The organism is Calyptranema fuscum S582 (assembly GCF_055793305.1).
On sequence record NZ_JBSLYH010000021.1, the window covers coordinates 1 to 115343 of the forward strand.

The 115343-nt window shown below is 48.4% G+C and carries 91 protein-coding genes, 1 tRNA gene and 1 pseudogene; 45 read left to right on the forward strand and 48 right to left on the reverse strand.

Annotated features, from left to right (window positions below):
• Positions 1 to 119 precede the first annotated feature (119 nt).
• From ACR6Z4_RS15395 to ACR6Z4_RS15410, 4 genes are all read right to left on the reverse strand, one after another.
• Positions 120 to 2132: a ribonuclease catalytic domain-containing protein gene (locus ACR6Z4_RS15395; RefSeq protein WP_479718179.1), complete on the reverse strand. Its 2013-nt coding sequence runs from the start codon at positions 2130 to 2132 to the stop codon at positions 120 to 122.
• 171 nt (positions 2133 to 2303) lie between these two features.
• Complete coding sequence (rpsR, locus tag ACR6Z4_RS15400; protein ID WP_479718180.1) at positions 2304 to 2519, reverse strand: 30S ribosomal protein S18; 216 nt, start codon at positions 2517 to 2519, stop codon at positions 2304 to 2306.
• A 2-nt stretch (positions 2520 to 2521) separates the two neighbouring features.
• Positions 2522 to 2710 carry a 50S ribosomal protein L33 gene (rpmG, locus tag ACR6Z4_RS15405; protein ID WP_479718181.1) on the reverse strand — a complete coding sequence of 63 codons (189 nt, stop codon included), beginning with the start codon at positions 2708 to 2710 and terminating at the stop codon, positions 2522 to 2524.
• A gap of 41 nt (positions 2711 to 2751) precedes the next feature.
• Complete coding sequence (locus ACR6Z4_RS15410) at positions 2752 to 3312, reverse strand: RDD family protein (protein ID WP_479718182.1); 561 nt, start codon at positions 3310 to 3312, stop codon at positions 2752 to 2754.
• 91 nt (positions 3313 to 3403) lie between these two features.
• On the opposite strand from ACR6Z4_RS15410, the gene ACR6Z4_RS15415 reads away from it, so the two are divergent.
• The 5 genes from ACR6Z4_RS15415 (at position 3404) to ACR6Z4_RS15435 (ending at position 7691) form a co-directional block, all read left to right on the forward strand.
• Positions 3404 to 4744 carry a molybdopterin molybdotransferase MoeA gene (locus ACR6Z4_RS15415; RefSeq protein WP_479718183.1) on the forward strand — a complete coding sequence of 447 codons (1341 nt, stop codon included), beginning with the start codon at positions 3404 to 3406 and terminating at the stop codon, positions 4742 to 4744.
• A gap of 31 nt (positions 4745 to 4775) precedes the next feature.
• Positions 4776 to 5345 carry a peptidoglycan-binding domain-containing protein gene (locus ACR6Z4_RS15420; protein WP_479718184.1) on the forward strand — a complete coding sequence of 190 codons (570 nt, stop codon included), beginning with the start codon at positions 4776 to 4778 and terminating at the stop codon, positions 5343 to 5345.
• A gap of 44 nt (positions 5346 to 5389) precedes the next feature.
• Positions 5390 to 5461, forward strand: a tRNA-Thr gene (locus tag ACR6Z4_RS15425).
• 187 nt (positions 5462 to 5648) lie between these two features.
• Positions 5649 to 6836 (forward strand): Arm DNA-binding domain-containing protein, encoded by a 1188-nt coding sequence (locus tag ACR6Z4_RS15430; protein WP_479718185.1) that lies wholly within the window; start codon positions 5649 to 5651, stop codon positions 6834 to 6836.
• A 195-nt stretch (positions 6837 to 7031) separates the two neighbouring features.
• The gene (locus ACR6Z4_RS15435; RefSeq protein ID WP_479718186.1) at positions 7032 to 7691 is read left to right on the forward strand and encodes a HEAT repeat domain-containing protein; all 660 of its coding nucleotides are present in this window, start codon (positions 7032 to 7034) and stop codon (positions 7689 to 7691) included.
• A 100-nt stretch (positions 7692 to 7791) separates the two neighbouring features.
• On the opposite strand, the gene ACR6Z4_RS15440 is transcribed toward ACR6Z4_RS15435, so the two are convergent.
• Positions 7792 to 8598: a pentapeptide repeat-containing protein gene (locus ACR6Z4_RS15440; RefSeq protein WP_479718187.1), complete on the reverse strand. Its 807-nt coding sequence runs from the start codon at positions 8596 to 8598 to the stop codon at positions 7792 to 7794.
• A 220-nt stretch (positions 8599 to 8818) separates the two neighbouring features.
• On the opposite strand from ACR6Z4_RS15440, the gene ACR6Z4_RS15445 reads away from it, so the two are divergent.
• The 5 genes from ACR6Z4_RS15445 to ACR6Z4_RS15465 all read left to right on the forward strand — a co-directional run bounded on the left by ACR6Z4_RS15445 (position 8819) and on the right by ACR6Z4_RS15465 (position 12620).
• Complete coding sequence (locus tag ACR6Z4_RS15445) at positions 8819 to 9403, forward strand: phycobiliprotein lyase (protein ID WP_479718188.1); 585 nt, start codon at positions 8819 to 8821, stop codon at positions 9401 to 9403.
• 142 nt (positions 9404 to 9545) lie between these two features.
• A complete protein-coding gene (locus ACR6Z4_RS15450; RefSeq protein WP_479718189.1) occupies positions 9546 to 10277 on the forward strand; it encodes a 15,16-dihydrobiliverdin:ferredoxin oxidoreductase in 732 nt (243 codons plus the stop codon).
• Between the two features lie 53 nt (positions 10278 to 10330).
• On the forward strand, positions 10331 to 11083 hold the full coding sequence (locus tag ACR6Z4_RS15455) for a phycoerythrobilin:ferredoxin oxidoreductase (protein WP_479718190.1): 753 nt from the start codon (positions 10331 to 10333) through the stop codon (positions 11081 to 11083).
• A gap of 337 nt (positions 11084 to 11420) precedes the next feature.
• Entirely contained in the window at positions 11421 to 11660 is a 240-nt protein-coding gene (locus tag ACR6Z4_RS15460) for a hypothetical protein (protein ID WP_479718191.1), read from the forward strand.
• A 69-nt stretch (positions 11661 to 11729) separates the two neighbouring features.
• Entirely contained in the window at positions 11730 to 12620 is an 891-nt protein-coding gene (locus tag ACR6Z4_RS15465; RefSeq protein WP_479718192.1) for a HEAT repeat domain-containing protein, read from the forward strand.
• Positions 12621 to 12692: 72 nt separating this feature from the next.
• On the opposite strand, the gene ACR6Z4_RS15470 is transcribed toward ACR6Z4_RS15465, so the two are convergent.
• From ACR6Z4_RS15470 to cpeB, 4 genes are all read right to left on the reverse strand, one after another.
• Positions 12693 to 13310 (reverse strand): HEAT repeat domain-containing protein, encoded by a 618-nt coding sequence (locus tag ACR6Z4_RS15470; protein ID WP_479718193.1) that lies wholly within the window; start codon positions 13308 to 13310, stop codon positions 12693 to 12695.
• A 79-nt stretch (positions 13311 to 13389) separates the two neighbouring features.
• On the reverse strand, positions 13390 to 14670 hold the full coding sequence (locus ACR6Z4_RS15475) for a HEAT repeat domain-containing protein (RefSeq protein WP_479718194.1): 1281 nt from the start codon (positions 14668 to 14670) through the stop codon (positions 13390 to 13392).
• 330 nt (positions 14671 to 15000) lie between these two features.
• On the reverse strand, positions 15001 to 15495 hold the full coding sequence (cpeA, locus tag ACR6Z4_RS15480; protein WP_479718195.1) for a C-phycoerythrin subunit alpha: 495 nt from the start codon (positions 15493 to 15495) through the stop codon (positions 15001 to 15003).
• Between the two features lie 68 nt (positions 15496 to 15563).
• Positions 15564 to 16118 (reverse strand): C-phycoerythrin subunit beta, encoded by a 555-nt coding sequence (gene cpeB / locus ACR6Z4_RS15485; protein WP_479718196.1) that lies wholly within the window; start codon positions 16116 to 16118, stop codon positions 15564 to 15566.
• Between the two features lie 413 nt (positions 16119 to 16531).
• Here cpeB and ACR6Z4_RS15490 point away from each other — a divergent pair, with 413 nt between their 5' ends.
• Positions 16532 to 17287, forward strand: coding sequence for a phycobilisome rod-core linker polypeptide (locus ACR6Z4_RS15490; RefSeq protein WP_479718197.1), 756 nt, complete (start codon positions 16532 to 16534; stop codon positions 17285 to 17287).
• Positions 17288 to 17677: 390 nt separating this feature from the next.
• Here the strand turns inward: ACR6Z4_RS15490 and ACR6Z4_RS15495 are convergent, their stop codons facing one another.
• The 9 genes from ACR6Z4_RS15495 to ACR6Z4_RS15535 all read right to left on the reverse strand — a co-directional run bounded on the left by ACR6Z4_RS15495 (position 17678) and on the right by ACR6Z4_RS15535 (position 24793).
• The gene (locus ACR6Z4_RS15495; protein ID WP_479718198.1) at positions 17678 to 18043 is read right to left on the reverse strand and encodes a CpeR family transcriptional regulator; all 366 of its coding nucleotides are present in this window, start codon (positions 18041 to 18043) and stop codon (positions 17678 to 17680) included.
• On the reverse strand, positions 18021 to 18644 hold the full coding sequence (locus tag ACR6Z4_RS15500) for a CpcT/CpeT family chromophore lyase (protein WP_479718199.1): 624 nt from the start codon (positions 18642 to 18644) through the stop codon (positions 18021 to 18023). The genes ACR6Z4_RS15495 and ACR6Z4_RS15500 overlap by 23 nt, the downstream gene beginning before the upstream one ends.
• Positions 18645 to 18773: 129 nt before the next feature.
• Positions 18774 to 19313, reverse strand: coding sequence for a phycobiliprotein lyase (locus tag ACR6Z4_RS15505; protein WP_479718200.1), 540 nt, complete (start codon positions 19311 to 19313; stop codon positions 18774 to 18776).
• Between the two features lie 326 nt (positions 19314 to 19639).
• Entirely contained in the window at positions 19640 to 20398 is a 759-nt protein-coding gene (locus ACR6Z4_RS15510) for a phycobilisome rod-core linker polypeptide (RefSeq protein WP_479718201.1), read from the reverse strand.
• Between the two features lie 245 nt (positions 20399 to 20643).
• Positions 20644 to 21390 carry a phycobilisome rod-core linker polypeptide gene (locus ACR6Z4_RS15515; RefSeq protein ID WP_479718202.1) on the reverse strand — a complete coding sequence of 249 codons (747 nt, stop codon included), beginning with the start codon at positions 21388 to 21390 and terminating at the stop codon, positions 20644 to 20646.
• Between the two features lie 136 nt (positions 21391 to 21526).
• Entirely contained in the window at positions 21527 to 22387 is an 861-nt protein-coding gene (locus ACR6Z4_RS15520; protein WP_479718203.1) for a phycobilisome rod-core linker polypeptide, read from the reverse strand.
• Positions 22388 to 22928: 541 nt separating this feature from the next.
• The gene (locus tag ACR6Z4_RS15525) at positions 22929 to 23633 is read right to left on the reverse strand and encodes an ankyrin repeat domain-containing protein (protein ID WP_479718204.1); all 705 of its coding nucleotides are present in this window, start codon (positions 23631 to 23633) and stop codon (positions 22929 to 22931) included.
• An 86-nt stretch (positions 23634 to 23719) separates the two neighbouring features.
• Positions 23720 to 24211, reverse strand: a complete 492-nt coding sequence (locus ACR6Z4_RS15530) for a DUF2656 domain-containing protein (RefSeq protein WP_479718205.1) — start codon at positions 24209 to 24211, stop codon at positions 23720 to 23722.
• Between the two features lie 72 nt (positions 24212 to 24283).
• Positions 24284 to 24793 (reverse strand): VOC family protein, encoded by a 510-nt coding sequence (locus ACR6Z4_RS15535; protein ID WP_479718206.1) that lies wholly within the window; start codon positions 24791 to 24793, stop codon positions 24284 to 24286.
• Positions 24794 to 25381: 588 nt separating this feature from the next.
• On the opposite strand from ACR6Z4_RS15535, the gene ACR6Z4_RS15540 reads away from it, so the two are divergent.
• The 8 genes from ACR6Z4_RS15540 to ACR6Z4_RS15575 all read left to right on the forward strand — a co-directional run bounded on the left by ACR6Z4_RS15540 (position 25382) and on the right by ACR6Z4_RS15575 (position 39388).
• Entirely contained in the window at positions 25382 to 27271 is a 1890-nt protein-coding gene (locus ACR6Z4_RS15540) for an ATP-binding protein (RefSeq protein ID WP_479718207.1), read from the forward strand.
• The gene (locus ACR6Z4_RS15545) at positions 27264 to 27638 is read left to right on the forward strand and encodes a response regulator (RefSeq protein ID WP_479718208.1); all 375 of its coding nucleotides are present in this window, start codon (positions 27264 to 27266) and stop codon (positions 27636 to 27638) included. Before ACR6Z4_RS15540 ends, ACR6Z4_RS15545 begins: the two co-directional genes overlap by 8 nt.
• 7 nt (positions 27639 to 27645) lie before the next feature.
• Complete coding sequence (locus ACR6Z4_RS15550) at positions 27646 to 29622, forward strand: response regulator (RefSeq protein WP_479718209.1); 1977 nt, start codon at positions 27646 to 27648, stop codon at positions 29620 to 29622.
• A 181-nt stretch (positions 29623 to 29803) separates the two neighbouring features.
• Positions 29804 to 30538 carry a phycocyanobilin:ferredoxin oxidoreductase gene (locus tag ACR6Z4_RS15555; protein ID WP_479718210.1) on the forward strand — a complete coding sequence of 245 codons (735 nt, stop codon included), beginning with the start codon at positions 29804 to 29806 and terminating at the stop codon, positions 30536 to 30538.
• 639 nt (positions 30539 to 31177) lie between these two features.
• Positions 31178 to 36802 (forward strand): trifunctional serine/threonine-protein kinase/ATP-binding protein/sensor histidine kinase, encoded by a 5625-nt coding sequence (locus tag ACR6Z4_RS15560; RefSeq protein WP_479718211.1) that lies wholly within the window; start codon positions 31178 to 31180, stop codon positions 36800 to 36802.
• Between the two features lie 112 nt (positions 36803 to 36914).
• Positions 36915 to 37931, forward strand: coding sequence for a tetratricopeptide repeat protein (locus tag ACR6Z4_RS15565; RefSeq protein ID WP_479718212.1), 1017 nt, complete (start codon positions 36915 to 36917; stop codon positions 37929 to 37931).
• Between the two features lie 114 nt (positions 37932 to 38045).
• Positions 38046 to 38912, forward strand: a complete 867-nt coding sequence (locus ACR6Z4_RS15570; RefSeq protein ID WP_479718213.1) for a TIGR02587 family membrane protein — start codon at positions 38046 to 38048, stop codon at positions 38910 to 38912.
• Positions 38909 to 39388, forward strand: a complete 480-nt coding sequence (locus tag ACR6Z4_RS15575) for a TIGR02588 family protein (protein ID WP_479718214.1) — start codon at positions 38909 to 38911, stop codon at positions 39386 to 39388. Before ACR6Z4_RS15570 ends, ACR6Z4_RS15575 begins: the two co-directional genes overlap by 4 nt.
• 34 nt (positions 39389 to 39422) lie before the next feature.
• On the opposite strand, the gene ACR6Z4_RS15580 is transcribed toward ACR6Z4_RS15575, so the two are convergent.
• Positions 39423 to 39605, reverse strand: a complete 183-nt coding sequence (locus tag ACR6Z4_RS15580; RefSeq protein ID WP_479718215.1) for a hypothetical protein — start codon at positions 39603 to 39605, stop codon at positions 39423 to 39425.
• Between the two features lie 195 nt (positions 39606 to 39800).
• On the opposite strand from ACR6Z4_RS15580, the gene map reads away from it, so the two are divergent.
• The 3 genes from map (at position 39801) to ACR6Z4_RS15595 (ending at position 43272) form a co-directional block, all read left to right on the forward strand.
• Positions 39801 to 40616, forward strand: coding sequence for a type I methionyl aminopeptidase (gene map / locus ACR6Z4_RS15585; protein WP_479718265.1), 816 nt, complete (start codon positions 39801 to 39803; stop codon positions 40614 to 40616).
• Between the two features lie 50 nt (positions 40617 to 40666).
• Entirely contained in the window at positions 40667 to 41500 is an 834-nt protein-coding gene (locus tag ACR6Z4_RS15590; RefSeq protein ID WP_479718216.1) for a class I SAM-dependent methyltransferase, read from the forward strand.
• A gap of 371 nt (positions 41501 to 41871) precedes the next feature.
• Positions 41872 to 43272 carry a TldD/PmbA family protein gene (locus ACR6Z4_RS15595; RefSeq protein ID WP_479718217.1) on the forward strand — a complete coding sequence of 467 codons (1401 nt, stop codon included), beginning with the start codon at positions 41872 to 41874 and terminating at the stop codon, positions 43270 to 43272.
• Here the strand turns inward: ACR6Z4_RS15595 and ACR6Z4_RS15600 are convergent.
• Positions 43269 to 44015, reverse strand: a complete 747-nt coding sequence (locus tag ACR6Z4_RS15600; RefSeq protein WP_479718266.1) for a response regulator transcription factor — start codon at positions 44013 to 44015, stop codon at positions 43269 to 43271. The two genes, ACR6Z4_RS15595 and ACR6Z4_RS15600, sit on opposite strands and share 4 nt — an antisense overlap.
• A 410-nt stretch (positions 44016 to 44425) precedes the next feature.
• Between ACR6Z4_RS15600 and ACR6Z4_RS15605 the strand changes: the two genes are divergently transcribed.
• On the forward strand, positions 44426 to 45748 hold the full coding sequence (locus tag ACR6Z4_RS15605; RefSeq protein ID WP_479718218.1) for a glycosyltransferase family 2 protein: 1323 nt from the start codon (positions 44426 to 44428) through the stop codon (positions 45746 to 45748).
• On the opposite strand, the gene ACR6Z4_RS15610 is transcribed toward ACR6Z4_RS15605, so the two are convergent.
• The gene (locus ACR6Z4_RS15610) at positions 45717 to 46133 is read right to left on the reverse strand and encodes a DUF1499 domain-containing protein (protein WP_479718267.1); all 417 of its coding nucleotides are present in this window, start codon (positions 46131 to 46133) and stop codon (positions 45717 to 45719) included. The genes ACR6Z4_RS15605 and ACR6Z4_RS15610 overlap by 32 nt on opposite strands.
• A 607-nt stretch (positions 46134 to 46740) precedes the next feature.
• On the opposite strand from ACR6Z4_RS15610, the gene ACR6Z4_RS15615 reads away from it, so the two are divergent.
• Complete coding sequence (locus tag ACR6Z4_RS15615; RefSeq protein WP_479718219.1) at positions 46741 to 47505, forward strand: tryptophan-rich sensory protein; 765 nt, start codon at positions 46741 to 46743, stop codon at positions 47503 to 47505.
• 309 nt (positions 47506 to 47814) lie between these two features.
• Entirely contained in the window at positions 47815 to 48156 is a 342-nt protein-coding gene (locus ACR6Z4_RS15620) for an antibiotic biosynthesis monooxygenase (RefSeq protein ID WP_479718220.1), read from the forward strand.
• 107 nt (positions 48157 to 48263) lie between these two features.
• Here the strand turns inward: ACR6Z4_RS15620 and ACR6Z4_RS15625 are convergent, their stop codons facing one another.
• Positions 48264 to 52232, reverse strand: a complete 3969-nt coding sequence (locus ACR6Z4_RS15625) for a DUF2339 domain-containing protein (protein ID WP_479718221.1) — start codon at positions 52230 to 52232, stop codon at positions 48264 to 48266.
• A 462-nt stretch (positions 52233 to 52694) separates the two neighbouring features.
• Between ACR6Z4_RS15625 and tatC the strand changes: the two genes are divergently transcribed.
• Together tatC and ACR6Z4_RS15635 are read left to right on the forward strand one after the other, a co-directional pair.
• Positions 52695 to 53534: a twin-arginine translocase subunit TatC gene (gene tatC / locus ACR6Z4_RS15630; protein ID WP_479718222.1), complete on the forward strand. Its 840-nt coding sequence runs from the start codon at positions 52695 to 52697 to the stop codon at positions 53532 to 53534.
• 110 nt (positions 53535 to 53644) lie between these two features.
• Positions 53645 to 54286, forward strand: coding sequence for a Crp/Fnr family transcriptional regulator (locus tag ACR6Z4_RS15635; RefSeq protein ID WP_479718223.1), 642 nt, complete (start codon positions 53645 to 53647; stop codon positions 54284 to 54286).
• A gap of 178 nt (positions 54287 to 54464) precedes the next feature.
• Here the strand turns inward: ACR6Z4_RS15635 and ACR6Z4_RS15640 are convergent, their stop codons facing one another.
• Positions 54465 to 55466 (reverse strand): septal ring lytic transglycosylase RlpA family protein, encoded by a 1002-nt coding sequence (locus tag ACR6Z4_RS15640; RefSeq protein ID WP_479718224.1) that lies wholly within the window; start codon positions 55464 to 55466, stop codon positions 54465 to 54467.
• Between the two features lie 844 nt (positions 55467 to 56310).
• On the opposite strand from ACR6Z4_RS15640, the gene ACR6Z4_RS15645 reads away from it, so the two are divergent.
• On the forward strand, positions 56311 to 57147 hold the full coding sequence (locus ACR6Z4_RS15645; RefSeq protein WP_479718225.1) for a DUF3598 family protein: 837 nt from the start codon (positions 56311 to 56313) through the stop codon (positions 57145 to 57147).
• Between the two features lie 132 nt (positions 57148 to 57279).
• Here ACR6Z4_RS15645 and ACR6Z4_RS15650 read toward each other — a convergent pair whose 3' ends face one another.
• The 3 genes from ACR6Z4_RS15650 to ACR6Z4_RS15660 all read right to left on the reverse strand — a co-directional run bounded on the left by ACR6Z4_RS15650 (position 57280) and on the right by ACR6Z4_RS15660 (position 60731).
• The gene (locus ACR6Z4_RS15650) at positions 57280 to 58527 is read right to left on the reverse strand and encodes a sugar ABC transporter permease (RefSeq protein WP_479718226.1); all 1248 of its coding nucleotides are present in this window, start codon (positions 58525 to 58527) and stop codon (positions 57280 to 57282) included.
• Between the two features lie 21 nt (positions 58528 to 58548).
• On the reverse strand, positions 58549 to 59373 hold the full coding sequence (locus ACR6Z4_RS15655; RefSeq protein ID WP_479718227.1) for an ATP-binding cassette domain-containing protein: 825 nt from the start codon (positions 59371 to 59373) through the stop codon (positions 58549 to 58551).
• A 221-nt stretch (positions 59374 to 59594) separates the two neighbouring features.
• On the reverse strand, positions 59595 to 60731 hold the full coding sequence (locus tag ACR6Z4_RS15660; RefSeq protein ID WP_479718228.1) for an ABC transporter substrate-binding protein: 1137 nt from the start codon (positions 60729 to 60731) through the stop codon (positions 59595 to 59597).
• Positions 60732 to 60976: 245 nt separating this feature from the next.
• Between ACR6Z4_RS15660 and ACR6Z4_RS15665 the strand changes: the two genes are divergently transcribed.
• A complete protein-coding gene (locus tag ACR6Z4_RS15665; RefSeq protein ID WP_479718229.1) occupies positions 60977 to 61153 on the forward strand; it encodes a hypothetical protein in 177 nt (58 codons plus the stop codon).
• A gap of 735 nt (positions 61154 to 61888) precedes the next feature.
• On the opposite strand, the gene ACR6Z4_RS15670 is transcribed toward ACR6Z4_RS15665, so the two are convergent.
• On the reverse strand, positions 61889 to 62011 hold the full coding sequence (locus ACR6Z4_RS15670; RefSeq protein WP_479718230.1) for a hypothetical protein: 123 nt from the start codon (positions 62009 to 62011) through the stop codon (positions 61889 to 61891).
• A 693-nt stretch (positions 62012 to 62704) separates the two neighbouring features.
• Between ACR6Z4_RS15670 and ACR6Z4_RS15675 the strand changes: the two genes are divergently transcribed.
• Both ACR6Z4_RS15675 and ACR6Z4_RS15680 read left to right on the forward strand, forming a co-directional pair.
• Complete coding sequence (locus ACR6Z4_RS15675) at positions 62705 to 64639, forward strand: ShlB/FhaC/HecB family hemolysin secretion/activation protein (protein WP_479718231.1); 1935 nt, start codon at positions 62705 to 62707, stop codon at positions 64637 to 64639.
• Positions 64640 to 65249: 610 nt separating this feature from the next.
• Positions 65250 to 65669, forward strand: coding sequence for a hypothetical protein (locus ACR6Z4_RS15680; protein ID WP_479718232.1), 420 nt, complete (start codon positions 65250 to 65252; stop codon positions 65667 to 65669).
• Positions 65670 to 65729: 60 nt separating this feature from the next.
• Here ACR6Z4_RS15680 and ACR6Z4_RS15685 read toward each other — a convergent pair whose 3' ends face one another.
• From ACR6Z4_RS15685 to petB, 6 genes are all read right to left on the reverse strand, one after another.
• On the reverse strand, positions 65730 to 66110 hold the full coding sequence (locus tag ACR6Z4_RS15685) for a hypothetical protein (protein WP_479718233.1): 381 nt from the start codon (positions 66108 to 66110) through the stop codon (positions 65730 to 65732).
• A 178-nt stretch (positions 66111 to 66288) separates the two neighbouring features.
• A complete protein-coding gene (locus ACR6Z4_RS15690) occupies positions 66289 to 67449 on the reverse strand; it encodes a glycosyltransferase family 4 protein (RefSeq protein WP_479718234.1) in 1161 nt (386 codons plus the stop codon).
• Between the two features lie 156 nt (positions 67450 to 67605).
• Positions 67606 to 68592, reverse strand: a complete 987-nt coding sequence (locus tag ACR6Z4_RS15695; protein WP_479718235.1) for a GDP-mannose 4,6-dehydratase — start codon at positions 68590 to 68592, stop codon at positions 67606 to 67608.
• A 622-nt stretch (positions 68593 to 69214) separates the two neighbouring features.
• On the reverse strand, positions 69215 to 69667 hold the full coding sequence (locus tag ACR6Z4_RS15700; RefSeq protein WP_479718268.1) for an ATP-binding protein: 453 nt from the start codon (positions 69665 to 69667) through the stop codon (positions 69215 to 69217).
• A gap of 296 nt (positions 69668 to 69963) precedes the next feature.
• The gene (petD, locus tag ACR6Z4_RS15705; protein ID WP_479718236.1) at positions 69964 to 70446 is read right to left on the reverse strand and encodes a cytochrome b6-f complex subunit IV; all 483 of its coding nucleotides are present in this window, start codon (positions 70444 to 70446) and stop codon (positions 69964 to 69966) included.
• A gap of 140 nt (positions 70447 to 70586) precedes the next feature.
• Positions 70587 to 71255 (reverse strand): cytochrome b6, encoded by a 669-nt coding sequence (gene petB / locus ACR6Z4_RS15710; protein ID WP_479718237.1) that lies wholly within the window; start codon positions 71253 to 71255, stop codon positions 70587 to 70589.
• A gap of 598 nt (positions 71256 to 71853) precedes the next feature.
• Here petB and ctpA point away from each other — a divergent pair.
• From ctpA to ACR6Z4_RS15745, 7 genes and pseudogenes are all read left to right on the forward strand, one after another.
• Positions 71854 to 73089 (forward strand): carboxyl-terminal processing protease CtpA, encoded by a 1236-nt coding sequence (ctpA, locus tag ACR6Z4_RS15715; protein WP_479718238.1) that lies wholly within the window; start codon positions 71854 to 71856, stop codon positions 73087 to 73089.
• Positions 73086 to 74324 carry an HD domain-containing protein gene (locus tag ACR6Z4_RS15720; RefSeq protein WP_479718239.1) on the forward strand — a complete coding sequence of 413 codons (1239 nt, stop codon included), beginning with the start codon at positions 73086 to 73088 and terminating at the stop codon, positions 74322 to 74324. The genes ctpA and ACR6Z4_RS15720 overlap by 4 nt, the downstream gene beginning before the upstream one ends.
• Entirely contained in the window at positions 74321 to 75052 is a 732-nt protein-coding gene (locus ACR6Z4_RS15725; RefSeq protein WP_479718240.1) for a DUF429 domain-containing protein, read from the forward strand. Before ACR6Z4_RS15720 ends, ACR6Z4_RS15725 begins: the two co-directional genes overlap by 4 nt.
• Before the next feature lie 341 nt (positions 75053 to 75393).
• Entirely contained in the window at positions 75394 to 75744 is a 351-nt protein-coding gene (locus tag ACR6Z4_RS15730; RefSeq protein WP_479718241.1) for a hypothetical protein, read from the forward strand.
• Between the two features lie 393 nt (positions 75745 to 76137).
• The gene (locus tag ACR6Z4_RS15735) at positions 76138 to 81552 is read left to right on the forward strand and encodes a two-partner secretion domain-containing protein (RefSeq protein WP_479718242.1); all 5415 of its coding nucleotides are present in this window, start codon (positions 76138 to 76140) and stop codon (positions 81550 to 81552) included.
• A 401-nt stretch (positions 81553 to 81953) separates the two neighbouring features.
• A pseudogene (locus ACR6Z4_RS15740) lies at positions 81954 to 82700 on the forward strand (leucine-rich repeat domain-containing protein); the annotation flags it as partial.
• 150 nt (positions 82701 to 82850) lie between these two features.
• Positions 82851 to 85124 (forward strand): COR domain-containing protein, encoded by a 2274-nt coding sequence (locus tag ACR6Z4_RS15745; RefSeq protein WP_479718269.1) that lies wholly within the window; start codon positions 82851 to 82853, stop codon positions 85122 to 85124.
• A gap of 62 nt (positions 85125 to 85186) precedes the next feature.
• Here ACR6Z4_RS15745 and ACR6Z4_RS15750 read toward each other — a convergent pair whose 3' ends face one another.
• The gene (locus ACR6Z4_RS15750) at positions 85187 to 85384 is read right to left on the reverse strand and encodes a hypothetical protein (RefSeq protein ID WP_479718243.1); all 198 of its coding nucleotides are present in this window, start codon (positions 85382 to 85384) and stop codon (positions 85187 to 85189) included.
• A 456-nt stretch (positions 85385 to 85840) separates the two neighbouring features.
• Here ACR6Z4_RS15750 and glyA point away from each other — a divergent pair, with 456 nt between their 5' ends.
• Positions 85841 to 87124: a serine hydroxymethyltransferase gene (gene glyA / locus ACR6Z4_RS15755; RefSeq protein ID WP_479718244.1), complete on the forward strand. Its 1284-nt coding sequence runs from the start codon at positions 85841 to 85843 to the stop codon at positions 87122 to 87124.
• Between the two features lie 144 nt (positions 87125 to 87268).
• On the opposite strand, the gene ACR6Z4_RS15760 is transcribed toward glyA, so the two are convergent.
• The 5 genes from ACR6Z4_RS15760 to ACR6Z4_RS15780 all read right to left on the reverse strand — a co-directional run bounded on the left by ACR6Z4_RS15760 (position 87269) and on the right by ACR6Z4_RS15780 (position 94195).
• Complete coding sequence (locus tag ACR6Z4_RS15760; RefSeq protein ID WP_479718245.1) at positions 87269 to 89485, reverse strand: calcium-binding protein; 2217 nt, start codon at positions 89483 to 89485, stop codon at positions 87269 to 87271.
• Positions 89486 to 89882: 397 nt separating this feature from the next.
• Positions 89883 to 90704: an SDR family NAD(P)-dependent oxidoreductase gene (locus tag ACR6Z4_RS15765; protein ID WP_479718246.1), complete on the reverse strand. Its 822-nt coding sequence runs from the start codon at positions 90702 to 90704 to the stop codon at positions 89883 to 89885.
• Positions 90705 to 91153: 449 nt separating this feature from the next.
• Positions 91154 to 91381: a hypothetical protein gene (locus ACR6Z4_RS15770; protein ID WP_479718247.1), complete on the reverse strand. Its 228-nt coding sequence runs from the start codon at positions 91379 to 91381 to the stop codon at positions 91154 to 91156.
• 488 nt (positions 91382 to 91869) lie between these two features.
• On the reverse strand, positions 91870 to 92538 hold the full coding sequence (locus ACR6Z4_RS15775) for a GDYXXLXY domain-containing protein (protein WP_479718248.1): 669 nt from the start codon (positions 92536 to 92538) through the stop codon (positions 91870 to 91872).
• A gap of 184 nt (positions 92539 to 92722) precedes the next feature.
• A complete protein-coding gene (locus ACR6Z4_RS15780) occupies positions 92723 to 94195 on the reverse strand; it encodes a DUF2157 domain-containing protein (protein WP_479718249.1) in 1473 nt (490 codons plus the stop codon).
• Positions 94196 to 94844: 649 nt separating this feature from the next.
• On the opposite strand from ACR6Z4_RS15780, the gene ACR6Z4_RS15785 reads away from it, so the two are divergent.
• The 4 genes from ACR6Z4_RS15785 to ACR6Z4_RS15800 all read left to right on the forward strand — a co-directional run bounded on the left by ACR6Z4_RS15785 (position 94845) and on the right by ACR6Z4_RS15800 (position 99933).
• Positions 94845 to 96296 carry a toll/interleukin-1 receptor domain-containing protein gene (locus ACR6Z4_RS15785; RefSeq protein WP_479718250.1) on the forward strand — a complete coding sequence of 484 codons (1452 nt, stop codon included), beginning with the start codon at positions 94845 to 94847 and terminating at the stop codon, positions 96294 to 96296.
• A gap of 311 nt (positions 96297 to 96607) precedes the next feature.
• On the forward strand, positions 96608 to 97015 hold the full coding sequence (locus ACR6Z4_RS15790; RefSeq protein ID WP_479718251.1) for a hypothetical protein: 408 nt from the start codon (positions 96608 to 96610) through the stop codon (positions 97013 to 97015).
• 116 nt (positions 97016 to 97131) lie between these two features.
• Positions 97132 to 98547 carry an amidase gene (locus ACR6Z4_RS15795; RefSeq protein WP_479718252.1) on the forward strand — a complete coding sequence of 472 codons (1416 nt, stop codon included), beginning with the start codon at positions 97132 to 97134 and terminating at the stop codon, positions 98545 to 98547.
• Positions 98548 to 98556: 9 nt separating this feature from the next.
• Positions 98557 to 99933, forward strand: a complete 1377-nt coding sequence (locus ACR6Z4_RS15800; RefSeq protein WP_479718253.1) for an amidase — start codon at positions 98557 to 98559, stop codon at positions 99931 to 99933.
• On the opposite strand, the gene ACR6Z4_RS15805 is transcribed toward ACR6Z4_RS15800, so the two are convergent.
• The 8 genes from ACR6Z4_RS15805 to ACR6Z4_RS15840 form a co-directional block, all read right to left on the reverse strand.
• Positions 99885 to 101393: an amidohydrolase family protein gene (locus ACR6Z4_RS15805; RefSeq protein WP_479718254.1), complete on the reverse strand. Its 1509-nt coding sequence runs from the start codon at positions 101391 to 101393 to the stop codon at positions 99885 to 99887. The two genes, ACR6Z4_RS15800 and ACR6Z4_RS15805, sit on opposite strands and share 49 nt — an antisense overlap.
• Positions 101380 to 101871, reverse strand: a complete 492-nt coding sequence (locus ACR6Z4_RS15810; protein WP_479718255.1) for a TIGR03943 family putative permease subunit — start codon at positions 101869 to 101871, stop codon at positions 101380 to 101382. Before ACR6Z4_RS15810 ends, ACR6Z4_RS15805 begins: the two co-directional genes overlap by 14 nt.
• A gap of 20 nt (positions 101872 to 101891) precedes the next feature.
• Positions 101892 to 102698: an ABC transporter ATP-binding protein gene (locus ACR6Z4_RS15815; protein ID WP_479718256.1), complete on the reverse strand. Its 807-nt coding sequence runs from the start codon at positions 102696 to 102698 to the stop codon at positions 101892 to 101894.
• 183 nt (positions 102699 to 102881) lie between these two features.
• The gene (locus tag ACR6Z4_RS15820; protein WP_479718257.1) at positions 102882 to 103793 is read right to left on the reverse strand and encodes an ABC transporter permease; all 912 of its coding nucleotides are present in this window, start codon (positions 103791 to 103793) and stop codon (positions 102882 to 102884) included.
• A gap of 96 nt (positions 103794 to 103889) precedes the next feature.
• Positions 103890 to 104972 (reverse strand): ABC transporter substrate-binding protein, encoded by a 1083-nt coding sequence (locus ACR6Z4_RS15825; RefSeq protein WP_479718258.1) that lies wholly within the window; start codon positions 104970 to 104972, stop codon positions 103890 to 103892.
• 196 nt (positions 104973 to 105168) lie between these two features.
• A complete protein-coding gene (locus ACR6Z4_RS15830; protein ID WP_479718259.1) occupies positions 105169 to 106713 on the reverse strand; it encodes an amidohydrolase family protein in 1545 nt (514 codons plus the stop codon).
• Between the two features lie 499 nt (positions 106714 to 107212).
• On the reverse strand, positions 107213 to 110140 hold the full coding sequence (locus ACR6Z4_RS15835; protein WP_479718260.1) for an EAL domain-containing protein: 2928 nt from the start codon (positions 110138 to 110140) through the stop codon (positions 107213 to 107215).
• A gap of 1063 nt (positions 110141 to 111203) precedes the next feature.
• Positions 111204 to 112010: a creatininase family protein gene (locus tag ACR6Z4_RS15840; protein ID WP_479718270.1), complete on the reverse strand. Its 807-nt coding sequence runs from the start codon at positions 112008 to 112010 to the stop codon at positions 111204 to 111206.
• 557 nt (positions 112011 to 112567) lie between these two features.
• On the opposite strand from ACR6Z4_RS15840, the gene gshA reads away from it, so the two are divergent.
• Positions 112568 to 113716 (forward strand): glutamate--cysteine ligase, encoded by a 1149-nt coding sequence (gene gshA, locus ACR6Z4_RS15845; protein WP_479718261.1) that lies wholly within the window; start codon positions 112568 to 112570, stop codon positions 113714 to 113716.
• Between the two features lie 147 nt (positions 113717 to 113863).
• Here gshA and ACR6Z4_RS15850 read toward each other — a convergent pair whose 3' ends face one another.
• Complete coding sequence (locus ACR6Z4_RS15850; RefSeq protein WP_479718262.1) at positions 113864 to 114043, reverse strand: hypothetical protein; 180 nt, start codon at positions 114041 to 114043, stop codon at positions 113864 to 113866.
• 367 nt (positions 114044 to 114410) lie between these two features.
• On the opposite strand from ACR6Z4_RS15850, the gene ACR6Z4_RS15855 reads away from it, so the two are divergent.
• Positions 114411 to 114869 carry a tRNA (cytidine(34)-2'-O)-methyltransferase gene (locus ACR6Z4_RS15855; RefSeq protein WP_479718263.1) on the forward strand — a complete coding sequence of 153 codons (459 nt, stop codon included), beginning with the start codon at positions 114411 to 114413 and terminating at the stop codon, positions 114867 to 114869.
• Positions 114870 to 115343 lie beyond the last annotated feature (474 nt).

Consider the following 115343-nt stretch of genomic DNA (forward strand, 5'->3'; position numbering starts at 1 on the left):
ATTCTTAGGAGTATCGCGTTACGGATTTACGTTAGGAGGGGATGCAGGGGTAGAACCCCTGCATCCCCTCCTAACCTGTTACTGCCCGTGCCGATGTTCAACCCATTACCTTGTGGATCCTAAGCAGAACGAACGGTGGATTCGGTAACTTCGCTCAGTTGAATCATGTCCTGTCGCGGGTCGGAGTAGGTGACTCGAACCTCCAGGCGATCGCCCGGTGTAATAGGACGGTGAAACCGCATCGCCAGTTCTAACCCCAGGTCTTCTAACAAAATCAGACCCAAATTTTCGTGCTCTCGCAACCAGCGCAGCATTAACGCCTGCCAGACCTGGTCAGGATGCCGCCGCAAAAACTCTAACCCCCAATAGCGATTGGTCTGACGCTCGACCAGCGTTGCTTCGTAAGCCGTAGAACTAACGACATAGATCAGTTCTTGCATCGCATCCAGGGAAAATGGCAAGGGTTCGCCCCGCAAATGCGCCTTAATCTGAAAGTGTGCCAGTAGATCGGTGTAGCGTCGAATCGGAGACGTGACTTGAGTATAGGTATCTAAGCCCAAACTGGCATGGCGCAGCGGCGTAATGCCCACTTCACTGCGGGGCATACACCGCCGAATCGCACAATAGCGCACCGGCCCCGCAGGCAGTTGTAAAAGCTCTTGTTCTGCCGGAAGCTCGGGTTGGGTTTGCCCTCTAAACGGGAGTGGTAAGCTATGTTCTCGCCCATAGTGCCCCGCCACTTCACCCGCCAAAATCATCATTTCGGCAACCAGATTCCGAGATAGCGAATCTTCTAAGACATCAATCGTAATTTCATCGTTGCGCACTTTGATGGACGGCTCTGGCATCCGAATGCTGATAGAACCCTGGGTTTTACGCCAGCTTTGCCGCAACATGGCGAGATTGGCGATCGCCTCTAATTCTGGTTCTGCGCTAACACCCAGTTCTAAAATTTCGTCTACATCTTCGTAGGTCAGACGATACGTGGGTTTCACCAGACTGGGGCAGATGGTATAGTCTACAACCGCACCCGTTTCATCTAAAATGACGCCAAAACTGAGGGCAGTACACACCTTGCCCTGAATCAAGCTCATGGGTCCTGTTGCCAACTCAGACGGAAACATGGGCACCATGCCCGTTGGCAAATAAACCGACGTACACCGCCGCCGCGCTTCTAAATCCAGGTCATCGCCCGGAAACACCCAACGAGAAGGGTCAGCAATGTGAATCCAAATTCGCCGTCGCTGGTCTGCTAAAGTTTCGACACTAAGCCCATCATCGATTTCACACGTACTTTCGTCGTCGATGGTGTAGACCTTGTGTTGGGTCAAGTCCAGACGATTACTATCGGGGTCTATCGGAGGTTCGACTAGGCGGCTGTTCGCCATTTCCAGTACGCCTTTAGAAAACTGAGTGGAAATCTGGCTACGCCGCAAAAATAAATTTTCATGAGGATGCCAGATCTTGAGGTTGACTAAGAGTTGAAATGCGGCTTCGGCAGATTCAGCCAGATTGAGCGCTGCCAAAGTCTCTGAAGCCTGGACTCGATGAGTTGATTCTTCTCCTAGAGTAGCAAACCGTTCTAACGCTTCGACACGAGAGCGATCGCTATCTTGCCACACCACTAGATCTCCGGCTAAGGCACTACGAACGCGCTCTAAAAACCCCATCCACTCCTGCATGCGCTGGGCAGCTAGGCTAGATTGATGTTTTAAATCAGCAACCTGACTGGCAGGACGTGGTTCATAGCGATCGCCTTTTTGCTTAAAGTACAACTTATCTTCCGAAAGAAGATAATAGGCTGCATAGCATAGCGGGGGGCTTTGGCTGGAAAACAGCAACATTGCCATTCCCGCCGGATCAACATTTTCCCCTTCCTCGACGAGCAACTCCCACGCGACTTCTAAGCTAGAAGGATCGAGATAGGTTTGAGTTTCGTTCCAGAAAGCGGCAATGTCACCGGGCTGATAAACGGTGCCGGTGACTTCGTAGGTAATCTGTCGCGGGTGCAGCGTATGAGACTGTCCCCGCTCATCGATCACAAGCCAATGCTTCTTACCCTCTGGACGGTCAACCACTGCAAGACGGCGATCGCCATGTAGACGGAATTCAACTAATGTTCCCTTATCCATCGGGCTATTGGAGGTAGGAGTCAACAATTAAAGATAGAGGTTAAGGACTAAAAGCAGAACCGTATTGCAACAGTTTGCATTAATCCTTTGATCCCTGATATCCGAATACCTTCAACGGGTTTCCTTAGTTTTCTGAAAACAACCGTCAGGAATGCGGATATTGTTTTCTGCCTAACCTTCCTGATTGACAAAGGGCAGGAGAGCCAAAATACGAGCTTGCTTAATCGCTTTCGTTAGATCTCGTTGTTGCTTTGCCGTCAACCCAGTAATACGACGAGGCAAGATTTTGCCACGCTCGGTGACAAATTTGCGCAGCAATTCAACGTCTTTGTAGTCGATGGGGTCTCCAGGCTTAATCGGAGAAACGCGGCGACGATAGTAAGTCATATCTATTTGATTTCCTTATGAACCGTATGCTTATTGCAGTGAGTGCAGAACTTTTTCAGCTCTAACCGCGCCGTAGTGTTACGGCGGTTTTTGGTGGTGGTGTAACGGGAAACCCCAGCCGATCGCTTGTCGGGGTTAGTTCGACACTCCGTACACTCCAACGTGATGATGACACGGACGCCCTTAGCCATAGTTTCCTAAATTTAAAATTTGGCAGAACAGACACAATCTACTATTTTTTCACACGACCCCTCAGATCGGCAAGTAATCGCTTCAATTTAATATCTAACGAGTAGCCTCGGCGCGACTGCACAATCAAAGTGCTTGCCAGTTGGTCATGAAAGGCTTGTTGCCGTTCCTGATCCAAAGACGCTAACCCGCAGTCGGCGGCAAGGGGCAAGAGCAGTAGCGGTGCTAAAGGATTGGATGGATTAAAGTTGGTTAGCCCACTCAGGGCTAGAAATGCTGCCAGCCCTAAAACCCCTTCCCGGCGAGCTAATTCTTTTAAGCCAGGAATTTTTTGCCAGCGACTGTCAATCACCACCATATCAAATGCCCATCGCCCCAGGCTTTGCCCTTTATTTTGGACAACCAGAACGACCCGTAACAGCAGCCAGCCCAACATAAAGGCAACCAACTGGGCGATCGCCGACGACCCCATGAGGGAACTAAATAATCCGACAATCATGGCATCGATGCCCAGTGCCGCACCTCGTCGCCACAGCGGCACTTTGGGATATCGAACAGGAACCAGTTCAGAAGGCATGATCGCTGCGGTTAAGAGGTATCTCATTCCCATACTAATTGAGTCAGGCTCAAGCTTGGGTGTAGGGTAAAGGGGTCAAGACTCTCTACAAATCTCTACATAAAATCTCTACATCAAGATGCTGCCAGCCCAACACGCCGAAAACTTGATCTTAGAATGGGTGCAACCCCTGGATTCACAGACCGATATCGAACGGGTTGACGTGCTCTCTGCGGCAGGTAGGGTGTTAGCCACGGCTGTAACCAGCCAGCTTGACTTTCCCCATTGGGATAATTCGGCAATGGATGGGTATGCCGTGCGGTATGCCGATGTTAAGGCTTGCAGTGCCGACCAGCCCGTTACCTTAGAGATTATTGAAGAGATTCCGGCAGGCTATCAGCCCCGACAAACCGTGGGGAGTGGGCAGGCTGCCCGAATTTTAACGGGGTCGATGATGCCCACTGGTGCAGATACGGTGGTGATGCAAGAAGAGACGCAACGAGAGGGCGATCGCGTAACGATCCTGGCATCTCCCAAGCCTCAGGCATTTGTTCGGCATCAAGGCACTTATTACAAAGCAGGCGAACCGTTACTGCCAGCGGGAGTGCGGCTAGCAGCACCCGAAATTGCCGTGTTAGCAGCAGCACAATGTTTACAGGTAACGGTCTACCGCCGCCTGCGTGTGGCAATCTTATCGACAGGCAGTGAGTTGGTAACGCCTGATCAACCGTTGCAACCCGGACAAATTGTAGATTCCAATCAATATGCCCTGGCAACAGCAGTGCAGCAAGCCGGTGCCGATCCAATTCTTTTGGGCATTGTGCCCGATCAACCGAACGCACTCAGAGACGCGATCGCTCAAGCGATCGCCCAGGCTGATGTGGTGCTCTCTTCTGGCGGCGTCTCCGTGGGCGATTATGATTATGTCGATCAAATCCTGGCAGAGTTAGGAGCAACCATCCACATTCGTGCGGTCGCCATTAAACCCGGTAAGCCATTAACCGTCGCCACTTTTACAAAGGTTAGAGAACAGACGACAGGCGACAGGAATCAAACCCCCGACTCGTCCCCCCCATCTCCCCCATCCTCCTCATCTCCCCCATCCCTCCCATCCCCCCATCCCCTCCTCTATTTTGGTCTTCCCGGCAATCCGGTTTCTGCCCTGGTTACCTTTTGGCGATTTGTCCAACCCGCTTTACAAAAACTATCCGGGGTCTCCAACCTAGACACGCCCGTTTGGGTAGAAGGGCGATCGCTCCACGACTTAAAGTCAGATGGCAAGCGAGAAAGTTATGTTTGGGGGCAGACTCATTTAGTAAATGGCACGTATGAATTTCAACTGGCTGGGGGGTCTCATCTGTCGGGCAATTTAATTAACCTGGCTCAAACCAACAGTCTTGCCGTTGTACCCATCGGCACCACCTTGATTCCTGCCGGTGCGTCAGTCACGATCATGCTAGTCAAAACCATCCTTCTCTAAAACCATTCCTCACAATCCAGGACAATAGCGTATGACACCCGATTCTCACCTCACCCATGCGATCGCCAACGATGCCTCCAGCTCATCAGCCGCAAACTCATCAGCCGCCAGTCCATCAGCCGCCAGCCCATGCGATTTATACCCCTGGAGTTGTGGTCCTATTGTGGTTGAGTTGCAAGAACTGCTGAACGCCCACGGCTTTACCCTCCGCATTGATGGAGACTTTGGTGGCATTACAGAAGCCGCCGTCCGCATATTTCAGAAACGGCAGGGGCTGAGAAGCGATGGCGTTGTGAATACGCTTACCTGGAATGCTTTAAAGCGCTCAGTTCCGGTAGGTAGTCGCGTCCTGAAGCGTGGACATAGCGGTTCAGATGTCTACCAACTACAAGGACTGTTGCAAATTCATGGATATCATCTTCGCCGAGATGGATTTTTTGGAGCCGAAACCCAGGGGGCAGTGCTGGGCTTTCAGCAACGTCATAAATTATTGGATGATGGTATTGTAGATTGCAAAACCTGGACGATGTTGACGGGGCGTCCTCTTCCCACCCCACCTAAACAAAATCGCTGGTTTATTAATCCTCGTAAATGGTGGTGAAGGGATTAACTTGGTGTAGACTGTTATACTGGTTAATCGGTTGTGCCGATGTGGCTCAGTGGTAGAGCACTCGATTCGTAATCGAGCGGTCGCGGGTTCAAATCCCGCCATCGGCTTTATAAGTAAATGACCGTTTAGGGCTGATTTCTCCTATCCTGTAAAGGTTTTGGGCGATTTCATGCCCGCCTTGTCGCTAGTGGCTGCGTACTACTTTGGGCAAGTTCAGGCATCTTTGGGATAAAGATTGAGATAAAGATTGAGATAAGATGGTAGTGCAAACGAACTAGCACTTTGTAATTACCTATGTACTCAAAAAGTTCCCGTGGTCGCAGAAAGGCGAAAGTTGGAAGTGTTCAATATCGGAGTTCCAATAATCGCTTGCAACTCGTATTTACGTTTGGTGGTAAGCGTCACTTCCTTTCAACAGGACTCTCAGATACTCCCTATAACCGAAAACTAGTCCAGGATAGAGCGCTAGAAATCGAAAGGGATATACAGTATGGGGAGTTTGATATTACTCTGGCAAAGTACAAGCCGGATTCAGTTCTAAGTACCGCTGATTCAGCCGCTAAAATCCATCCTTCCACTCCAACCCTCATAGAGCTATGGCAGAAATACGTGGAGTATAGAAGTCCTAACGCTTCTCCCAAAACAATTAATGGAACGTATGAACCTGTTACAGCACACCTGTCTAAATGTTCAACCGATGGATTGAAAGATGCGCTGAAATTTCGCATGGAACTGCTTCAAGTTACAACGGAGTCTCAGGCACGTAGAACCCTAATGCAACTCTCAGCCGCTTGCAAGTGGGGAATGAAGCACGGTTTGCTTGGCTCTAACCCTTTAGATGAAATGTATAAAGAGCTTGAGCCTACTAAGCCAGTTCCTCCTATGTCTTTTACGGTTGAGGAACGCGATCGCATCATCAAAGCTTTTGAAAACCATCAAGGCAAAGGGATAAGCTACCGCCACTATGCTCCATTTGTAAAATTTCTCTTTTGGAGTGGTTGTAGACCCTGTGAAGCGATCGGATTGCGTTGGGGAAGTCTAACTCCAGATTGCAGCAGAATTCATTTTCACGAAAGTATTGTAGAAGTTTCAGGCAAATTGGTCAGGCGAAGGGAAACGAAAACAGGTGTAAACCGTTGGTTTAGCTGTACTCCGAAATTGCAAGCTTTATTACAGTCAATTAGACCTGACAACCCTGAACAAGATATCTTAGTCTTTCCATCACCAAAAGGAGGCGCAATCAGTGAAAGTAATTTTGCTGATCGTGCCTGGAAAGCAATTCTCACCAGTTTGAAACTGGATATAAAAGACGGAGTCAAGATGACTCCTTATAACTGTCGAGATACATTTATTACTCTCCAAGCAACTCAAGGCAATTCATCAACTACGATTGCCCGATGGGTTGGCAATTCTAGCCAAGTAATTGAAGAAAAATATCTTGATAAGCTACAGCTTGAACATTTACGCCCAACAGAAATCTGATATTGCTCAAATGTTCATCTGGGATGTTATCGAGAAGGCGATCGCTGGGACAAAAGTTGTGGTGCGAGAGAGCATGAACTCGTCAAAGATTAGATCGACCTTGGGGAGTGATATTCATGTCATGATTTAATGACTCATCTTTCCCTGCTTTTTTCTTTAAGCGTAAAGAGAACAAACTATTTATCACATGCTCTTATGGATCTCAATCAAATTCAAACGGAACTACAAAACGCTGATTTTCAATACCGACTTAAAGCGATCGCAGCCCTGAAGGATTATCCAGCTGATGTTGCAGTTCCTTTACTGGCAAAACACCTTCATGACCCAGAATTTTTAGTCCGAACCTTTGTTGCCAGAGAGCTGGGCAGGCAAAAAACGTCTGATGCTTTTGGGTTTTTACTTCAAATGATGCGGTTTGATAACACGCCTAATGTGCGGGCAGAAGCTACAAACTCATTGTCGTTATTTGGTAAAGTTTCTGCTTCCCATTTAGTACAGACATTTTTAAGAGACGACCATTGGTTGGTGCGGCGCAGCATTCTGGCAGCCCTGGTAGAACTGGAATGCCCGGAAGAAGTTTTGGAGGTATGTGGGGCAGGATTGGCAGGAGATGATGCTGCTGTACAAGAAGCTGCTGTGGATGCTTTGGGGGCTTTAGCAATGTCCCGTCAAGCTGAAACAGCACTATCTCAACTGTTGATGCTAAAAAATAGGGAGGCAGAGTATATTCGGGTGAGAGTTGCCTATGCCCTGAAGCATTTTGATACGCCCGAAGCAAAAGCAGCGCTTGTTCAACTTCGGCAAGATGTCGATCATCGAGTGGTAGGGGCAGCGATGGAACCGTTGGTTCCTTAATTCCTAAAAGTTACTTTACTAAAGCTACTTTTCTGCCCTGCATCTGTCTTCAAACTCAAACAGTATCGCTCTGGTCTATGGTTTGTAGACTCAGAAAAACTTACAGGGGAGTCAAGCTTTCTAAGGTGGTCTTGAGGGTCAGCGGATGGATGGTTTCTAACTGGTGGGCGGGTTGACTGAGCAAGCGCGATCGCATGGCGTCACTGAGTCCCTGGACGAGAGTAAAATCGGCTCCGGCAATACTTTCAAGCTGTTCAAACTCAACATTGGTGAGATCAGCAGCTCGCAGATCGGCTCCGGCTAAATTTGCATTGTTCAATCGGACGTGACGTAAACAAGTACCCGTTAACATGCTACTTCGCAGATCGGCTTGTACTAGACGGGCTCCACGCAGATTTGCGCCCGTCAAATCCGCCCCGGTCAAGTAAGCTCCTAACAAGTTTGCCTCTTGCAAATCGGCATGACGTAGATCTGCCGTATTCAGCGCTGCCCCATTGAGATTTGCGCTTGGACCAATCGCGCCACAAGCTTTATAAGCAAAGTCTGCTGGAAAGATAGTCTGGCTATCATATCGCGCCCATTGCATCTGGGCATCTGTTAAATTCGCACCTCTTAAATCGGCTCCACTTAAATTGACCCGATATAAACAAGCCCCCTGCAAGTTAGCATCTTTCAAGCTGGCATGACTCAAATCAGCACCCCGCAGATCGGCTGCACTCAGATCTACCTGATTGAGATTGGTATAGCTTAAAGTCGCCCGAATGAGCGTGGCATGATTCAGATCGGCATTTTGTAGGTCAAATCCACTGAAGTTGAATTGATAGAAATCTTTCTGACTCAAAGTAAGCCCTGTTTTGAGCGCCGTCAAAACATCTTTAGGAGTCTTGAAAATCTCCCTGCTTCTCATAATTTCAAGTTAAAAATAGCTTCATTCACGGGTATTGTACCGTTTATTGATCCGAATGCGGTTTGAAGGGTATTCTTTTGGGTTATAGCGCTTCGCAATGGGATAGATTACGGGTGTTGTGAGAGAGCCGTGCGGAGCGCGGCTCTCTCACAACACTGTGTACTTCATGTTATTAAGAATTGCTAGTGTTAGTCCCGTGATTGAGTTTGAGGAAAATTTCATGCCACTTGTCCAGCCGTTAACGATGATGGACTTTTTCCGAAAGAGTGAAGGTATTTGGTTTACCCAGCGTACCGTGCATCATTTTGATACGATCGCTGATCAGTCGGGAGAATCAAAGCTCTATGTAGAAGTGGTTGCAGCCGATGATCCTCGGATTCAGCAGGTTTGTGAGCCACAAGGCATTGATCCGGCGATCGCAGCAGGTGGAGCCAGCTTTATGTGGCAAGAGCATGAAGATAATCAGGAGCCTAACCCCGATCGCGCAGCGGTGTTAGTTGATGTACCTGATGATGAAACAGGGCGATCGGGCAAATTACTGCGCAACCAGGGCTACGTGGAAAAGATTCCTGTCGTGAGTCGTTACTGGTTTGGCAAAGACGGCATTTTGACAATCGATACCGACTACGAGCAAAACCAGGGACAGGAGCGCTGCTGGTTCATTACTGATGATTTCCGGGTACGTGTCAGCACTGTGCGGACGATTGGCGGGGTGTATTTGATGACGTATTGTTCAGAAAGACGGTATGTCTCTGAAGCAGAATTAATCACCATGATTCAACACAACGTATCCAGAGCTTCGTAAGAAAGTAATGATGACATAATATGAAGTGTTTCATCCATCCACTCTCTAACGTTACGGATTGTTGCTTTGTTTCTCACATTTGAGACGGCTTGCCTGGCAATCTCTTACTTTGAGGGAGCATGTATGTTAAGCCTTTTAGCAAATGTATCAGCCTTATCTTGAATATTTAGAGCAATCACTGTTTCAACAGTTTGATTTACAAAGTCGCTCTATTCCAGCAGGGCTAGAGGCTCAGGTTAGTGAACGTGGTAGAAATCCTGCCACCATTAAGAGCTGGTGCTATCAATGTCCTGAGTTTCGTAAAATTCGCTACACTTACATTGACGCAGGTACAAGTGCTCAGATTTTTAATAGCGTCATTTATCCCAATCATTACTATGATTTGCCGCTACTAGGGGTTGATTTCTTGTCATTTGGGCAGGTCAAAAACCTGATTGTGATGGACTTTCAACCCTTGTTTCAGGATGAAGCTTATTTGAGAAAATATATTCATCCTTTAAAGAGGTTGCATAGTCAGTATCCAGACTTGTCACAAGGTCTGGAAATGAAATTTTATGATGCGAATCAGTACTTTTCTAAGTATTTATTATTCGCTAAAACAGATGCCGAGACTGTTAGAACGCGGGTCTTTGAAGCATTCAAAGACTATTTGAATCTATACTGGCAAATGCTAGCCGATGCTAAGCCTCTGACCCGATCGGAAGATATTCAGCGGGTTGTGAAAGCCCAAAAAGACTATGACCAATACAGTGCTGATCGGGATCCGGCATCGGGCTTGTTTAGCAGCTACTTTGGACACGAATGGTCAGAACGGTTTTTATATGGGTTTCTGTTTGAAGATGCTGTGCCGTTAGTGGTAGCAGCTGCCAGTTAGTTTAGAGATGCTGTGTTTTGAGCGACAGTGGTCAAAAAGTAACTTGAGTTCCCATGACGTTATATCAACCATTTTTAGACTACGCGATCGCACTTTTAAACGAACGCCTTGATTTGCAACCCTATCCCATTCCAGAAGGGTTTGAGTCGAAAGTGGCGATCGTGGGCAAGGGTAAACATCAAGATGAAGTTCTGACGACTAGCTATGGGTATCAGGCTCCTAAACTGCGGCAAATTCGCGCTGCCCATGTGCAAGGTGGCAATGCTCTACAAGTTTTGAACTTTGTCATCTTTCCCCACTTAACCTACGATTTACCTTTTTTTGGTGCAGATCTGGTAACCTTGCCGGGAGGACACTTGATTGCCTTGGATATGCAACCTCTGTTTCGAGATGAGCTGGGGTATCAAGCAAAATATACTCAGCCTATCTTGCCGCTGTTTGAAACCTACCGGCAACACTTGCCCTGGGGAGGAGACTTTCCGGAAGAAGCACGTCCGTTTTTCTCCCCTGCTTTTCTCTGGACGCGACCGCAAGCCACAGAAATGGTAGAGAATCATGTTTTCGCGGCGTTTCAAGGTTATCTCCAAGCGTATCTAGACTTTGTTGACCAGGCTGAGCCAGTGACGGACTCTCAATCTTTACAGGCGATTGAACAAGCTCAACGGCGCTATCTGCGCTATCGAGCTGAAAAAGATCCAGCACGAGGGATGTTTACCCGCTTCTATGGTTCTGAATGGACAGAGGAATATATTCATGGCTTTTTGTTTGATCTAGAGCGCAAGCTGGTGGGTGCCAGTGTTAGTTAATCGCAAGTACAAGCATCTCTGAGGTGCTGAGCATCACAGAGCCATGAACTTGTAATTCTGTTTGAGAAAGTGACAGCAGGGTTTTATCAAACTACGATTCTTAATTTATTGATTCACATTACGCATCTATAGCAATCCCAAGTGGGTTGTGGGAGGCTCACCCCGAAGGGGCGAGCCTCCCACAACCCGCCTATCTTATAACTCATTTAGACCTGCTATATCTCTATACTTCGTACTTTTTTGAAAAGTAAAATTAATAGGTTTGCTCATTGGCAACGCAATCTGAGAAGATCAGATGTAGGTCTGAATTAAATGGTTTTTAGAAAAGTCAACGGATATGGAAAATACTCAAGAAGTTATCTCACTCGAACAAGCAACTCCTGAAGACTTGGCAGAAATTATTACTGAGTTGGAGCAATATCGAGAACGATTGGTGAATGAAACCCTGTCCACAGCGCAGCGAGCTAAAATTATGAAGTCGCAAGCCATGGCTAGTTTAGATCTGCAACTCACTCAAATTGATGCCCAACTCCAGGCACTCCGCCAACGGCAAGCCGTTCTCACAGCTGGCAACTAACATGATTGACCCACAATGGCGAATTGAAAATTTGTGATGACTCACTCGCATAACCCTGGATCTTCAGCGATGGATGCTACAACTCTGCCCGTTAAAGTAGAGCAAATTCAATCTGAGAATGATGCTCTTCTCCAGAGCGTGGATGAGCAGATTACACTCAGCACCTTTGAACCCACAGATCAACTTCTGCAACGATTGGTAGCAGGGTTAGGAGATCCACGGGGGCTGGTGCGATTGAGATTTGCAGAAACGCTGGGAGAAATTGGCGAACCTGCGACCCCTTTTCTATTAGAAGCTTTAGCACATCATCCTGATGTGGTTGTGCGGCGGGCAGCAGCCAAGACCCTTACGATTATTGCTGATCCATCGGCAGTGCCAACATTACTTCATTCTTTCTTGAACGATGAAGATACAGTAGTCAAGGGGTCATGTGCGGGCGCACTGGCAAGAACAGGAGAAGCGTCTGTTCCGGCATTGCTGGGTATTTTGGCATCTACGGATCAGCCTGAGGATATCAAAGGTCATGCAGCTTGGGCGTTAGCCTTTATTGGTTCTGAAGCGTCAGATTATTTATATCAAGCATTGAATGATGCATCGCTGGACGTGCGGTGTGCCGTGATTGGGGCATTAGGGCATGTGGCGCAGGAACAGTCTGACGAAAAGTCCTGCAATCTTCTAGTGTCTGCGTTGACCGATCCAGAACCACTCATCCGCACGGAGGCGGCGGCTGCCTTAGGGCAAGTCAATTATCCTACGGCTGTGCCCCACTTGATTTTGGCGATTCAAGATGCCGATTTAGATGTGAGGAAAGCAGCTATTAATGCTCTTGGCAAAACAGGCGATCGCTCAGCCTTACCCTCATTACAGTCACTGTTAGACGATCCGCAAGAGGTGATTAAAGTGCTGGCAAAGCTGGCGATCGCCCAAATCGAGCGACAATCTGAAGTAGACGATTGGTAATCTATTGTCGTGTGTTGAACTCTAGTTCAGCAGGACGTGCCAATCGCCTGGGACTGTGATGCAGCGGAAGCTTTACTGCTCTCTCCGCTGAAATTTGGTGGTCATCTCTAAGCGAGATAACGCGCTGGTGGCAGATTCGCGCACATAAGAGTCAGTTGATTCAGAATGAATCAGTTGAGTGAGAACCTCGACCCCCCGTTCATCACCGATTGAACCTAAGGCGTTGACGATTGAAATGGCTAGTGCTGGATTATCTGTTGTTTGCACAGCTTCAATTAAAATCTCTACAACCGGAGTGCCAATTTCACCCAGCGCCATCACAACGGCAATATTAACCACAGGATTTGGATCATTCAGTGCCGTTTTTAATCCCTGAACCCCTTCAACAGACAAGGGTGTATCGGGATGGTTGATCACGACTTGCGCTAATGCTTTGGCTGCACTACCCCGCACGGTCACATTGCCACTGTTGAGTAACGCATCTACCAACGGTGGTACCGTGTCGTGACCGATCGCTCCTAATGCTTTCACGGCTGCCCGTCGATACGTCGTATCGTCTTCATCCAAAATGCTCATTAACCGAGGGATAGTCGTTTCATCTCGGTTTTCTGCCAGTTCCCACATTGCCTGTTCACGCAGGTGAGGATTGGGGTGTTTGAGCTGTTGAAATAGTTCTTCAGTGGTTGACATGGTAAAAATTAAAAAGGCAACATTAAACCCAGAGAGTGCGCTGAAAATACAAAACATTAAAACTTGAGCGGTGGGCGAATCACGATCGAATGTTTAATTTTGTTTTTGCTTTTTCTTGAACTAACCAATCATCATCAGGGGTAACCTGCTCATAACCGCTGATATCGCCAAAACGTTCCAGTGCCATCAACGTTGCATATTTCAAATCCCAGATTTTGGTTTCCAGGCAAGTTTTTAGCTCAGGAATGGCACGTGGATCGCCCAATTCTGCAAGTGCGATCGCAGCGGCGGCACGCGATTTCTGAAACTGAGGTTGTTTATTATGCAATGCCTCAATCAATAAATCATAGGCAGGTGCATGTTTCAACCAGCCAAATAGCTTTACCACATGGAAGTGCGCCCCATAGTCCTGAGTAGCTTCTTCGGCATAGGTCGCAAAAAGGGCTGCCGGTGCTGCCTCCGGGTAATGCTCAAGCAGTGTTTTGGTGGCTAGATAACAACGCCCAAAATCAGTTTCATACAGTTCGCGAATCAAAAAGGCTAAGTCTGGTAGTTGATCGTAACAATGCACCAGATCCAGATCCCCTGGATGATCGCGTAAAGATTGTTCTAAAGCGGGTTGAATAGTCGCAAAGGTAATGGCTCCGGCAGCAATACCGACTTCTGCTAGCATTCGTATGCCGCGCAGTCGAAACACAAGTGATACCGGGCAACGGGTGATACTGGGAATGGCATCATAGTAGCGGGCATCAATCAAGTCTTGAATGGATAATCGTCGTGCCAGCACATTTGTATTTTGCAACATTGCCACAACTTGACCCATCTGGGTATCGTCTCTGGTCAAGCGGCAAATGGCTGTAATGGCAGCGCTTGCTGTTGGCAGGTCAGCATTATCTGTAAAGCGACGAATCCGTTCTAGAGCAGGCTGATAACCCAACTTTGCCAGGGTATGAATCAGCACCCGATAGGTTTGTCCTGGCTTATCCAGTAATCGAGCCATATCTTCCAGGATGGCAGCATCCTGGGTGCCTATTTCACCGATCGCCCAGGCAGCATTCTCTACCGTATAGCAATCATCATCGTTTAGACAGTCATGGATCACGGGCAGAGCCTGAACGGCTTGCAATCGTCCTAATGTTTCTACTGCTTTACGTCTGACAATGCGGTTATCGAGGGCAGGATCGGTTTGCTGCACTGCTCGTATCAGAGCATTGATAGCTTGCTCTGTGGGGAAGTTCACCAAATGAGATGCGGCAATATAACGCGAATCATCTTCACTGATCTGATCTTGAGGGGTATCTAATAGAGCGATCGCATGATCCTCCGTTAGATTGAAAAAATTAGAAAAGCGTCTATCCATAAATCACCTGATTTGGGGAAAGTTCGACTGAAATTGTCCTATCCCTCTTTAAGCAAAGCAATTGTAAAACCTGCCCCTACAAGAAGTAATTTTATTCTTTTTGATTAGTGTTGTTCACACAATATTTTTTGTGGCACGGGCGTCGCCTGTGTCACAAAAAATATATTACTTTTTCAGGACGACCTTTTTCGCAGTGATCTGGCATCCAAAGACAAACCTGGAGATTCTTGGTCACCACTTAACCTTAACAGGCAAAGCACAGAACTAAGAACCTCCAGGTCTACAAGGGAGGAGTCTAACCTGTCACGCAATCACTAATCTAGTCGTTGACTAGGACAGTGAGTTGATTGCATAGTCGAGCAGAGCATTGTACTCGGTCAATGCTTGAGCAGACATATCGCGAGGAGCGCAACCACGGTTGCGAGCAAAGCTCAATGCTTCAACATAAGGAGCCGTAGGTAGACCCAACGCACGATAAACTTCACGCTGACCTGCGATACCCCACTCATCCAAAGGACCTGTACCACCTACAACCAGGCTGTACTGGATCAAGCGCAGGTAGTGCTTGATGTCACGAGCACACTTGGTCTTAAAGGTGTCGGTGGAGTTAGCTTCACCAGCATTGTTCAGGTAAGGATACTTCTTAATGCAAGCATCATACGCTTCTCTAGCAACGTTGTCGAGGTTGTTAGCCAGCTTTTCAGCTGCTTCCAAACGAGCAGCTGCACGCTGAATAGAACCCTGAACAGACTCTAGATCAGAGGTGCTAGGGAAACGACCTGCTGCATCAGCAGCCGCAATAACGGTAGTAACAACGGATTTCATGTTTTAAATCTCCCAAAGTTTAGAGTGTTGATTGTTGTGCAATTTCTTTCTGAGCCAGTAGAATTCGACTAGCTCAGGGCAGCAATCACGCGATCGAAGTAGCTGGATGCTTCAGCAACCAGGCTAGCGCAACGATCTTCTACCACTGGGGAACCCATTTTGCGGAGCTTAGCACCAGCACGAGCTTCGCTGGGGGTGTCTTTGATGTGAGCAGCGGCTTGAGCCTTCATGATTTGCACGGCACGCACGGTGGATGTGGTGGGGACGCCCAGAGCTGCGTAGGTTTCTTTCAAACCGTTGAGGCAACGATCGTCTAGAACAGACGCATCACCAGCCAACAAAGCGTAAGTCACGTAGCGCAAAACGATTTCAGCATCACGCAAGCAAGCTGCCATGCGGCGGTTGGGGTAGCAGTTACCACCAGCCTGGATCAGACCTTGGTTTTCACAAATCATCCCAGCAACAGCGTCAGAAACCATACAGCTAGCGTTGCTAGCAATAGCGTTTACAGCATCTAAACGACGGTTGCCGCTAGCAACAAATGCCTTAAGAGCATTGATATCGCTAACTACAGAGGTGCTGGCATCAGCTGAAACGACGGCTCTAGAAAAGGCGTCAAGCATCTCGCTCTCCTTAAAAATAATAATCTGTAAAACTGTTCACCTGTTGGTTGAATCAGATGTCAAAAACATAAGAGATGGAGAAGACCCCCGTCTCAGTTATGAGAAACAAAGCAATAATCCGTAACACCTTAAAATGCATCCTCATCCAAGTAGACTCGGATGAGGATGCAAGTCGAGGGTTAAATGTTTAATTGGAGGTTTGACTAAAGCTGTCTAAACTTCAAGCTCTGCTAGCATTTCGGCGAGACGATGAAGTAAAGAATAAAGATCAAATTAAAGTATTTTAGCTGTGTCAGAAACCAAATTAAGTTATGTAATTTTCTTAGGCAAGAGCAAACTAATGCTGCACCCATCCTCCTATGATTGTGAGTAACTTTTGTAAGATTCCATTAAGGAAAGGGAGATTTACAGGCGTGGCAATTCCTCTTTTAGAATATTCTCCTGCTAGTCAAAACCAGCGGGTGTCAAGTTATGAAGTACCTGGAGACGAGCAGCCTAGAATCTACTCCATGGAAAATCGGCTTTCCCCTTCAGACGTGGATACTCTGATTGAAGCAGCCTATCGTCAGATTTTTTTTCATGCCTTTGCTGCCGATCGTGAGCGGTTTTTGGAGTCCCAACTTCGTAGCAGACAAATCACGGTTCGTGATTTTGTGCGTGGATTGCTGCTTTCCAATACGTACAAGCGTAGTTTCTATGACCTCAACAGCAATTACCGCTTTGTTGAACAAACTGTTCAGAGAGTGTTGGGACGCGATGTTTATGGTCCGCAAGAAAAGATTGCTCGGTCGATCATCGTCGCGACCAAAGGCATTGTGGGGTTTGTAGACGATCTCCTCAACAGTGAAGAGTACCTGGAAACATTTGGCTACGATACGCTTCCTTATCAGCGTAGTCGTGTTTTGCCTGGTCGATCAGAAGGTGAACGACCTTTCAACATCACATCTCCTCGTTACGACGAATACTATCGGGGTAAGTTTGGCTTCCCACAAGCCATCTGGCAGATGACTGTTCGTCGTTACGCTTCTCAAGACAAGCAGCCTAAAGTGGGTAGCCCATCACAGTTTCTTGATATGGCTCGGAGTATCAACCCACAGGGTAATTCACCGCAGCGAATCTCTGCGCTCAATATCGATATTGAAAAATCAGTTCCTTATCGTCGTAAGTAAAATTGGCAATAAAAAAGAGTGTGCATTATCTCTGATTGAGAGTGAGCACACTCTTTTTTATTGATAGCGGTACGCATTAGGGTTAGGACGGGGTGCAGAGGTTTCACCCCTGCGTGGGGGTACCGCCCCAACCCCCTGATATCCTAACTGGATTGCATAGACCTATAAATGACATTTTCGATAGTGTGAAGTACAAGTTATTGTGTGAGAGCCGCGCGCCGTGCGGCTCTCACACAATAAGCGTAATTTATCCAGACGCGAAGTGTTATATAAACAGCAACACTTCTAGTGTTGCAAACACGAAATTTTGCAACATGGGGGTTTGGGGGCTGCGCCCCCAAGAGGGGGGTTTACCCCCCTCCACCCCTCTAAAACTTTTAAGTTGATGTACTAGTCTTGGGTATCAAATCGAGAGCGAAAACTACCATATTTGAACCAGTACTGCTTCAACGCATGACAAGGTGTATGCAAACTGGCTCGGGCACGATATAAAACGACTTGTCGGTGATCGCCCATCCAGATTTTATCTACTGGATCGACTGCAATAACGGTTCCTCCCAGTGCTGAAACACTCTCACAAAAACGGTCAACTGCACTATAGTCTACAGTTTCAAACACAAAGAAATTGCCTGAACAAATTAAATGACGGCTGCGAATCCAGCACTGCATTTTCTTCTGCGCTTCTGGAGGCAGCATTTTAGTCTCAACGGATTTTAAACAGGGCAGTGAACTATCAGACAATAGTTGGGACTTCATGGGCAAAACTCTCCCGTTTTTCAAACCGCAAGGGACCGAAGGTAGAACCCCAAACTTGCTGGTGTGTGTTGATGTCTAAGCCTTTATCAAGGCTTACCCAGGTGTTTTCGGTGATTTCAACGTAGCTATCTAGATACGTCTGGCAACCCTGTTTTTCAATCAAGCAACGCTGACCAGGTTCAACACTGCCTTGAAAGCGATCGCCTTCTCGCTTAAAGATCATCGAACAGTGGTAGCGACGTTCAATACAATCAGGAGTAATAGTTCGGAGAATAGTTAAATCACGCGCCGATCCCGCATACAGCATCGGATTCTTTAAACCATAGTTTTCGATATAAATGCGATCGCCTTGTTCAATCAGGCGATGCACTCCTTGGCGGTAAGGACTCCACAAATCATAGTCATAAACCTGCTCAGAATAGAGACCAATACCAGAGAAAAACTCAAAGGCTAAGGGACGAAAAAACACATGGATATGAGCGTAATCTCTAGAATTTTCAAGCGCTTGTTTAGCATTGCTAAAGTCTCCTGCCATCCAACGAGCCAGGGTAATCAAATCATTGGATGTTACTTGAGACGAATGCGGTGGAGTCGATGACATGAGCATAAAAACAATGAAAGTGGAGAATTAAAAATTGAGATATTACTCGGCTCAAATATTCGATTGGGTGTTGCTGATTCTAAGGATGAATGTGAATGTGAAACCTTTGATTTCACATTGATTCCCTGATTAAGATGTGCTTTTAATTTCTTTACGGATTTCTGAAGCAAAGGAAGCCGTGACCACTCCCGTGCCAGCACTGGTTTTAATCAGAGAGACACGACAGCGAACATTAGGATTAACAAACCAGATTTTTTCTTCGGCAGCGGCACGATCATACGCTGTTACTAAAACAAAAGTGCCATCTTCTGTGAGATGGTAGTCGCCGATCGCTGCAATTTCTTCGGCATAGCCTTGATCCCGTAGCAGCTTGCCACGCTTGGGTTGGGTTAAATCAGGAAGAGGTACTAAGACACACGTTCCTTTGACAATCTCACTATCTTCCCAGTCTGATTGTCCTTCCCAACTCATCCGGAAAGGTGAAACAGCCGTTTGGGGGTCAACGCTATACGTTTTACAAAGTTCAATCACGGCTGGGTCATCGACTGAAAGCGAAATGATATCGATCTCAGACTGAACTGCTTCAAAATGACCAAATGCCAAATGATGAGCACTACGCTGCGATCGCCAATGCCCAATTGAATTCGCTACAAACTCAGTAATATCCATCAACGTTTTGGTTTCCGTTGTGATTGTTTTTCTGGGGGCTTTCAGTGGTGCTTGAACGTGAGTCTCTTGCTGATACAAACCAACAAGGTGCAATTATCCGGTAGACTCAATCAAAAAGTTTGCAGCGGAGTGCAGGAATATCGGGATTAACCCTCATCTCCCAACCTCTTCTCCCCACAGGAGAAAGGGAGCTGGATTGAAAGTCCCTCTCCCCTGGGGAGAGGGATTTAGGGTGAGGGCAAAAATGGCAGCACGCAAAGCAAACGACCCACTAGTAGTCATCGTGCTTCATTTGACTCGTGGCTCAATCACCCGTGCACACTTCCCTAAGCTACTTCAGTAATGCTGAGAATCTTGCCACCTGTCTTATGGATGTTTTGAATTTTCTGGGAGAGCTGGTTATATCCGACTTCAAAGGTAATAGCGCTCTGGGTAACACGGGCTCCGTAGTTGGCTTTGGACACTGATACACGGAAACGCTTGTCTCGACTATTGGAAGCACCGGAGGCACCCACTGGAGCTACGATCTTAGTGGGCAAATTATTACCAATGTCACTGATTAACTTTGCCGCTTTCCCTACATCATTAGCTGCAAATCCCCGCATCAGCGCAAAGGTACGGTTGAATCCTACGTTTTTGATGCCGGTTTGGGTGTGATTTCCTCGTGGAGCAGGGACAGCATTTTCACCAAAACTCTGATTGTATTCATCGCTGATGATGTAGGAATCAATCTCGGCTTCATAGCCTTGGCTGTTATAAATCTGTACATGTTCCGAAATTTCTGCTTGATCTTGTGGGGCACGACCCAGCAAATGCTTGAAATTTAATTCAACAAAACGGTAAGGCGAAGATGTTTCAAAAAACAGAGAGCGGTATAGATCGGATTGCGCTACGGCACGAACAAACCCCTTAACGGTAATGTCGCCATTGCGTAACAGGGATTCAGCGCTAATGAGCCGCTGATTATCCATGACATGCACATTACCTAAAACTTGCCGATAAGCTGCTCGAATCACAGCTTGTAGATCATCTTCAGTTGCGTTGGGTCGCAGTTCAATCGATTCTGATTCAATCCAAAGTGCCATATTTAAAGTCTCTTTAGTAAGTGTTGTGTTCAGGGGTCAGTGTAGCCACTGCTCACCCGACTATGCTGCTGTCACTTAATAACAATCGTGCTTTGCAGTAGGGTGGGTTACACTCACCCTACTAGTAGACACAATTAAAAGTTTGACAACGGGGTGCAGGGGTGGAACCCCTGCGTGGGGGCTATGCCTCTAGTCCCCGTGTTGTTTGTGCACAAAAATTAGTGTTTGCAACACGGGGGAAAGCATTAAAGCTCGGTAATGCTGACGATCTTGCCAGAGGTACGATTAATCCGCTGAATTTGTGGAGTCATCTTGCTGGCGGGAACAATATACTCCGTGCCACTGATTCGACGAGGGCTGTCAAATTTCGAGCCTGTCACGACAATCTTGAACCGCTTCTCAGTCCCAGAACCTATGACTGTTGCGGACGAGGGTTTCACCGCAGTAGCGCTATTGGTCGCAACGGCATAAACCAATTGAGATGATTGCACGGCACTGCTAATTTGTGCTGGACCACGGTCAAGGGCAAAAATTCGGTTGTAGCCTACTTGCTTGGGATTTGCTTCGCTTGCATTTCCACGAGTGTAAGGCACAACATTTTCACCGAATGCGGTTTGGTATTCAATGCTGTCAATATAGGAGTCGATTTCTGCATCGTAGCCTTCAGCCACTGTCCGCACAATATGTTCGGATACTTCTTTTTGGTCTTGCGGTGCCCGTCCCAATAAGTGTAAGAAGTTGAGTTCCACAAAACGGTAGGGAGCACAGGACTCAAAGTAGCGAGACCGATAAAAATCAGACTTTGCTACTGCCCGAACAAACTCCCGCACAGAAATGGAGCGATCGCACAATTGGGACTCTGCGGTCACCAAGCGCTCACTGTCCATCACATGAGGGTTGCCCAACACTTGCTTATACACTGCCCGAATGATGATCTGGATTTCTTCTAAGCTGCTAGTAGGCCATAGTTCCAGATTTGTAGAGGATGCCATTAGAACCCTATCTCCTAAAGATATAAAGCGAGTTTCCAAATTAAAAAGTTGTCTGACAGAAGTAGATTTGGGTCATACTTCAAAAAAATGCTTTTCACCTTAGGGACGTTCCATCGAATGCCCCTAAGGGGAGGGTCTAAACAACTGTGATGCTGGCAATCACGCCGCCCTGTTGGTGAATCCGCTGATATTCCTGGGAAAGTTTATCGTAGGGCACCAGAAATACCTGGTTGCTGCGGCGAAATTTGGAAACCCGATTGACAACCTTAGAGCGGTAGCCTGTGACTTCAATTCGATAGACTTTACCATCCGAAGTGGCACCCACACCCAGGCGTGTTCGAGGAGTGCTGGCAGGTGAAGAGAAGGCAGCACCGCTGCTGGCAGGCGAAATTACGGGAGTTGGAGTGTTTTGAATCACAAGAGCATTCAGCTTAGGACTCTTACCAGACAGACTACCTTTGAGACTGCTGCTAGATGCTCCACGCACTAGTTGGAAGGTATGAGTGAATTGCACCATGCTCTGACACGCTTCGCTCTTATAGCCTCGGATGTAAGGCACAAGGTTTTCGCCAAAGACCGTTTGGTACTCATCGCTATCAAGATAGGAATCAATTTCAGCTTCAAACCCTTCGGTATCCAGAATGGTGCTGTGCATCCGCATTTCTTCTAGATCCAGCGGTGGGCGACCCAGCAAATGCCGAAAGTTGAGTTCGATTGCCCGATACCGAGCACAACTGGTGAAGAATCGAGAGCGGTAAAGCTCAGACTTTGCCACACTGCGAACGAATTCACGGACGCTCAGTTCACCTCGCTTAAACTGGGATTCCGGCACGGTAAGCCGCTCGCTTTCCATCACATAGGCATTGCCTAACACTTGACGATAAACCGCTTGAATAATCGTTTCAACTTCTTCCTGTGAGCGACCCGGCACCCATTCAACAGGAGGGGTTTCATCAAACAGGCTCACTCCTAAGCGTGAAGCTGGTCCAAAAGTCATTACTGGTATCTCCTAGTTAACGACACAGTTTATTTAAGAAAATTGTTTCAAGACGTAAAGAAACCTTAGATCTGGCACTCAGGCAAATCAGACACCTGGATCAACTCGCTGATAACAGGGCAAACTATCAGCTCTCTAGAAACCAGAAGAGAATGATTTTCCAAGCGTGTAGGCTTTCCTGCCGCTGGATACGCTTTGTTATGATTAATCTTCTTATGAGTGCGCACCCATAAATGTCAAGATTTATTAAGTTGACTTAATTGGCACTCTTTTTGCACAAATGATTTTGGCGGGATCTTGCCGAATCCGGGTGTGAATTTGCCCGTAGAACCACGGTTCTACGGGCAAATTCACACCCGGATTTGGCATCACCATAGGGGTACCCGCTTGGGTTAAGTCCGGTGTTGTGGGGCGCTCCGCGCTCCACAACACCGTTTCTGTACTGAACGACCTTGCACACTGCTATAAGGTTGAGTGAAAACGCGATGGAGCGAAAGAACTGGATTACCACTCTATTTCTGGTTTTCGCGTCATTGGTCTTTTACTCGGTTGCTCCTGCCCGGATTAATAAGGCAGTTGCCTGTTCTGACCGAAAGGACTTGCGCGCTTCGCTTAAGGCAGTGGCACCCCAGCGATTGGTCGGACGAAAATCGGCGTTGTGTTCTAGCAGCAGAGTCATGTTTTCCAGGTTGCCTTGCGCCGCCGCCATCATGAGGGCAGTCCAACCGCCCAGATTGGCGATATTAACTTCAACTCCCAAGTCGAGCAATGCCTTAACCGTGTAAGAGTGTCCTCGATCGACTGCTAAGTACAAGGCAGTATCTCCAATTCGGTTGGTGGCGTTAACCGCTGCCCCCAGAGTCACCAGCCGTTGCACAAGATCGGTCTGCCCATGTCGTGCCATTATCATTAAAACCGTTTCGTCGTAAGCGTTGCGGTGGTGAATGTCAGCACCATGATCTAGCAAAGTAGATATGATCGATCGGCGATCGCCCTCGGCGGCAAATAGTAATGCGGTGTAGCCAGCAGAATTTTGGGCATTCACGGCGGCACCGTGCGCCAAGAGTTGCTCGACAATCTCCAGGTAGCCTTCGGCGGCTGCCCACATCAATGCTGTATTACTTGCACCAACAGCCGTGACACCGCCCGTGGTATTGGCATCCGCACCTTGCGCTAACAAATCAGCCACCGCAACACTATCGCCTTGAACGATTACTCGGATTAAATCGTCGTTGAGGGAAGGCATAGTGGAATGATGGGGTAGAGAGCTAGATGGTAATGAAAGGATGAGAGAACAGGTCGCTTGTTCTGGGTTCTGACGAATTTTTCACTTTATATCGAGTTCATTGCATCCGGCTTTAATTCCACCTTAAAGATGCTGTCAGGAGGTTTTTGAGCGATGGTTGCTTCCCAGGCGATCGCTTGTAAAAAGGTATCCCCAGATCGAGTTTCCACGACATCAACCCCCCAATCTCCGGGTTGCAGAGCATCTGGGGAGTCGCTGGTTGCGGGGGTCGTTTTAATGCCACCCAGCACCAAAATATCTGGAAAATTAGTCGCATCTAAATGTTGCGATCGCCGCTTTTCTGCCAGGGCAGCAGCACATAGACCGCCAACTTGCGATGATGAAAATTGATGGGTTGGAAACTGGATTTCAACCATCCAATGGGGATGATTTACGGGTCGGCATTGGAGGTGTGGATATTGCTTCAAGCCTGCTTCAAAGACGGCTGCAAATTCCTCACGGTTCAGCGCCGGTATGATGTCGGATGAAACATCAAAGTTATGGGAGAGCAGCATCCGACCCTGAATTTCTTTATTCACAAGTATTTAAGGATGATGGTATAAGGATGTGTTGCATCCTCTAGATTATCATTCCTGTTTACTTCTTCCGGTTTACTCTTTCATGTCTACATCTGCATGATCTGCTTGCAATGTTGTTTCATAGAGAAGAATAAGGTGCCCATCAAAATCGTAAAAGCCTTGCTCCGTAAACATTAGATTGGGAGGAACTGTAAAAGTATTGGGTGGCAATATCTCCAGACGAAGAGCCTGAATTTGTTGCATCACTGTTGCTAAATCGCCGACTTGAATCACGATTGCAATGCGGTATGGAGGCTGCGGAGGTGGTAAATCAACGTTTTTGACTTCAGTTAGTGCGATCGCACGTGGTTCACGGTCAGTATCTAACGCCGCGAAGGTCAAGACCCCATGCTTGGGAATTTTGAATACGGTGTAAAGATAAGAATCTGCCGATGCTTCACCCACATGGACAAGCTTGAAGCCCAAAATATCTTGATAAATCACCAGAGATTGCTGTAAATCAGTCACAAGTAAACAGGGGCGCTTTAGATGGAGTCCTGTTTTGACTGCCGCAGAAGTTTTGAGTTCAGAGTTAACGGTCATTCATCGTTCAATATTTGATAAAACATTGTAGATGTTTTTGGGATGTACTAACTGCTTTGAATTCGTATTCACAAGTTGGGTCTTGCTTAATTCAGCTATGAAATCTGGTGTGAGTGCCGCACAGAGCGCGGCACTCACACCAGATTTCATGACGTCAATCAGCAGCGTCACAAATTGAGGCATTGCTTAATAGTGGTATGAATTTGAACGTGAAACCTTTGGTTTCACGTTCAAATTCATACCCAAAATCAGCAGCGTCACCAATTGATTGGGTCGTCCTGAGAAAAAACATCATGCTTGTGGGTTGAGCGAGTGTCACCCAGACAACCCACAAGTATGACATGCATATTTCCATCACAACGTGGAGGCACTGTGACTTAAATAATTGTTTTGGGAGAGTGCGGCGGAGCCGCACTCTCCCAAAACAGTGATGGATTTAATGTTGCGAGAGTTCTTAGAGGGGGGAGCGTTCCATGGGATCGGGATGCCGTAGTTTATAAGTTTTACAACATTTAGGTTGTAAAATTTGAAGTTTTTAATCTATTTCGTAAACAATTGAGAATGTACTGTGGCAATGGATAAGGTTCAGTGTCTAAGCGATCTTCCCGGAAACCCTCAAAATCTGGCAAGAAAAGTTCTCAGCGGCAGGGCTCAATGCGGGCAGAGTTACGTCAGCAGCAGCAGCGAGTTGAGCTATTTTCCGAAGTCACACTTAAGATTCGGCAGTCACTCCAACTCAAAGAAATCTTGCATGCCACTGTTACAGAAGTGCAACGCATTTTGCAAGCCGATCGCGTGTTGATTTACCACGTCTTACCCGATCGTACAGGCAAGACCGTCAGTGAAGCCGTATTACCCCAGTATCCGGCATTAATAGATTTAGAGTTTCCTGTAGAAGTGTTTCCAGAGGATTATCAGCAGCTTTATGCGCAGGGCAGAGTAAGGGCGATCGCTGATGTGTATGATCCAGCGGCAGGTTTAGCCGACTGTTTAGTTAAATTTGTTGAGCAATTTGGCATCAGAGCAAAACTAATTGTGCCAATTGTGCAAACGCTGAATGTTCGTTCTCAAATCAACACTCCAATACAAAGTTATCTCTGGGGGCTATTAATTGCCCATCAATGTCAGGGTCCACGGCAGTGGGTCGAATTTGAACTGGAGCTGATGCAACAGCTGGCAGACCAAATCAGCATTGCCTTGTCTCAGGCACAGCTGCTGGAATATCTAGAAGAAGCCGTAGAAGCCCGCACAGCAGAATTGAAAGAAGCCAACCGCAATTTGCAGCAGGAAGTCAATGTGCGAATGCAGGCAGAAGCGGCTCTGCGGCAAAGTGAAGAACAATTGCGTCTGATCACCAATGCACTGCCAGTGTTAATTGCTTATGTGGATGATCAGCAGCAATATCGATTTAACAACCAGGCGTACGAAGATTGGTTGGGGCAATCTCCTGTCCATATTAACGGGCAGCACCTCCAGCATGTTTGGGGTCAGGATTGCTACGAGCGGATGCAGACTCAGGTGGAGGCGGCGCTGTCGGGTCAGGTGGTTACGTATGAAAACGATATTGTGCTGAAGGATGGCAATGCCCGATCGGTCGATGTGACGTATATTCCCCACCGGGATGGTCATGAAACTGTGAAAGGGTTTTTCTCGTTGACCAGTGATATTAGCGATCGCAAAGCTATCGAACGGATGAAGGATGAGTTTATCTCTGTCATTAGTCACGAACTGCGAACGCCGCTGACGTCGTTGCACAGTGCCCTGAAAATTTTGGCGACGGGGCGGTTGGGCAACCTGTCAACGGAAGGGCAACAAATGCTGGCGATCGCTGACGAAAGTACAGAACGGCTTGTGCGATTGGTCAACAACGTCCTTGATTTACAGCGGATTGAGTCGGGCAAAGTCATTATGGAACGGCAAGCGTGTAATGCCGCTAACTTAATGACCCAGGCAGCAGAAGCAATGCAGGCAATGGCACAGCAACACGGAATCACCCTCGTGACCCAACCCGAAGACATCCCGATCTGGGCAGATGCCGATTACATTCTGCAAACCCTGACCAATCTCCTCAGTAATGCCATCAAATTTTCTTCTCCAGGAAAAACGGTCTGGTTAATGGTTGCGCCCAATGAACCGGAAGAACGCAACACTCAAAATGGTTCCAGCGCAGACGCTACAGCAACAAAACTCAAAACTCAAAACTTACCTCCTGAAGTCGTCTTTCGCGTTCGTGACGAAGGGCAAGGCATTCCAGCCGATCAACTAGAACGCATTTTTGAGCGATTTCAACAAGTCGATTCTTCAGATTCTCGTAAAAAAGGAGGCACTGGCTTAGGGTTGGCAATTTGTCGAAAAATTATCGAGCAACATAACGGCAAGATTTGGGCTGAAAGTGCTCCGGGTTGTGGAAGTACCTTTGCCTTTACATTACCTGCTCTAATTCACCCAAGCCTAAATAGAGGAGGAATTGATGCTTAGCAAACGGATCTTAATTATTGATGACGAAGAAACCATCCAAACCGTGGTTCAGTTTGGCATCAAGATGGCAGCAGGTTGGGACGTGTTGACGGCTGGGTCGGGAGCGCAAGGGATTCAAACTGCACAGGTGGAGAAACCCGATGTGATTTTATTGGATGTGATGATGCCCGATATGGATGGCATCGCTACCTTTAAGGCGCTCCAGTCCCACAGTGAAACCGCACAAATTCCCGTAATTCTTTTAACGGCTAAGGCGCAAACAGCGGAAAAGCGTCAATTTAATGATTTGGGGGTGAGTGGGGTGATTACCAAACCCTTCAATTCTCTGAATTTACCTGAACAAATTGCCCGCATTCTCCATTGGTAGCGACTCAATGAAAATTTTGCTGGTTGAAGATGATGACGCTTTTATTAAAGTGCTGACCAGAACGCTGAAAGCGCATCATTATATTGTTGACAGCGTCAAAGATGGGGAGATGGGGTGGACGTATGGCTCTACCTTTGAATATGACTTGATCGTCATGGATATTCTTTTGCCCAAGCTGGATGGCATTAGCTTATGCAAACGATTTCGTGCCGAGGGCTACGTCACCCCGATTTTGCTACTCACGTCGCAAGATACGTATACGTCGAAGGTACAAGGGTTAGATGCGGGTGCTGATGATTATGTAGTGAAACCGTTTGATCCGGCAGAACTGGTGGCTCGAATTCGGGCATTGCGGCGGCGGAGCAGTCCGAATCCGTTTCCGCTGCTGACCTGGGGGAATGTAAGTCTCAATCCCAGTAGCTGTGAGGTGAGCCACAAGGGACAATCTCTTGCCTTAACGACGAAGGAATATGAGTTGCTAGAGCTAATGATGCGCGATAGTCAGCATGTGTTCAGCACCAATGAGTTGCTGGATCACCTGTGGTCGTCAGAACGATTTCCGTCGGAGGCAACGTTGCGTTCCCATATCCGACGAGTGCGTCAAAAATTGGTGAGCATTGGCGTGCCTCAAGATTTTATTGCCACCCTTCATGGACGAGGCTATTATCTGAAAGCCCTAACGTCCGACACAGCCCCCCAAGCTACCTCTCAACGCTCGCGATCGCTCCAGGATACCTCTGGTTTGACATCTGAAATTGAGTCCAAACCAGACGGAGCAAACGCGTCGGGTGATCAATCGCCTCGTAACCCTGATTCATCCGATGCTCAACATCAATATCTGGCATTTCTCAACGAGGTCTGGAGCACGACGAAACCCAACAGCCTCGACCAGGTAGCAACGTTGTTTCAGGTCATTCAAGACTTGGAAGCCGATCAACTGACTCCCCAAGCCCAGGCCTTAGCCAAGCAAATAGCCCATAAACTGGCAGGAACACTGAGTATCTTTGGGTTGCATAAGGCAGTTTATTTGGCACGTCAATTAGAATATTGGCTGTATAGCCGAGACCCGTTGCACTCGACTCAGGCACCGCTTATGAATCGCCTGGCGATAGCATTACAGCAAGAAATTCAGGATACGACCCAGATCCAGTTATCTCAAATTCCAGATGGATACTCACCCTTATTCCTGCTGGTGAGTGCGGATGATGAGTTCAATCGTTCCCTGCAAGCGATCGCCACCAGCCATAGCATCAAACTTGAGATTGTATCGCCGCTAGATTTAAACCCGTCTTTGACGACGGCGATCGGGAGCGATGTGGTAGGGCAATCGCCGGATGTCATTTTGCTACGCTTGCCGCTAGACTCCGCCGCAGGCAGTGGCAGGGAGCCGTCTACAGATCAGTGTCATACGCTTTTGCAATACTTGCAGATCTGTACTCAAAGATATCCTCACCTACCCATTGTGGTCATGGGCGATCGCATTGAGTTGCGCGATCGTCTGGAAATAGCGCGGCATGGTGGCACACTCTTCTTGCAGATCTCGACCCCGCCCGAACAGGTGATTGCGACGACTGTCAATGTATTACAGCGATCGAAATTACCCACAAAAGTCATGATCGTCGATGACGATCACACCTGGTTAAGTACTCTACCAAAGCTGTTAAAACCGTGGGGATTTAAAGTGACGACCCTGGATGATCCGCAACAATTTTGGATTGTATTGCAAGCTGTTAACCCTGATGTTCTGATTTTGGATGTAAATATGCCGGAAATTAACGGCTTTGATTTGTGTCAGATTCTCCGCTGTGACCCTCATTGGCAACGGTTACCTGTATTATTTCTAAGTGTGCTGACCGACTCTACTAGCCAGCAGCAAGCGTTTAGGGTGGGTGCAGATGACTATCTGTGTAAGCCGATGATGGGAGGCGAGCTAGCAAATCGCATTCTCAGTCGCTTACAGCGCGTTCGAGCCTGGGCAAGTTGAATGCTATATATAGCGATCCTAAATCAGGTGTGAAAGCGCCCGCCCGAAGGGCGGGCGCTTTCACACCTGATCATTTTCACGAATCAAATAGGATTGCTATAGTTGTTGCAAAAAATTAACAACACGTTGGAAATGCTACTCAATTAATCTCATAATTTAAACCAAAAATTAGTCAACGTTTATGCAAGTGTCTTTAAGAAGTCATCAGCATTCCCTAATTCGTCGATTAGCGGATTGCATTGAGCAAGTGTGGCAGCAATATCTGGAGCTGTCTCCCTATTCAATACCAGAGGATTTGGGCTACATCGAGGGCAACCTGGAAGGGGAGCGGATCACGATTGAAAATCATTGTTATCAAACCCCACAATTCCGTAAATTGCATCTGGAATTGGCTCAGGTTGGCAATGGTTTAGATATTCTTCACTGTGTCATGTTTCCTAACCCGGAGTATGAACTCCCCATTTTTGGCACCGATCTGGTGGGCAGTCTCCGGAGCAGCATCAGTGCTGCGATCGCCGATCTGTCTCCTATTAGTAGCGATCGCACACTCCCTTACCGTTACCAACAAGCTTTATCGGGTTTACCCAAACTTCAGTTTTCTCAACCTCGCGAGCTGCCTGAATGGGGCGATATTTTTTCAGATTATTGTCTGTTTGTGCGCCCGATGGGTGCTCAAGAAGAAGAGCAATTTCTCGATCGAGTCAGAGCCTTCCTGACCGTTCATTGCCAGATTGCCAGCACTGAAATCCCCTTAGACTCCCACTTTAATATCACCAGAATCCTGGCAGGACAACAAAACTACTGCACAAAACAACAACAAAACGATAAAACCCGGCGTGTCCTGGAAAAATCGTTTGGCACAGAGTGGACTGAACGCTATATGAGCACGATGCTCTTTGACGTTGTAACAGCCTAATACCAGTGACATAAACCCCGAACGTTTACTCTTGGAAGCGTGGCATCGCCACGCTTCCAAGAGTAAACGTTCGGATTTTTTTAATTTGTGCTCCTTAATGCCTAACCAGAGATTTTTTTTGCGCTATGGCGGTACGCATTGGGGTTAGGACGGGGTGCAGGGGTGGAACCCCTGCGTGGGGGCACCGCTCCCACTCCCCCGATGTCTTAACTGGATTGCGTAGAACCATATATCCCCAAAGAAGAGATTTTTGTTTTGGGTTCTTCAAACGATTAGGGTTGCGATATAACCTTAAGAACAGTTACATATAAGATCATCCTGAATTTTGTAAGGTCGCATCTACAGAAAATTCTTCCGCGATCCAGGATCTTTACGCTGAACGCTAGCGTTCACAAATCGTTTGCAAGTTAGGGAGATGGGTCAACCTGATGCAGGATGCAATCCCTGTAAGCGGTTCTATTCCGTCAATAGAGCAGCTAATTAACGAACCCCCATCTACTGTAGTCGTGCTTTTTGCGACTCTCGTTTGGGAATAATGACAGGGTGTGTTTGTGTGCCTGCGCAAGGGTAAATCTTCGTACCCTTGAATGAAAATGCCTGTTGATGACGTCGTGGCTCAGAGAATTTTCGTACGGTGGAATGCCAACTTCCACGGTCTATCCCTTGTGCAACCCTACTAACATCCATCACCAGCATCCAATTACCGAAACCATGTTCGCTAACACAACCGTTCTTCCGGGCTACCGCGTAACTGAAGTCCTGTATGAAACGATGAGCACGGTTGTTTACCGGGGAGTTCGGGCGGCAGATGATACTCCCGTCGTAATTAAGCTGCTTAAAACTGAATACCCTTCGCTCAAAGAAATTTCTCGCTTTAAGCATGAATACACCATCACCCGTGGTTTAGAGATTCCCGGTGTTGTCTCTATCTACGACTTGATTGAGCATGGCAATGGGCTGGCTTTGATTTTAGAAGATTTTGGTGGGGCAGCCCTGAATCAAGTGATTAAAACCACAGCGATTGGGTTGGAAGAATTTTTGCGGATTGCGATTTATTTAGCTGAAACTCTGGCAGGTTTACATGCTTGCAATATTATTCACAAAGATATTAAACCGCAAAATATTATTGTCAATACCGCCACCGGGCAGGTTAAGCTGACGGATTTTAGTATTGCCTCCCGCTTGTTGCGGGAAACGCCTCGGATTGGCACACCCGATTCTTTAGAAGGCACGCTCAGTTATATGTCGCCAGAGCAGACAGGGCGGATGAATCGGGGTGTGGACTATCGCACAGACTTTTATTCTCTCGGTGTCACTTTCTATGAACTGCTGACGGGACAGTTGCCGTTTCAATCCGATGACTCGATCGAGCTGGTGCATAGCCATATTGCCAAAACGCCCATTCCCCCTCATCAAGTCAATGTGGCAATTCCGGTCATCGTCTCGGATGTGGTGATGAAACTATTGGCAAAAACTGCCGAAGATCGTTATCAAAGTGCGTATGGACTCAAGGCAGATTTAGACATCTGTTTACGCCACTGGCAAGCTACTAGAGCGATCGCCCCATTTACGTTAGGACAGTTTGATCGCCGGGGACAATTTCAGATTCCCGAAAAACTATACGGTCGGGAACAAGAAGTTGCTGAGTTGTTAGCCGCATTCGAACGAGTCGCAGGCGATCGCCGCATTCGTCACCCCGCCCTCGCCTCCCTATCTCCTTCATCTCCCCCATCCCCCCTATCTCCCCCATCCCCCCTATCTCCCTCCCCCTTTTACTCCCAAAGCGAACTCATTCTGCTGGCAGGCTATTCTGGGATTGGCAAATCGGCGCTGGTCAACGAAATTCATAAGCCAATTGTGCGCCTCCGGGGATATTTTATTTCTGGGAAGTTTGATCAGTTCAAACGCAATATTCCTTACTCCTCTCTGGTACAGGCGTTTCAAGAATTAATTCGGCAACTGCTGACCGAAAGTGAAAGCCAGATTGCCCATTGGCAGACGGTGTTAACAGAAGCGTTGGGTAGCAATGCTCAGGTTTTAATTGAAGTATTGCCGGAACTTGAACTGATTTTAGGAAAACAACCTCCCGTACTTCAGTTGGGGGGTTCAGAATCGCAAAATCGGTTTAACCTGCTGTTTCGCCGCTTCATTCAGGTGTTTGCTCAGCCCCAACATCCGCTGGTGCTGTTCCTGGATGATTTGCAGTGGGCAGATCTGGCATCGCTGAATTTAATTCAACTGTTGATGACAGATGCTCAAAGCCAAGCATTGCTGATTATTGGAGCATATCGCGATAACGAAGTAGATCCGACGCATCCATTGATGACGACGGTGGAGAGCATTCAACAGGCTCATAAAGTGGTGCAGACGATTACGCTGAGAAATCTTGATGCCTATCATACCAATCAGTTAATTTCTGACACGCTCAACTGTTCTGCTGAGGCAGCGGCTTCATTGACCGAGCTGCTGTTGAGTAAGACGCAAGGCAATCCCTTATTTCTAACGCAATTGCTCAAGTCACTGTATCAAGATGGCTTACTGCGATTTGATTTTAAGCTGGGAGAGTGGCAGTGGGATATTGAGCAGATCCGGCAAAAAGCTATTACCGATAACGTTGTCGAGTTTATGGTCGAAAAGTTGCAAAAGCTGCCCACCTCGACCCAAGATAGTCTGAAGCTAGCGGCTTGTATTGGCAACTTGTTTGCGTTGCAGACTCTGGCAACGGTTGCTGAAAAATCTGGGGATGCGATCGCCCAAGATTTATGGTCTGCACTTCAAGACGGCTTGATTTTGCCGGTAGACAATACCTACCGAATTCCTCAAACGATTGCCCAGCCACAAGTAGGGGCGATCGCCTCTGAGCAGATCGTTTCCTATCGGTTTTTACACGACCGAGTGCAGCAAGCTGCCTATAAATTAATTCCTAGAGAAGAGCGGCGGGGCACTCATCTGAAAGTAGGACGGTTGCTGCTGCAACGAACCGCAGAACACGAACTGGATGAAAAGCTATTTGATATTGTGAATTCGCTCAATATTGGCGTTGAATTAATTGTTGATCCGGCAGAAAAAGAGCATCTGGCACGGTTAAATTTGCGGGCAGGGCAAAAAGCGAGAGCGGCAACGGCTTACGAACCGGCGTTGCGATACTTTACGGCTGGGCTAGATCTATTATCCAGCCAGGATTGGTCGCGGTTATATGACCTGATGATGGAGTTGCATATTGAAGCGGCAACGGCAGCGTATTTGATGACCGAGTATGAGCGATCGCACGCCCTGGTGCAAATGATTGCAAATCAGGCTAACAACTGCCTCGATCGGGTGAGAGCGTACGAAATCAAGATTCAACTGCATATGGCACAGCTGCAAATGGCAGATGCCATTCAAGCGGGTCTGGATGCCCTGGAAATGTTGGGCATTCCACTGATGGATGCCAACCAGGACTCCGATAATCGATTGGCATTACCCGATTTAGCCGGTTTACCCACCTACCCTGAAATGACAGACCCGCACCAGTTGGCAGCGTTGCGTCTATTTCGGATTGTGCTATCTCCGGCATACCAGTCTCAGCCCGAAACCTTCCGGCGATTGGTGTTAACGCAAACTCAGCTGTGTATTCAACAGGGGTCTTCGGCTCCGGCTGCCTTTGCCTACGTTGCCTATGGTTGGCTGATGTGTGGCAGATTTGGAGACATTGATACAGGCTATCGAGCCGGTCAAATTGCCCTGGCGTTATTAGAACAATTTGATGCTAAAGCCCTGAAATGTAGTGTATGGCAGATTTTTGAAACCTTTATTCGTCCCTGGAAAGATCACATTCATACCACCTTTGTTCCCCTCACCAAGGCAATTCGAGTAGGGCAAGAAACGGGGGATATTGGTCATGTCAGTTACTCGGTAATGAATTACTGCACCCACCTGTTTTTGAGTGGCGAAGTATTGGATGAAGTTGCGCGCAAACAGTTGCACTATGTGCGATTGTTAACTGATTTGAAACAGGAGTTTCAGCTGTATTACACGCAGCTTTTGCGGCAATTGGCATTGAACTTAAAACAGCCTGATACGACCCTGGTTGAGTTGACGGGTGAAAGTTTTGATGAAACCAAAATTTTGCCCCGATTGCAAGCTGCCAGCAATTATCAATCCTTGTTTGCGGTCTATGTGGTAAAGCTAATGCTGGCATACTTTGCCAAAACCTATGATGCTGCGATCGCCTATGCCAATTTGGCTGCAACCTATGCTGAAAGTGGTGCAGGTCTGGCGTTGTTTGGTGCCTATCGCTTCTATCAGACCCTCGCCTTGCTGGCACACTATCCTCAAGCATCAGACAGCGAAAAAGCAGCCGATTTAGACCAAATTTTAGCCAACCAGCAAACGATTCAACAGTGGGCATTGTCTGCGCCCGTTAACTATCAACACAAGTGGGATTTGATTGCGGCTGAGCTTGCCTGGATGCGTGGACAACCGTTTGAAGCCATGGACTATTTTGATCAGGCGATTCAGGGAGCCAGAGAACAGAAATATACTCAAGAAGAAGCGATCGCCAATGAGCGAGCCGCAGAGTTTTATCTATCACTCCAGCGAGAAAGAATTGCTCAGGCGTATCTGACCGATGCCTACTATGGTTACTTGCGCTGGGGGGCGATCGCCAAAGCTAAACAGCTTGAAGCAGACTATGCTGCACTCTTGACCTCTGTTACTGCCCAAGATCTAGAAGCAACGACGCTGACCCGTTCTCACCAATCCTCTAGCAGTCGTCAATCTAATCTGCTGGATCTGGCAACTGTGCTAAAAGCATCCCAAGCCCTGTCCAGTGAAATTGTTCTAAGCAATTTGCTGGAGAATCTGATCAAAATTGCGATCGAAAATGCAGGTGCACAAAATGGCTTTTTTATTACGAAACAGCACCATCAATGGGTTATCGAAGCGGAAGGAACCGTCGATCATTCGATTATTGCGACCCTTGATTCAACGCCTCTGGAAGCGACCCAAAAACTACCGATCTCTGTTGTCCACTACGTGATTAGAACGAAAGAAAATCTTGTTTTAGATGACGCGACATCGGAAGAAAGATTTCTCACCGATCCTTACATTTTCAAACACCAACCCAAGTCGATTTTGTGCTTTCCGGTGTTTCATAAAAATACGTTGACCAGTGTGTTGTATTTAGAAAATAATCTGACAACCGCAGCTTTTACAGCCGATCGCCTGGAGCTGTTGAATGTCTTAATGTCTCAAATTTCAATCTCGATTGAGAATGCTCGTCTGTATACCAATCTGCAAACCTATTCCCACGAATTAGAAACCAAATCGAAAGAATTGGAACTAAAAAACTGGGCGCTGTATCAATCTGGGGTGCGCGAACGAGAAAAAGCTCAGGAATTGGTGCAATCGTTGAAAAAGCTACAACAGACTCAGGCTCAACTGATTCAAACGGAGAAGATTTCCAGTCTGGGGCAATTGGTGGCGGGTGTGGCGCATGAAGTTAATAATCCTCTGGGATTCATTTCGGGTAATTTGAAATATGCCCACGACTATGCCCAAGAGTTAATGGCACTATTGCAGCTTTATCGACAGCATTTTGTTGAAGTTCCCGATGATATTAGCGACAAAATTGCAGAGATTGATCTGGATTATTTGTTAGAAGATTTGCCCAAAATGTTGGCATCTATGCAGGTGGGAACCAATCGTATCCGTGAAATTATGACGTCTCTACGTATCTTTTCGCGCATGGATGCTGACCAAAAACAACCTGCTGATATTCATGCTGGAATCGAAAGTACGTTATTGATTTTGCACCATCGCCTAAAAGCAAAACCCGAACATCCTGCCATTCAATTGGTCAAGCACTATGGAGATTTGCCGCCTGTCGCGTGCTTTGCCGGACAACTCAATCAAGTCTTTATGAATTTGATTGCCAATGCGATCGATGCTATGGAAGAAGCCAATGATCAGCGATCGTACAGTGACCTTGAAGACAATCCCAATATCCTCACCATTCGCACTGAAGTGGTAGATAACTATGCAGTGATCCGCTTTTCAGATAATGGACCGGGTATGCCTGAAGAGGTGCAGGAACGCTTGTTTGATCCCTTTTTTACAACCAAAGTTGCCGGGAAAGGGACTGGTTTAGGGTTATCCATTAGCCATCAAATTGTCACCGAGAAGCATGGTGGGCGATTGATCTGTCAATCGGCAGAGGGACAAGGCACCGAATTTATTATCGAAATTCCGTTATCAGAGTCGGTAGTCCTGGAAATGTCATGATTGTGTGTGGCGCGGGCGTCGCCCGCGCCACACACAATCATGACACGAATGCCTTTACTCCAGAGCCTTTGTCTGAAGTTTCACACACACCGCTAGTGCGATCGCCAGTTCTATGCATCAAACCCTTTATCAAGATGGCATTGCCCAGATCGCTGCCCATGATTATGCGGGTGCGATCGCCAGTTTTGATCACGTCATTCAGCAAGCACCGACCTGGGCTGAAGCCTACTATCAACGGGGACGAGCACACTTTGAGTTGAAGCACTTTCAATTAGCGATCGCTGATTACACGACTGCCCTGCAATTGGAACCAGATAACCCAACGGTTTACTTTGCCAGAGGGCTGGCAAATCTGGCGATCGCTCAATGGGAAGCAACGGTTGCCGATGCCAAACACGTTCTCTTGCTCAAACCCGATCAGGCGGCAGCTTACAATCTCCTGGGAAGTGCCCGACAGCAACAGGGCAACCTTCCTAAAGCGATCGCCTGCTACAAAAAAGCGGTTGAGTTTTATCTCGATCAACGAGATATTGCTAACTGCCGTCGTTGTCTCGATCTGATTCGCAAACTGCAAGCGCACACATCCTCTGAGCCACCCTCCCCGTCTCCCAGTTCCGACCCCGTCCCCATCATTGATGCTTCCGAATTTCTTCAACAGGCGGTGGCAAAAGCGAAGCAAGGTAATCTTCGGGGTGCCATGGATGATCTGGATTGGGCACTACAAATTGATCCGCAAGATGCCCATGCCTATGCCAGTCGAGCGCAGGTGTATCGAGAGTTAGGCAATTGGCAGAGTGCGATGGATGATTATCGTCAGGCTGCTCGATTATTTCTCGATCGGGCAGATAAGCCAATGGCAGAGCAAATGCTACAGCAAATTCAACAGCTCAAAGCATTGCAGCCCACCCAACCGCCTCGCCGCCATGGCAAACCCCACTCTCCAGCGATCGCCTATCCTCCGGTTGGCAAACCCAGCCGAGCCATTCAAAATAAGCTTTTACGGCTGATTGGTAACGATCGTAAGATTGCGGCGGGTCTGGTGCAACGGCTGAAGCTAAAGCAACCCGGAATGCCCGAAGATTGGTATTGGGAAAAGGCAATTTATGATCTGGAACGCGATCGCCGATAATAAATTTTTAGGATCGTGAAGTAAAGCCCAATACTTTTTGAGCGCGACGGCGGAGCCGTCGCGCCCAACCCTGCGACTTCGGGCTACCCCACACAAGAGAGTCTGATGATAGCCATGCGTAAAAAACGCCGACGCCGACAATGGGTCAATGAAATTGATGATTTGATTCGGGGAGCCTGTGGTGGCTTTTTGTTTGGCATTCCGCTGCTTTATACCATGGAAGTCTGGTGGATCGGGTCTTTTGTGTCGCCTGAAGTCATGCTAGGGGCGATCGCCCTCAGTTTTGTGGTCGTGTTTTTGGTCAACCGAACGGCTGGGTTTCGCAAGTATCAAAGTATTCGGGTGATCAATGCTGTATTTGAAACGATTGAAGCGATCGCCATTGGGCTAGTATGTACTACGTTAACGCTAATTCTAATTCGCGAAATTACCTGGCAAGTTCCTTTGGATGAAGCGTTGGGAAAAGTAATTTTTGAAGCGATTCCCTTTACCTTAGGCGTTGCTTTAGCCAATCAGTTTTTGTCGGAAGGGTCGGAAGACAGCGACAGCGATTCATCGACTCCCAATACCAACGAAGAGCAACTGAATGCCACGCTATCCGACGTTGGGGCAACCCTGCTGGGTGCGTTAATTGTTGCCTTTAGCATTGCCCCGACCGACGAAGTCAATGTTGTGGCGATCGCCGTTTCTTACCCCTGGTTGCTTGTTATTCTTTCTGCCTCTCTTCTAATTTCCTACGGCATCGTGTTTGAAGCAAATTTTGCTAACCAATCCAAACGCCGCCAACAACAAGGAATTTTTCAAAGCCCGTTGAGTGAGACAATTATGACCTATCTTGTTTCAATCATTGCGGCAGTTTTGATGTTGTGGTTCTTCCAAAAGATCAGTTTCCATGATCCCTGGACGGTCTGGTTGAAATATGCTCTGGTGTTGGGTTTGCCTGCAACGGTTGGTGGTGCCGCAGGACGGTTAGCTGTATGAAAGATGCTGCTTCACAACCCGATATGTCATCCGAACGATCCGAACAATCCAAACAATCTGAACATTCTGAACCATCCAACCCTGCTGAGGTGTTGGCTAAGCGATCGCCTGCCGAAAAAATTACGCTTGCTGTTGCCTCTCTGATTTTATTAACCGTTGTCGGATTGGTCATCAAAGTCTGGCTTGATCCGCGTAGCCAGCTACCGCCCATCATTACGGTTTCGCAAACTGAATCTATCCGTACAGACAAGGGACAATTTTACGTACACTTTGAAGTCGTCAATGTCGGTGGAGGAACTGCCGAATCAGTACAAATCATCGCAGAACTTGAGATCGATGGCGAAGTGGTGGAATCAGGAGAGCAACAAATCGATTTTTTGTCGGGGGGTGAAACTGAAGAAGGGGCATTTATTTTCAGCCAAGATCCACAAAAAGGGGAACTTAGCTTGCGTGCTGCCAGTTATAAGCTGCCATAGCCCCAATCAACACCGTCTATTTAGGATCGTGGATTTAAGAAAACCCGATTCTTTTTGAGAAAGCGGCGGCTCCGCTGTCGCGCTCAAATGGCATAACAGGTGAATCAATCTGTGAGTCTTTGTCGTTTGGATGGCGATCGCCACCAATATAGCAGCGGTACGCATTAGGGTTAGGACGGGGTGCAGGGGTGAAACCCCTGCGTGGGGGCAGTGCCACCCCTCTAATGTCCTAATTGAATTGCGTAGAACCACCAATTTGAATTACAGCCATTTTCAATTGATTAAGCCACAGATTTTTTGTTGTGTGCCGCGCGGAGCGCGGCACACAACAAAAAATCTAACCATCGAGCGAGTTCTATGGATTAAAAAAACGAGGCGACTGGAATTGAAAGGTTAAAGTAAGAATGGAAGAATCGCAGTAAAACCAAAATTCATGGATAACGAACCTATCGTTTTGTTATCAAAACGAGAAATTGAAAAGATGCGCGAAGCCGGACAACTGGCAGCACGCCTGTTGGATTATTTAAAGCCACTGGTGCAGCCTGGAGTCAGCACGTTAGAACTCAATGATGCGGCGGAAGCCTGGACGCAACAGCACGATGCTAAAAGTGCCCCACTGGGCTATCCTGCGGGTGGCAAGAACCCTTTCCCAAAATCAATTTGCACCAGTGTCAACGATGTCGTGTGTCATGGCATCCCGAATGCTAAGCAAATTCTGCGCGAGGGTGACATTATCAATATCGACGTGACCCCGATCGTGGATGGTTATCATGGAGACACCTCGCGGATGTTTCTGGTGGGTGAAACCTCTCCTCTGGCGCGCAAGTTAGTCGAGGTGACGGAAGAATGTCTGCATCGAGGGATTGCTGCTGCAAAACCCGGTGGTCGGATTGGTGATATCGGCGCTGCCATTCAGGAATATGCGGAAGCCAATGGCTTTTCTGTGGTTCGCGATTTTGTTGGACATGGGGTTAGCCGCACGTTTCACACTGCGCCCCAAGTGCCTCATTACGGTACCCGTGGCAAGGGCAAAAAACTCAGACCAGGTATGGTGTTTACCATCGAACCGATGATCAACGAAGGTACCTGGGAAGTGGAAGTATTAAAGGATGGCTGGACGGCTGTGACTAAGGATCGAAAGCTTTCTGCCCAATTTGAACACACTATTGCGATTACGGAAGTTGGTGTCGATATTTTGACACTGCATCCCGATCTCGTGCCTGCTTAAACAGGGTGAGCCGATTCTAGTTATTTGCAAAATAAAGATTTGCAAACGTTTTGACGTGTCATGTTATCCATTTTCAGGGGGTATCGGTTCTGATTCTTCCATCGTTACGACGGCTATCGCAGTTTCTGGTTCTCGTCGTCAGCCTAGTGGGTCTTAGCCTCAGCAGTTGTAGCGCTCTGCCCCAAACCTTAGCCGTTGCCCCCTCAGCCAGCGATCGCCCAATTTACGACTATCGCACCCGGCATGATCCTGACGGCATTGGCAAATTTTATCTGGGGCGTGAGATCGCGCAGGTCATGGGATATCGCGGCGCTGCCTGGTTAGAACGATCCAGCCGCGAGCGAGAAGAACACCCCGATCAGGCGATCGCCGCACTCCAGCTTCAGCCGACCGATGTTGTTGCCGACATTGGCGCGGGAACGGGATACTTCAGCGTTCGCATCAGTCCACTGGTCAATCAGGGCAAAGTGTTTGCCGTTGATGTTCAGCCAGAGATGATCGAGATCTTGACGGCATTGAAACAAGAGAAACAGTTGGAGAATATCGAACCGATTTTGGGCAGTGAAACTGATCCAAAGTTGCCCGCTGCCAGTATTGATCTGGCGTTATTGGTCGATGTTTATCATGAGCTTGCTTATCCCCACGAAATGATGGGCAAACTGGTAGAAGCGCTCAAGCCAGGTGGACGAATCGTTTTGATTGAATATCGTGGCGAAAATCCCCTGATCCCCATTAAAAGGCTCCACAAAATGACGCAGAAGCAAGCTCAACAAGAGCTGCAAGCTGTTGGTCTGATCTGGGAAACCACCCAATCGGTCTTACCTCAGCAACATCTGATGGTGTTTCGCAAAGCTGACGCGATCGCAGCCCCACCTGCGGCTTAAAAACCGAAAGATTTGGCAGAAATTGGCGTCCTTACGCCAGAATAGAGGCAGAAATTTCCGATTTCTATTGCCTCACGTCCAAACCTGCTGACCTATACCTGATCCAAACGGTGATGACCTGTCGCCCAGGATCGTCCTGGCAAATTTATGTGAACATAAAATACCTGCGGTGCGTTATGGCTAGTGCTTAACACACCCTAGGGATAGGTGTTGTGTTGTCCTGACAATCCTTAACAGATGAAAAAATCGGCAGGTTCAGCCCATCGTTTTGGTCAGCTTTGACGTTTTTCTAAGTGCTAGACGCTTCTGGCTCACCCACTCGAATCTCTACCCCCTAATTCCTAACCTCTAACCCCTAACCTCTGATCTTTATGACTCTTTCCCTGACTGACTCGAAGCAATTTCTGACTGACCTGATTGCCCGGTATCAATCTAAAGTTGACTATTTAGCCATTCGATTGGAAGAGGCAGAAGGAACAGACATTTTGTTGCGGGGCGATCGCGTTGAGACGTTAAGTGAAGGTATTTCCATTGGTGGTCAGGTAAGAGCCTGTTATAAAGGCGGCTGGGGATTTGCTAGTTTTAACCGATTGGCAAACTTAAGCGATCGCATTCAAGAGGCGATCGCGGCTGCTCATCTGGTGGGTGAAGAAGAAACCTTACTGGCATCTATCCCTGTGATCCAAGACAGTCGCCAACTGACGATCGTGGGTAGCGATCCCCGCCAAATTCCTTTAGTCCGTAAAAAGGAACTATGTAACCATTACGCCGAAATCTTACGCAGTGTAGACGATCGCATTGCGACGACCTCCGTTCGCTATGGTGACAGCAGTCAACGAATGATCTTAGCTACCTCCGAAGGAACGCTAATCGAGCAGTCTTGGGTTGATATGGAAATGCGATTTGCGGCAACGGCTCGCAATGGAGAAACCGTCCAAACCGGGCGAGAAACCACGGGCTCGCGCAAAGCTTACGAAGATATGGAAAGCCTGGATGAGCAAGTGCGGGGTGCGGCTCAGCGTGCCGTTGATGCATTAGAATTGCCGCCGGTGAAAGGGAATACCTATACGGTTGTGATTGATCCCATCCTCACGGGTTTGTTTGTCCATGAAGCCTTCGGTCACCTGTCAGAAGCCGACATGACCTACGAAAACCCTGATCTCATGGAAGTGATGACGCTGGGTCGGCGGTTTGGTTCAGACGAACTCCAGATCTTTGATGGGGCTGCACCCGAAGGGCATCGTGGCAGTTACTATTACGACGATGAAGGCGTACCTGCTACTACAACCCAACTAATTCGCGATGGCGTTTTAGTCGGGCGGTTACACTCCCGCGAAACTGCCGGAAAACTCGACGAAACACCCACAGGTAATGCTCGTTGTCTTAGCTACCATTACCCGCCGATTGTTCGCATGACCAACACCTGGATTGAGCGAGGTCATACACCCGTTGCCGAACTATTCACAGATATCAAAGAAGGTGTCTATGCCCGCAACTGGATTGGTGGCATGACCAATGGTGAAATGTTTACCTTCACTGCCGGGGAAGCCTGGATGATTCGTAACGGCGAGATTGCAGAACCTGTAAGAGATGTAACGCTTTCCGGCAATGTATTCAAAACCCTATCCGATATCGAAGCCATTGGAGACGACTTCTTCTGGGATGAATCTGGGGGGTGTGGTAAAGGAGGGCAAAGTGGCTTACCCGTTGGCTGTGGGGGTCCCAGCTTGCGGATTCAGGACGTGATCGTCGGTGGAGACGTTGAAGCCTAGCTCGCTTCGGACGATTCGGCTGGCTCTTCGACTGATTCGGCGGTAGCGGGCAACTCTAAACAATAGCCCGCGCCATACACCGTTTTAATATACCGAGGATGCCGGGGATCTGGCTCTAGCTTGGTTCTTAAGTGTCTGACATGCACCCGAATCGTCTCAATGTCGTCGTCTGGATCGTAGCCCCAAACTTCTTTCAAAATTTCACTGGGCGAAACGGTCTGCCCGTGCCGTTGCAATAGGCAATGCAGCAAATCAAACTCTAAGTGAGTTAGCTTTACCGTTTTATCAAACCAAATCGCTTCGAGCCGCTCTGGAACGAGAGTCAGCGGTCCATAATTCAAAATCTCAGTATGCTTAGCTGCCTGAGGAATCCGGTCTGTGCGTCGCAACAGCGCTCGCACCCGCGCCAGCATTTCTTCGATTTCAAAGGGTTTGGTCAGGTAATCATCGGCACCCGCGTTAAAGCCTTCTACTTTATCCTGAGTTTGACCGAGCGCAGTCAGCATCAACACGGGAATATCAGCCGTCCGCTCATCTCGGCGGAGGCGCTGACAGACCGTAAATCCGTCTACCTTGGGTAGCATTAAATCCAGCATGATCAGGTCAGGCATTAGCTGTAATGCTAAAGCTTGCCCCTTAATACCATCTGGTGCCTGGTTGACATCGTAGCCAGCCATTTCCAGGTTGACAGCGACTAACTCTGAGATCGCAGGATCATCATCAATGACGAGAATTCGAGGCATCATTAACTAACTTTTTAACTTTAGCGTCTTAGGATCAGATGAAAATCTGTTTAGGAATAGGAAGATTCCTGTACAGATTATAAGCAAGGATTACAAATTCTTACTAATAGCAGATGAGGCGAGGGAGTATTGTTTCTTCGATGTCGAGCTTGAAACACAGACTGAGCTGCCAAAAATCCCAGTTGATCCACCCAAACAGTGCCAGAAGTAACACGTTATACAAAATAATACCCAGGCTATCTGGCATTCGCCCATCGCTGAAGGCATTGTTGCCGTAGGAAAACCAGGAATTGCCCTGATTTCTAGTCGCTGTCCGGCTTTGTCAAGCGCTAAGTTTATGACCTGCGGCAGTATATATTGAAGTTTCTTATCAGACAATTCTCACTACTTTTTTTTCAGGGGTAAAATTCTTGATTTTGTTGATTCTTGCCGTGGTTGCGTTCCTGGCGCTGGCAATCTATGCCTTGAAGTTAAGGACTGCAATTCAACAGGCTCCACGGGTGCAACGTAGGCTGGCAGAAAGTTTTGTCCCCCATCCCGATGCTGAAGAGAAGGCACCTGTTGTCCACGGGACCCACCTATCCTCTGCTGCCCTAGCTACCTCATCTGTAGCAGATGAGGATGGGATCTCTCCTCCAGAGGGTCTATTGGCATCGGCTTGTATCTCTGTGATTATTCCTGCCTACAACGAAGCGGTGAATGTGGCAGAGTGTCTGCGCTCGGTACTCGATAGTACGACCCTGTCGGGCGATCGCCTTGAGGTGTGGCTAATTGATGACCAGTCAACCGATGACACTTGGGCGATCGCCCAGGCGTTACAAAAAGAATTAAATGATCCCCGGCTGCATCTTTTAGCGGGTGGCGATCGCCCTGAGGGAGAAGTCTGGGTCGGTAAAAACTGGGCGTGTGTTCAAGCCGTGGAACACGCAACCGGAGATGTCTTACTGTTTATCGACGCGGATGTGCGATTGTATCCCGGTGCGATCGAAGCTACCTTGCAAACGGTTGATCAACAGCAGATCGATTTGCTCAGCTATGGACCCGCCATTTTGTGTGACTGTATGGCGGAGTGGGTGGTGCAACCATTAATGTTTAGCATTATTCTCATCGGCTTTAACTTTGAGGCTGTGAATGATCCCCAAAGCGATACTGCCTTTGCGGCGGGACCCTTTATGTTTTTCCGGCGTACTGCCTATGAAGCGATTGGGGGACACCGTGCCGTTGGCGATCAGGTGGTAGAAGATGTGGAACTGGCTCGACGGATTAAAGCAAAAGGCTTAACCCTGAAATTTATCTCTGGCTCTGAAATTGTTGCGGTGCGGATGTACCATTCCTGGCGATCGCTGTGGGAAGGGTGGACGAAAAATTTATATATGGGATCACAACGCAATTTCCCTAAAACCGTCTTATTTATTGGCTTAATGCTGTTGTTGTGTACGGTGCCCTGGATCGTTTTGATCGCCGTGCTGGTGAACCTGAGTCTGGGTAATGGCACGCTGGTAGATGCCGGAACGATCGCCTTGAGTTTGGTTGCGATCGCCCTACAGTATGACTTGCGCCGTGTGGGTGAACAGGGATCAAAAATCCCACCCCGATATTGGTGGTTAACCGGAGTGGGCGGCATGATAGTGGCAGCGATCGCGATCGCCTCCATCATTAAAACTGAAACGGGATGGGGCTGGACTTGGCGAGGTCGCCAGCTTAAGTCATCCCTTCCAGTTTCAACAACTTAGCGCGGATTTCTTCGACCCGTTTGCGATTCACGCCCATATCTGATTGCCCCAAGCGGGAGGCAGACCGAACGTGGATCACACCCGATTTGGGGTCGAGATAAAACTCAACATCATCCACAAAGCCCATCAAAGCAGTCGTGAACTCGGCATGGAGATAGTCTTTTTGATCGGTAATGATCTTCGTTCGCTCCATGCCCTGCACCACCGTTTTTAAGCGCATCATCGCTTGCTCAGGGTTAGACCGATAGGCTAAAGGAGCAATGCTGTGCTGTTTATCTGAGCCTGGGGTTTGGCTGTTGACGCAGTTGGGTGAATTGGGACAGAGGGATAACTTGTTGTCTTTGACGCCGAGAGTGCTGGGTCGCTTTCCAGAGAACGAAAACACGGATGCTCCTCCTGAAGAAAAAAGGGCAAGAAATGATGAATCGGAAACCGTGGGAATCAGGGGATCAACCGTTGATCCCACTATGGGGGCAAAGCGATCGCCTAAGGATGCAACCGATAGACTTTGCGCCTGGGCAGGCAGAACCCAACCCAATGCCAAAGCCAGCGTTATTAGCACAGAAACAAAGAGGGATAAACCTGCTTTAGGCATAGTAAGTAGGGGCGATCGCCCGATGACAACCTAACGTGAGTGAATCACATCTGTCGTAGGGGTATGACATTGCTACCGTCCTACTGAATATGATTTGGATAATCCTAAACCAAATTTAGTTTGGCGGATGGCAGTTTCTGTCGGAAACCGCTATTTGCCAAGGTGAACCCGGTCTAAATCAGTGATCATGGTTAGATGCGGGGGTGGCTGACTGCTCTAGCCGTCGGCATGATTTTTTTGAGCCGATCATGTCGCGATCGGTTCAAAAAAATCATCACCAGAGGTGCAGCATATCCGCAGGGGCTACGCCGCACACTTCATCATTGCATGGATTTCTTTGTCATGATTTGCGCACGTTTCAGCATGGGTAAGGGCAATCAGTGTTATGGACAACTCAATGTCTCGTTCTCCGTTCGATGTTCCCCGGCAAATCGCAACCCTGGTTGCTATCCTGGGAACGTTTTTAGTCAATACGCTTTCTAACCTTTACCCGTTGAATGGCGTCAACATCGGCACTCTTGCCAATACGGTGTTCAAAGATGTTTTAATTATTCCGGCAAACTATGCGTTTGCCATCTGGGGCTTGATTTACCTGGGGTTGCTCGTGTTCGGCGTTTACCAGTTGCTGCCTGCCCAACGCCACAATCCCACCCTGCGCTACGTCGATGGCTTGCTGATTTTGGCGTGTATTGCCCAGATTATCTGGATTTATGTGTTTCAGCTGCAATTGTATTGGCTATCGGTGGTGGCTATGTTGGGCATCTTGTTGCCACTGATGGGGATTTATTGGCGGACATCCAAACTGCATGGACGAGCGTCTCGCGGCGATCGCTGGTGTTTGCTGGCACCGATGAGTGTGTATCTGGGCTGGATTAGCGTAGCTACGATTGTTAATGTGGCGCTGGCTCTATACGACCAGGGCTGGGATGGTTGGCAGATTTCGCCCCAACGCTGGACAGTGTTGGTGATGATTGTTGCGGTCATGCTGGCCGCGATTACATTAGTCGAAAAACTGGATTTTGCCTATCCTCTGGTGATCATCTGGGCATTGATAGCGATCGCTATTCGTCATTTGGATGAAGCGTTAGTTTGGACATCGGCAGCAGGGATGGCGATCGCCCTGACGTTACTTTTCGTAGCGGTTCGTCTGTCGCGCGTTTAGATTTGCATCACTTCACCACATTCACCAGCGAAGCGCTCCACAATATCTACTGAATAGACTGCGTTATTTGTAATGATCGGGGATGAGATAAACTATTCTGCCGGATTTTAGGTTGAAGCCGTCAAATCCCGTAGGGGCGTAGTATTTGGTCAAGGATTTTCGAAGTACATCAAGGATTTTTACCCAATACTTACGTCCTTACGCCCGTCAACACAAACTGGGTTAGAACCAGGGATGGACGCCCAACGATTCTAAACCAGCATGACGCAGTAGAAGAATTGGATAGAGCGAACCAGGAGAAACCTAACCGTGAGTGATTTTCAAGATTTCCTCAAACATCAATATGCCCATGTTGCCGTCGGCGAGTTTAAACCCGGTAAATTTGCCGAAGCTCAACACCTGTATGAGCAGGCGATCGCGACCTATGGTCAGGGGTTTAAGGGGGCGTATTTATTGCGCGAGACCGATTCTGACCGAGGGGTTTCGATTATTTTTTGGGAAAGTGTTGATGACATGGATTCCAATCAAACGGCGGAATATCATGACATCCTCAAAAAAATGGCTCCGTTGTTTACCGGAACCCCCACTACAACCATTTATGAAGTGGTGTCAGAAATTGAACCGTCGCAATTGGCAGCGATCGCTAGCTAATGTTGAGTAGCACAACGGGCTAAGAAACGATATGGGTAGTGTTGACCAGCGGCACGCCGCTGGTCAACACTACCATAGGCTTTCTCACAGGATACCGATCTACGTACCTATTCCCATTGATCTAATTCTGTCATCCAGTAGCGGACAAAGGTAGATACCTGGGTGCGACGGGCTTCAAACGTAGCCGCAATCCACAGCAACAGTAGCCCCATGACAAACACGACTGCCCAGATGAGCAATGGGTAGGTGTAGAACAACAGCCATAGCTGCCGCAGAATTTCGAGTAGAAAGGTGGCAGTGCCAATAAACAGAAAGGCTCGTACTTGCAGCATTAAGCCCACCAGCAATAGGACAAATCCCAAGCCAACGGTAAACAAGGCGATCGCCAAACTGGTTTCAGCCTGATAGATCGCCGTTAAACAAACCAATCCCACTGCCAGACAGCGGAGCAGATGCCGTTTATCGCGTTCAGAAGGCGATCGCAAAGCGGGATCAATCTGAGCCAGATAAAGCAGTGACACTCCTATTGCACAGGTATACCAGAGTGGGTTAGAGATCTTGAGAGCAGCCAGCCAGCGAAAGATTGCCCAGTCTGCCAATAACAAACTCAGATAACTCAGGCGAATTTGGGCAGTGGCGTTGGCTAACCAGGCATAGAAAGCCGCAACGATCAGCACAATCGGGATCGTGGAAAATCCAGCTGTGACTGCCAGTACAGTCCCCGGTAACACAATGGCTGACTGTCGCCAGGGTTCAACCGACCAACCCCATCTCCGCCAGGGTGCCACATGAAATCCATAAGCAATGGGACAGGCGATCGCCCCTGCCCAGGTGAGCAGCTGGTTTGTATCGGGGATCACCAGATAAAGGAAATAACCCACTGCCATCAAGCTGGTGACGATTCCTGTATAGATCCAGGCGTGCTGGCGACGACCCTGCCAAAGCGCATACACGGCTAAGATGATGGCGATCGCAATCCAGAGATAACCTCCGGTGATGCTGCGGGGCAACGTCAGAGCCAGTAACAAAAAGGCGCTACTGACAATCCAATGACCCGTGCCAAACACCTGCACATCTTTCTCAGACAATCTTAGAACCGTGCGCCACCATCGAGCTGGCAAGCGATCGCCCCAGGTTAATAAGCACCCCAGACCTGCCAGTACAACCACGCCGTCTCCTGGTTTGCCACCGGGTGCCTGAAGCAGTTGATAGATCAGCAGTTCGTAAGCCGCCACCGAAACAGCGATCAGGGCAATAACCGTAAACGGTTTGAGGGCGGGTTGTCGTCGCCCAACGCCTATGCCAATCACCGCACCTACTAAGGTATAGACCCCGGTTGTTGCCGCAAACACGGCTGTATGTCCTAAGAACACACCGAAACTGGCGTAAACCAGCGGGATCACATGCCAGCTAGAGCGATAAGACCCTTGAGTGCGCCTGACCCATCGATCTGCCGCCAGTTGGGCAACCAGTCCCAGCAGCAGGTTGGCAGTTGCCAGGGGCATATGCCATCGGGTAAACAGGTCTGGCTGGATTGCTAGGACATTAGCCACGCAGAGTTCCAGACTCCAGGCGATGCCGTAAAATCCCAGGTCGGTGGGTTGTTGCCAGATGCGATAGGCGATCGCGATCGCCAGTACCGCACAGGCGGTTACTTCACTCCACTCCACTGTCTGGATGCCGTTGTACGTCAGAACTGTAGACCCGGTTAAGCATACAATTGTCACCCCAGCGATGGCGATCGCCCAGGCATTACTGGCTCGAATATAGAGCTTTGCCACAATCGTATGGCGACGACGCAACCAACCCCGAAACAACCAGAGTCCTAATGCGGCGATCGCCAGCAGATTCCACACCCAACCCGTTGTCAGGCGATCGCCAAACTGTTGCCAAATAGCATCGGCAATAAAGCCCAAGCCAAACCCAATGGTCAGTAATGCGGCACTGAGATCCTTGACTCGCTTGGTATTGAATAGCATCAACACCGTTGCCAAGCCCAGACTGATGAGACGAGATAGGGAAAAGAAGAAGGTGAGCGGCTGGATCACAATCAACGCAATAATGCTCAGCCAAACGGCTGTTTTGCGCTCAGGCAGTCGCCGTTGATATCCCAAAACAGTCAGGGTCAGCGGCGTTAGTAGCCAGATCCAGGCACGATTGATCGGACCATGCGCTTGCTCTTCCATCAGCACCCAGAAGGAACTATCGGTTAACAGCCAATAGCTGATCCCCGATAGCACTAAACCAAATCGCCAGGCACTGCGCCGCCATTGGTAGAGTTGTGGAAACCGAGCAGCCGGTGGTCTGCGACTGATCGGACGCCAATCGAGGCTAGCAATCCACTCGATCACCATGCCAATCAGCACAATAGCTGCCCAGCGATTGCGGCTGAGGTCGGGTAAGAACCAGTAGATCCAGGCAGCGATCGCCCCCAATGCAACCGCATGGTTCAAGTAAACCAGCGAGCGATGGATTACGCCCCGCCGATAGATCATCACCAACAATGTCAGGGCAGAAAGGGAGAGATTGAGCGATCGCGTTAGCGGGTTGAATAGACTGGCACAGGTGAGCAATCCACCCAATCCCAACGCAAAAAACTCGACGAATCTAACCAGGTGAGGCTGTTGGGCGCGTCGCAATCTTTTTGCCAGTCTCAGCAGCAGCCAGAGGTAGGGCAAGATGCCCAGGCCCAGTAATGCCAGCGGTAAACCATCTGCACCCGCTATACGGATGCAACGGTCGAGAAACTGCTGCCGGAACACAACCGGGAGCAAGCCCCACAGTAGACAGTACGCCTGAAGACCAACCAGAGCAAAAGCAGCCAGGTCTTCAGACTGATGCAGCCGTTTCAAGCGATCGCCTAATAACCCCAACCCTAACCCACTAATGGCGATCGCCTGCCAGGGAGGTTCGATCCACACCGTTGCCAGCCAGCCCAGACAGAGCAAGCCAATGCCCAATTTGCTCCATAGATGGCGAGCCGGATTATATCGGGATAGCCAGCAGAGCAACCATCCACAGATGCCAACGGCTAAACCTAAGCGATGAAAGGGTACCTGCGCCACCCAGAGCGCTCGGAACACCAATAGCAACACTGACAGGGCGATCGTGACCAGCCCCGAGGCTAAGGCGTCGTTCGGCGGATCAGGGGTAGCGACGGGATGGGTCGTTGGTTCATCGGTGGCTTGAACGGCATCCGTTGATGCAGATGCCGCTGAGGAGAATCCCTGATGACGTTGGTCTTGATAGGCGAGAACGGCTGCGGTACTTATCGTGCCCAGGTAAGTGGCGACGAGGGGAACGGATGCAACCGACCAGCCCCAATGCAACCAGCTCAGTGCCACACCGTTGACTAGCAAGCCCAGATTCATAAACGACGGCAACAGAGGTCTGAGCAGTTGCACGACGATCGCCGTTAGACTCAGGGCAGCAATCAACGCGATCGCCATTCCCCATCCGTATTGCCAAATCTGCACCGCATCCATCATCCAAAAGTTAATGGGAATGATCAGCAGTGTGGTTGCCTGAAGCATTTGTGCGGTGAGCCGCAAGCTGGGATTACGAGCCGTCCAAAGACTGGCTCCCCAAAATGCCAGGGTATAGCCCCATAACACGGCATATTGACCGGATGGAGAAAAATTATTCCACTGGCTCGCTGCCAGCACACCAGACGAAACCACCACCATGAAGACGCCCAGAAAGAGCAGCCAGATGACGCTGATCTCAGCCATCAAAGCTTGCAACCGCTGGCTGATAACACTGGGAGGAGGGGCGGGTGCAGGCGATGGCACAGACGACAGGGCAACATTATCTTGCCAGACGCCTGCGGCAATGGGTTGTTTGCGAGGGGGGGAGGTGATGAAATCAGTGATGAAATCGGGTTCGGAGTCAGTCTGAGTTGCGATCGCACTGGGCGTTGGCAGAGTGCAAACCAGATGTTGGCGGCAGATCTGTCGAACTTGCTCGGGGGAAAGCAGCCCTAATTCTTGCCAATATGCCAGTCCATCCAGCAGATTTGATTGATCCGACTGAACCGTGACCTCTACACGAATGGGGGATTCGGGTTTAGATGCCATGTAAGTTATGCCAGCATCGCCAGGATTTTAGTTGAGACAAATTATTTTCATTGTCCTCTATTGCTGGTAACGGTATTCATGCAATGATTTTTCGTGGTGCGGGCGTCGCCCGCGCCACGAAAAATCGAACAGTTCTGGGACTATCTACATTGCTATATGTATGGGCTATATGTATGGCTCTACGCAATCCAGTTAGGACATCAGGATGTCGGGGGCGGTGTTCCCACGCAGGGGTGAAACCCCTGCACCCCGTCCTAGCCCTAATGCGTACCGCCATATATGGCAATCCTATTTGATCTGTGAAAATGATTCGGTGTGAAAGCGCCCGCCCGAAGGGCGGGCGCTTTCACACCGAATTTAGGATCGCTATAAGAATTTAGGAACGTCGAATAATTTGGGCTTTGCCGTCATGAAGACGTTAGGCTAGTATTATCTGCAACCTTAGCTTGACTGTCTTAACCCATGACTGCTCCCTCGGAATTGGAAACTGCATCCAACCAAAATTCCAACCATGACGCTGCACTCAAGACGGCGAGTGGCGCTGCTGCGGTCAGTAAACCTGATCTCAACCCACCTGACGAAGTGCCGGATGACGAAGTGCCGGATGACATCGAGATGTCGTTGTTTGATCATCTGGAAGAACTGCGACAGCGCATTTTCTATTCCTTAATTGCTGCTGTAATCGGGATTATCGGCTGCTTCACCGTTGTCAATCAAATTGTCCGGTTGCTGGAAATTCCCGCACAGGGGGCAAAATTTTTGCAACTGTCTCCAGGCGAATACTTTTTTGTCTCCATTAAAGTTGCGGGCTACAGTGGGCTGTTGCTGGCAAGTCCGTTTATTCTCTATCAAATTATTCAGTTCGTTTTACCCGGTCTGACTCGCCGCGAGCGCCGTTTCTTAGGTCCTATTGTTCTCGGTTCCACGATCTTATTTGTGGCGGGCTTGTTCTTTTCCTATGTTGCTTTGATTCCGGCAGCCTTAAATTTCTTTATCAACTACGGCGAAGGTGTGGTCGAGCAACTCTGGTCAATCGATCGCTACTTTGAGTTTGTGCTGCTGCTCATGTTTAGTACGGGGCTGGCATTCCAGATTCCAGTGATTCAGTTGCTACTGGGTTTGTTGGGCATTGTGTCGTCCAAGCAAATGCTGTCGAGCTGGCGGATTGTGTTTCTGGGTGCCGCAGTATTAGGAGCCGTGTTAACCCCTTCCACTGACCCGATTACGCAGTCTCTTCTGGGGGGTGCAGTTTTAGCGTTGTATTTTGGTGGTGTTGGCATGGTGGTGTTGCTGGGACGGTGAGCGATCGCACCTGGAGAATTGCGATAAACCTTAACCTTAAGGCAATCTAGGGATTACCTCTCCTTTAGCTCAGCGCTTTAGGATGCGGTCAGGTAATCTAGGTAACACATATGCTTCAATCTTTTGCCCTGGAAGCGACCCCTGCGTTCGATCTACGACAATTGTTGGAGGAACTTTATCGGGGGCGTAGCCTTTACCCCTACTACAGTGGACAAGAGATTGCCATGTCACCTAACGAGATTTGGGTGGTTTGTCGGGGAGTGGTGCAGTTAGGGACGCTTTACGATACAGGCGATGAAGCATTGCTGGGTTTGGCAGGACCCTCGATGCTCTTTGGGTTGCCCCTGACCTTGATCCGTCCGTATCAGGCGATCGCCCTTTCTGATGTCGATTTGATGCGGCTGACTCAGGCAGAAATTGATCAGTCGCCGGTGCTGGCAAAAAGTCTGTTTCGCCAGCTAACTCGCCGCTTACGTCAGACAGAAGCGATCCTGGCGATGGTTGGCTACCGTCGGGTTGAAGATCGACTCCGGCATCTACTGATGTTACTTAAGCAAGAAGTCGGCTACCCAACTCCGGGTGGTACGCGCCTCAGTGTGCGGCTGACCCATCAACAGCTTGCCAATGCCATTGGCACAACTCGGGTAACCGTAACTCGACTTCTCAGCCAGTTGCGCGAAGAAGAATGGTTGAGTGTCGATCGGCATCGGCACATTATTTTGTCGCCCAATGCAACTGTCGGCATGGTCTAACGACAGAAACGGTGTTGTGGGGCGCTCCGCGCCCCACAACACCGTACCGAATCAACCCACGCAACGCTTTAGAGGGTGCGTGCCCAATGGGCACGCACCCTCTACCTCCAAATCACGCGGGAAATATTTAAGAGCCTCGCGAAGCGAGGCTCTTAAATATTTCCCGTCATATGGTAAATTAACGGCTTGCCATCATCCGTTGCTCTGGACGGTTTTGCACAATAGCGGGTTGGTCTACGCCATTTCCCACATCAATGACGTCGGATTGCAAGACAACAGCTCTGTACGGCACCACCCCCAGGCGATCGCTATTCAAACACTGGGCGGCTTCCTGTGATAGGTCTAGCGATCGTTGACCCACATAGGGACCGCGATCGTTAATGCGTACGACGACCGACTTACCGTTGCTCAAGTTGGTGACTTTGAGATACGTGTTAAACGGTAATGAAGGATGAGCCGCAGTCATGGCATTTTGGTCAAAGGTTTCGCCAGCGGCAGTTAAGCGCCCGTGAAACCGGGGTCCATACCAGGAGGCACTGCCTTCCAGCGTTGTCTCCGTGCGGGTTAAGTCATACATTAAACTTTGCGCCTCGACCAATGTAAACGGTTCGAGATCTAACGCAATGCGTAACTCATTCACCCAGGCGATCGCCAATAACTCAGCGTTGCGCTCCAGCGCGCTTGCCAGCGATGAATCAACCGTAAATAAAACCGTGTCGCCCACTTTTGCTGCCGGTTGGTTATTCACTACTGCGGGCTGTAAGGCAGCAGGGTCAAACCCTTCGGATTGAAATGTCTGTCGCAGTTGGTTGGCAATAGCATTGGCTTGTGCCTGATTGGGCAACTCGGCAATCAGATGATTGTTGACCCGAATTTGAAACATATTGCGATCGCCTGGGGTCTGACTGACCGCTTGTATCGGTTTCAAGACATCGCAAGACGATAGAGCTGTGAGCAAGGTGACCGATGGTGCCAGGTTAGGAGTTGCCGGAGAAGAAATCGATCGAACTACCGTCACTTGAGGGTGGGATGCCAACGGCTTGCCGAGTTCTGTCCAGCGAATAAAGAATCCCAAAAATCCTTGTACAGGGTCAATAGCGTCTTCTACGGTCTGCTTTAGCCTGGAATGAGTGGATGCCATCGCTGTAGGACGATGCCAACCAGCTGCCGCAAAAGACATTGCCAGAGGGGGTTGATTGCTTAAAAACGGAGAACTGATGATACTTCCAGCTGATCCAACCCTGATAGAAAGAGAAGTCTGAACTGATTCGACAGTTTTTAAAAAACTCTGGAGAGACAAAAAACTGCCTGCCAGTGAGGCAATCCAGAGAAAACTAATGAGGTTCATACACGAAAATAACTTTTTGGTAGAAGCGTGAAATTTTCTATGGAAGTGTTAAAAACATCTAGAAACAATACACAACCGTATCACATCATACAGACAGATCTCAAAGATGTTTATCTCTCTATGGGGTGAAGACAAGCTTGAGTCCCTTGCTGTGACTGGGAAGTTATTTCTGCGCAAAAACGGTCGAAACGGGCGTTTATTTTAGAGTTTGGGGATCGATCGGAAACACCTATTCACCACGGTGATGGATCGTGCAGTTCGAGCAAGAATCATCACTTTTTCTCATCACGTTTAATCAGAATTTAGAAATATAGCTTTACGGATTCACGTCAGGACGTTGGCGTGTGGGCACTGCCTCATGTAGTGGTAGACCCCCTGCATGCCATCGCAAAATTCCATGTATAGCGGTACGCATTAGGGTTAGGACGGGGTGCAGGGGTGAAACCCCTGCGTGGGGGCACCGCCCCACCCCCCTGATGTCCTAACTAGATTGCGTAGAACTATAGAAGTTGTTTTTTCGTGCGCTTCGCGTACGAAAAAACAACCCTCTTAGCGAGTTTTAAAACACGCTTTAGGATTCGATCAGGCAAGTGCTACGGGCTCAGGACAAATCGCCCATCTTCACCCGATTGCGTAAAACTGTATAAGAACACCTAATTGATAACGGCACCAATTCATGACATCAATTGACTTGCCAGGGCAATGGGAAAGCTTGCTGAAAAATTTAGGGAGTTGGCAAGGTTCTTTTACCCGACTGTCGCCTCAAGGAAACCTAAGGGAAGACACCCCTTCTTTGGTGTCGTTAGCAGGGGTGAATCAGAATCAAACGGTACGCCAAACGCTACAGTACTTTTCTGCTTCATCGGGTGAACTGGTCAACGAAACTGTGTTGGAATATTCTTCGTTGAGCCGAGGCATTCTATTGTTTGGCAATGGGGCGTTTTCCTTTGGGTCGCTCCAGTTTGGTCCGTTTTCTGAGTTCGGCGCAGAAATCGGGTTTATTCATGGCGATCGCCGTTTACGATTGGTGCAACTGTTCAATCGCGATAGTCAACTTGATCAACTGACCCTCATCCGCGAACATCGCCAGGGCACTCCTGCTGCCGAAAAGCCCCACCTGACCGTAGACGCGTTGCTCGGTACCTGGGTGGGAGACGCTATCACCCTTTACCCAGACTTACGTAGACCCGATCAGTATGCTACAACGCTGTCGATTAGCTTGGAAGGCGATCGCCTCTGTCAGCAACTCACCATGCCTCAGATGGAGTTAAAGTCCTCTGCAACTATCGATGGTTCCAGATTGTTATTTGAAACGGGCAGTTATCCTATGCAGGTGTTGTTATTACCCGATGGTGCTTCTGCCAGCGCCCCCCTGACGGTTCCTAGACGACAACCCTTTTTTCTAGAAGCAGGTTGGTTGATCGAACCCCATTTAAGGCAACGCATGATTCGGAGCTATGATGCTCAGGGCGGTTGGACGAGTTTGACTCTGGTGATCGAGCAGCGACAGTAATTCAATTGAAACGTGCTATAGCAACCTTTGTCCTAATCAGCCCTTCGGCTGCCATAGTAGCAATCAGGGTTGAAATCTTCGCGAAGCGAGGATTTCAACCCTGATTGCTACTGTTTGAATGGCACAGCGGTATTACTTCCCGACCTTAACCCCAGAACGACGTACCAGTGCATCGGCGGTCACTGCCAGCAATAGTACCGCACCCTGAACAATGCTTTTGACACTTTGATCTTGGTTCAACAGGTCTAAGCCATTATCCAAACTGCCAATGACCAGCGCGCCTAACACGACTGCCCAAACCGACCCTCGACCGCCAAACAGGCTGACCCCCCCAATGACGGCAGCGGCGATCGCATTCAACAGCAAAGTAGAACTGACCTGAGTCGCAACTGCTGTACTGCGAGACGTTAGCATAATGCCTGCGAAGGCTGCCAGTGTCGATGCCAGCATAAACACGGCAATTTTCATGCCTACGACGTTGATGCCTGCCCGCCGTGCGGCTTCAGCATTGCCGCCTACCGCATACAGGTGTCTACCAAAGCCGGTTTTGCGTAAGACCAGCCAGAAGACCACAATAATGCTGAGCGAAATCATTACCGCTTGAGGCACACCTTGATATGACTGGAACAGAATAATCAGAATCAAGGCGATCGCCAGTGCCGCACCCGTTTGCATGGCGATATGCGACATGGGACGGGTTGGTAGTCCAGCTTGGGCGCGACGACGATGTTCGTACCACAATCCCCCGGCATAGAGTGCAACTAGCAGTAGTGGAATACCCCAGCCCAACAGATCATTGAGATAGGTCGGCGCTAAGGACCGAATCGTTTGATCGCGCACAATCAGCGTGGTTTGCCGTCCCATCACAAGCAACAAGAACCCGGCATAACCAATCGAACCTGCCAACGTCACAATAAACGATGGCACTCGCAACACGGCAATAAAAAAGCCATTAACTAACCCAATTAACGCACCGACTGCCAGCGCTACGAAAATAGCTAGCCAGGGGTTGAAATTTTGATAAACCGATAGCACTGCCATAATGGCGGCGCACGCCTGTGCTACGGCTGCCAAACTCAGATCGATTTCACCCAGCAACAATACCAGCACCGCACCGACGCTGAGAATGCTGATCGTAACAATTTGCTGCGTCAGGTTTGATAAGTTACGTGCCTGAAGGAAAACGCCACTGGTAGTCAGTTGGAAGTAAATTGTGATCAACGCCAGAGTCAGCAAGACAGGGATAAACCCCATATCGCCCCGCATCAGCGATCGCACACTAAACGTTTGTCGTTTGGTGGGTTGTATCGTGTCCTCTGGAGGGGTCGTGGCGATCGCCCCATCTGAAGGTTTTGAAACATTCGGATCTAAGCTTTCCATAGTGATTTTGGTTCCTTCCCCTTATATGGCGTCATTCGGCGTTACTTCGGCGACATCGGCACCTGTGATGGCAGCCACAACCCGTTCGCGGGCAATATTGCGCGTTTCAAATGTGCCGCCCCGCTGCCCCAGACGCATCACGGTAATGCGATCGGTCACTTCAAACACATCATGCAAATTATGAGAAATCACAACGACCGCTAATCCCTGTTCCTTCAACCGCAGGATTAAATTCAGCACCTGTCGCGTTTGCACCACACCCAATGCGGCAGTCGGCTCATCGAGCAGCACCACCTTGGGCTTCCGCAAAATCGTTTTAGCCACAGCAATGCACTGACGTTGTCCGCCGGATAATGCCGCTACAGGCTGACGCACCGATGGAATTTTGACATCCAGTGTCTTCAGCACCTCAATGGTTTGCCGCTCCATTTCCGTCTCATCCAACACCTTCAGCACACCCGGAATCAGGGTGCGATAGGCTTCACGACCCAACCACAAGTTGGCAACCACATCTAAGTTGTCGCACAATGCCAGATCTTGATAGACCGTCTCAATCCCCAAGCGAGTCGAGTCCTGGGGACTTTGAATACTCACCTGCTGCCCATCAATTAAAATTTCACCCTCATCTGGAATGTACGCTCCAGACATGGTTTTAATCAGGGTGGACTTGCCTGCCCCGTTATCGCCAACTAACCCGACCACCTCTCCGGCATAAACATCGAAGTCCACATTTTTGAGGGCGTGAACCCCACCAAAGTACTTGTTGATGCCCCGAAGTTGTAACCGGGGCACTCTACCCATTGACGCTTGTTCGTCTGGCGTCACGGTCACTGCGCTATTGGTCATAGTTTTGATCAACCCTCCCTATAATTTGGGTACCGACTTCAATAAAATTCGCGACAGATGGAGAGGACTGAGGGACTGTATCTCCTGCCAGAGAACGGTGCCTGCCGCACTCCGATCGGTTGCGTTTGCGGTTGAAATTGCTCTGATTTCGCAGGGACGATGGGCAGGAGTGAGAGAAACGGTTTATGCCTGCAAACAGCCCCCACGAACGTTCACTTGGATTAGGGGCAAACGCCGCCTGCGCCCGCTGGCAAGCCCTGGCAGATTTGTTCTTTTGTCAGGAAGCCGTCTTTAATCACCGTGTCAGCAACGTTATTGATATCCACAACGATGGGGGTTGCCAAGACAGAAGGTACCTGAGCGCCGCCTAAAACCTCAGTCTGACCATTCACCAAACTACCGGGATCTTCTCCTTTACTCAGGGCAGCTACCAATTGGGCAGTGGCTCTGGCTTCGTCGATGATGGGCTTATAAATCGTCATTGCCTGGTCGCCCGTGAGGATATTTTGAATGCCGGTGAGGGTGGCATCCTGTCCTGTGACCAGCACCTTACCGTTCATATTCTGCACCCGCAGTGCGGCGATGACCGTATTTGCCATGCCATCATTCGCCACATAGGCAATCTGGACGTTGTTGGTTTCTTTGGTCAATACCCCTTCCATCAACGTCTGGGCTTTGGCATTATCCCAGTTGGGTGTGTACTGGTCGAAAATCAAGTTTAGATCGCCACTATCCACCAGGGGCTGTAGCTTGCTCAGTGCTCCTTCTCGGAAGAGTAATGCGTTGTTGTCGGTTTGAGAGCCATTGATCATCACCAGGTTGGCTCCCTTTTGTAGCTCAAAGTTGCCCTGCTGGAATTGGTCAACAATGTATTGCCCTTGCAATTCGCCGACCCGCTTATTGTCGAATGACACATAGTAAGCCGTATCAGGATCTTGAATCACGCGATCGTACGCAATCACCGGCACGCCAGTGGTTTTGGCTGACTGCACAATCACGGCTGCTTTTTCGCTGTCGCTCGGGTCTACCACTAAAATACAAGCCCCTTTGGTCAGGGCAGCTTCGGCTTGATTTTGCTGCGTATCTGCATTGTTATTGGCGTTGGAATATTGAATCGTGACTCCAGGTAACGCCGCTTTAATTTCTTGTTCTAGCAATGGGCGATCGTAAGCTTCATAGCGAGCCGAAGAGTCAGATTCGGGTAGCAAGACACCGACATTCATACAGCCTTTAGCCGAGTTGAATTGATCGGCTGTCGATCCAGTTTCAGAGCCGCCTTGATTAGTTGTGCAAGCAGCGAAAAGCAAAATTCCTAAAATCGGTAAGCTGTAGTGCGCCACTCGACCTAGTTTCAACATTATTTCCTCCGTGTTAACGATTGTTGGGTTTGATGTTTGTTTGGTAGTAAAGCTTGGGGCTACTCAGGATCGTGAGTTGAATAAAACTGAAGATTTATGTTGGGAAACGCAGCGTCGCCGCGCTTCCCAACATAAATGTTGCGTTCTTCCCATACAAAATCCTGAATTGGATGGAATTTGTAGTTCTAAAAAATAGAAAACTCTTGCAAGTAAGGATTAAGCAACGTCGGAATGGAAATCAAATAATGTCGATGATTTGTTATGTAAGCGAATGGTCGTTCGCCCTTGCAAAGGATTCAATCGTCGATTTGATCCACAATTCTCAGGGCTTGATATTACTCAACCCTGACCTCGATGCTCAGGATCACAAATTAGTTAAAACCCGGACGTTTATTTTTGTCAGTGCGGCTCCGCCGCGCTGACAAAAATAAATCTTCGGTTTGATTAAATCCACGATGCTTATCTCGACTTTTACTTTAAACAACGCATCGCGTTCAGTTCATCTGCTGGCGTTGAAATCAACGCACTCAATGGGGTTATAAACCCTATGGTTCAACTTAGAAAAGTATGACGTTCAATGCTGCAATTTAAGGGTAATTAAGCTGCGATCGCCTTTACCGAATTCAATCGCTAGAGGTAACGAATCAGTCAGCCAACCCTTTGATCAGCAGCCTTTCAATTCAACGCTATAGGTCAGGATTGCGATCGCAGATTAAACAAATCTGGCAACCAATACATTCATCAGACTATTTTTTGAAATTAAATCAAAGCCAAGATATTGATGTACCTGACTTCAACCAACAAAATAAAATGTTGGCAACAAAGATAAGTGCAACAATCTGATGTTTTGTATTTGAAAATAGCTTAGAAAAATTTTTTCTACAAAAACAAAATAGATTACACCATTAGCACTATCCTTTGCTCAAAAGCGTCTTAAAATTAATGCCCTAATGAATATTACTTTTACAGATTTCTTAGGGTTACAGGGCTTTAGAGCAATAAAATGTAATGTGAAACACAACTTAATATGAAGAATCTTCCGAATGAAGGATGACAAAAATGATATACCTTATTCGTTTTTTAAATATTTTTTGCACGACTGAAAACCCTACCTTTTTAAGTAGCTAATCCCTGCGAGGTAGTCGCGATTTGCTATGTCAATCTCGATCGGTAGGCGATGAGATGCGATCGCCAATCAGCACCACTACAAAAACCAGAATCGTAATCGCGATGGATGATGCAACGATCAAAAGAATTTGAGTCCAAGTAATTGACATCATGGTTCGATCCATTTTTTATCTAAACTTATAGTTACTCACCTTTGACCGTCAATCATCATGCATGTCGTGTCAAAGGATTTTTCTAGTTTCTGGCTCTGTCGCAGGATTCAGAGCCAATATTGGAGTCAATATTTTTATTGCGAGTCGGTTCCTGAATGAGATTTTTTCAGGTTAATGTATTCCAAATCATAAATCCTATTAAGACGTTTGCCGTTGGAACAAATCTGATTGTTTGTAATTAGCTCTAGCTTGATCGCTCATCAATTGGGGTTGCTTAAGCAACCCCAATTAAATAACTTATAATTCTTTTCGAGAGAGCGACGGCTCTGCCGTCGCTCTCTCGAAAAGATCTGGGTTTTACGCAATCCTCAATCCTGTGAACCTATACTGTGTCTGATCAAGGGTGGGGTGACGTTGGGTTAAGACGCGATTTATCTCGTCTTTGCTATCAGCCAAATGCCAGGAATTCGATATAAAACATCAGATCTGTCAGAAGCAGAAAATATAATGTTTGGGGTGATGCAATTCTGAGTCTTGAGTTGCAAAACGGATGGTTCCCCCTTTTAAAACGTCTGCTTCCAAGCGTTGGGTTGAATAATAAACTTTACGTCATAAAAAAATACTGTACAGAATCTCGTATTACGGTTTGGATTGTGATAGCTTTCTCCATAATTTCTTATTACTGATTTCCCTATGCCCCCTAAATTAAATGCCGACCCCATTTACTCCTATGGGGCAGTCTTACTAAAAACGACCCTGCTCAGTTTTTGTGTACAGGTGTTACCTGCGATCGCAACAGATCTACCGCCTGTCGCCTCTTCCCATCCCTTACCCCCTCAGATGGTTTCTACCGCGAGTCCTAAGTTAGAGCCAGTATTGCCGAAAGTCTCTAACCCATCGATCGAGCGCCCATCACTTTCCCCTCATACCATCTCTGCACCGAAACCAGCTCTCGATTTAGCACGTCCTGTTGCGGTTGATCCGTCGCCTATTTCTGAGACCAAGCAACTGTCGCCCGATCGCCCACCCACAGAACCTCTTCCCGATGCTCCGCTACAACTGCCCCCTCCCGAAGAGTTATTGCCTGCTCCAACACCTCCAGCCACCCCATCCGATGAACCGATTCCGGGTGAAGTGCCTGCAACTATCCATGTGGAATCGTACGAAGTGGTCGGCAGCACCGTCTTTAGCCCGGAAGAGTTGGCAGCTGTGACCCAAGCCTTTACAGGCGATGTCTCCTTTGCAGAGTTGTTGCAAGCCCGCTCTGCGGTGACGCAGTTATATACCGAAGATGGCTACATCACGTCGGGTGCGTTTATTCCACCACAAACCCTGGACAACGGAATAGTTCGCATTCAGGTGGTTGAGGGTCAGTTGGAGGGCATCAATGTCACGGGCACCCGACGCCTACATCCCAGCTACATTGCCGATCGGTTGGCGATCGCCGCATCGACTCCGCTAAACGTCAATCGTTTACTGAGAGGCTTGCAACTGCTGCAACTTGACCCCCTATTACAAAATCTTTCGGCAGAATTGGCAGCCGGGATCCGCCCCGGTACCAGTTTGTTGAATGTGCAGGTCGAAGAAGCCGATAGCTTTAATCTTCAGGTTGAGTTGGATAATGGGCGATCGCCTAGTGTGGGTAGTTTCCGTCGTCAGGTCGAAATGACCCAGGCAAATCTATTGGGTCTGGGTGATGGTTTAGTTGTGGGTTACACCAATACCGATGGGAGTAATGGGGTAGATACCAGTTACACCCTGCCGATCAATCCCCGCAATGGCACCCTGCGATTTGCCTTTGGCATTACGGGCAGTGAAGTGATTGAAGATCCGTTTAATGCACTCGATATCCAGGCTAAATCGCGGTATTACGAACTCACCTATCGCCAACCGTTGTTCCAGACCCCTAGTGAAGAATTTGCGTTGGGTGTCACGGCTTCTCACCAGACGAGTCGTACTGAATTGGGCTTTGATGATATTGGCGGGTTTCCTCTATCGCCCGGTGCCGATGAAGAGGGTCGCACACGGGTCACGGCACTACGCTTTTTTCAAGAATGGACGCAGCGTAGCAGTCGGCACGTTCTGGCAGCGCGATCGCAGTTTAGTTTGGGGTTAGATGCCCTGGGTGCAACGGTGAATAGCAATGCCCCTGACAGCCGATTCTTTTCGTGGCGAGGACAGGGACAATGGGTACGCCTTTTAGCACCAGATACGCTGCTGTTAGTGCGAACCGATGTCCAGCTTTCCGATGGCACAATGCTACCGCTGGAACAGTTTGGCATTGGGGGTCAGACTAGTGTCAGGGGCTATCGCCAGGATTTTTTACTATCTGATAACGGCGCATTGGCATCTGCCGAGTTACGCTTTCCGGTTCTCCGAGTCCGCAGTATTGATGGTTTGCTTCAGGTGATTCCATTTTTTGACCTGGGGATAGGTTGGAATAATGGCAATAGCCCAGATCCAAGTCCTGATCATTTAGTGGGGGTGGGTCTGGGGTTGCAATGGCGACAGGGCGATCGCTTTAGTGCCCGCTTAGATTGGGGCATCCCACTGGTTTCGGTGGATTCTAGAGAGAAAACCTGGCAGGAAAACGGCATCTATTTCTCACTGATTTACTCGCTGTTTTAGCCTGATCCGTATAGCCCATATCATTGCAACACCGATTGATTGCTCACACCTCATGGATCTTTACAAAATTAAAATCCACAACTGTTTTGGGAGAGTGCGGCGGAGCCGCACTCTCCCAAAACAGTTATTCAAGTTAAGGAATGAGAAGTAAATCAGATCGGTTTTTGTAGGATGTGTTAGGCGATCGCCGTAACGTATCACAAGCCCTAGAGTCGATGCGTTACGCTGCGCTAACACATCCTACGCAAGAATCCGGTTCTATTAAATCCACGATTCCTAATGGAGCTGTTAATAGACCCACTTAAACGTTTTACAACGGGGGTGCAGGGGTGGAACCCCTGCGTGGGGACGCAGCCCCCACCCCCATGGGGCAAAATTTAGTGAAAATCCCAGGTTTGGTGTGGCACGGCGGAGCCGTGCCACACCAAACCTGAATTGTATGTTCAATCTCTAAAGCTATGGAGCATTTGATTATACGTGGTTGTAGAAACCCCAGACTCATGCCGCTATGGGAACTGTCATAGATCTGACGCAGTCATCCTGCCAGTAAACCTATGATCGAGACATGAAAGATACACACCCTAAGCCCGTATGTGGGGGAACGACAATTATGAAAAACCTAATGCATTGGATGGCAGCTCCCACAGCCCTGGCGATCGCTCTTGTGATTGCGCCAAGTGCTTATAGCAACCCTGTCCAAACACCGTTGAATTCGACTGTTGTGGTCAGAGGCAACTCGGGTGGAGCACAATCTAACAATTCCTGTCGGGGCTTCATGTTTTCTGCAACCCCAAATCAAGTCGTTCAGGTAACTGAGCCTGCCACGTCTCTAACCTTCGCTGTGCAAGGCAGTGGTCAAATGGCATTGTTGATTACAGGTCCAGGTAGCCCCATCTGCATCCCAGCAGAACAAGGCGCGGGTGGTATCACGGTGCCAGGAGTTTGGCAGCAAGGGAGCTACTCCGTGTTTGTGGGCGATCGCGCTAATGCCGGCAGTGCCTTTACCCTATCGATCACTCAAGAAAACTAAATTCCCTTTCATCCACGAACAAACTCCTGAGGGCGGCAACTGCCCAATTCTGGCAAATCTCTAGTCTTTGAGTTGCTGTGAGGACACTTCAATCACTTCCACATCAACGGTACCAGGAGGTGCTAAGCGGATAAAGTGTCCCTCTTTTACTTGCAGCGGTTCTGCACAGCTAGGACATCTAAACTCCATGCCTTTAACCGCCGTAAACTGATAACTGCATACGGGGCATTGGGCATCTACGAGATTGCGTTTTAGCCACCAACGAAACCCGATAAACGCAATCACAGGGGTGAGGATCAAGAAGCCGATCAAAATTAGAATGGATTTGATCAACCACACTACACCCACTGCCCCGATCAACCAAAAAAATACAATCAGCGTCAGCCAAAAGCCGATACTCGGTATGTTGATTTGGAGACTCTTAAAACCATTTTGGTTCACTGCAAGCTCCCGCTTCTAAAATCGTTATTCTATCCATTCTATCCTTCCTCAATTCATCAGGTCTCTGACAAATTGGAGGCGTTGCTGATTTGGGTTACGAAATTGGGTGGGGATGCTGCGCTGCGTACGGCACTCCCACCCAATTTTATGGCTGGGTGAAGCACGCGGAAAATTCGTATTATCGTGCGTCCAGGTCGGTGAGCAGTTTTCCCAATTGATCCGCCAGGGCTGGCTGACTAAAAGCAGCTAACGCTTGCTGCCGCAACCAAACGCCATCACAGCGTTGATCATAGTCCTTCCCAAGGGCTGCGGCTGCCTGATGGTTGAGCATATCGATACAGGCGGTAGCGACGGCTACCGGGTCACGATGGGGAACGCGCCAGCCTAAGCGACCATCTTGTAACGGATCGGCAGACCCATCGGCATCACCCGACAGCACGGGGACACCGCACGCCATCGCTTCTAAATAGACAATGCCAAACCCCTCTTGTGACGGCATGATATACGCATCTGACAGGCGATAATGCTCGACCAGAGCCTCAGTTGGGACAAACCCGGCAAACACGACACGGTCGGAAATTCCTAAATCGTTTGCCAGTTGGGCAAGACGCGGTTGGTCATCGCCCCGCCCCACCACTAAATATTTCACAGTGGGAAATAGTTCAGCGATCGCCGGTAATGCCCGGATCGTGACATCCACCCCTTTGTAAATATCGCCGGACCACAGGCGCGCAACTGTCATTAACACGATAGATCCAGCTAAGCCATACGTGTTAACCAACTCGGGCGATTTTTCTCCCGGTGTAAAGCGATCGCCATCCACCACACAGGGTAATAGCCGAAATTTTGCCGGATCAAGCTGGTTAGCGGCGCACGCACAATCGCGACTATAGCGGCTAATCGTCCAAATTTGATCGGCGTGCTGCAATGCCCACCGAGCCGAAGTCGGCACTGGCTGCCAGACTTCTTTGCCATAGGTCAAGACGGTGTAAGGGATGCCCAGCGGACGGCAGACAGATGCGACCAGCGGTGCCAGATTGATATGCCCACAAAACACATGCTGAGGACGATGCCATAGGAGATAGGTGAATAAGGCGATCGCCATGCGCAACCGTCCTACACTGGGCGGCTGAGTTTTAAAGTAATGAAAGGTCAACGAGCCGGTGGTAAAGGGATTGATACAATCGGCTCCATCCCTGAGCAGAAAGACATCCGCAGGTGCTTGCTGGGGCAATGACAGGTAGCTGCGAAAAATATCCTGCACGTAGGATTGAATGCCACCCTCTCGACTAAAAATCTCCAGAAAGACAAATAGATACGAACGATTTGACTTGACCATCGCAGCATGTTTTAGCAGTGTATAAGGGCAAATCTTTCAAATACGAGTCGTTTAGATCAGGAATTTAATGAAACCTAATTCTTTTTGAGAGAGCGACGGCAAAGCCGTCGCTCTCTCAAAAAGAAGACACGTTAACTTCAGGGGCTAAACCCGCGTTTAGGACACAGCCGGGGCGATCGCCCCGGACTGTAAACGCTCTACATCTTTATGCACCATCTCTTCGATTAACTGATCAAACGTCACCTGAGGTTGCCAACCCAGTTTCTCTTTGGCTTTTGTCGGATTGGCAACGAGTTGATAATGTTCATCAGGGCGAAGCAATTTAGGATCGACTTTGACATACCGATGCCAATCCAGATCTACGCAGGCAAATGCAGCAGAGACTAAGTCTTCGACTGAGTGAAGTTGACCTGTGCCAATGACAAAATCTTCTGGCTGGTCAACCTGCAACATCCGCCACATGGCATCGACATAATCCCCGGCAAATCCCCAGTCTCGTTTAGCCCGGAGATTACCAATTTCCAGGCGATCGCTCAACCCTAATTTGATCGAAGCAGCGGCTAAAGATACTTTTCGGGGCACAAAATTCGGCGGTCTTAACGGTGACTCATGGTTATATAAAATGCCGCTACAGGCGAACAGGTTGTAGCGTTGACGATGGTGCACCATCGTCCAATGCGCATGAACTTTAGCCGCCGCGTAGGGATTCATGGGACGAAATGCGGTGTTTTCATCCTGAGGTGATTCCGTCACCTCTCCAAACATTTCAGAACTACTTGCCTGATAAAACCGAGTCGCTAAACCCACTTGTCTGACGGCTGTCAGTAAACGGGTGGCTGTACCAGTAACCAGATCAAGGGTGCCTAATGGATCTTCCCAAGACGCCGGCACAAAACTCGGCGCGGCTAGATTATAAATTTCGTGCGGTTGAAACTGTTCAACGGTTTTTAATAAGGCATTTGGATCGGTCAGTAGCACCGGATAAATTTCAACCCGTTCCACCAGATCTCCTAACCTGGATAAATTGCTTTGTCGATGGGGAGGCACCAACCCCACAACGCGGTATCCCTGGCTTAATAACAATCGACTGAGGTAATACCCGTCTTGACCCGTAATTCCAGTGATTAGAGCTGTCTTTTCCATGGTTTAACGCATATCCTTTATCCTTCCGTTAGTGGAAAGATTCCAGGGTTTAGTAATTGGTTAGAGCTGAGCACGCATCCCAAATCCGGTCAATGGCTGGTGCTAAAGATCATGGATTTTACAAAATCCCAACTCTTTTTGAGAGAGCGACGGCTCTGCCGTCGCTCTCTCAAAAAGAGTGACAGGTCACACCAATTAAATATGAGTTTGCAACGTGTGAGAGGGGGTGGGGGTGAGACCCCACGAAGGGGCGTAGACCCCTCCACCCCCGCTTTGAATTCGATGCATCCTCTTATATAGCAGCCGAGAGGCTGGTTGAACGGGGTGCAGGGGTGGAACCCCTGGCTGGGGGCGCAGCCCCCACACCCCCACTGTTCTAACCATCTACTCAATTGCTATAGAGACGGGATTAGATGAATCTGTGATCTTCAGTCAGCTTGGCAAACGGATTGGACATCAGGGTTTAGACGTCAATGATTGCTACACCCCTTGATTGCTGCTAAATCCTAACAAATCGATCGCTGGAAAACTCAGATTTTTCAGAAAGGGTTAACCAAATCTTTAAGGCGATCGCCCCAATGTCCCTTCGAAACGCACTGGGAAACATTGATGTTTCAGATCCCTAAGTTGGCACTTCCGAACCACTGGGTTGCTTTACCCGATATTTGACAATCAAAAGACAATTTCGATGATCTGGCGATCGTTGATAAACGACCTGATCTGCCAACCGGCGCAATAAAAACCAGCCATACCCCCCCTGCCGCAGGGTTCCGGGTTTGGGTTCTTCTACAGAGTTTGGATCAAACGGGTTGCCTTGATCCCAAATGCGGATCTCAATTCGATCGTCCCATAGGGTTAAGTCAAGCTCGATACTTGTTTCGAGAGGTAAATTATGATGCGCATGGCGAACCGCGTTCGTAAAACCCTCGGTCAATGCCAGACTCAAGGGATAAACTTGATGGCTCAGCCAGAAAGTCTCTGAACCATAGTCTAGACAAAATCGCTTAAACCATTCTTGTATTTGAACAAGAAGGTTTAAGTCGCTGTTGACGGTCAAATGAGTTTGCTGCAACATCATGACTTAGCAGCTGATTTTATTAAATTTGCGATCTCATCAGAGCTGAATTGGCTGTGTGACGAACACCCCTCTCTATCGAGCGGTATTTAGCGAACCATCACACCATTAGCCCCTGATCAAGCCTAATATACCTTGCTACAGGGCATAACCTGAGGATTATTAAGATAGCGCAAGGCTCAACGGTCTGGATCAACCATTTTGGGGATTTAAAAAGAGAATACCTGCATTGTTGGGCAGACGTGCGATCGCACAACCCACTCAACAATACAGGCTCAAGCAATTGAAACGAAATCTTAGAACAAACCCAGTGTTAAAGATTTGTCAATGGGGAAGGTTGCACCAATACCCAACCACAGTGTTACGGCTGTGCCAAATAAGAATGCCGTGGTCGCAACCGGGCGACGGAACGGATTTTGGAACTTGTTCACACTTTCGATAAAGGGAATTAGCATCAAGCCGAGAGGAATTGCGGTTTGCAATGCAATACCCAACAACTTGTTAGGAACAATCCGAAGAATCTGGAACGCAGGATACAAATACCACTCCGGCAAAATTTCCAGAGGCGTTGCAAATGGGTTTGCTGGTTCCCCAACCATGGCGGGGTCTAATACAGCCAGAGCCGTGCAGCAGGCGATCGTACCGAGAATCACGACCGGGAAAATGTAGAGCAAATCATTGGGCCAAGCGGGTTCACCATAATAGTTGTGCCCCATGCCCTTCTTCAGCTTCTCGCGAAGTGCTGGATCGCTGAGATCTGGCTTCTTAATCGTTGCCATCTATTGTGTTCTCCTAAACGTCCTGGGTCAAGCAGTGAAGATCGGGGGATTAAAAGATACTAACAGTTGGACTTGAGCGAAGTCCACATGAAGCGAGCCTTTCTGTGTGGTCGTGCTGACAACAGGAAAGATTAATGCAGTTATAAAGGACCGGAAATACCTTGCTTACGGATCATCAAGAAATGCAGCAGCATGAAGACCGCAATTGCCCAGGGAAGAACGAAGGTATGCAAGCTGTAGAAGCGAGTCAGGGTTGACTGACCGACGCTAGCACCACCCCGCAGCAATTCCACCATCGAAGGTCCGACGAGAGGAATGGCATCTGGTACGCCAGATACGATTTTAACCGCCCAATAGCCAACCTGATCCCAAGGTAAGGAATAACCCGTTACACCAAAGGACACCGTTGTAACTGCCAAGATGACGCCTGTTACCCAGGTTAACTCGCGGGGCTTTTTGAATCCGCCTGTGAGATAAACCCGAAAAACGTGAAGGATCATCATCAGCACCATCATGCTGGCAGACCAGCGATGGATGGAACGGATCAGCCAGCCAAAGCTAACCTCGTTCATCAGGTACTGAACAGATGCAAACGCTTCTGTAACAGTGGGTTTGTAATAAAAGGTCATTGCGAAGCCGGTCGCAAACTGAATGACGAAACAAACGAGGGTAATTCCGCCCAAACAGTAAAAAATATTAACGTGAGGAGGAACGTATTTGCTGGAGATATCATCCGCGATCGCTTGAATCTCAAGCCGCTCCTCGAACCACTGAAATGCTTTTGAGTCAGTGACCTGCTTAGTAAACATGAAGCAAGATTTCCAAAAGATGTATGCCTGTCAATAAAAAATGTAACATAGCTCTCAGCTATAGCAGTCTTAAATGAGGAGTGAATTTGGTTTTGCCGTGATGAGATTCGATTTAGCCCTTATCACACCACAACCCAATTTGAGATGGCTATAAGGCTCTATGGCAGTCCTACCCATGAGTCGTAAGACAAGCGGATAAGCGGATTGTGAGAGGGCGCACGCCCTCTCACAATCCATTCAGGATTGCTCTGGAGTTGAGGTTGGGGTCGCTGGGGGATGATTCTGGTAATGATTTTTGTTGTGAGATCTTTGCCCTTGTCCCGAAAATCCTGCCATGGGTATCATAAGTTGAACGGGCTACAGACTGCACCGCCGCTTGTATCCCTTATCCCGTATCCCTTGTTCTGCCGTCGAGTGTAACTGCTCTCTCGACTCCAGCCTGGTTCTCGAACCCAGTACCCCCGCCACGTCTGCTAAGATAGCAATTTAATTCGTAGACCAAATTTGCTTAATTAACTGTTACAAAAAAACATGCCAGGAATAGGTTCGCTGGCGGGTTCTCGTTTAGCCTGACAAATTTTTAATATTTTCTTCACATATGAGAAGACGAATTCTTCGGATTGGGTTACTGTTCATTTTGCTGATGACGGTCGGAATGGGGTACTTTATCCCCCAAGCCGCAGCCTTTACAGAAGAACAAAAGTTGCTCAGTGAAGTCTGGCGAATTGTAGATAGGGCGTATGTAGACAGCAGCTTTAATCACCAAAATTGGTGGTTTGTGCGCCAGAATGCATTGCGCCAGCCTCTAAACAATCGCGAGGAAACTTATACCGCTATCCAGTCGATGCTCGCGTCTCTGGATGACCCCTTTACCCGGTTATTGCGCCCCGATCAATATCGCAGTCTTCAGACCAATACCTCAGGCGAATTGACGGGTGTGGGCTTGCAAATTACCAAAGACCTTCAGGCAAACGAATTGCGGGTGATTGCCCCGATCGAAGGATCTCCGGCAGACCAGGCTGGTATTAAAGCTCGCGATCGCATTATTAAAATTGATAACGCATCTACAGCGGATCTGAGTTTGGATGAAGCGGCGGATCGGATGCGGGGTCCCACGGGCAGTCGGGTAATGCTAACGGTGCTGCGAGAATCATCTGCACCCCAAGACATTGAGTTAGTCCGCGATCGCATTAGCCTGAACCCGGTTCATTCAGAATTGCAACATCAGGCGAATGGCACGAACCTGGGTTATATTCGCCTCAGCCAATTTAATGCCAATGCCACGGTTGAGCTAGCCCATGCTATCAGTCGCCTGGAAAAGCAAAATGCTGATGCTTATATTTTGGATCTGCGCAATAATCCCGGTGGCTTATTGCAGGCAGGTATCGAAATTGCCAAGCTTTGGCTAAATGAAGGCACCATTGTGTATACCGTCAACCGCGAAGGCATTCAAGATAGTTTTGTTGCCAATGGTCATGCGCTGACCGACGACCCCTTAGTGGTTTTGGTCAACCAGGGGACTGCTAGTGCCAGCGAAATTTTGGCAGGTGCCCTGCAAGACAATGGTCGTGCCAAATTGGTAGGGCAACGCACCTTTGGCAAAGGGTTGATTCAATCGCTGTTTAACCTGTCGGATGGGTCAGGTCTGGCTGTAACGATCGCCAAGTATGAAACGCCCAACCACAGTGATATCAACCGCCAGGGCATTAACCCCGATCTGGAGGTCGCGATCGAACCGATTAAACGAGATCAAGTGGCAACGGCTGCCGATGGTCAGTTTCAAGCTGCCGTTGAGCTGTTAGCCAACCCAGGTGTTTTGGCAGATGCAGCGTGAGTCAGTCCCTGAGTCGGATTTATCATGACCCCCTGCATGGTGCGATCGTGCTGGATCGCAGTGATCCGGTTGCCGTTCTGCTGATTCATCTGATTGATACGCCTGCTTTTCAACGATTGCGCCGGATTCGCCAACTGGGACCTGCCAGCCTGACCTTTCATGGGGCAGAAAGTTCTCGGTTTACCCATTCCTTAGGGGTAATGGCGATCGCCCGTCGCGCGTTCGATCGCCTTGCGCATCACTACCCGCTGCTCCAACCCTATCGAGCTGCTGTTCTTTGCGCTGCGTTGCTGCATGACATTGGGCATGGACCTTTTAGCCACACCTGCGAAGAAATTTTTGGCTGTCAGCATGAACATTGGACGGTCAGAATTTTGCGAGAATCTCAGCCTGTACGGCAATTGCTGGATGGATTTGACCCCAATTTACTACCGCAAATTGAACAGATCTACCGCAAAGACCATCCGGTTCCGCTGGTGTGGCAGTTGGTGTCGAGCCAGCTGGATTGCGATCGCTTTGACTATCTGATGCGTGATAGCTACTTTACGGGGGCAACCTACGGCAAAATCGACCTGGATCGAATTCTGCTTGCCCTCGACTACGACCCCGTCACCCAACAACTGGTTGTCGCCATTAAAGGGATGGCAGCGGTCGAACATTATCTGATCGTGCGTTATTTTATGTACGCCCAGATTTACAACCATCCCAAAAATCTGGCGGCATCCTGGGTGCTTGAACAAGCATTTACGCGAGCCAGAGAATTGTCATCGGCTCAACTGGTTGCGGATGAAACTGTTCAGGCTTGGCTGTGGAAAGATTGTAACGAATTGCCATTGCGCCATTACTTAGACGCTGATGATGGTGTATTTCTCTATCATCTACAACGCTGGCAACAGCAGACTGACCCCGTGTTGGCAGATCTCTGTCGTCGATTTTTAGATCGAGATTTATTTAAAGCACTCGAAATTACTCACCTTGAAGCCGACGAGCAACAAAGCTTACTCCAGCGGGTTCGAAATCAGCTGCACGAAAAAGGTATGGAACCTGACTATTACACCTGTTTGAGAACGACCTTTAGTAGCGGCTATACGCTGTATCAACGCGGCATTAAATTGCAAACCGAACGGGGGCTGATAGAAATCAGTGATCTGTCTCCTCTGGTGAAAACCTTGATCCAACCCTGGAAGCGCAGTTGGCTAATTTATCCGAGGGAAGTAGCCGTGAGCGATGTATGAAATGTCTTGGCATTGATTTTGGTTGGCGATCGCAGCCCAGTGGCTTATGTTGCTTAGAGTGGCAGGCAGGGCAGTTGCAGTTAGTCGCATTACAGCGCCTGGATGCGATCGCTGATATTTTGGCATGGGTTGATTGCCAAATTTCGCCCGATGAAGCAGGCATTATTGCCGTTGATGCCCCCACACTGATTCCCAATGCGACTGGAATGCGATTGTGCGATCGCCTTACCCACAAATACTTTGGGCGTTACCATGCAGGCTGCTACCCGGCAAATCTGGGCAGTCCATTTGCCGAACGAACGGTAGCACTGGGGCTGAGCCTGGAAGCCAGAGGATTTCTTCACGCTCCGGTCTTAGACCCGCAACACCCCGGACGCCATCAGATTGAAGTATTTCCTCATCCTGCGATCGTGCATCTGTTTGGCTTAGATCGCATTCTCAAATATAAAAAGGGACGATTGGCAGAGCGTCGGCTAGAATTGCTTCGCCTGAGGAATTATATGCTGACTGTGTTGCCGACCCTTACCCCAGCACTGGATCTGAGCGATCGCCATCTCCCCCCTATTCCTGAACGTGGCAGCGACTTGAAAGCCGTTGAGGATCAACTGGATAGCTTGATCTGTGCCTACGTGGCGGCGCATTGGTGGTACTGGGGGTTAGAGCGAAATCTGGTATTGGGCGATCGCAGTACGGGGTATATCGTTGTTCCAGTGCCCAAGGCAGAATGATGTACTCTCTAGCACTGCAAATCCTAAATGCGATATGGGTGAAGGGGGTAGAACCCCCTCCACCCCCTCTAAAACGTTTGGTTTTGGATACTAGCCCTAACTCAACGGGATAGGCGATCGGTGCCGTACTATGTTTGCTAAGAGGATGTTTGAAAAGTGGTCGGTTGTGATTTTCGACACCGGCTGATCCCCCCTAGCCCCCCTTCAAAAGGGGGGAACTGGTTCTAAAGTCCCCCTTTTGAAGGGGGATTTAGGGGGATCTGAAACATTTTGATACCAACAGTAGGACTTTCAAAACACCCTCTAAGACCTAACCCGCTCCGTGTCACTTACCCGTACCCATGCTAAATAATTCGTTTTCCTTATCCATTCAATTACCCCCAGAATTGCTAGACCGTCTGAAGGCATACCAGGACACTCAAAACATCACCAGTATTTCAAGTGCTGTTGTGGATGTGCTGATGCAATTTTTTGAGCTGGGCAATCATCCGACTTACGCTTCATTAGAGCGATTGGAAACATTAGAAAGTAAAGTTGCTATCCTGACTCTCCAGGTGCAACAACTCAGCCAGCTTTCCTTGCAATCGTCCTCGATTGCACCGACTACAAATCTGCATATTTCCGTTGACGACGACGATATTGAAGACGAACCCGACGAAATTTTATATGCTTTTTTGCCAGAAAATGAATGATTGCTATCAACCCTAAAAATTGTTGGCAAATTTTGCTATTTCTGCGTCATTTGGTTCAAAATTACCCTAGTACACCAACTTAAAAGTTTTAGAGGGGGTGGAGGGGGTAAAACCCCCTCTTGGGGGCGCAGCCCCCAAACCCCCATGTTGCAAAATTTCGTGTTTGCAACACTAGTATATAGTCCTAAAAAAGGAATACTTTTTCGTTGGACGAATGACGTCTGCCCAACGAAAAATATTTCACACATACCCCTACCGACTGGTACACCAAATTAATAGCTTTAGAGACGTTGGAGGGGGTGAACTTTTTGGGGGCGCAGTCCCCAACCCTCCCTTTGCAAAATTTAGTGTTTGAACTACTAGTCCATCGACGCAGTATAGGAAGAATTTAGCATGGCATGGTGTCCTAGCAAGGTGAGTAACCTTGTAATTGCAACCGGACTGTTAGGTGCGTTACTGCCGAGCAACGATGTTGTTTGGGCTCAGATTATCCCTGACGCTACCTTGGGTAACGAAACGTCGCATGTCACGCCTCGCGTCCGAATTCGGGGTGATTGGGCTGAGCAGATTGACGGCGGAGCGGTGCGCGGGTCAAACCTGTTTCATAGCTTTGAGCAATTTAACGTCAATGGTGGGCAACGGGTCTATTTTGCGAATCCTGCGGGCGTCGAAAATATTCTCAGTCGGGTGACAGGTACGGATGTTTCCAATATTCGTGGCACCCTGGGTGTAAATGGCTCTGCCAATTTGTTTTTGCTCAATCCCAATGGCATTATCTTTGCACCCCATGCCCAATTGGATATCAATGGCTCGTTTCTAGCCAGTACCGCAGATCGGTTTACGTTTCCCAATGGCAGTAGCTTTAGTGCCGTTGATCCGGCAGGGGCACCCTTGCTGCGAGTCAGTGTCCCCTTAGGTTTGCAGTATGGCAATTTAGACGCTGGCATAATTCGCAATCGTGCTACGTTATCGACCGGGCAAGATCTGACTCTATCTGCCAATGTTTTGAATCTGCAAGGACAGCTTCATGCCGGACATGATTTAAATCTTCAAGCTCAAGATCGATTAATTATTCGCGATCGCTCTACGGCTCCCTTTATTGCCACAGCAGGCGATCGCATGGTACTTCAAGGTAATGAATCAGTTAATATTTTTGCGTTGAATCATCCCAATAGTGGCTTTTTCTCTAATGGCGATATGGTGTTGCGATCGGCAAATACCATTGGTGGTGATGCCCATTATTGGAGTGGTAGTAACTTTAAGATTGAAACCCTGACCCATCAACTGGGGCAACTCGAAAGTCCCGATGATCCCGTGATTCGTGCCAGTGGTGATGTCAGTTTCGATAGCTACAATGGTGCCTCTTTGCATATTTTGGCGGGGGGTAGTGTCTCTATTCCAGGCGGCATTACCATTACAGGTGTAGATACAACCGCTAATTCACTGCAAGAAACCGTCAACCTTGTGGGTGGCATCACCGTGCCAATTGATGGCAGTGCTGTGCCAACGGTTGATATTCGGGCTGGAACCACTGCCTTTGCCCCTGTTGGACGTATCCCTGACCCCCCTCCAGGCTTTTTACCGGGGGCACCTGCGGTCAATGCCGCCGCAACGGGTGCTGATATCACCATCGGAGATATTATCAATGAATCGGGGTCGTTGACCAATCAAGGACAAGTACTGCTGACCAATCAATACAGTCCCAACACGGTTTCGACAGGAACCATCAGCACGGGGCGGATCAGCACCTATGGCAATACCCTGATTTATGCGCGCGGCGATATTCAAACGGCTGGCACAATTGACACTCGCACGATTGTAGATGGTCAGATTGCCGGCAATATCACCCTGCTTGCACCCACCGGCAGCATTACGTTGGGAGGAGACTTGCTCTCAAGTGCTGATCAGGCTCAAACACCCCCGACTTTGGGGGTTGGGGGTGATATTACCCTGTTTGCCCGTGACGATATTCGCACTCGCAACATTACGGCAACCAGCAATAATTCAACCCTGGATGATTACAGCCGAATTTTTATTGAATCAACCCAGGGATCGGTTTTTCTGGATAATGTTAGCATCCGAGCCGAGAATGTGGGTGCCGATCGCTTTGCCGGTGATATTTTTATTGACGCGGCTCAGAATGTTGAAATTACTAATGGCAGTGCGATCGCCGCTGATGGCAACTTTGGACGGATTTTTATTGGTTCGACAGACCCACTAGGCAGTAACGACCTCACCGTTCCGGTTGCCGTTGTTATTCGCAATAGTAGCTTAACTGCTACCAACAGCAGCATCAATGGGGCGCAAAATGCTGGGGAAATTATTGTGCGTGGCGGGTTGGTCAGACTGAGCGATCGCGCTTTTTTGTTTGCTGATACTTATGGTATTGGGTCAGGGGGTAATATTGGCATTCGTGCCCAAGTTCTGACCATTACTGGAGGCGCAGGTGTTTTAACTCGTACCTTTGGTTCAGGTGCAGGGGGAGATATTTTGGTGGTGCCGTTGGATCCGGCGTTGGATTCACTCGTGAGAATTTCAGGTGTCGCCCCCTTTACCGGACTTGATAGCAACGGCAATGCCGATGGGGGTTATTCCAGTGGCTTATTTGCTACGACAGAAGCGGGGGCAACAGGTCGAGGTGGCACCATTAATGTCACTACAAGTACCCTGCGCGTGCAAAATGGCGGGGTTTTAAGTGCCCGTAGCCGTAGTTCCGCCGATAGTGGCGGCGACAACGGACAAGCGATCGTGCTCAATCTAGAAAATTTAGTAGTCACGGGGGGCGGACAGATTCTTGCGGCAACCTTTGATCGGGGGGCAGCAGGCGATATTCAGGTAAATGCCAGCAATCGCGTCTTGATCCGAGGTAGTGACCCCGAGTTCGCAACGCGTTTTGGGCAATTGTTGAATGCTTTTCTAGATGCGGGGTTAACCCAAGATGAAGCTTTTCGTAGAACCCGGAGTACGATCGATCCCGTCAGTTCTGCCAGTGCGCTAGAAGCGTCGGATGTGTTTGGGTTGGGTAGAGCAGCAGATATTACGGTCGCCAGTCCACTCGTTGTGCTCTCTGATCTGGCAAATATCAATGCCACGACCCGAGGCAATCGCCGGGGGGGCGATATCACGCTCCGCAGTCAAGACTTATTTGTATTGGGTGGCGCTGAAGTTGTGTCCTCAACGGTGGGAGGCGCGGGTAGAGCCGGAGATATTACCCTGGAGCCGCTTGATGCCACCCTACCTTCGTCTGTAACGATCTCTGGAACGGCACTTGCTGATAACTTGCCAGATGGTAGAGTCGGCGGTTTTTCTAGTGGGTTATTTGCCTCTACTGAACCATCTGCCAACACCACGACAGAAACCACAGGTCAGGGCGGCAATATTCGGGTGACAACCGGGACATTGCGGTTGAACGATGGAGCCGTAATTGGTGTGCGCAGTCGTTCTGCGGGTATCGGTGGAACCGTGCGTGTAGATGTGGACGATTTGTTTATGACCAATGGGGGTCAAATTCTAGCGGCTGCTTTTAGCTCTGGAGCGGCTGGAAGTATTCGGGTTCGAGCAACGGGACAAGTCCGCATTTCGGGGAGTGATTTGAATTTTGGCGATCGCGTTCAAGACGTGACCAATGCGATTTTGAATCAACCTGGCAATACCCTGACCCGCGCCGAGGCAGAGGAACGTGCACGGGGCATCATTGATCAAGTTGGCTCATCCCTTTATCCTGACATTGCCCCGAGCGGATTGCAGGCACGCTCAGAATTAGCCGATGGTCCCAGCAGTGGTAGTATCTTTGCCCGTGCCCAGACGCTGACGGTTAGCAATGGTGCAGAAATCAGTGCCTCTAGTTTTGGTGCCTTCGATATTCCGCCTGGATTAGTCGATTTACGGGCAGGCGATCGCATTTACGTCACGGGTGAACGCAGCCGGATTTCTAGCGATACATTCGGTAGAGCCAATGCCGGAACTGTCTCACTCTCAGCTGGTTCTGTGGTGTTAGATAACTTAGCGCAAGTCAGCAGTAGCACCTTTCGCCAGGGCTTAGCCGGAAATGCAGGCAGTGTCTATTTAACGGCTCGAAATTTAGTCTCGTTATCCGGGACCGCAGCCGTCTTCACGACGGTTGAAAATGGTGCAAGAGGGAATGCCGGACTGATCTTTGTGGGTGCTCCGTCGGTGGAGTTGACGGACAACGCTGAATTGCAAACCCAGGTCAATCCAGGAGGTACGGGCATTGCAGGCAACGTCCTGGTCTTGGCAACCGATCATATTTCCCTGGATAACAGTCGTATTTTTAGCAATATCGAGTCAGGGGCGAGTGGTCGAGGCGGATTCATTTTGCTCACTACCCCATTTCTGTCGCTCACGAATGGGGCACAGTTGCAAACCCAGGTCGATGGCATCAACTTCGGTGATTTCAATGATCCGAATGATGATATTCCCGCAGGCATCGGTAATGCCGGAAACGTATTTTTAGATGTCAGCGGCGATATTGTTTTGGATAACAGCACCATCTTTAGCAGCATGGGCTTTGGTACGACCGGGAAAGGGGGTACTCTCTTTGCTGGCGATCTGATCTTTTCGAATTCTTTCGAGTTTCAAGGAATCGAGCGATCGCGATCGCTCTCTATCACCGATGGTGCCCAATTTGTAGCCAGCACCGCTGGGCAGGGTGATGCCGGAGACGTTTACCTGTTTGCCGATGATATTTTATTCGACGGTGTGAGTGACAGTGGCTTCGCCAGCGCCGTGTTTAGTGGGGTTGACTTTGGCGGTGAAGGACGGGGCGGTAGTATCGCCATCAGTGCAAATTCACTCAATATTTTCAATGGCGCTTTACTCACCGTTAGCAGCTTTGGACGGGGTGAAATTGGGGGTGGAGAAAGCAATTTTAATCAATTGCGAGAAGCTGGTGATATTACCATTGAGTCTCCTTCCATTCGGCTGGAGAATGGCGGTCAAATCATTGCTAGAACTGGGATTGGCGATGGTGGTAACATTCGTTTAGGTAGACTGGATGACATCCTATTGCTACGCGGCGGCAGTCGCATTTCTACTACAGCAGGAACTGTCAGAGCTCAAGGAAATGGTGGCAATATCCGCATCCGGGGCAGTAATGGCTTTGTCATTGGCGAACCTTCTGGCAACGATGACATCTCATCCGATGCATTTTTGGGACGAGGCGGTTTTATTGTCATCAATGCGCGAGCGATTGTGGGCATGCAATTTCGCAGCCGCAGCGACATCGTCCGTTTGCTAGGAGAAGACGCCCTCAGCGACCCAGACCCCACCAGCCAACTAGAAACCAGCGATATCACAGCAATTTCTCAGAGTGATCCATCGTTGAATGGCGAGGTGCGCATTAATGCGGCAAACTTTGATGTGCGCGGTGCCCTCAGCTTACCCGCCGATTTAGCCGATGCCTCGAACCTGATTGCCCAAAACTGTCCGACCGGCGATGAGGCAGGCGAAGAGCTGGGCAGTTTTACTGTCACTGGGCGTGGCGGATTGCCCCAAAATCCTACTGATGTCTTAGGCAACGACAATGTCTTAACAGAATGGGTTGAGGACGACTCTCTAACTTCCGAACCGTCCAGCACTTCAGCCCCAGACCCCACAGATGATCACGTGAATGCTGTACCCACTGATCACGCCGCGATCGCCCCATCTAACCCTGAACCTCAACCCATTGTGGAAGCCCAAAATTGGGTGATTGGTGAAGATGGGCAAGTTCAACTGATCGCACAACATTCATCATCCCAAACCCCTTCGCCAGCGATCGCCCCTCCTTCTACGTGCCCTGCGCGTTAAATCGAATAAAATAAGCTTTTCCAGATGCTTGAAGGCGAAGAGATAGTGTTAAAAAAGCGATCGTCCCTTTCTTCTTTTCTCCTCTATTTATCTTTCATAACCTAACTTCCAAGGTTCAGCCTTTATAACTTATCGCCTAACCTCGCCTATTCACAACTCCTTCTGGAAAACGCCTCAAGCCTTAATTATTGATGATTCCAGATATATTCTGTTTTTGTCAGTATATTTTATAAATAAAATTAAGGTGTAACGTGTACAGAGATTTCAGAATTTGCCAAAACCCTGGTGAATAATTCAGGATAAGCTCTACTATTTATTGATTAAGCTTCATCATTTATTACTTCTTTTTTTATCTACTCTGTTCCTTTTGTTTCTGAACCTTCCACCATTATTTCTTAATTATGAGTACTACTCCTTTATGGGCACTAAATACTATCCAAGCTGCTAAGGATCAACAGCTCAAATCTTTAAATCTATCAAGGAATATCTTCAGTCATGAGAGATTGACTGAAATACCACCTGAAGTTTTTGAAATTCAAAATTTAGAACATTTATATCTATGTGGTCAAGCATTAACTAACATTCCTAATAATATAGTGAAGCTAGAAAATTTAACTTCACTAGATTTAAGCGCAAATCCCATGTTTTTAAATGATTCAGAATGTAATTATAAAGCTATTACAGGCTTAAACAAACTGACTAAGTTGATAGTGAATTCAACTCATTTTGATCTATCACCAAATTCATTATATATACTCTGTGAAACACTGATAGGTTTAGTTAGCTTGAAATCACTATACTTAGAGTCTTGTTGGTTAAATTCTGTAGGAACTATATTAGATAAATCTTTGAAAAATCTCCCTAAAACAAGCTTAACTTCAATTAGCTTAAGCGGTAACAGGCTAGAAAAAATACCAGAGTCGATACTTGATTTAGAGCTGTTAGAACGATTAGATCTAAGTTTAAATGAATTACAAACTCTCCCAGAAACAGTAAGTAAATTAAAAAATCTGCGTTATCTCGATTTACACGACAATAATTTGTCTGACATACCGTCGGGTTTTTCAAGCCTGGTTTGTATCGAAACTCTAATTCTTGGTAGAAATCAATTTTCCTCTATTCCAAATGTTATCTATGAGCTAATGTCTTTACAGGAATTAGATTTGTCTAATACGCATGTAGCTAGAGTAGTCAAGGTCCCAAGCCGATTGTTAGGTGGATCTCAAGAAAATAATACAACTCCTAAAATAAAATCTAGTTTGAATTGCATCGAAAAGATTCATCCTGAAATATTAAAATTGACAGAGTTAAAGGATCTTCGCCTATATGAAAATCCTGTTGAGGAGCCGCCTCTAGAAATTGTTGAGCAGGGAATTGAAGCCATTCGAGAGTATTTTCGACAAGTTGAAGAAGAAGGAAATGACTATCTATATGAGGCAAAATTGTTAATTATTGGGGAAGGTGGAGCTGGAAAAACGACACTTTCTAAAAAGATTGAAGATCCTGAGTATCAGTTGCAAGAAGAGGATTCAACCAAAGGAATTGAGGTGATTCGATGGCAATTCCCAATGGAGGATGGTCAGGAATTTCGAGTGAATATTTGGGATTTTGGTGGACAGGAAATCTATCATGCAACCCATCAATTTTTTCTAACCAAACGGTCTTTATATGTTCTGGTTGCCGATAATCGCAAGGAAGATACAGATTTTTATTATTGGCTCAACACAGTTGAGTTGCTTAGTGATAATAGTCCTTTGTTAATTCTCAAAAACGAAAAGCAAGATCGGCAGAGAGAAATTAATGAGCGATTATTGCGGGGGCAGTTTGATACGCTCAAAACAACGCTAGCGACAAATTTTGCTACCAATCGCGGGTTGCCGGAGGTGTTGCGCGAGATCAAGCATTACATCACCAATCTGCCCCATGTGGGCAGTCCACTTCCCAAGACCTGGGTGCGAGTGCGGGAGGTATTGGAAACTGATCCGCGTAACACCATTACGCTGGAGCAATTTCTCGACATTTGTCAGCAGTATGGGTTCAGTCAACGTCGGGATAAACTTCAACTCAGCGGCTATTTGCATGATCTGGGGGTGATCTTGCATTTTCAGGATGATGCGTTGTTAAAGAAAACAGTGATCCTTAAGCCCAAGTGGGGTACTAATGCCGTTTACAAAGTGCTTGACAATACACAGGTGATTAATAATCTGGGACAGTTTAATCGTCGCGATCTGGAAGTGATTTGGGGCGATGACGAATACGCTGATCTGCAAGATGAACTGTTACAACTAATGTGCAAATTCAAGCTGTGTTACGAAATCCCAGGGCGGACGGGTCACTATATTGCGCCGCAATTGTTGAGTGAAAATCAGCCCGATTATGATTGGGAAAATGATAGCAACCTGATCTTGCGCTACACCTATGAATTTATGCCCAAGGGCATTCTTACTCAGTTTATTGTTGCAACCCATGAGCTGATCGACCAGCAGCGCTATGTCTGGAAGAGTGGTGTAGTGTTACACAAAGATGGGACAAAGGCAGAGGTCATTGAGTATTACGGTAAACGAGAAATCAAAATTCGGGTGATGGGTCAGCACAAGCGCGATCTGATGACAGTGGTTACCCATGAATTAGGCAAAATTCATAACTCTTACAACAACCGTCTGAAATATCACAAGTTGATTCCTTGTAATTGCCCAGTTTGTAAAGATAATCAATCGCCTCATTTCTATGAATATGAGAAACTGCGTGAACGGATAGCCCATCGAAAAACAACGGTCGAGTGTGGCAATCCTCCTTATCACGAAGCGAATGTTACCAGTTTGCTCGATGACGTTATCGATCGCAAACAAGAGCGATATCTTGAGCGCATGAGCCGATTTGATCCAGAAAATTTTCAGTCGCCTGAGCAAGATTGGCTGAGTCCGACGAGTGTCACACCTTCTCTAATTACCCCAAACTCACAATTTTCGAAGCAAGTAAGCGATCGCCCTATGACTAACCAACCTCAATTGTCATCCGAAAAAGCTGTGTTTATTTCCTATGCCTGGGGTGGTGAAAGTGAAGCGATCGCCGATCAACTGGATCAAGCGTTTCAGGATCGAGGTGTCATGATCATCCGCGATAAACGCGACCTGGGGTACAAGGGACAAATTAAACAATTTATGGAAACGATCGGTCGAGGCAAAGCCGTAATCGTGATTCTCAGCGAAAAATATTTGAAATCTGAAAACTGTATGTTTGAGCTGGTACAAATTGCCCAAAACGGACAGTTTTACGATCGCATTTTTCCGATTGTTCTCAGTGATGCCAACATCTACAAACCCGTTCAGCGCATCCGCTACATTAAGCATTGGGAAGATCAGATAGCCGAACTCGATGACGCCATGAAAACCGTTGGCGCTGCTAATTTACAAGGGTTGCGCGATGAGATTGACCTCTATACCAAAATTCGAGGGGCGATCGCAGAACTGACCAATACCTTAAAAGATATGAACACATTGACCCCTGAAATCCATCAGGGAACAAATTTTGAGGCAATTTTCAAAGCGATCGAGACTAAAATTGCCGAGTAACTTTAAACATAGAGTTTGTCAGTCACTTAACGTATTAAGAACGGTTCTTAACACGTTCTTACTCACTCAATATTGGCGACCCGGAACCCCATCTGACACTCAAATTGTTCGGGTTGCGTTTCGATCGCTTTTTGTAACGCTCGACCACAGCGAAGTGTTCCGTGGTGCCAGCGGGGTTGACCACTTTGATCTGCCATCAAACACGTCTGACAAACCTGTTGCGGTGCGATCAGTTGATTTTCCATCATGATGACTAACATATGAACCCCCGATAGAGTGAGCGATCCCCATCGTTGTCCTCACTTGTATATTTTATGGTACTCACCCCGGCAGGATGGGTCAAAACATACATAGTGTAATGAGTTAGCTTGTAGATCTACCGTGCCAGGATACTAATACCAACTTTTATGAAGAGGTGATTAAATCTACGATCCTACATTTGGGTGATACTTTTGTACCGTAGCCCCTCCGGTGTTCTACTGAAAAATATCTCACCATTAAGCAATGCCGAGGCGTTATCATAGTACATTGCGGGGAAATCGGCTCTGGCAATCCTGTCGGTGAGTGACTCCGAATCAACATCATCAGCGTTTAGGTGTTGCTAATTTTTAGAGATGGTTTTGAACCTTAAACAGTTGGTTTAGGGTTCAAAACCATCCCAATGTTCAGCAATACTGCCTTTGAGTAGTTCTGCCTTGATTGCGGGGAGCGTGTTTGTGACTCAAACGAATTTAGATTTTTTGACAAAGACTGATCCAACAGTCGCAAATTTGATTCAGCAAGAACTTCAGCGCCAGCGCGATCACCTGGAACTGATTGCCAGCGAAAACTTTACCTCCGCAGCTGTGTTGGCAGCTCAAGGTTCGGTGCTGACCAATAAGTATGCTGAAGGGTTGCCCAAAAAGCGGTATTACGGCGGTTGTGAATTTGTAGATGGCGTCGAACAAATTGCAATTGATCGGGCAAAAGAATTATTTGGTGCTGCCCACGCCAATGTTCAACCCCATTCGGGTGCCCAGGCAAATTTTGCTGTGTTTCTAGCCATGCTGGAGCCGGGAGATACCATCATGGGCATGGATTTGTCGCATGGGGGGCATCTGACCCACGGTTCGCCGGTGAATGTGTCGGGTAAGTGGTTTAAGGTGCAGCACTATGGGGTTAGCCCGGAAACGGAGCAGTTGGACTATGACCTGGTGCGTCAGGTGGCATTGCAGCATCGTCCGAAGCTAATTATCTGCGGCTATTCTGCCTATCCTCGCATCATCCAGTTTGATAAGTTCCGGGCGATCGCCGATGAAGTTGGTGCGTATCTGATGGCAGATATTGCCCATATTGCTGGACTGGTTGCTACGGGGCATCATCCCAGCCCGATTTCTTATTGCGATGTCGTGACCACGACCACCCACAAAACCTTGCGGGGTCCTCGCGGCGGATTGATTCTCACCCGCGATGCCGAACTGGGTAAAAAGTTTGATAAAGCTGTTTTTCCAGGGAGCCAGGGGGGCCCGTTGGAGCATGTGATCGCGGCGAAAGCGGTTGCCTTTGGCGAAGCTCTACAACCTGAATTTAAAGACTATTCTGCCCAGGTGATCAAAAATGCCCAGGCAATGGCAGCTCAGTTGCAACAACGGGGCTTCAAGATTGTTTCGGGGGGTACGGATAATCACTTGATGCTGGTCGATTTGCGGTCGATTGGCATGACAGGTAAGTTAGCCGATCAACTGGTCAGTGGGGTAAATATTACGGCAAATAAAAATACGGTGCCATTTGACCCAGAATCGCCGTTTGTTACCAGTGGTCTGCGTCTGGGTTCGCCTGCAATGACGACACGCGGCATGGGTGCGGTCGAGTTTACCGAAATTGCCAATATTATTGCCGATCGCCTGCTCAACCCTGATGATGAGACAGTGGCAGCGGATTGTCGCTCACGGGTGGCGCAATTGTGCGATCGCTTTCCCCTCTATCCCCACCTGACGATCCCACAACCCGTTTTAGCATAGGCATTTGGCGGCGCTTACAATTACCAAGCTCTTGCCAAATTTAGGATAACGTGGCTGGGTGCAACGCCCCCAGCCACACTTGTTTTGTTAAGAGACGCACCCCTTCAGGGGTGCGCCTCTCTCAATCCATTGGGGATGGCTCTATCAGGCAGCTGTGATGCGGATAAAATCGGCGGCAGTGATTTGATTGGCGTTTACCCCTTTGAGAATGGCGAGCGGATCATTGCCCACTTGAATTACGGTATGGTTGCCCTGTTGGGTAATGGATAGGTCACGGAAACTTAAGCCTGGCGTCAGTCCCAATCGATCTGTGCGATCGCGAAAATCTCGAATTACATCTCGCCCTGCACCTTGTTCTAACACAAACCTATCTCGACCTTTGCCGCCGGAGATGACATCCGAGCCAGCACCTCCCCAGAGTGTGTCATTGCCAGCACCCCCCAATAGCCGATCCTTTCCGGTACCCCCTTTCAAAACATCATCACCATTGCCACCGATCAGGCGATCGCTACCGCCTAAGCCCAACAGCACATCATCACCAGCGGTACCGACCAACACATCTCGACCCGATGTACCTCGAATCGGTGGTTGATTGCCACCACCGCCATTCCCGCCACTACCGCCATTCCCGCCACCACCGCCATTCCCGCTACCACCATTGCCGCCACCGCCGCCATTGCCGCCACCGCCAGGAAGGTGAGCGTTGTAGTTATCAAACACAATAATGTCATCAGCGGTGAGATTGAGTCCGGTTGCCAGGCTGGCGATCTGAATCTGGCTGGCGGCTCCAATCCCGTCGGGATCAAAAAACAAAGTGCCAGAGACTGAATCATAAATAAAGCGATCGCTGGCATCGGTTGCTACAGTTCCCCAACGAAACTGATCGGCTGAAAGTGCAGCATTCAGCTTTAACCCCACATTGCTATACCCCGATCCGGTCGCACCGGCAAAAATGGCGATCGCATCATCTGCAACGCTAAAATCGACGATTCGATCGATCCCGTCGGTGGTTGGATTGGCAAAGTAAAAATAATCGGTTCCGCTTCCACCCGTCAGCAAGTCCGTGGCACTGCCTCCACCCCCATAGATCAAATCTCGACCTGCCAACCCCTGGATCGCATCTGGATTTGCGGTACCAAACAACACATCATCGGCGGCTGTCCCGTGAATGGGGTTGTTGGGATTCTGACTGCCAGGTGCATTATTCAGTTGTTCGACGTAGTGAAAGACGAAGATATCGTCGTGGGTTAGCGCTAACCCACCAGATAACGTGGCAATTTGTATCGCATCGGTTGCCCCTGTGCCATCAGCATCAAACCATAATGCTCCGGTTTGATCATCGTAGATAAAGCGATCGCTACTATCGGCTGCTTGATTACCGATATGAAATTGACTGGCTGCGATCGTGCTATCAGGCGTAAATACGACATTGCCATAGCTGCTATTGCCAAACTGCGGCGGAATGTAGAGGGCGATCGTGTCTTCAGCAACTGTGAAATCTGTAATCTCATCTGTGCCATCAAACACCGGATCTGTAAAGACAAAATAATCGCTGCCATCCCCACCCGTGAGCGTGTCATTTCCGGCTTCACCACTGACGAGATCGGCTCCTGCACCACCCAGCAAGATATCCTCGCCATAAAATCCGTAAAGGCGATCGTTACCATCCAACCCTTCTAGGGTATTGATTTCAGAATTGCCCTGAATCTTGTTGTTCAGCGCATTGCCAGTACCCGCGATCGGCAAACTAGCATCAATCAACACCAGATTTTCTAAATGGTTACCCAGCGTATAGGTCTGAAAATGGATGCCTTCAATTTCAACCGTATCAATGCCACTGCCAGTTTCTTCCAGACTATCCTCTAATTGATCTAAAACATACGTATCGTTGCCATCCCCCCCGATCAGCTGATCCCCACCGACCAATTGATCGCTACCGGGACCCCCTGCGAGATAGTCGTCTCCGGTGCCGCCGCGCAATACATCCAGCCCAAAGCTGCCAAACAGAACGTCATTTCCCGTTCCTCCATCCAATACATCGTTGCCATTGCCAGCAAAGAGTAGATCGTTACCGTCTTCTCCAGACAACGTATCGATGCTTTCTAGATCGGGGTCGGCAAGACCTGTACCACTGCTGATATAGTCGTTTCCGGCACCCCCATTCAGCAAATCACTGCCCTGACCACCCCGCAGGGTGTCATTGCCCGCTTCACCATAGAGTTGGTCGTCACCCGCTTCACCGTCGAGAATGTCGTTGTCTCCGCGACCATAGAGTTGGTCATCGCCCAATCCTCCAAAGATATCGTCGAGGATCTCAGATCCAATCAAGATATCGTTGCGATCGCTTCCAATAATGGACATGGTGCTTCTCTGTTATCGTTCTGCTCACTTAGTAATGGGAATTAAATAACGTCGATGATTTGTTGTACGGGCGAACGGCCGTTCGCCCCTTCAAACGATTTAATAGTCGATCTTATTTAATCCACGATCCTTAGAGTAGAGAGCAACAGAGAAGAACTAGAGAAGAGATCTACGATTGCATCAAATAGCCGTCTAGTGAAGCCACACCTTCACTAGACGGGGATTTATTTTATTTTGGCTACTTTGTCAGCGTTACATCTTGGGGTCGTCGATCTTTGATTGTGCGTCACAAGACCCACTCCCCCAAGACCTCCGAGGTTTCGCAAACCTCGGAGGTCTATATCTCGCCGTCATCCTACAGCATGTTGTAACCAGGCAATCAGTCCCAAATGCCAGATTAACGAGCTGCTGCTCGAATTGGTTTAAAGGGCGATCGCCGTCTGCGTTGAGCAGGTAGGGGTGCCGAAACCTGCACCACTTTTTCTACCAGCCACGGTGCCAGATGACTGCACCAGACTGCCAGATGACTTTGCCACCCGACTAAGATTTCGGGTGATTCACGCCGTAAGCCAACTACCAACGCTTGAGCTACTTCCTGGGGAGTGGCTGGAACCACCCAGCGAAACCATTTGAAGTCTCGCACCATATCGGTATCTGTAAGGGAAGGCAATAAGGCGGAAACCTGGACATTGTAAGCGGCTAGTTCTCCCCGCAAGGCCTGGGTAAAGCCCAGGATAGCGAACTTGGTGGCAGAATAGGTTGCCATGGTGGGCGCTGCGATTTTGCCCATGAGGCTGGAAACATTGACAATTCTGCCTTCGCCCTGGGCTGCCATGCGGCGAGCAATCAACCGGGTGATGGTATAAAGCCCCACTAGATTCACTGAAATCTCTTGTTGCACGTTGGGCAAACGAGATTTAAGGAAGGTTGATTGATGGGCAACCCCGGCACAATTCACCAGGAGATGAATCGGACCATGATCGCGCCATGCTTTGGCGATCGCCACATTCACCTCAATCGGTTGAGCCAGGTCAAGGGGTAAAACGATCGCTTCGACTCCCAATGCTTGGACTTCAGCCGCTACTTCTACTAACTTTTGGCGATCGCGAGCCACCAGCAACAGACGCTTTATACCCTGTTGAGCCAGTTCGAGGGCGATCGCATAGCCAATACCACGAGATGCTCCAGTGACGAGAGCTGTTTTTCCTCGAATGTTCATAGAAAACCTCCAACGATGAGGTCATGCAGCACAGCGAAAGCTGTAGGGAACACAACTGAATCTCATCCAGTGTGCTGCGTGACGCCAGATTTGCAATGGATTGTGATGGATTACTTACAGCGCTTCGCGCTTGAATATGTTTAGTTTTTTTGTTGTGTGCCGCACGGAGCGCGGCACACAACAAAAAAACTGTGGCTTAATCAATTGAAAATGGCTGTAATAGCCTGGGACGTGACGAAAACTTAGAACGATGGACTGAAAAGATGGCTTGAACAAACCCGGAGTTTTGGTAGGGGGTTGTATTCAAGGGTTGATTCTAAGTTTTACGACCGATAGGAATGGGGGTTCCCTTCAGCAAGGGGTTAAACCCTGCTACCACCTGCAACAGAGGGATGTTGGGGACGAGGGATAGCAGATGAGGTATTTCAAGGGAAACACCCCGATGGAAACTATAACGGTGTCAGATGGCGGTGACTATCAAGCCAGAGAATACAGTCTGCTAGCAAACAGGCAAATGAAACAGATTGAATCGTGAACTTATCGTTGCTGAGGTGATGAATCAAGATACTTCCTAAACCAAAGGTCGAAGTACGAAAGATGGTTGAATTTGCTAGAGAAGTATCTGCGAATGAGGTCTGACGTTCAACAGGCGATCGCAGAACCCGGAATGAAATCAATCATAGTTTTTGTGCCTCCGTTCGGCGTTGACTAAAAGCCATCTGTCTACTGACGTTAGCAACTTCACTTTGGACTTGCAACATTTCTTAATCGCTGCAACCTATGTTTTGTAAAACTTTACAATTCACTCATTTTCTGGAATGTGGCTGTGGGGCATGCAAGCAGGTGAGACTATCACTAAATCGAATTGCTGGGCAGCGAGTGATCCTGAAAAATCAAGGGTTGTAAAAAGAAAACTGAGTCGGATATAAGTGATTCGCTAAAATATAGTGGTCAGACAAAATTATGTATATTAATTCTCTTATTCAAATTTATTGATGACTCTCTTTCCGTACCCACCCCAAATGTGCATTGAAAGATAGCGCCTCGCGCTCAGGGAGAGTATGGGTATTGAGCGCGCGCCGCGCGCTCAATACGGTTAATAGGCTGAAACGCTGCACAGAGTGCAGCGTTTCAGCCCAGCATCTGCATGATGGCGATCGCCGCTTTAAAACTGATACTTGCGATCGCTCAACCACAGATAGAGCGGAACTGCCTGCCCATTTTTACCTACTTTGATTTCAACCACGATAGGCGGATTGTTGGGACGATCTTCCCAGGGAATGTTGGCTGGAAATTGCAGGTCGTTAATTTGCGTATTGATGTCATCTTTTTGATCTTCGGGGATGTAGTAAGTCTCTAGCCCATACTGCACCCAACCGTAGTCATCCCGACCTTTAAGTGCGACCTGATTGGCAGGTAGATTGGTAGGGCGATCGCGACTGATGGAAACAGGTTTCCAGGCTTTGGGCGGTTGAGCGTTGAGGTCGAGGGGCGCTTCTAAAATTACATAAAAATCGGTTTGGGGTAAGACGGTTGTCTGTCCGGGGGATGTATTGGGCGTATCAATACTAGAATCTGCTACTAATGCTTGCCCACCGGGTAATTTTTTCAACGTATCACTATTAGAAATGTCGTAGGTGAGGGTGACTGAATAGCCGCGCAAAAATTCGTAGGGGTCTACAGGTGCAACTTGCAAGGTGACGGTTCGTCCGGTGGCTTGAATATACGCAGCCTGTGCCGGAATTGCCAGAATCAGTAAGACCTGTAACACCAGCGGTATCCAAAACCGCCACCCAGCTATGCGTCGAGGTTGAGGAGAAGTTGTCGTCGTCATAAACAGCAAGGGATAAAGGGTGAAGAGGTGAAGGGGTAGAGGGTTGAATAACGAGCTAGTCGCTCGTTATTCAACCCTTTTTCTAAGGATCGTGGATTAAATAAGATCGAATATTGGATCGTTTGGAGGGGCGAACGGCCGTTCGCCCGTACAACAAATCATCGGAGTTATTTAATTCCCATTCCTAACTCTCTATGGCTGGACTCTCGATTTCGGCGGCGGGATTGAGTCGCCGGACATAGCGTTCAAACCAGAGTCCGATGAGGATGACACCGACGCCACATAAAACTAATGCCAGTGATTTGAATAGGAGGCTGGTGCTGTATTCCAACATGCGGCTCAAGATTTGTAGGGTGAGCAACATCATGCCGTTCCAAAATTGCAGGCGTCGTCCGTGGGCGATCGCCTCTCGGATCAAATGACTGGCAAACAAAAATAGCAACACATTACACAGATAGGTGGCGATCGCCTGAATTGGATCAATCGTCCAATGCCAGAACGGGATCAAGCCCAACACCAGCAAAAACGCCAACATCATGCTATCGGTTGATGTGAAACCCCAGCGCCCACCCGATCGTTGCGGCATCGCCAGGACAATCCATTGCCCAATCAACACCAGCATTAACACAAACAGATCCGCATACCATAGCCACGAGGATGCTTGAGGAAACAGCCCTGCCAACTGTTGGGTCAAGGGGACGGGTGTCGCATAGTCATCCCAAAACCAATGGAAAGACACAATATATAGTAAAAACCCTAACGAAATGCCGGTTAAAACGCGGGCGATCGGCTTAAACGACTGCTCCAATGAGGGACGCCGGAGCACCCGTGACCATAAGGTGTCGTCATAACTCCAAAGCAACGCGGGAGCAAAGGTGAACCCGATTGCAACAACCAATCCCGGCACCTGGTTGTAGTCAAATAGATGGCGCAAGTCGAAAAAGCTTTGGGTTAAAGAGGTTAAGACAGCGATCGCCCCTAAGCCAAAAATGACCCGTGAACGGCACCAGTGTGCCAGCGGCACAAACAACCCTGCCGAGAGCAATGGCATATAGGTGATTAAATAATCTAACCAGGAATTTTCATCAAACCGATAGCGATCGCGAATCCCTGTCCAATAGCCAATCCCCATCAGCAGAATCGCCAGGATTCCCATAGACGGTAGGCGTAAGCTGTAAGCTGTGCCCAGTACTGCTAATGCCCACAGCAAGAACAGGTAGTGAGGGGGTCCGCTCTGGTGAAAAATTTGGCTCATCAGTGCCATATTGGCACCTAAAACCAACCCACCCAGCAGCAACAATCCTTGACCCATGCGCTGGTGCCAGCCTTCCCTGCCATCGGGCAAGCGCGAGGGTTGCCGCCATAAATAGAACCCTGTTGTGCTGATGCCCACAAATAAACTCAGGAGCATCAACACTTTCATGGCACGGGGGATCGCTTGCCAGTTGGCTGCCACAAAGGTGATGACCCCCAACCCCAACAACACACTCCCCAAACTCATCAAAATGACGACAAAGCGATCGCGAGCGACCGTTGCCAATGTGTCGAATTGATATCGTGTTGCAAATTGTTGAAATTGCTCAGCATTAATCAAACCTTCTGTTTGCCACTGCCGAGCTTCTTGATATAACTGCCGTCGAAACTTATCTGAAGTCATTGTGTATCGTTCTCCAAGCACGACAGAATGTCGGTGTTGCTAATCTGGGGATGATTTTTTTGTGAATTGTTTTAATCTGATCCTAAGGTGTCTTATCTGAATAACCGTTGGCTTGAAAGAATATGACACCTTCGCAATTGGCAAGATGTTGAGTCTATTGGAGGCGATCGCCACCGCTCGACAATCTATTTTTTTTAAAGGAAAATGAAGTTTGGCTACTCCGTAATTCGACCCTCTCAACGCTGTCTACCTGCTGAACCTTACAGAGTAACCTATGTATTTCCCTGTGTTACCTCGTATTCATCGAGCGATCGCCACTGGACTGGCAACCCCTAATGAATAGCGATCGCCCCATACAGCTGAACAGACGATCTTCAACCAACTGCATCAACTGTCACAAGGACGCGCCATTTTGCCCTTATATTTACTTACAGCGGGCTGCATCTACCTAGTTAAAAGCTGAATATTTGTCTTCAGGAACTTTGACTGACTTTACTGTCTTTGATTTTTTCCGGGAAGAATAGATTTACAGTATCTCTGGACTTTTCTGTACGCAACAGAAGGTAAAGATTCTGACAATCTCCACTCAAAATTTCCGTAGGATTACAGATTAACCCAACCCGTTGGTCTTGGGAATCTGTGATTCGTCATGGTTCGGGATCATTCTTTGAATTTGGGTAGCACTGCCATGCCTGGTATTACAACTGCAATTGAATATGCAATTGAAAATGAAAATATTAATCCTGCCGAAGTCCTGAAAAACGATATTTTCATTTCTTACTCTCGCCGGGACACCGACTTTGTTAAAAAGTTAGATAGTGCATTTAGAGCATTGGGGCGCGATCCCTGGGTTGACTGGGACGATATTCAAAAAGGGGAAAACTGGTGGAATGCGATCGAGTCGGGAATTGAAGCGGCTGATACCTTTGTGTTTGTGATTAGCCCTGAATCGGTGGCGTCGCCCGTCTGTCGCAATGAAGTAGAGTATGCTGCCAAACTGAATAAACGGATTATGCCGATTGTTTGGCGAGAAGGGTTTGATATGTCGTTGGTGCATACGGCGATCGCGTCTCAAAATTGGCTGTTTTTCCAGGATCCTGACAAATTTGATACTGCTTTTCGCGATCTCATCATTGCTATCGAGACAGATTTGGGCTATGTTCGCGCCCATACGCGGTTGCTGGTGCGTGCCCTGGAATGGGAATCCAAGAGTCACAATGATAGCTTCTTGTTGCGGGGGCAGGATCTATTTGAAGCAGAGCAGTGGTTGATTAAAGCCATCGAACAAAAGCCCAAAGCGACCAAACTGCAAGCTGAATATATTAACGCTAGCCGTACCGCAGAATCAGAACGGATGAAGGCTCAAATTCGAGCCCGACAGATCATTGCGATTACTGCTATTGCCGCAAATGCCGTGATTGCGATCGCAGGGTATTGTGTGGTTCAGTTTGCGACTCACAAAGCGGTTGAATTGATCAAAGAAAATATGATCGATACCGTCAATGGGGCGATCGAAGGCATGAATGGAGATGACTTTGAGAGCCTAGCCAGTCTCGATTTAGAACCTGGCACCAGTGTCCCTGCCAACAATGCAATCTATCAACAACATCAGGAATGGCTAGAAACCATTCATCTGTTAGAACCCCGCGCCTATGCGTATACCTTTGTGCGAGGGAAAGAGGATCATGAAGTGCTATGGATTGGTGATGTCTATCGCAATCTTCGCGCCGAAACGGCAACTCGGTTTAAACAATCTTACATTGCTGATCCTGCTCAAACCCAGTTATATAAAGGTCTTTCAGAACTAACGGTGAACACGACTCCCTACACCGATGAGTGGGGCACCTGGATTTCGATTTATGCGCCCCTGAAGGATTCTCAGGGGAATTTTGTCGGTGGCATTGGGGTAGATTTCAGTGCAGAATATGCGTTGCAGATCAAGCAAACTATCCGTCAAGCACTGATCATTGCCTACGTCATCACGTTCATTTGTTTACTGATTTTGGGCGCTATTATCTTACGCGTAACCTATTCGCTGACGATGTCTGCGGCTCAGAGCGATCGCAAACAACTGGCTGAGTCTGACACAGCCAACCCTTAGGATGCCTGATGAATTAACCTGTGATTCTTTTTGAGCGTGACGGCTCCGCCGTCGCGCTCAAAAAGAATTGGGTTTTGATTCAAGTCATGATCCTTAGGACATTGGGTGTGTGGGTTGCGCCCTCAGCCAGGGGTTGCACCTCTGCACCCTGTTCAACCAGCCTCTCGGCTACTATGACACTCGTTTTTACGTATTCTTGTTAACAACCCATAACATCCCACGGCAAAGCATTAAATTTCCGTTTTGATTTAGCAGTAAGCCCAAAACCTCTTGTTATGATTTTGGCGATTTAGCATGTGGGGATGTTTAAGATGGCAACTTCAACCGTCTTACAATTTATGCACAAAACTGCCGAAGATGAAGCCTTACGCCAACAGTTGGAAGCGTTGCTCGGTGTAGGAGATGGCAACATTAGTAGTGCAACAGAACTCGATGCCGCAGAGTCAGAAGCTCTCAAAGGAGAACGGGCACCTGTTGTAACAGACTTTGCCGCTAAAAATGGATTTCAATTTTCGGTCGATGAATTAATTACTGTCGTGGACGCCTTTCAAAAGTATCAGTCTGGCGATATGTCAGAGACTGATTTTGCTGGGTTAATCGGCATTACGACAACAGGGAGCGCAGGTCGCGACAACCTGGCATCGGCGACCAAACCTATGCGGCGGCTGACTCGCTATTTGAGCAAAACTTATCTGGGGATCGATTTACCCGATAAGTAGATACTATGCCCGCGCCTTATATCCGTGCAAGTTCGTTAAGTCTAGAAGCGGCGTTGTGGGGCGCAGAGCGCCCCACAACGCCGGACTGAATCAACCCGCACAGCGCTATAGAATTGATGAACCCCCTCTCTCAACAATCTGCCATTGAGTTGGCACAGGCATTGCGAACCCAACAGGTGCGTGCGGTAGATGTCATCCAGGCGTGTTTTGAGCAGATTGACCAGACCGATCGCCAGCTCAAAGCATTTATGACGACGTGTCGAGATCAAGCGCTGCAAGCTGCCCAGATAGCCGATGCGGCGATCGCTCAGGGTCATTCACTTGGAGCCTTACATGGCATTCCTTTTGCCGTAAAAGATTTAACCGATACCGCAGACGTTCGCACCACCTATGGGTCACCCATTTACAGGGATCACGTTCCCTTAGTTGATGAGCTGTGTGTTGCTCGTCTGCGATCTGCCGGAGCGATTTTAATTGGCAAAACTAATACGCCTGAATTTGGCTTGGGGGATACGACCAGCAATCCCTTATTAGGTCCGACTGCCAATCCCTATGACCTGGAGAAAACCTGCGGCAACTCCAGTGGTGGCTCGGCAGTTGCGGTCGCTGCGGGGATGTGTCCTCTGGCACAGGGAACGGATATGGGTGGCTCGGTGCGAATGCCTGCCAGCTTTTGTGGCATTGTGGGGTTACGTCCGTCCATCGGGCGAATTCCGCGTGTTCCCAAACCGTTGCTCTGGGATACGTTGGTGAGTGATGGGATTTTTGCGCGCTGTATTGAAGATGCGGCGTTGATGTTGTCGGTGATGGCAGGTGCCGATGCGCGAGATCCAACGGCGATCGCTCAATCGAGCTGGGAGACGCCCGATTTTTCGGCTGCCAGTCTGCAACAGATACGTCATCACGTTCGGGTTGGTTATAGTCGAGATTTAGGAATTGCACCCGTTTCCCAAGACGTTGCCAATATCGTAGAAACGGCGATCGCTCAGGTGTCTGCTGTTTGTCAGTCGGTGACGGTGGATCATCCCGATTGCACTGGGGCACAACGAGTATTTGAAGTATTGCGAGCCGCTATTTTATGGCACAGTTATAACCATCATTTAGATCAGTATCGAGATCAGGTTTCGGAAAATTTTCGCTGGAATGTTGAGCAAGGGTTAGGCATTACTGCCGCAGATTTTTTGCAAGCAGAGAGCGATCGCGGTCGTATTTACCTGAACTTTCTGGAGTTTTTCGAACGCTATGATATTCTAGCCACACCCTGTTCTAGCCTGTTGCCTTTCTCCAATAGTCAGCTTGAAATCCGAGATATTGATGGCAAACCTTTGGGCAATATGATTGATTATTTAGCAATCACGTACATCATCTCGCTGACAGGATTGCCAACCCTATCCATTCCGTGCGGTTGGACGGCATCGGGGCTGCCCGTTGGTTTACAATTAGTCGGCAAACCCCATGGAGAAGCCGCACTCTTGCAGTTTGCGTATTTGTTGCAGGAAGAGTTGAATTTCCGCCATCATTGGGCAGGTTGAACATTATTTATGTCCCATCCAGTCACCGTCACTGACGCTTTCAGCTATCTTCACTCCGGGCACTCCTGCCAGTCTTTAATACAGACCTATCTCGATCGCATCGCTGAACGTGAAGCCGTTGTCAACGCATGGCATTATCTAGACGCAGAGAAAGCGTTGCAACAGGCGATCGCCTGTGACGAATTGATCAACCAGAGAATATCAGATAAACCGTTATTGGGTATTCCGATCGCCGTTAAAGATAACATGGCAACATTCGATATGCCGACGGGTTGGGGAACGTCGATTCATGACGGCACTCAACTGGGGTATGACGCGGCAGTGGTCGCCCGATTGCGCGCCGCTGGAGCCGTGATTATGGGCAAGACCGTGTTGACAGAATATGCGATCGCTCGTGCGGGTAAAACTACCAATCCTCATCACCCCAATCACACACCTGGCGGCAGTTCCAGTGGTTCAGCTGCTGCCGTTGCGGCGGGTATGGTGCCTCTAGCTATAGGCACTCAAACCGTGGGATCTATGCTTCGTCCGGCAGCCTACTGTGGGGTTTTAGGATTTAAACCTAGCTTCGGGGCAATCTCTCGCTACGGTGTGTTGCCGCTCAGTCGAGATCTCGATCATGTGGGTCTGTTTGCCCAGACGATCGACGACATTGCCTTGCTGATGTCTGTGCTGGCAGTTGCCGATGGACGTGATCCAGATTGCTGGGGTGGATCATTCGATCTCGATCTTGCCCTGACGCCCCTACCAATACCCCCTAAAATTGCTGTGATTCAAGGCACTTTCTGGGCGGATGTAGATCCCCTTGCTCAGACCGTGTTACAGCAGAGTGCTGAAGCCTGGGCGATCGCCGGAGCAACAGTGCAACCGATCGATCTACCTCCAATCTTCGATCGTCATTTGGAGACAGTTAACGCATTCGTTGCGGCTGGATGTGCTTATCATTTTGGTGCGGATTACGATCGCCATTGTGATCTGATGTCTCCCCAACTTTGTTCATGGATTGAACAGGGGAGAACATTATCGGCGATCGCTTATGCGCAAGCCCGTCAAGACACGGTCGCGTATAGCATCGAACTTGCCCGCATTTTGAGCGAATTTGATATCATCCTGACCCCCGTCACCGCTGGAGCCGCACCTCATGGATTGGATGATACCGGGTCGTCTAAATTTTGTGCCCTCTGGTCGCTGGCTGGGCTCCCTGCCATCAGCATTCCAGCAGGTCAAACAACAGATGGCTTACCCCTAGCCGTCCAATTGGTGGGTCAACGGGGTGCAGATACCCATGTGTTGGCGATCGCTCGATGGGCAATACAACACCTGCCTGCCAACCTTGATTATCGAGCGTCAGGGGTCAGCAGGGTTGGATCAATCGCTTCCATCTGACAGCGATCGTAAATCCGTCGATAGTGGGGTAAAAACTGTTGTACGGTTGTTTCTGAGTCTTCTAGCATGGGCAACAGGTGCTGATGGGTTGCCAAAATCTCTTGAATCAATCCCGCTTCATCTACCTGGGTCAACCGCCCAGCTTGCATGACAACCCTGCCATCTACCACCACTAAATCAACGGCTGAACCCGTTTCTGCATAGACCAATTGCCGCAACGGATGATTTAAGGGCACAAATGGCATTTTGTCGAGCCGATAGCCCACCAAATCGGCTTGATAGCCGGGTTTGAGCTGTCCCAGTTGCCCTGATTGTCCAAAGGCGTTTGCGCCGCCTTCTGTGCCCAGAGCAAACGCTGTTTCTGCGGAGATCCATTGCTCTGGTGGGTCAAGGGGGGATTTGTTCAGCAAGGCAGTAGCTTGCACCACCGACAGCATATTTAAACTATCTCTAGACCCACAACCATCACTCGCCAGTGCCACATTTACACCAGCGTTTAACAGCGATCGCACCGGCATTCGACCGCTACCCAACTTGCAATTAGATAGGGGATTGTAAACGGCACTGGCTCCGGACTGCGCCAATATTTCAATATCATGCGCTGTCAACCAAACACAATGTTGCAACGCCAAACGGGGTGAAAGAATGCCCAATTCAGCCAAATGCTCAACCATCGAACACCCATAGGAAAGGCGACCTGTGACGACTTGCAAACGAGTTTCCAGCAAGTGCATCATCATCGGTAGATTGTAAGTATCTGCCAGCTGTTTGACCTGGTGCAAAAACGCATCACTGCATCGTTGCGGCGCAGACGGAGCCACAATCAATCCCACCCGATGATGATGGGGTGAATAGGTCTGAGCTAATTCAGCTACCAGATCCAGCAAAAAATGGCGATCTGGTTGAGTTTGCCCATCCAATTGCGATCGCAGTACTGCGGGCATTTCCTGATCAAAAAATGGGACAGATCGATAAAACGGCAAGTCAAACAAACTTACACTGACCAATGCCCGCAAGCCGATATCTTGATAGGCTTGAAACACAGCGGCAATGCAGTCTTTAGAAAAATCAGGGGCATGATTGACATCATCCACCACACAGGTTGTGCCCGTCCGCAACGCTTCGATCGCCCCAATCATCGTTCGCAAGTAGACCTGTTCGGGGGTTAAAGGAGGTGGCGCGATCGGTGGACGAACAAAGTGCATCCACAGTTCTAAAGGCAGATTGTCGAACCGTCCCTTATGAAAATGTTCGTGAGAATGAAAATGTCCATTGATCCACCCTGGAGCCAGTAGCAAACCGGATGCATCAATGATTTGCGTCTCCGGCGGAGGATCTAAATTGGGTGCAATTGCACGAATTTTGCCCGATTGAATCAAAATATCAGTATTGGCGATCGCCGCTTCCTCGGCATTAACCAACACCAATCCCTGTTTGATCAATACATTAGAAGACGCCATTAATATAAATTTTTTTGGGTTCGGGAATCGGTTGAATGGTTGTGGGTTCAATCATCAAAACTTGCTTGTTTTGTACAGCGATCGCCGCAAATTGACCCTGAACCTGCAACCAGGTATTGGCTTCAAATTGAGCTGCCTTATCGGTATGAATCACCAAGCCCAACGGCACCGTATCTGCCAGACAACAGCGAATGATGGGACGCGCCAGAGTAAATTGTTGCTCATCCTGGTTGGGCGTGTGTTGGACAAACCCAATGAGATGAACCGATTGACCCGGAAATTCGGCTAAGGGATCGCGCACCGATGAAATTAAGCGTCGCCACTGCAATATGTTTCGTTTCAACGGATCGGGTTCGTCTCCAGCAGGTTCTGCATAGCGCCAAACATCAATGCCTGATTCATCTGTGCTACTTGGTTCTGGAATCGCAGGCTTACTGAGAATCCGATCGGTTAAATGGTGTAGCAGTGTTTTTAACATGAACGCGATCGCCTACCTCTTTACTTGATCCGAGTATCCAACATTTCGGCTAACTCTTGTTCGGCAAAGGCTTTGGTCACCTCTGCCCGAAGATGTTCGATAAACATTGCCCGATGTCGCTCAAACTCTGGACTGATCACATCTCGCGGACGAGGCATTGAAATATCTACACTCTGTAACACCCGCCCTGGTCGAGCCGTCAGAATAATTACCCGATCTGCTAAATATACAGCTTCATCAATGTGATGGGTAACAAATACCACTGTTTTGCCAGAGCCTTCCCAAATCTCTAGCAAAAACTTTTGCATGTTATAACGAGTTTGCACATCCAGTGCTGCAAACGGTTCATCCATCAAAATAATATCCGCTCCCAGGCAGAGGGCACGGGCAATACAAGCTCGTTGTTGCATCCCTCCCGAAAGTTGATGAGGGTACTTGTTAGCAAAGCTACGTAGCCCTACTTGCGAAAGAAACTGTTCGGCTCGTTGGTACTTGTCTTTCTTGCTCAATCCTTTCAACGTTAAGCCAAAAGCCACGTTATCAATCAATGAAAGCCAGGGTAATAAAGACGGCTGTTGAAAAATTAAAGAGCGATCGGGATCGGGTGCCGTAATCGGTTTGCCATTGTGCAGAATCGTTCCTGCTGTCGGCATTTCTAGACCTGCCAACATTGACAGCAACGTACTTTTGCCACAGCCACTGGGTCCAATGACAACCACAAACTCCCCCGATCGTACCGAAAAGCTAATATCATCCAGCGTCAAGAGTTCATCGGCAGTGCCCAAACTCCACGCTTTGGAGATATTCTTGCAAATTAATTCACCCATAACTTTCTCCGGATGATTGTTAGCTATTAGCTATTAGCTGTTAGCTGTTAGCTGTTAGCTGTTAGCTATTGGCTATTAGCTGTTAGCTGTTAGCTGTTAGCTATTGGCTATTAGTTGTTAGCCGTGGGTTGTTGGCTGTCGGCTGTTAGCTAATAGCTATTAGCTAATAGCTATTAGCTGTGATCAAATCTGCGCATTACTCTTCCACCACAACACTCGCTTTTGAATCTGGGCAAACCCTACATCCAGCAAGTAGCCGACAATGCCAATCATTGCCATGCCTAAAAACATCAACTTGGCGTTAAACATTTGCCGCCCGACCATGACGATCGCCCCCAGACCTGTATTCACACCCACCATTTCAGCAGCTAACACTGCCATCCATGCGCCAAACAAGTTCATCCGTAAAATTACAAATAAGTCTGGAATGATCGCAGGGATGATGATATGTCGCATTACCTGGCTGCGGCTGGCACCCAGCACTCGTGCGGTATTGATATAGACCTGATCGACTTTATTGATGCTGTTGATGGTGCCCAGCGTGAGAATAAAAAAGATGCCGACAAACACCACAAAAATCGCTGCACTATCGCCAATCCCAAAGGCTAAAATTGCCAGTGGAATCCAGGCGACAGGGGCGATCGGTGCAAGTAGGGTAATCACCGGGAGCGTTAGCTTGCCAAAAATCTTGAAGTAAGAGGCAAGACAACCGAAGACTAAAGCGGCAATAAAGCCCAATACTAACCCCGTGAGAACTCGCTTCAGGGTCGCTACGATCGCCGTTAATGCCACAAAGTTAGCACCTGTTCGCTCAACCCCAATCTGTGGCATTAAGAATTGCTCTTGATTAGCAATCTCTGCTAAAAATTGGTGCGGTGGCGGCAATATCAGCGTATTCACCCACCCTAAAACGGTCAACAGTTCCCAGATTCCTAGAAACAAACTGATAGAAAGCACCCACCAGCCGATGTTGGCAAGGGAAACTTTCAACCATCGCTTGAGTGAGTGCGATCGCCGCTGTTTTTCAATGTCTGATACGGGCAGCAACGTATTAGAACTCCCTGAACTGGGTGGGTTACGCTTTGATTTCAACATGATAATTTAGAAGGGCGATCGCCGCTAACTAGCGTGGCTCAATGATGAGGGTGAAGCGTTGGATCTAAATACGTCGCTCTTACCCGGAAGGGAACCCTAAACCGATGTTGCTTTGGTTTTCACCCGTTGCCACAGTTCAGGACTCTCTGCAATCACAGCTTCCAGCAACGAGAAATCGACGAAATTTTCATCCGGTTTCTGGTTGATGTAGTTGAGTGCCATCATACTATCTGCACGGGAATACATAAAGTCGCGTTTGTCACGAATATCCACACCAGGAGGCTGTGCTTGTGCAGCTTGCAACAGGCTATCTAGATCCGTCTTGTAATACTTGCCCACTGTGGTTTCCGCCGCACCCTTAAAATCATTTTCAATCAAATACTGCGCTTCAAAGAAGGTGCGAATGACGTTCTTCACCAGTTCCGGTTCGTTTTCAATCCACTCATTGCGAGCCGCAACCACGCAATCGGGATAGCCTGCGCCATAGATGTCGGTGCCATCCCCCAAAATATTGCCATTGGTTGAAGTTTTCGCCTTGGTTGCGTAAGGTTCAATGCTGCTGATGCAGTCCACCTGCCCTGCCAGATAAGCATTCAACATTTCCGTGGAGTCGCCAAAATAGACCATCTCGACATCGCTATAAGACATATTATTCTTTTGCAAATAGTCGTACACAACGATATCCAGAGTATCTGCCTGAAATGTGCCGACTTTCTTGCCCTTTAAGTCTTGGAAGCTCTTGATCTCAGGCTTGGCAACCACAATCAATCCTTGCACCCCACTGCCTGCAACCACACGGAATGAAGCCCCCTGGGTATATGCGGCGATCGCATTGGTAAACGGAATCACTGCCATCTCAACTTGCCCTGTTGCCAACTGAGCCGCAATATCTGCATTCATTGGCGTCAAAGCGGTTGAGCCACTAAACCCATACTTTTCAAACAGTTGCTTTTCAGACGCATAAAACAACGGCATATTACAGAGTCCGCTGCCGTGCGAGAATTTGATCGAATGAGTGGTTCCCCCCGGAGAACTGCTGCCACTATCACCTGTGGTTTCTGTCTTCGCACAAGCATTGAGCAATGCTGGCGTAAAAGCGGCGGCAATTCCCAGTTTCAAGAAATGCCGACGACCCGTGCGTTGAACCCCAACCGTAAAGTTTCTGAATGAATTTAGCATTGTGAGAGTCCTCAATTGTTCCGACAAAAAAGAATGTGTTTGAGACGATTAGGAGTTGATGCTGGCTTCGGTCGATGACTTGGCAAATGCATCTGACTTTGCCAATGAACCAGTGGAATCAACCTCTTTTAACTACAGTGTTTGAGATTGCTAGGACTGTTTGTCATATCACAGCTCACTACCCCAGCTCAGAGGTCTAATGACGACAATTTTGGCAATAGAACGGATCGCATTGATGATGATCTAGCCAACCGTCATAAAACTGTTTGACATAGGGAAACACCTCCTTCGCCAAAACTTGTCGCCGTTGCTCTGCCTCCGTTCTGGGTACCTTGAGCAACGTGGCAAGTTCTTCTAAAATCATTGCTTTATCGATCCTGGTAAATTGACCGTCTTGATAAATCAACTCTCCTTCTACCATGACCGCTTCAACGCCTGCCGTTCGGCTGCGGTGAATCACCGCATCAATCACCGAAATCTCCTCATCTAGATAAGGATAGGCGATATGATTCCAGTCCATCAAAACGATATCCGCATCCTTGCCTACTTCTAACGTGCCAATCTCTTTGGCAAATCCAGTTGTTTTTGCGCCGTGTTCGGTTGCCATTTGAAAGACCTGCGGTGAGGTTGGCACCACTGCATCCATTCCCGGCACACGATGTAGTTTTAGTACCAATCGCATTTCTTGCAACATATCGCGATCGTCGTTAATTCCAGCTTCATCTAACCCCATACCGATAACCACACCTTTCTGGGTGTAGTAATTTAAAGGGGCAATGCCACTCTGCAAGCGCAGGTTTGAGCTGGCATTATGGCAAACCATCGTGCCGGTTTCTGCGACTAAATTAATATCTTCTTCAGTTAACCAAACCCCATGCCCCAGGGTCATGTGTGATCCCAACATACCCAGGTCATGCAAGTGCTGAACCGCTGTTTTGCCCGTACGACGATAGGCATATTCTTTTTGGTATTGTGTCTCTAGCAGATGCATATGCATGCCTACTTCATATTTCATGGAGTAAGTTTGCAAAGCGTCTAGTGCTTTATCCGAACACCAGTGCAGATTGGCGGGAGCAAGTTGAATCCGGGTTCGTCCTCCTTCATTGCGATCCCATTTCTGCCACAACGCCTCAAAAAAGTCTAAATAGTCTTGTAAGGGAACTTCTTGATTTTTGAGAATTTCTGCCATCTCGGGGGCAATGTGGGGTGGCAGTTTTTTGATAAATTCTTCGTTTTGTTCGTAAACGAAGTGATTTTGATCGCGCACTGCAAAACAGTATGACGATCGCATTCCCAGGTCTTGATAGGCTTGAATCACCTGATTGGCAACCCCAACCCAGTCTGTGGCAGGTCCCGATCGCCAGCCATGGATATGTTGTACGGTGGTGATTCCAGACTCCACCATCTCAAAGGCGGAATACAGGGTATCGAGATAGAGATCGACATCTCTTGCGGCTAAGCGACTGGCAAACCACAGTTCCAACGGGTAATCGGGAGAACCGAGTTGAAAGGGAGTCAGCCCGACATGATGGTGACAGTTGACAAATCCAGGCAAAACCACATGGTCTGGAGAACCGAACACCTGGTCGGGCTGATACTTTGCCGCTAAGTCTTCATAGTGACCAATTTCAACAATTTTGCCATCTTTTTGAAAGACGGCACCACCCTCGATCATCTCGACGTCGGTATGGTTAATGGCTTTGCAAATCAAGTATTTGCCACGAATCAGCGATGAGGACATGCACCCTCCAAATGAATGACGTGTAACCAGTGAACCTGCAAATTGGGTTAGCGATTGATGGTGTCTATCAACGGCGATCGCCCCAATTCAGCAATCGTACCAATCCCTTAAATCTTGGCTACACAGCAGGGGTAAGGGCGCTTCGTTCCCTGTACGGGAGACGGTGTCTCACATCCGCTCTCTGGTGAGATTTGTAGTAGGATTTTTGAGAATTGGTAAACAAGAATCAGGTCTGCAATAGACCCGGTTCTTGCTATCAGCCCTCAAGCTTGATTAAATTTAGTTAAAAACCTGAGCGTGAGCAAACAGGTTGGCTTGAAAGGCTTCAGGGATGCTGCGCTAGTGCCAAGCGGCACCTCTCCTAAAGGCTTAAGCCACGCCAAGCTAAGCCACGTTAGTTTGATGGCTATAGTAAGGACTCTACCTGGGAAAAGTTGTATCAGATCGAACGGTTTTGCAATTCAGATGAATGGCGATCGCCTCAACCTTCCCCCAAACGCTAATACAACTGGACATCTTTGCGAAATTGATACTTTTCTTTAATCAGCTGCGTCATAGACGCGGCATCCAGCGGTTGAGCAAACAAATATCCCTGCCCCATTTCACATCCCAATGCGATTAACTGCACCAATTGTTCGACGGTTTCAATTCCTTCCGCAATCACCGTCATCCCTAAATTTTCTGCCAAATTCAGAATGGTCTTGACGATCGCCCAGCTTTCACCCCGATTGCCGAGTTGATTGATGAACGAGCGATCGATTTTCAGGGCATCAATCGGGAAACGATGTAAACGACTTAACGAAGAATAGCCAGTGCCAAAATCATCAATGCACAATTGCACACCCAGAGTTTGTAATTGCTGGAAGTTTTCAGCAACGATCTCTGGATGTTCCACCAATACAGTCTCTGTAATTTCTAACCGTAAGGTCTGCGGTGCTAACTCTATGGCTTCTAAAATTTGGCGGAGGTGATGCATCAGGTAAGGCTGGGTAAATTGTTTGCCGGTCACGTTTATTCCAATGATTGCTGTATTGCTGATCAAGCCTCCAGACTGCCAGCGTTTCATTTGCAAGCATGCTTCTTGAATCACCCATTCTTCTAATGCAACAATCAATCCCATCTCTTCGGCTAACGGAAGAAATTCTCCAGGATAAATCACTCCTCGTTTAGGATGGTGCCATCGGACAAGGGCTTCAAACCCAAGTAAGCGATTTTGTGTTAATGAAAAGATTGGTTGATATTGCAGGCGCAACTCGTTGCGTTCCAGCACCCGACGGAGATCGGTTTCAACCTGGAGTTGATTGAGCACATCTAGATCGGTGGCACCATCAAATACTTCATGACATGCTCTGCCTCGATGCTTGGCGCGATACATGGCAATATCCGCATCTCGCAATAGATCTTCTAGATTGCGGTAAGGTTCATCTGTATTCTGGTGTCGGCTAAGCGTGATCCCCACACTAGCCGTGGTAAAAATTTCATGGTCCTGGAGTTGAAACGGATGCGTCAGTTGTTCTTGAATTCGTTCTGCAACCTGAATAGCATCATTGATTCCTTGAATGTCTTCCAGCAGGATAGCAAATTCATCTCCTCCCAAACGAGCAACCGTATCGCCCATGCGAACACAGTGCTGCAAGCGTTGACTGATCTGGATCAGAAGTTGATCGCCAACCAGATGACCTAAACTATCATTGACAACTTTAAATCGATCCAGATCGATAAATAAAACGGCAAACAGGCGATTGGGTTGATCTTGAACAATCGTTAGGGCAGTTTGTAGCCGATTCATCAACAAGGCTCGATTGGGTAGACCCGTCAATGAGTCGTGAAAGGCATTAATAAACAGTTGTTCTTCTACTTGCTTGCGGGCAGTTATATCAAAAGCGGTTCCCAAACCAGCGGGTTTACCGTCATATTCAATCAACTCGGTTCTAAAATCAACCCAGCGTGTTGTTCCCTGTTTTGTTACCAATCTGGCTTCATAACGAGAGGGAATCGGCTCACCCCGTTGGCGTTTCAACCCCCGTTGTTTGACAAGTTCGCGATCGTCAGGATGCACCACATCCCAGAAATTCATGCTTAATAATTCAGCCTGACTGTATTCTGTAATAATTTCGGTGGCAGGGTTGACATACAGCAGTTTATCTCCTTGATAAATAAACGTTGCTGCTGGTAACGTTTCTGCCAGGGTGCGAAACTTAATTTCACTTTGCCGTAAGGCTTCTTCCGTCTGAATTCGCTCGGTAATATTTTGCCCGACAGACTGAATCTCGATTAATTGTCCAGATGCATCAAAAATGCCGTGATCGCTCCATCGACAAAATACGGCTTGTCTGTCGGTATTGACTGCCCAGTGTTCACTGATCAGAGTAGGGTTACTGGGATTGAGGGTGCGGATAATATAGTCAACGCGATCGCGCAATCGTTGTCGATCGGATTCATGTTCGAGCAATAAAAAATCTAGCCCAATCACGTCATCATAGTTTTTTCCCATGCAGCGACAATAGGCTTCGTTGGCAAACGTCAGCGTTCTATCGGGCAGCCAGCGAGTTACCAACTCGGTCTGAGTTTCTACAATCGCGCGATAATATTGCTCATTTTGGCGTAATGCCGCTTCTGCTTTTTGCCGTTGTTCTAACACATAGAGGCGATCGCTCACATCCCGCACTAAGGAAAGAATTAATAACGTGCCATCCAGTTCAATTAACCCCAGCCGAACTTCTACGGGGAATGTGCTGTTATCTTTGCGCCGATGCCGGGTATTTAAGGTCATCGGCACTCCCGGCGTCAAGGCTCGACAGATGCTGGCTAAATCTACCCCATCTTCAACACTCTGGATGGAACGAGTTAGCAACTCTTCACGCGAATATCCCAAACTCTCACAGGCATGTTGATTGACATCAATAATATTGCCTTGCAAGTCGTATAGAAAAAAGGCATCGGCTGCGTTTTCGATCAAACAGCGAAAGCGTTCTTCACTTCGTTGCCAAGCTTCGCTAAAACACTGAGATTCTGAAGCGCTTACGAGTAAACTGGTTGCCTGGATGAGCGCCAGGGATTGGGGCATCGATTGCACCGTAAGCAACACAGTTCCAGATGCCGCGATCGCGATCGCCAGATTGATCGGAACCCCGTCATTTTGTTGCAGGGTAAAAACGGTTGAGTCTGTACGGGTTTGATTGAAGGTCTGATTAAACGTCTGTCGAAACGCAATATGTTGCCCCTCCGACCAATATCCTTGTTGGACAATTTCACTCCAAATTAAATCGGCATGAGGATGTTCGTGTAACCAGGGGAGAGAGAGTGCCCACAAATGTGCAAATTTTTGGTTGCACCGCAATAGGTGACGATCGGGAGTGAAGAGGGCGATCGCCTGATCGACGTGATCGAGAATAAACGCAAGATCATCGATATTTTCAAGCAACATGGGGCATGGGTAGAGAAAACACGGAGTATCCTGAACAGTTCTCTATATCACTAGTGTTGCAAACACGAAATTTTGCAACATGGGGGTTTGGGGGCTGCGCCCCCAAGAGGGGGTTTGACCCCCTCCACCCCCTCTAAAACTTTTAAGTTGGTGTACTAGATCTCTTGCAAATTAAGAATTTGGGGTTAGTTTGGAAGAGAACCAAGCCCCTGCCCAAACTAATCTGAAAGAGATCGAATAGTCTTTTACGGTGAACAGACTACATCTAAGAGTCGGGAGTCTAATAAAATCCTATTCTGTTTGAGAGAACAAAAGCAGAGCCGTTGCTCTCCTAAAAGAACGCCCGGAAATTTATTTTTGGAAACGCGGCGGAGCCGCGCTGGCAACAATAAATCTTCGGTTTTATTAAATCCATGATCCTTAGACTCTGGATACCCTAGATTGCCCAAATTCTCATACAAACATTAGTCCATTTTCTCAGCACTTCAGCGCAATTAACTGAGCCAAAACATTACATTCAATCTCCGTCAGTTTACAGAAACCTGTCTATTCATTCGACGAAATGATATGGCAGCACGACGGATCCGCACAATAATCTAATAGGGCAATCTTAAATGGGTTGTGAAAGGCGCACCCCAGCGGGGTGCGCCTCTCACAACCCGCTTATCTTACAAATCATTTGGGATGGCTATACTACTTATGTTAAATAAATTTTCGTTCTAACGCTGTTATATAGCGATCCTGAGTCAGTTGTGAAAGCGCCTGCCCGAAGGGCAGGCGCTTTCACAACTAGTCATTTTCACAAATCAAATAGGATTGCTATATAGCGGTGTACAAGGTTCTTACGTGCAAAAACGGTATGGTGAGGCGCTTCGCACCCCACCATACCGTACTGAATCAACCCGCACAGTGCTGTATGGCGGTACGCAAGTCAGCTAGGTACAGTCGTAGCCACAGGTGAACCAATTGCGCATATCCTCCAGTGATTGAGTCAGCGTTAAATTGTCCTGACGTTTTCCTGGTGCTTCTACTCGGTTAGACGTCATGTCACACCTCTTTGACCTTACTTCCAGGCTTTGGGTTGCTGAAATCTATAGATATCTTGAATCACGTTGACCCAGCTTTCTACCAGCGACTGTAACAGGCGATCGCCCTTCTCTGCGGTTGCGCGGGTCGGATCACCCAAGGTACCACTCCGGGTCAAATCGCAGGTAGTCCAGGCAAAGGGCAATTTTCCTTCCATACTCAAATAACTATTTTCCGGTAATCCTTGAGGATATTCAGCGATCGCCGCTGCCATTCGCACCTGATCCGGCAAGAGCGATAACAGCAAACTCGTTTCGGCGTCTCCTGCATGAATCCCCAACTCTAATTCTTTAGATGAAAGAAATTCAGCCGCGACATTAGGAACATTCCAGACAAACAGCGGGAACACCATCAAGTCGTCGTATTGCTGGTGCAAGTCGCGTGCCACAATTTCGAGTACCTGGGGTTGCCCACCGTGGGCATTGAGAAATACCAATTTGCGGAATCCTGCCCGGTAAATACTCTCGCCTACGTCCGTCAGAACTGACATTAACGTTTGAGCTGTTAACGTAATTGTGCCCGGAAAATGCCAATGCTCATTCGACTTGCCATAGCAAAGGGGGGGTAAGGCATAGGCAGGCACCTCGACCGGCAAATGGGCTAAGGTTTTGCCCACTACCGCCGTGGCGATCGCCGCATCCACAACCAAGGGTAAATGGGGTCCATGCTGCTCGATCGCACCAATGGGCTGGATGATCACCACATTCGCCTTATCTGGCATTGCCTCAATGTCAGTCCAGGTGAGGTAGGGAAAAAATCGATCGGGCGGAATATAGCCGTGCATATCGTCGTCCCCAATAATGATTAAAGCCAAATGTAGTTCTCAGGATCACGAAAAAGTAATGATTTTTTGTGACGCGGGCGTCGCCCGCGCCATAAAAAATCATGACATGAATACCACTACTCACGCATTCAATAAAACTTAGACGTTTATTGTTGCCAGCGCGGCAACGCCGCGCTGGCAACAATAAATCTCCGGTTTTATTCAACCCACGGTTCTAAGCCAAGTGTCGTTTTAAGCCAGGTCTATCAAGGCGACCCGATAGCAGAATCGGACAATTTTCCCAGATACTAAATAGATGTAGCGTTTGCAGACAAGTTGCGAATACGCGGGATGGGGACTTCGATCCCATGCAGAGGCTCCATCTCTGCATCCCATTCACCTGTTAGAGCAACGCTATACCTCTAGAGTTTTATTCACAACAAAACTCCATTTCCCTCCATTTCCCAAAACATAGATTGGGTTTAGACGGGATCGACATCAACTTTTATGGTTTTGGCACTCTACGACCCCAACCCTAGAAGCTTGGCAACTGGCAACCCTACCTGGAGTAGACGGCAATGTTATCGAAAGGTTTTGAGATTGAGATGTATACCGGAACACTCCAAGGAGATATCGTTGGATTTTCCGATCAGATTGTGTCCGATCTGGATGGCTTCGTTCGCGAACCCGATAGCCGCAATGTGGAATATACAACTGCGCCTCTATGTCGATATGAGCGCTTGCTGTGCGATTTAGTGCGTCCCCGACAACGGCTGAGAGCTTATTTACAGCGTTTGGGCAATTACACGTTAATTCCTGGCAGCACCTTATCGTTGGGGGGGAGCGATCGCTTTTATCGTTCTGATCCCAACAATCCCTATCATTCGTTTATTGAGCAGACCTACGGCACAACGGTTGTGACTGCCAGCGTTCATATCAATATCGGCATCAGTGATCCAGAATTACTGATGCGCGCCTGTCGCTTAGTACGGCTAGAAGCCCCGCTATATCTGGCACTCAGTGCTTCATCTCCGTTTTTAGATGGGCAGGCAACGGGCAACCACTCTACCCGCTGGAGCGTTTTCCCTAAAACACCGACCCATGTCCCTCTATTTGAAACCCACGCCCATTTTATTGAATGGACTGAACGCCAACTGGTGCAAGGCACGATGCAAAATGTCCGCCACCTCTGGTCATCGGTCAGACCCAACGGCGATCGCCGTCCTTATAATCTCAACCGTCTGGAATTGCGGATCTGTGATCTGGTCTCTGACCCCATTGCCTTGCTGGCGATCGCGGCTTTATTAGAAGCCCGCATTCAACAACTGTTGCAAGACCCAACCTTAGATCCGTTAACCAGCAGTACTCTGCCTGCTGCTACACGCGCGGACGATTTAATCGCAATCACGGATGCCAATGAGATGGCAGCCGCACACCAGAGTCTAGATGCCGAATTGCGGCATTGGCGAGATGGCCGACCCATCCTGGCACGCGAGTGGATTCAAGAACTCTATGGCGAAGTAGAGGCGATTGCCAAAAAGCAGGGCTTTAATTGTTTTCTCTCTCCAGTCAAGAAAATTCTACGAGAAGGCAACGAAGCTCAGCGCTGGCTGAAGTTACATAACCAGGGTTTAGACAGCCGTAGTGTCATGATCCAGGCAATTGAAACGGCAATGGCTCAAGAAATGGAACTGTCCGATGACCTCTGTCAGCCATTGGTCGCCTAGATTTCAGCGTTAAGGCATAGCCGTTGGGCAAAGGTTTTCGCAGTCGAGTAATACCAATCTTTTATGAAGTTGCGCCAAACTAGAACCCCCTGTAGTCCCTCTTGCCAAGGGGGACGGCGACAGCCGGGGGTTGAATAAGACGCAGCTTCACATTGAATCGGTATAAGAGCCCTTGCCCTGGATGGGGGCAGCACTCGGTGAATAGCGCCGGGGCGATCGCCAAGACGTTTTACTAAATTGGCGTTGCTGAATCCGATCCTCAGGCTTAAGGATGGTATAAACCCAATTCTGTTTGCGAGAGCGACGGCGGAGCCGTCGCTCTCGCAAACAATGACAAGTTCATTGATTTGAAATCTTAAGCCACCCCTCGATTGCAAAATTTAGAACAAGAGTACTGCTTTCTCTAAAGCAAAATTCGTTTAATTTGCTCGATCTGCTTTTGAATTTGCTCTAAATCGATCATAAAAGCTGGAAAGAATACCTGGAGTACCGTCTAGAGTTTGTAGTCTAGAAAGCAAAATGAAACCCTGTTATCACTTTTTGACGATTTGGACTCATCACGGTAAGACCGTATTTTTTTTAGACAACTTATTAAAAAAACATATGATTCACGTCGCTAGGGTTAGATTTGTGTATTAAATCATTTCTGCCTATCAATCCGTTTTGTTGTTCATCATCATCTATCCCTGGCTATATGCCTCAAGTTGTTTTAGTCAATCCTCAAATTCCACCTAATACAGGCAATATTGCCCGTACCTGCGCCGCTACTCAAACGGAACTACATTTAGTGGGTCCTTTAGGGTTTGAAATTAGCGATCGCTACCTCAAGCGTGCGGGGCTAGACTATTGGTGCTACGTTGATTTGCACTATCACCCGTCTTGGGAAGAGTTCCAACTTTATCATCAACATCGGGGTGGAAGGTGGGTTGGATTCAGCACTTCAGGCGCTTGTAGTTATATCAAATTTCAATTTCAACCCGATGACTGGCTTTTATTTGGTTGCGAAACGGCTGGCTTACCTGCCGAGGTGCTGAAAAGCTGTGACTCAACGGTTCATATCCCTATGGCTCAACCGGGTGTTCGAAGCCTCAATCTATCGGTTAGCGCTGCTTTAGGGCTATTTGAAGCTCGCCGACAACTCAATTATTTGTAGAGTTTGTAGAGTCTGATCCCCCTTAGGATCACAAATTAAATAAAACCCAGACGTTCATTTTTATCAGCGCGGCGACGCCGCGCTGATAAAAATGAATCTTCGGTTTCATCGAATCCACGATTCTCAGGCGTCAAACCGTTGCACTTCAATGGATTTCAGAGATTGTCATGCCCACGATTTATTGAAATAAGGAGGTTACTGAATCGGTACAGCAACCGAAGGGCTGGTTAGGACGGGGTGCAGGGATGGAACCCCTGCACCCCGTCCCCATGAACCATTCAATTGCTAGATATGACGGGTTTCCTTAGCCACCAAACCTTGAGGAAAAAACTTAAAGTCCCCAGAATTGGGGGATTTAGGAGCAAGGCAGACGCCAAATTAACACCGCTCATACCTTATATAGCAATATGCAGGTTGATTAAGTACAGGGGGTGCAGGGGGCACCGCCCCCTGCGTGGGGGTTCCACCCCCACA

What these genes read in the sequence shown, in the direction of transcription:
- ACR6Z4_RS15395 (WP_479718179.1), bottom strand. Translation starts at nt 2,132, where the DNA reads ATGGATAAGGGAACATTAGTTGAATTCCGTCTACATGGCGATCGCCGT.
- rpsR (WP_479718180.1), bottom strand. Translation starts at nt 2,519, where the DNA reads ATGACTTACTATCGTCGCCGCGTTTCTCCGATTAAGCCTGGAGACCCC.
- rpmG (WP_479718181.1), bottom strand. Translation starts at nt 2,710, where the DNA reads ATGGCTAAGGGCGTCCGTGTCATCATCACGTTGGAGTGTACGGAGTGT.
- ACR6Z4_RS15410 (WP_479718182.1), bottom strand. Translation starts at nt 3,312, where the DNA reads ATGAGATACCTCTTAACCGCAGCGATCATGCCTTCTGAACTGGTTCCT.
- ACR6Z4_RS15415 (WP_479718183.1), top strand. Translation starts at nt 3,404, where the DNA reads ATGCTGCCAGCCCAACACGCCGAAAACTTGATCTTAGAATGGGTGCAA.
- ACR6Z4_RS15420 (WP_479718184.1), top strand. Translation starts at nt 4,776, where the DNA reads ATGACACCCGATTCTCACCTCACCCATGCGATCGCCAACGATGCCTCC.
- ACR6Z4_RS15430 (WP_479718185.1), top strand. Translation starts at nt 5,649, where the DNA reads ATGTACTCAAAAAGTTCCCGTGGTCGCAGAAAGGCGAAAGTTGGAAGT.
- ACR6Z4_RS15435 (WP_479718186.1), top strand. Translation starts at nt 7,032, where the DNA reads ATGGATCTCAATCAAATTCAAACGGAACTACAAAACGCTGATTTTCAA.
- ACR6Z4_RS15440 (WP_479718187.1), bottom strand. Translation starts at nt 8,598, where the DNA reads ATGAGAAGCAGGGAGATTTTCAAGACTCCTAAAGATGTTTTGACGGCG.
- ACR6Z4_RS15445 (WP_479718188.1), top strand. Translation starts at nt 8,819, where the DNA reads ATGCCACTTGTCCAGCCGTTAACGATGATGGACTTTTTCCGAAAGAGT.
- ACR6Z4_RS15450 (WP_479718189.1), top strand. Translation starts at nt 9,546, where the DNA reads ATGTATCAGCCTTATCTTGAATATTTAGAGCAATCACTGTTTCAACAG.
- ACR6Z4_RS15455 (WP_479718190.1), top strand. Translation starts at nt 10,331, where the DNA reads ATGACGTTATATCAACCATTTTTAGACTACGCGATCGCACTTTTAAAC.
- ACR6Z4_RS15460 (WP_479718191.1), top strand. Translation starts at nt 11,421, where the DNA reads ATGGAAAATACTCAAGAAGTTATCTCACTCGAACAAGCAACTCCTGAA.
- ACR6Z4_RS15465 (WP_479718192.1), top strand. Translation starts at nt 11,730, where the DNA reads ATGGATGCTACAACTCTGCCCGTTAAAGTAGAGCAAATTCAATCTGAG.
- ACR6Z4_RS15470 (WP_479718193.1), bottom strand. Translation starts at nt 13,310, where the DNA reads ATGTCAACCACTGAAGAACTATTTCAACAGCTCAAACACCCCAATCCT.
- ACR6Z4_RS15475 (WP_479718194.1), bottom strand. Translation starts at nt 14,670, where the DNA reads ATGGATAGACGCTTTTCTAATTTTTTCAATCTAACGGAGGATCATGCG.
- cpeA (WP_479718195.1), bottom strand. Translation starts at nt 15,495, where the DNA reads ATGAAATCCGTTGTTACTACCGTTATTGCGGCTGCTGATGCAGCAGGT.
- cpeB (WP_479718196.1), bottom strand. Translation starts at nt 16,118, where the DNA reads ATGCTTGACGCCTTTTCTAGAGCCGTCGTTTCAGCTGATGCCAGCACC.
- ACR6Z4_RS15495 (WP_479718198.1), bottom strand. Translation starts at nt 18,043, where the DNA reads ATGAAGTCCCAACTATTGTCTGATAGTTCACTGCCCTGTTTAAAATCC.
- ACR6Z4_RS15500 (WP_479718199.1), bottom strand. Translation starts at nt 18,644, where the DNA reads ATGTCATCGACTCCACCGCATTCGTCTCAAGTAACATCCAATGATTTG.
- ACR6Z4_RS15505 (WP_479718200.1), bottom strand. Translation starts at nt 19,313, where the DNA reads ATGGATATTACTGAGTTTGTAGCGAATTCAATTGGGCATTGGCGATCG.
- ACR6Z4_RS15510 (WP_479718201.1), bottom strand. Translation starts at nt 20,398, where the DNA reads ATGGCACTTTGGATTGAATCAGAATCGATTGAACTGCGACCCAACGCA.
- ACR6Z4_RS15515 (WP_479718202.1), bottom strand. Translation starts at nt 21,390, where the DNA reads ATGGCATCCTCTACAAATCTGGAACTATGGCCTACTAGCAGCTTAGAA.
- ACR6Z4_RS15520 (WP_479718203.1), bottom strand. Translation starts at nt 22,387, where the DNA reads ATGACTTTTGGACCAGCTTCACGCTTAGGAGTGAGCCTGTTTGATGAA.
- ACR6Z4_RS15525 (WP_479718204.1), bottom strand. Translation starts at nt 23,633, where the DNA reads ATGCCTTCCCTCAACGACGATTTAATCCGAGTAATCGTTCAAGGCGAT.
- ACR6Z4_RS15535 (WP_479718206.1), bottom strand. Translation starts at nt 24,793, where the DNA reads ATGACCGTTAACTCTGAACTCAAAACTTCTGCGGCAGTCAAAACAGGA.
- ACR6Z4_RS15545 (WP_479718208.1), top strand. Translation starts at nt 27,264, where the DNA reads ATGCTTAGCAAACGGATCTTAATTATTGATGACGAAGAAACCATCCAA.
- ACR6Z4_RS15550 (WP_479718209.1), top strand. Translation starts at nt 27,646, where the DNA reads ATGAAAATTTTGCTGGTTGAAGATGATGACGCTTTTATTAAAGTGCTG.
- ACR6Z4_RS15555 (WP_479718210.1), top strand. Translation starts at nt 29,804, where the DNA reads ATGCAAGTGTCTTTAAGAAGTCATCAGCATTCCCTAATTCGTCGATTA.
- ACR6Z4_RS15560 (WP_479718211.1), top strand. Translation starts at nt 31,178, where the DNA reads ATGCCAACTTCCACGGTCTATCCCTTGTGCAACCCTACTAACATCCAT.
- ACR6Z4_RS15565 (WP_479718212.1), top strand. Translation starts at nt 36,915, where the DNA reads ATGCATCAAACCCTTTATCAAGATGGCATTGCCCAGATCGCTGCCCAT.
- ACR6Z4_RS15570 (WP_479718213.1), top strand. Translation starts at nt 38,046, where the DNA reads ATGCGTAAAAAACGCCGACGCCGACAATGGGTCAATGAAATTGATGAT.
- ACR6Z4_RS15575 (WP_479718214.1), top strand. Translation starts at nt 38,909, where the DNA reads ATGAAAGATGCTGCTTCACAACCCGATATGTCATCCGAACGATCCGAA.
- ACR6Z4_RS15595 (WP_479718217.1), top strand. Translation starts at nt 41,872, where the DNA reads ATGACTCTTTCCCTGACTGACTCGAAGCAATTTCTGACTGACCTGATT.
- ACR6Z4_RS15600 (WP_479718266.1), bottom strand. Translation starts at nt 44,015, where the DNA reads ATGCCTCGAATTCTCGTCATTGATGATGATCCTGCGATCTCAGAGTTA.
- ACR6Z4_RS15615 (WP_479718219.1), top strand. Translation starts at nt 46,741, where the DNA reads ATGTCTCGTTCTCCGTTCGATGTTCCCCGGCAAATCGCAACCCTGGTT.
- ACR6Z4_RS15625 (WP_479718221.1), bottom strand. Translation starts at nt 52,232, where the DNA reads ATGGCATCTAAACCCGAATCCCCCATTCGTGTAGAGGTCACGGTTCAG.
- tatC (WP_479718222.1), top strand. Translation starts at nt 52,695, where the DNA reads ATGACTGCTCCCTCGGAATTGGAAACTGCATCCAACCAAAATTCCAAC.
- ACR6Z4_RS15635 (WP_479718223.1), top strand. Translation starts at nt 53,645, where the DNA reads ATGCTTCAATCTTTTGCCCTGGAAGCGACCCCTGCGTTCGATCTACGA.
- ACR6Z4_RS15640 (WP_479718224.1), bottom strand. Translation starts at nt 55,466, where the DNA reads ATGTCTTTTGCGGCAGCTGGTTGGCATCGTCCTACAGCGATGGCATCC.
- ACR6Z4_RS15645 (WP_479718225.1), top strand. Translation starts at nt 56,311, where the DNA reads ATGACATCAATTGACTTGCCAGGGCAATGGGAAAGCTTGCTGAAAAAT.
- ACR6Z4_RS15650 (WP_479718226.1), bottom strand. Translation starts at nt 58,527, where the DNA reads ATGGAAAGCTTAGATCCGAATGTTTCAAAACCTTCAGATGGGGCGATC.
- ACR6Z4_RS15655 (WP_479718227.1), bottom strand. Translation starts at nt 59,373, where the DNA reads ATGACCAATAGCGCAGTGACCGTGACGCCAGACGAACAAGCGTCAATG.
- ACR6Z4_RS15660 (WP_479718228.1), bottom strand. Translation starts at nt 60,731, where the DNA reads ATGTTGAAACTAGGTCGAGTGGCGCACTACAGCTTACCGATTTTAGGA.
- ACR6Z4_RS15665 (WP_479718229.1), top strand. Translation starts at nt 60,977, where the DNA reads ATGTCGATGATTTGTTATGTAAGCGAATGGTCGTTCGCCCTTGCAAAG.
- ACR6Z4_RS15670 (WP_479718230.1), bottom strand. Translation starts at nt 62,011, where the DNA reads ATGATGTCAATTACTTGGACTCAAATTCTTTTGATCGTTGCATCATCC.
- ACR6Z4_RS15675 (WP_479718231.1), top strand. Translation starts at nt 62,705, where the DNA reads ATGCCCCCTAAATTAAATGCCGACCCCATTTACTCCTATGGGGCAGTC.
- ACR6Z4_RS15680 (WP_479718232.1), top strand. Translation starts at nt 65,250, where the DNA reads ATGAAAAACCTAATGCATTGGATGGCAGCTCCCACAGCCCTGGCGATC.
- ACR6Z4_RS15690 (WP_479718234.1), bottom strand. Translation starts at nt 67,449, where the DNA reads ATGGTCAAGTCAAATCGTTCGTATCTATTTGTCTTTCTGGAGATTTTT.
- ACR6Z4_RS15695 (WP_479718235.1), bottom strand. Translation starts at nt 68,592, where the DNA reads ATGGAAAAGACAGCTCTAATCACTGGAATTACGGGTCAAGACGGGTAT.
- ACR6Z4_RS15700 (WP_479718268.1), bottom strand. Translation starts at nt 69,667, where the DNA reads ATGTTGCAGCAAACTCATTTGACCGTCAACAGCGACTTAAACCTTCTT.
- petD (WP_479718236.1), bottom strand. Translation starts at nt 70,446, where the DNA reads ATGGCAACGATTAAGAAGCCAGATCTCAGCGATCCAGCACTTCGCGAG.
- petB (WP_479718237.1), bottom strand. Translation starts at nt 71,255, where the DNA reads ATGTTTACTAAGCAGGTCACTGACTCAAAAGCATTTCAGTGGTTCGAG.
- ctpA (WP_479718238.1), top strand. Translation starts at nt 71,854, where the DNA reads ATGAGAAGACGAATTCTTCGGATTGGGTTACTGTTCATTTTGCTGATG.
- ACR6Z4_RS15725 (WP_479718240.1), top strand. Translation starts at nt 74,321, where the DNA reads ATGAAATGTCTTGGCATTGATTTTGGTTGGCGATCGCAGCCCAGTGGC.
- ACR6Z4_RS15730 (WP_479718241.1), top strand. Translation starts at nt 75,394, where the DNA reads ATGCTAAATAATTCGTTTTCCTTATCCATTCAATTACCCCCAGAATTG.
- ACR6Z4_RS15735 (WP_479718242.1), top strand. Translation starts at nt 76,138, where the DNA reads ATGGCATGGTGTCCTAGCAAGGTGAGTAACCTTGTAATTGCAACCGGA.
- ACR6Z4_RS15750 (WP_479718243.1), bottom strand. Translation starts at nt 85,384, where the DNA reads ATGTTAGTCATCATGATGGAAAATCAACTGATCGCACCGCAACAGGTT.
- ACR6Z4_RS15760 (WP_479718245.1), bottom strand. Translation starts at nt 89,485, where the DNA reads ATGTCCATTATTGGAAGCGATCGCAACGATATCTTGATTGGATCTGAG.
- ACR6Z4_RS15765 (WP_479718246.1), bottom strand. Translation starts at nt 90,704, where the DNA reads ATGAACATTCGAGGAAAAACAGCTCTCGTCACTGGAGCATCTCGTGGT.
- ACR6Z4_RS15775 (WP_479718248.1), bottom strand. Translation starts at nt 92,538, where the DNA reads ATGACGACGACAACTTCTCCTCAACCTCGACGCATAGCTGGGTGGCGG.
- ACR6Z4_RS15780 (WP_479718249.1), bottom strand. Translation starts at nt 94,195, where the DNA reads ATGACTTCAGATAAGTTTCGACGGCAGTTATATCAAGAAGCTCGGCAG.
- ACR6Z4_RS15785 (WP_479718250.1), top strand. Translation starts at nt 94,845, where the DNA reads ATGGTTCGGGATCATTCTTTGAATTTGGGTAGCACTGCCATGCCTGGT.
- ACR6Z4_RS15790 (WP_479718251.1), top strand. Translation starts at nt 96,608, where the DNA reads ATGGCAACTTCAACCGTCTTACAATTTATGCACAAAACTGCCGAAGAT.
- ACR6Z4_RS15795 (WP_479718252.1), top strand. Translation starts at nt 97,132, where the DNA reads ATGAACCCCCTCTCTCAACAATCTGCCATTGAGTTGGCACAGGCATTG.
- ACR6Z4_RS15800 (WP_479718253.1), top strand. Translation starts at nt 98,557, where the DNA reads ATGTCCCATCCAGTCACCGTCACTGACGCTTTCAGCTATCTTCACTCC.
- ACR6Z4_RS15805 (WP_479718254.1), bottom strand. Translation starts at nt 101,393, where the DNA reads ATGGCGTCTTCTAATGTATTGATCAAACAGGGATTGGTGTTGGTTAAT.
- ACR6Z4_RS15810 (WP_479718255.1), bottom strand. Translation starts at nt 101,871, where the DNA reads ATGTTAAAAACACTGCTACACCATTTAACCGATCGGATTCTCAGTAAG.
- ACR6Z4_RS15815 (WP_479718256.1), bottom strand. Translation starts at nt 102,698, where the DNA reads ATGGGTGAATTAATTTGCAAGAATATCTCCAAAGCGTGGAGTTTGGGC.
- ACR6Z4_RS15820 (WP_479718257.1), bottom strand. Translation starts at nt 103,793, where the DNA reads ATGTTGAAATCAAAGCGTAACCCACCCAGTTCAGGGAGTTCTAATACG.
- ACR6Z4_RS15825 (WP_479718258.1), bottom strand. Translation starts at nt 104,972, where the DNA reads ATGCTAAATTCATTCAGAAACTTTACGGTTGGGGTTCAACGCACGGGT.
- ACR6Z4_RS15830 (WP_479718259.1), bottom strand. Translation starts at nt 106,713, where the DNA reads ATGTCCTCATCGCTGATTCGTGGCAAATACTTGATTTGCAAAGCCATT.
- ACR6Z4_RS15835 (WP_479718260.1), bottom strand. Translation starts at nt 110,140, where the DNA reads ATGTTGCTTGAAAATATCGATGATCTTGCGTTTATTCTCGATCACGTC.
- ACR6Z4_RS15840 (WP_479718270.1), bottom strand. Translation starts at nt 112,010, where the DNA reads ATGCACGGCTATATTCCGCCCGATCGATTTTTTCCCTACCTCACCTGG.
- gshA (WP_479718261.1), top strand. Translation starts at nt 112,568, where the DNA reads ATGTTATCGAAAGGTTTTGAGATTGAGATGTATACCGGAACACTCCAA.
- ACR6Z4_RS15855 (WP_479718263.1), top strand. Translation starts at nt 114,411, where the DNA reads ATGCCTCAAGTTGTTTTAGTCAATCCTCAAATTCCACCTAATACAGGC.